This is a genomic window from Shinella sp. SUS2 (assembly GCF_001262505.1).
GTDB lineage: Bacteria > Pseudomonadota > Alphaproteobacteria > Rhizobiales > Rhizobiaceae > Shinella.
Genome location: NZ_KQ410733.1, coordinates 113,170 through 227,045, shown reverse-complemented (window position 1 = coordinate 227,045; position 113,876 = coordinate 113,170). Strand labels below are relative to the sequence as shown.

Here is a 113,876-nt window from a genome sequence, read left to right as displayed (position 1 = left end):
CACCGCGAACGACATCGCCGCAACGGATTGACGGAACTGCCACGACCATGCCGCCGAACTCGCCCGCAGCGGCATGGTCCCTGACCGGATCGTTATGCGGCGACGGCAGGCATGTTGCCATCACGGGCGGCGACATGGGCGATGAGATCCTCGATGCTGATCAACGGCAGCTGGTGGGTGGCCGCGAAGTCGATCAGTTCGGGCAGACGGGCCATCGTGCCATCATCGTTGGCGACCTCGCAGATCACGCCCGACGGGCTCCTGCCGGCAAGGCGCGCGAGATCGATCGCAGCTTCCGTGTGGCCCGGACGGCCGCGCACCCCACGCGGATGCGCGCGCAGGGGAAAGATGTGGCCCGGGCGGGCGAAGTCTTCCGGCCGGCTCGCGGGATCCATGAGCGCCTTGACGGTTGCCGCGCGATCGGCAGCCGAAATTCCGGTCGTCGTGGCGGGGAGGTAATCGACGGAGACGGTGAAGGCCGTATGAAGATATTCCGTGTTCTGCGGAACCATCAGCGGGATGTCGAGCGCATCGAGCCGCTCGCCTTCCATCGCCACGCAGATCAGCCCGCGGGCGTGTTTCATCATGAAGGCGATCGCTTCCGGGGTCACCGCATCCGCGGCCACGATGATATCGCCCTCGTTTTCCCGGTTTTCGTCATCCACGACGACAATCATGCCGCCGCGCGCAAAGGCCGCGATTGCGTCTTCAATTTTCGAGAGTGCCATTTCATTGCCTTTCAAGGGTTGCCGATGCCGGCGTTTCAATCCCTTGGGCGAACAGGCCCGCGACCGCCCGGGCGAAGGACGGTTCCGCAGACATGTCCTCTTCCATCCGGACTGTGACCGTCGGCTCCGGCATCGCACCGGATCTGCTGACCTTCCGCGTCAACGGAAGCGCTCGCGGGCTCCCGGATCGCTCCGGATACCGCCGGTGGGGAGTTTCACCCCGCCCTGAGAACAGTCGTAAATAGGGAATTCTGGTGGAGGAATGCAAGGGCCGGCATCGCCGGCCGCGCAGAATTCCCGACGGCTACCAGCAGCAGAAGCCGCCGTCGATGAGGAGATCGACGCCGGTGACGAAGCTCGCGGCCTCCGAGAGGAGGAAGACGGCCGGGCCGACCATCTCGTCGACAGCTGCCATGCGCTGCATCGGCGTCTGTTCCTCGAAGAGTTTCGTCTGGTGCACCATTTCCGGCCGGGTGTTCATCGGCGTCGCGGTGTAGCCCGGGCTGATCGTGTTGACGCGGATGCCGCGGCCGACCCATTCCATCGCCATCGACTTGGTCATGTGGATGACGCCGGCCTTGGAGGCATTGTAGTGGCACTGGCTGAGGCCGCGGTTGACGATGACACCGGACATCGAGGCGATATTGACGATCGCGCCGCGGCCGGTCTTCAACATGGCACGGGCTTCGGCCTGGCAGGAGAGGAAAACGCCCTTCAGGTTGATGTCCATCATCGTCTGGAACTGGTCTTCCGCCATCTCCTCCGCCGGATTGGCGTTGGCGATGCCGGCCGCATTGACGGCGAGCGTCAGGGAGCCGAGTTCCGCTTCGGTGCGGGCGACCGCCTCGGCGAGCGCCGCGCCGCTGGTGACATCGGCGGCGATCTGGATGCTGCGGCGTCCGGCCCGGGCGATGAAGTCGGCCGTCCGGGCGAGGCCGTCGTCGGTGCGCCGGTCGAGCAGCGCGACATCGGCGCCGCACTGGGCGAGGCCGATGGCGATGCGCTGGCCGATGCCGCTGCCGGCGCCGGTCACGAAGGCGACATTGCCGGAGAGATCGAACAGTTTCGGCGCGTTGAGCGTGATGTCGGACATGAATGCTTCCTTGTTCAAATCGTTGCCAGTTCCATGACCGAGACGTCGTTCGCGTCCTCGCGGTTCAGGATGCCGGCCTGCTTGCCCTGGGCCATGACCATGATGCGGCTGGACACGCCGAGCACCTCTTCGAGGTCGGAACTGACCACGATGACGGCGACGCCCTCCCGCGCAAGGTCCATGATGAGATCGTAGATCGACGAGCGGGCGCCGACGTCGATGCCGCGCGTCGGTTCGTCCAGCACCACCACCTGCGGCTTGCGCGCCAGCCATTTGGCCAGCACCACCTTCTGCTGGTTGCCGCCGGAGAGTTCACCGGCATGCTGTCCGCCGCGGCCCTTCACGCCGAGTTTCTTGATGTAATCCTCGGCGAATTCGCGAATGCGGCGGGTGGAGAGCCAGCCGCTGCGCGCGATCTCGCCGAGGTTGGCATAGCCGATATTTTCCGCGATCGAATGGTCGAGCACCACGCCCTGCAGCTTGCGATCCTCCGGCACGAGGACGATGCCGTTGCGGATCGCATCGATCGGCGAGCGCGGCGTCACCGGTTTGCCGTGCAAAAACACGTCGCCGGCAGAAATCGGATCGGCGCCGGTGATGGCACGCACAAGCTCGGTGCGGCCGGCGCCCATCAGCCCGGCAATGCCGAAAACCTCGCCCCTGCGGACGGCGAAACTGATGTCACGAAAGGCTTTGGTCGGTGAGGAGAGGCTGCGCACCTCCAGCGCCACCTCCTCCGTCGGCACGGGGAGCGCGGGGAACATGCGCTCCAGCGAGCGGCCGACCATGGCCTCGACGATCGTGCGGATCGGCACGTCGCCGCTGTCGAATTCCTGCACCTTGGCGCCGTCGCGCATGACGACGATACGATCGGTGATCTGGCGGATCTCCTCCAGCCGGTGCGAGATGTAGATGATGCCGACGCCTTCGGATTTCAGCCGCTCGATCTGCCGGAAGAGGGCCTGCGTCTCCTCGCCGCCGAGCGCCGCGGTCGGCTCGTCGAGGATGAGCAGGCGCGCATTGAGCATCAGCGCCTTGGCGATTTCGATGAGTTGCTGTTTTCCGGTCGAAAGCCCTTCGACGAGGCGATCAGGCGAAACGTCGAGGCCAAGGCGCTGGAGGCCGGCGCGCGCCTTGTCCTCCATCGTCTTGCGGTCGAGCCGGCCGGATGTCATGGGATAGCGGCCGACGAAGACGTTCTCGGCAATGGACAGCTTCGGCAGCAGCTTCAGTTCCTGGTGAATCATGCCGACCCCCTCGTCCATGGCGGCGCGGGGATTTGCGGGGGCATAGGGCTTGTCGAGCCAGGTCATCTCCCCGGCGGAGGGTTGAACGGTACCGGAAATGATGTTCGACAGGGTCGATTTCCCGGCACCGTTTTCGCCGAGCAGCGCCACGACCTCTCCCGGACGGATGTCGAGATCGACACCGTGAAGAACCTTGATCGGACCGTAGGATTTCTGGATCCCGCGGAGCGACAGGATGGGAGAGCGGGTCGTCATGGCGCTGCTGCCTTTGCGGTTACGGGTGGCTCTTGACGAATTCCGGCGCATTCTCGCAGGTCGTCAGCACGGCATTCGGCGTCTGGCGCTCCTCGACCTTCTGGCCTGCGGCGACGGCGAGCGCGGATTCGACGGCGAGAACGCCCATCTTCTGCGTGCTCTGCGTCGCAGTGGCTATGAACGGGCCCTTGCACTTGGCGAGGTATTCGAGGGCCGAGACGTCGCCGTCATAGCCGCCGATGATCACCTTGTCCGAGAGGTTGGCGACGTCGACCGCCTTGGCGGCACCCATGGCGAGACCGTCGGCTTGGCCGAAGATGATCGTGATGTCCGGGTTGGCCTGCAGCATGTTCTGCGCGATCGTGAAGCCTTCGTCGGCCGACCACATGTTGCTCCACTGCTGGTCGATCAACTCGACACCCTTGGCCTCGTCGATAGCGCGCTTGCAGCCGGTGAAGCGGTCGACTTCCGGCGTCGTGCCCTTCTGGCCGTGAATGATCGCCATCTTACCCGCGCCACCGGCCTTGCCGATGATGTACTTGCAGACTTCATAGGCAGATTCGACACTCTCGCCGGCGATGAACGTATCACCCGGCGCGCCCTCGGGCGTACGGTCGACGTTGATGACGGGAATGCCGGCCTCGCGGGCAAGGCGGGTCGGCACGGCGGCGGCGGCAGCGCCCGCCGGAATGTAGATGAAGGCGTTGATGTCCTGCGTCATCAGGTCCTGCACCTGGCTGACCTGGGTGTTGGTGTCGTTCTTGGCATCGACCACGACGACTTCGATACCCTTTTCCTTGGCATGTTTCTCGACGCCGAGCTTGATCTGGTTGAAGAAGTCGGCCTGCAGGTTCGGCACGGCAAGGCCGATCTTCTTGACCTCGGCGGCGGTTGCGGGAAGTGCGAGCATGGACACGGCGCTCGCCGCGATCAGCACTTTGGACAGTTTCATGGTTTCTCCTCCGGGTTGCCCGGCAGCCCCCGCCCCTGCAGGAAGCTGCCTTCCTTTTGCCGGCCCGCACCATTGCGGGCCGTTTTCGCCTCCCCGCCGGCAGCGGGAGTGAACGGTCTTACTTGCGCTTGCGGTAGGTCTCGGCCGTCACGGCGAGCACGATGACGGCGCCGATGATGACCTGCTGCATGAAGGGCGAGACGCTGAGCAGGTTGAGGCCGTTGCGCAGCACGCCGATGATGAGGACGCCGATGATGGTGCCGCCGATGCCGCCCGTGCCGCCCGAAAGCGAGGTGCCGCCGATGACAACCGCCGCGATGGCGTCGAGTTCATAGGAGACGCCCGAGGACGGCTGCACGGAATCGAGCCGGGCGGCGAGCACCATGCCCGAGAGGCCGGCAAGGAAGCTGCACACAACATAGACGAGCACGGTGGCGCGCTGGACATTGATGCCGGCAAGACGCGCGACTTCGGCATTGCCGCCGATGGCGTAGAGCACGCGCCCACCATGGCGGTAGCGCTGGTAGAGAAGGCCGACGATGAAGACGACGATCATCACGGCGACAGTGAGCGTCAGGAAGCCGCCGAAGCGCACGATGGCCATCATGTTGAACCAGGCCGGAAAGCCGATGATCTGCTGGCCGTCGGTGATCATGTTGGCAAGGCCGCGGGTGATCGACATCATAGCGAGCGTCGCGATGAAGGCCGGCACGTTGAAGCGCGTGATCAGAAGCCCGGCGATCAGGCCGTTCAAGGCCGCCGCCGCCAGCGCCAGCGGAATGGCAAGCCCCATCGGCACACCGGCGACGACGTTGAGATAACCCAGCACCATCATGGCGAGCGCCATGACCGAGCCGACCGCAAGGTCGATGCCACCGATCAGGATGACCATCGTCATGCCGACGGCCATGACGCCGAGCACCGTGATCTGGTCCAGCACATTGAGGAAGTTGCGCACCGACAGGAACTTGTCCGTCGCAAAGGTGAGAAAGAGGCACAGCACGATGAGGCCGATCAGCGGCCCCGTGGCGCCGCGCAGCGACGGCAGCATCACGCCTGCGAAGCCCTGTCTTTCCTTCACATCCGCCACCATGAGCACTCCTCCCGGCCGTTCTCGGTCTTGCGTTTTCTCTATCGCATAAATATTCATTAGTGTGTGTAAATTCGTATCGCATCCCGTTGGAGTGTGTCAAGGCGCCCTTCCCGAATTTTTTAGAACTCACTGATGGAATTTCTGCTTGACTTGCGGATCATTCGTGCAAATATATCTATTAATGTATATTTATTCATCATGAGGATTTCATGCATCCGAACGATCTTGACCGTATCGCTCGCCAGATCCGCCTTCGCGATCTGCAAGCGGTGTTTGAAGCAGGCGCAGGCCATATCGGTGGGGAAATGTCCGCCATCGACATCCTGACGGCGCTTTATTTTCGCATCCTCAACGTTTCGCCGGACGAGCCGAAGCGGCCGGATCGCGACCGGTTCGTGCTGTCGAAGGGACATGTGGCCCTGGCGCTTTACGTCACGCTCGCCAAGCGCGGTTTCATCCCCGAAGAGGAAGTCGCGACCTTCCTGAAGCCGCATTCGCGACTCAACGGCCACCCGAACTGCAACAAGGTGCCGGGCGTCGAGACCAATACCGGCCCGCTCGGCCATGGCCTGCCGGTCGCGGTGGGCATGGCGAAGGCCGCCAAGCTGACCGGCGCGACCTACCGCATCTATGTGCTGACCGGGGACGGCGAGATGCAGGAAGGTTCCAACTGGGAGGCGATCGCCTCGGCCGCGCAGTTCGGCCTCGACAACCTGACACTGATCATCGATCACAACCGCTTCCAGCAGGGTGCTTCGCTTGAGGACACCAACAATCTCGCCCCCTTCCCCGCCAAGCTCGAAGCCTTCGGCTGGGATGTCACCGAGATCAATGGCAATGCCATGGACGAAATCGTTCCGGCGCTGGAAAAACGAAGGGCTCGCCCGCATTGCATCGTCGCCCACACAAACAAGGGCCACGGCATTTCCTTCATGCAGGACAAGGTCGACTGGCACCACAAGGTGCCCAATGCCGAACAATACGAAATTGCCGTGGCTGAGCTTTCGGAGGCCCTTTGATGAACGCCGTAACCCCTTCCGTTAAGCTTCACGATTGCCGCGACGCCTTCGTCGCGGTGCTGGAGCGCCTCGGCGCCGACAATCCCAAGGTCGTGGCCGTCTGCAACGATTCCGTCGGCTCTTCCAAGCTCGGCGGCTTCAAGGCCAAGTGGCCCGAACGCCTCGTCAATGTCGGTATCGCCGAGCAGAACCTTGTCGGCGTCGGCGCAGGCCTTGCCAATGGCGGTCTGCTGCCCTTCGTCTGCGCCGCCGCCTGCTTCCTCACCGGCCGCTCGCTGGAGCAGATCAAGGCCGACATCGCCTATTCCAACGCCAATGTGAAGCTCGTCGGCATTTCCTCCGGCATGGCCTATGGCGAGCTCGGCCCGACGCACCATTCGATCGAGGATTTCGCCTGGACGCGCGTCCTGCCGAACCTGCCGGTCATCGCGCCTTGCGATTCCATCGAGACCGCCGCCGCCGTGGAATGGGCCGCGAAATATGACGGCCCCGTCTTTCTGCGCCTCTCGCGCGTCGGCGTACCGGACCTGCTGCCGGCCGGCCACACCTTCGCGCTCGGTAAGGCCAACCTGCTGCGCAACGGCGATGCCGTCACCCTCATCGCCAATGGCACGCTGACCCATCGCATGGTAAAGGCCGCCGCCATCCTCGCCGAACAGGGCATCGAGGCGCGTGTCCTCAACATGGCGACCGTCCGGCCGATCGACGTCGAGGCCGTGGTCGCCGCGGCGCACGAGACCGGCGCCATCCTGACGGCGGAGGAGCACTCGACCTTCGGCGGCCTCGGCTCCGCCATCGCCGAAGTCGTCGTGGCGGAAGCGCCCGTGCCGATGAAGATCCTCGGCGTGCCCGGCATTTTCGCACCCACCGGCTCCGCCGAGTTCCTGCTCGACGAGTTCGGCATGTCGCCCGCCGCCATCGCCGAGGCGGCCGTCGCCCTGATTGCGCGAAAAGCTTCCCACGCGTGATCCCGCGCGGTTAGATTTCGCGCCGGGCGCGGCAAGACCTCCCTTTCGCCGCGCCCCCTCCAATTCCGCTCACCGGAGCCACCATGACGACCGCCATCCTCGCCATCGACCAGGGCACCACGAATTCGAAAGCCGTGCTTGTCTCCACGGACGGCGGGATCCTTGCCCGCGGCGCCTCCCCTGTCGGCATCGAGCATCCGCAGCCGGGCTGGGTTGAACAAAGCCCGCTACGTCTCTGGGCCTCCGTGCAGGAGGCGATCGCTGCGTGCCTTGCCGCCGGCCCCAGCGTCGAGATTATCGGCATCGCCATCTCCAACCAGCGCGAATCCGTCACCATCTGGGATGCCGAGACCGGCGAACCGCTCGGACCCGTCGTGAGCTGGCAATGCCGCCGCAGCGCGCCGGCCTGCGCCGAGCTGATCGCGGCGGGCCATGCGCCGCGTGTTGCTGCGCTGACCGGCCTTCCCATCGATCCGATGTTCCCCGGCCCCAAGATGAAGTGGCTGCTCGACCGCGTACCCGCCGGACGCGCCGTCCGGCTCGGCACGATCGACGCCTGGCTCATCCATTGTTTTTCCGACGGTGCGGTCCATGCCTGCGATGCCGCCAACGCCGCGCGCAGCCAGCTCTACGACCTCAACCGGCAGGAATGGAGCGATGAACTCTGCGCCCTGTTCGGTGTCGATAAGACGGCCCTGCCCGAGGTGCGCGACAGCGCCTCGCGCTTCGGTGTGACAAAGAACGTGCCGGGCCTTGCCGACGGCATCCCGATCGCCTCGGCCATCGGCGACAGCCATGCCGCACTCTTCGGCCACGGTGCCTTCAATCCCGGCGACGGAAAGGTGACCTTCGGCACCGGCTCTTCGATCATGACCACCCTGTCCCGCTTCATTGCGCCGCAGCAGGGCATCACCACGACCGTTGCCTGGTCGATCGGCGGCCGGCCGACCTATGCCTTCGAGGGCAATATCCTGGTCTCGGCCGCCTCACTGCCCTGGATGGCCGAGATGCTGGGCCTGCCGGGCGTGCAGGCGCTGACCGAGCTTGCCGCGTCAGCCGAACCCGGCGGCCCCGGCTTCGTACCCGCCTTCGTCGGCCTTGGCGCACCCTATTGGCACGCCGATGCGCGGGCTCTCTTCTCCGGCATCACCTTCAACACCAGCCGCGCCCAGATGGCCCGCGCGGTGACGGACAGTATCGCCTTCCAGGTGCACGACGTCTTCAAGGCGATGTCGGCGCAATCGCCGGCGCCGCTCGGCCGCCTCTATGCCGATGGCGGCCCGAGCCAGAACACGTTTCTCATGCAGTGCGTTGCCGACACGCTCGACCACACCGTCATCCAGTGCGACGCGCCCGAGGCCTCCGCGCTTGGCGCAGCCTATCTCGCCGGCCTCTCGCTCGGCGTCTGGCCGGATCTTGCCGCCATCGCTGCCCTGCCACGCGCCGCCAACCCCATCGCGCCGCGTCTTTCCGACACCACACAACGACTTATGGTTTGGCAGGACGCAATCTGCCGCTCGACCCTAACGTGTCCATCGACTATGAGTGAATAAAAATTCACTCATGGAGACCCCTATGGGAAGGCTGAACGAGTTGCGCCTGATCGCCCGCGTCGCCCAGATGTATCATCTGGAAGGCAAGCGGCAGGCTGACATTGCCGAGATCATGCACATGTCGCAGGCGACCGTCTCACGCATGCTGAAACGCGCCGAGCAGGAAGACATCGTGCGCACGACGGTCATCCCGCCCGCCGGCACATTCGCGGAGCTGGAGACCGCATTGCGCGATCGCTACGGCCTGACCGAAGCCATCGTCATCGACTGTTCGGAAGACCGCGACGGCGCGATCATGGCCCGCATCGGTGAGGCCGCTGCCCACTTCCTTGAAGTGACACTACAACAGGACGAGGTCGTCGGCGTCTCGAGCTGGAGCCAGACCATCTTGCGCATGGTGGACAACATCCACCCGCTGAAGAGCGCCAAAGCCAAGTACATCGTGCAGATCCTCGGTGGTATGGGCGATGCCTCGGTGCAGATGCATGCAACACAGCTCACCGCGCGCCTTGCCAAACTCACTGGCGGCGAGCCGCGGCTCCTGCTCGTCCAGGGCATCACGTCCTCGCGCGAGGCGAAACTCGTGATGCTCGCGGATCCGGCCGTGCGCGAGACCATGGACCTCTTCGGTCGCCTCAGCCTCGCCATCGTCGGCATCGGTGCGGTCGAGCCTTCGGAAATGCTGGCTCGTTCGGGCAACACCTTTTCCCGCCAGGAAATGGCGATGCTGCACGAGGCCGGCGCGGTCGGCGAGATTTCCTATCGCTTCTACGACCGGCAGGGAAAACCGGTGGAAACGCCACTCAACGACCGCGTCATCGGCGTTTCGCTGGAAGAGCTGCGCAAGACCAACCGCGTCATGGCGCTCGCCGGCGGAGAATCGAAAACCGAGGCCATCGCCGGCGCCCTGAAGCTGGGCGTCATCGACGTGCTCGTCACCGACAAGTTCACTGCGGCCCGGCTCACAGCCTGATCCATTCCCGGACCAGACCACGGCCTGCCGCGCATTATGGAGAAAAGACCATGAGACGTTTTGCAGGCCAGACGGTGTTCGTCACTGGAGGCAACAAGGGCATCGGCCGCGGTATCGCCAAGCGCTTTGCCGAAGAGGGCGCGAAAGTCGCCATCACGGCGATCGAGAAGGATACCGTCGCTGCCGCCGAAGCGCTGGCCGCAGAAACCGGGGCGGAGGTGATCGGCCTTCCACTCGACGTGACCGATGCCAAGGCGGTGCAGGCGGCCTATGGCGAGGCCGAAGCGAAGCTCGGCGCGATCTCCGTCTCCGTGCAGAATGCCGGCGTCATCACCATCGCCAAGGTGGAAAACCTCACCGAGCGCGAATGGGACCTCAATCTCGACGTCAACACCAAGGGCGTGTTCCTGTGCTGCCAGGAGGCGATCCGCCGCTTCCGGGCCAGCGGCACCAAGGGCCGCCTGATTAACACCGCTTCCGGCCAGGCCCGCCAGGGCTTCATCTACACGCCGCACTATGCCGCCTCGAAATTCGGCGTCGTCGGCCTGACACAGAGCCTTGCCAAGGAACTGGCGCGGGAAGGCATCACCGCCAACGCCATCTGCCCCGGCATCATCCACACCGAGATGTGGGACTATAACGACCGCGTCTGGGGTCAGATGCTCGGCGAGTACGGCCCGGGCGAACTGATGGCCGAATGGGTCGAGGGCATCCCGATGGGCCGCGCCGGCACGCCTGCCGAAGTCGCCGCGCTCGTTGCCTTCCTCGCCTCGCCGGACGCCGCCTACATCACGGGTCAGACGATCAATGTCGATGGCGGCCTGATCATGTCGTAAGCGTCCATCCGGCGCGCGCAAAAAGTGATTGGCGCGCGCCGGATCGCACGCCCTCACGACCATCGTCATCCACATCGTGCGTTGCCGCAACAGCCGCAGTGGGCAGGCTTCATGGGGATTTTTCGGAGATTTCACGCAGATGTGCGCGGAAAACACCCCTAAAATCCCGAAAATTCTTGAAGCCGAGGCGACGGGCCAGGCGGTCGACGGTTTGCGGCGGGACGCCGGTCCGTCTTGCGAAAGCATTGCCTGTCTCGAAGGCAACGAGATCAGGCGCCTCGAAGGCGGACCGGGCCGTTTTCTCCAGCATCGTGGACAGGACGATCTCGCGGGAAATGATCTGCGACTTCAGCTCGGCAAGGGTGCGGGGCGTGCTCCGGTTTGGCATTGTACACCTACCGCGCCTGCCGCAGCGCAGCCGTTGCGGCTTCCGCGGCGACGAGAGCGGCCACGGCATCCGCCGCCGTGGCCGCCGCCGACGGCTGGCCCTGCACCGCCCGGGCAAAATCCTCAAGCTGCGCGCGGAGTGCCGCGAAGAATACCGCTTCGCCGGCGGGCGGCCAGAAGAACCGCGATTCCGCAAAATCCATCGTGCCGAACGCCTGCACCCAGCAGGCATCACCGATGGGAAATCTGCGCCCGAGCGAAACGAGGCCATTGCCGCCTTTCGACAGCGTGCACAACAGCTGGACGGCATCGGGATCCTCCGGGACCACCTCGGCGAAAGCCGTGCTCGCCGCAGCCACCCGATAGTCCTGGAGCTCCTGCCCGGTCAGCCAGCGAAGCTGATCGAACTCATGCACGCCCATGTCGATGAAGGCGCCGCCACCGCTGGCCCTGAACGACGCCGGTGGTGGCGTCTCGTCCCATTGGAAGCAGGAGACCAGATAGAGTTCGCCGAGGGAGCCTGCCATGATCCGCTCCCGCAGCGCCTTCAGTTCCGGCACGAAACGGCGCCAGTAGCCGATCTGCAGGTGAACCCCGGCGCTTTCGGCGATCGCCGCCGCCTCCTTCGCTTGCGCCGCGCTGATGCCGCACGGTTTCTCGCAGAGGATCGGCAAGCCCCGGGCTGCCACCGCGGCGATGGTCGCGACATGGGTGGGGCTCGGGGTGGCGATAAGGACCCCGTCCAGCCCGCCCGCACCGATCATCGCCATGGCATCGGCATGGACCGCGACGCCGAACGGGCGCAGCATCTCACGCGCCGCAACGGAGGGATCGGCGACGGCGGCTATCTCGACGAGGGCGCTGTCGGCCGCCGCACGCAGATGAACCAGCCCCATCCGGCCAGCGCCTACAAGTCCAAGGCGGAATTTCTTCATCGGATTTCCCTTTCACGATAGGCAAGGAGCGGCCGCTGCGACGCGTGTCAGAAGGAGACGGGCTCGAAGCGTCCCGATTTGGCGGATGCCAGTGCGGCCTCGCACAGGATCATCGCCTTGCGGCCATCGCTCGCGCCGACATCCGGCTTCCGGTTGGCAACCACGCATTCGATGAAATGGTCGAGTTCCGCGGCATAGGAACCCTGGTAGCGCTCCACGAAGAAATAGAGCGGCTTGTCGGTCGCGATCTGAAGAGGCCCGGAGACCTCCACGGAGGTGGGCGTCTGGTTGCCCGCGCGCAGCATGCCACCGGAGCCATGGACCTCGATCCGCTGGTCATAGCCATAGACGGCGCGCACGCTGTTGTTGATGTGGCACTGGCGCCCGCTCGCCGTGCGCAGGATGAACATGGCCGTGTCGTATTCGCCAAGCTTGGCATAGTAGGGCAGCACGAGCGAGGAACCGGTCGCGAAGAGTTCGACGGGCTCCTCGCCGAGCAGGTAACGCGCCATGTCGAAGTCGTGGATCGTCATTTCCCGGAAGACGCCGCCGCCGCCGGCAAGCGCTTCTTCCGTTTCGGGCTCCGGATCACGGCTGGTGATGATGACCTGTTCGACGGAACCGATGTCACCTGCATCGATCCGCGCCTTCAGGCTTCGGAAGCTCGGGTCGAAGCGGCGGTTGAACCCGATCTGGAAGACGATCCCTGCCTTTTCGACGGCCGCCAGGCACTCGTCGGTGCGACCGATATCGAGGTCGATCGGCTTTTCGCAGAACACCGCCTTGCCGTGCCGTGCGGCGGCGATGGTCAGGTCTGCATGCGTCCGCGTGGCGGAGGCGATGACGAGCGCCTTCACCGCCGGATCGGCAAGCACGGTGGCCGTGTCGGCGATCTTAGCGCCGGTCTCTGCGGCGATCCGTTCCGCCGCAGGCCGGTAGGGATCGACAATGTAGCGCAGCCGCACGCCCGGATGGCGCGCAAGGTTGGCGGCGTGCACGGATCCGATCTGGCCCGCACCGAACAGACTGACATCAATCATGGAGTTCCTCGTCATTTCAAAGCCCGCCATCCGCACGGATGGGCGAACGGGATCAGGGACCGACGGGGAGAACCCCGCCGGATTGGATGTGTTCATCTGCCGGAATCCGGAGCGGTCGGACCTGTCAGAGGGCCGCCTGCTCCCCCGACCTGCGGCCCGCGACCATGTCGAGTTCGGCCTGCAGGTACTTCAGGTCCCGCCGCCCGGCCATCATGTCGAGCACCTCTTCCTCGCTGATCTCGTCCTTTCGGAACGAACCGAGCGAGCGGCCGCGGTTGAGCAGGGTGAACCTGTCGCCGACCGGGTAGGCATGATGGATGTTGTGCGTGATGAAGATCACGGCGAGCCCCCTCGCCTTGGCCTGGGCGATGTAGCGCAGCACGATCGACGCCTGGTGCACACCGAGCGCCGACGTCGGCTCGTCGAGGATGAGAACGCGGGCGCCGTGATAGACGGCACGGGCAATGGCAACGCATTGCCGTTCGCCGCCCGAAAGCGTCCCGACCGCCTGCTGGGGATCACGCACCGTAATGCCGATCTTGGCCAGCTCCTCGCTGACGACGGCATCGGCCTGCCTCGTATCGATCCGGCGGAACGGGAAGACGCCCTTCAGCATCTCGCGTCCGAGGAAGAAGTTGCGGCTTATGCTCATCAGCGGGATCATCGAAAGATCCTGGAAGACCGTAGCGATGCCTTTGTCGAGGGCATCGCGTGGCGAAGAGAACAGCACCGGCGCGCCATCCACCTCCATCACGCCTTCCGACGGCGGATGAACGCCCGAGAGGGTCTTGATCAGGGTGGACTTGCCCGCGCCGTTGTCGCCGAGCAGGCAGTGGACCTCTCCTGCATGAGCGGTAAACGAGATATCCTGGAGCGCCGTGACGGAACCGAAGCGACGGCTGACATCCTTCAGTTCGATGATGGGAGTGCCTGCGGCCATTAGCGTGCCTCCGTTGCCTTGCGGCGGACGTAGTTGTTGACGAGCACCGCAATCAGCAGCATCACGCCCAGAAAGACCTGGAACCAGTCGGTGTCGATACCGGTGTAGAAGATTCCCATTTCGACTGTGCCGAAGATCAGCGCACCGAACATGGCGCCGACAGCGGAGCCGTATCCACCCGTCAGGAGGCATCCGCCGATGACCGCCGCGATGATCGCCTGGAATTCCTTCTGGAAGCCGCGTAACGTGTCGGCGGAGCCGGATTCCAGCACCTGGATGGTGGCAAACAGAGTTGCGGCACAGGCCGTCGAGATGAAGAGGGCGATCTTCACCCGGTCAACCGGCACACCGACATTGCGTGCCGCGAGGGCATCGCCGCCGACGGCGAAGATCCAGTTGCCGTAGCGGCTCTTCAGAAGAACCCATGTCGCAAGCGCCGTGACCATACACCACCAGAGGATGGACATCGAAAGGCCCTGGACCATAGGCAGGCCATCCGCACGCTTGGCAATCATGCCTATATCCGCCAGCCACTGGAAAAACCCGGCACCGAACTTGCCACCGAAGATCTGGACGAAGAAGCTGCCTTCCTGCCCTTCGGTGATGTAGGGAATCTGGGTCCGTCCCGTGATCGTCCGGGTCAGCGCCAGCGTCAGCCCACGCAGGACGAACAGACCGGCCAGCGTCACGATGAAGGACGGCAGCCGCGTTCGCACGACGAGAAACCCGTTCGCCGCACCGATGGCGATAGCGAACACGAAGGCGATCATGACGGACAGCCAGATAGGCAGGCCGAATTCCGTCACGCCCAGCCCGATCGTCACGCTCGCAAAACCGATCATCGAACCGATCGACAGGTCGAATTCTCCGCCGATCATCAACAGCGCGACCGCCGCCGCGAGGATCCCTAGTTGAGCCGAGACCTGCAGGAAGTTGCTGATCCCCAGCGGGCTGAAAAGGCCGCTGTTTCCGGCAAAGATACCGAACGAGGCAAAGACAAGGATCGTGCCGGTAAGCGCGCCGAGTTCAGGGCGCCGCAGTGCCCTTGTCAGCCTGCTGGAGGATTGCCCGCTTGTGGCCTGTAGGGCACGGGGTGGCTTGATAGCTTCCGCCGTCATCAATGTTCTCCCAATTCTATTCCTCATGATCCAGGCCGGCGGTTCTCCTCCCGCCGGCCTGGAAGGTCTCAGCGAATACCTTCCTTGCTGAGATCACGCACCGCAGCCGCATCCTTCTGAAGAATGAAGGACGGTCCCGTGCGGACGGCAGAGGCGGGGAAGGTCTTGTACATCGCCTTGTTGGTAAGGAAGACGACGGGGAGGTAGCCCATCATGAACTGCTGGTTGTCGATGGCGAACATGGCACTGCCGTCGCTCACGGCGTCGAGCAGCTGCGGCGAGAGGTCGAAGCTGCCGATCTTGTAGTTGGCCAGCGTGCCGCGATCCTTGAAAAGCTGGAGGATCGGGGTTGCGACAGTCGGGCCGAGCGCCAGAACCCCCGTCACGCCGGGATTGGCCGACAGATAGGCTTCGACCCGACGGGTGACGTCGGTCGGATCCATCGTCGCCGCAACGACCGAGGACTTGCCGCCGCTTTCCTTCAGGCCATCGTTGAAGCCTGCGCAACGCTTGTCGAGGCTCACATTGCCGACCTCGTGGTTGACGCAGATGCCTTCCTTGACACCCGCCTCGCCCATCATCTTGCCGGCACGCACACCATTGTCGTATTCGGAGCCTCCGCCGACGAAAAGGTCGAGCTTCCACGGCTCCACCTGATCCTCGCCGGAATCGATGACCACGACCGGAATACCGGCGGCCCTCGCCGCCTCGACAGGCGCCTTGAGCGCATCCGCATCGGGGATCGAAATGACAAGGCCATCAGGCGCGGAGGCGGTGGCAGCTTCGATCATACGCGCCATACGCACGACGTCGAAGGTTTCCGGTGCCTGGTAATCGACCTTGACGCCGAGCTGCTTGGCCGCCGCCAGCATGCCGTTCTTCACGACGGTCCAGTAGACGTCGTTCGCCTGTCCGTGGGTGACGAAGACGATACGGACGTCTTCTGCCTTCTTGGCCTCCGCCGACGCACTCGTCACGCCGAGAAGCGCGACCGTCGCCGCGAGGACACCGGTACGGACGAAACGGGCGGATTTCGATTTCAAGACTGCTGCAATCATGGTTGCTGTTCCCTTTTTTATGGTGGATGTATCCTGCCGGACGGCGATGGATTTCGTCTCAGGCGGCCAGTCTTGCCGCTGCATGCTCCTTCATCGATCCCCTGCGCACCGGAAGCGCCTCTGCCCACCGGCGGAAGGCAGGGCTCTTCAGCACCTCGTATTCATCGATGCGGATCTGTGCCGAGGTCGGTTCGATGACCTCGATCTCCCCGGGCGCATTCGCATGGAGACACAGGAAGTTCAGCCCCGGCCCGATCTTTCCGTAGAGTGCCTGGTAGCGCTCCTGTGCCGGCTGCTCCCTGTGCCACGGCGTCTCCAGGACTGCCGTCGCGCAAACCTCGCCGGCCGCCGTCAGGCGCGCGGCCGCGGCGTCATAGGCGGATTGATCGACGGCACCGAGATTGTGGACAGGTCCGTAGGACTGGATCGTGGCGGGGAACAGGGTCGGCAGGCCATATTCGACGCCGACCTCGACATATCGCTCGACGAATTCTGGCGAAAAGACCCCACCCATGTGACCGTCGATATGGGTCGCCGTCAGCCCGGCATTGCGGAACGCCTCGATCTGCGCGCGCATCTCCGCCTCGACAGCATCCGGATGGGCGTTCTTGCGCAGATCGATCACCGAGCGCCACAGGAAGCCGTCCGCATCCACGAGACCCGATGCGGGTGTCGCCTTGGTGAGAGGGCGCCAGCGGTAGTGGCGCTTCTCCGAGGTCAGCGTGATATGGACGCCAAGATTGAGCGTCGGATCAAGCGCCCCCGCCTCCGCAATTTCGAGAAACCACGGACACGGAACCATCACCGATCCGGAATCCACCACGCCAAGCCGCCGCAACTCGATATAGGCCGTGTTGGCACCGTGGCACATGCCGACATCGTCGATATTGACCACGACGAGGGGCGTCGCACTGGCCGCGGCCTCCGTCCTCCCAGAACCGTTCATTCTCCTGTCCTCCCGTTCACGACGAAACCGGCTTCCTCCGCCAGCGCCTTCAGGTTCCTGTAGCCCATGGTGGCATAAGTCAAAGGATGAGCCTTGGCCGGATCCTGCTCCGCCTCCACCACGAGCCAACCGGCATAACCGGCATCGGCAAGAATCTTGAGGAGCGTCAGATAGTCCAGAGCGCCGTCTCCCGGGACCGTGAAGATCCCGTCCATGACCGCCCCCATGAAACTCATGTCCTGTGCTCGCGCATGCTGAAGGATCTCCGGACGGTAGTCCTTGCAGTGAACGTGCACGACGCGATCGACATGCCGCTGCAGCAGCGATTTCGGATCGCCGCCCGAGAAGGCGCAGTGGCCCGTGTCGTAGAGCAGACCGAAGGCCTCACCGGTGTTTTCCATCAGGCGGTCGATTTCCGCATCGGTCTCGATGATCGTCCCCATATGGTGGTGGAAGGCCATGCCGACACCAAAGTCTGCAAACCGCTCCGACAGCCGCGTGATCTTCTCGCCGTAGCCCTTCCACTCGTCCTCCATCAGGTGCGGGCGCTGCGAGATCGGGTCATGGATCGCGCCATGCCGGCCTCTCGACGTGTCGGCATAGACCACATGGCGCGCACCGAGCGCTCGCAGAAGAGCGAGGTGCGGCAGGATCGCCTCGAATTCCTGGTCGACCGTGTTTTCCAGGATACGCCCGTCATACCAGCCGGATACCAGTTCAAGGCCGTAGCCCGACAGGATGGGGCCGAGCTCCCCTGCAGCACGCGGGAACTTCCCGCCGAGCTCCGTGCCGGCATAACCCGCCTTGCGGGTTTCCTCCAGGCAGGTTTCGAGCGGCGTGTCTCCCCCGAGCTCCGGCACATCGTCATTGGTCCAGGTGATTGGATTGATGCCTATTTTCACACTCATCTCACGCACTGCCCTCGATTGAATTCTGGTCTCCGGCCGCCAGTCAGGGGGGGTGGATCGATACATCGGCTCCCGTCCGGAATCGATTTCCTTGAATGCGGCATGCGGATACCTTACCGGTTACTGTATCCGTCACGAGAGCCAGTTCGGTAGAAATTGATGGATCCAGTTTCGCCATCTCGGAGAGGGAAATTCCGTGAAATCAACCCCGCGCAGCAGGCAAGTCTTCCCCCTCGATGCTCTGGCGATCGACAGGGGCAGCCCGGAGCCGTTGCAGCGGCAGCTCTACCGCGCGATTGCCCAGCTCGTCGGTTCCCGCATCCTGCCGGCAGGAGCGGAGCTGCCCTCGACCCGCTCTTTGGCCGCCGAACTCGGCCTGGGGCGCAATACGATCGTCGCCGTCTACGACCAGCTCGCGACAGAAGGCTACCTGCTGAACCGCCCGGGCGCGCGACCGGTCGTGGTCGCCCTGCCCGCCGTTTCGCCGCGACCCAGCCCGGCCAGCGCCGCCGGAGACACTCGCCCCGTGTCAAAACGGGGACGCGTGCTGCTGGAACAGCCCGTGCATCACGGCCGGCCCGGCAGCCAGGCGTTCCATCCCGGCATGCCCGATGCCCATTCCTTTCCATTCGGCGTATGGGCGAAGCTCGTGGCGCGCAGGGCCGCCTTTGCCGGGGGCAAGCTTTTCGGAACCTACGACGTCAGCGGGTTGCCGGCCCTGCAGGAGGCGATCGCCGGCTATCTGGCGTCCGCCCGCGGCATTCATTGCCGGCCGGAACAGATCGTCATAACGACCGGCGCACAGGCCGCGTTCGACCTGCTTGCACGCCTGCTGCTCGACCCGGGCGACCCGGTCTGGATGGAGGAACCCGGATATTACGGCGCGCAGGCGGCCTTCACTGTCGCCGGCGCCCATATTCTTCCGCTTCTCGTGGACGCCCAGGGCTGGCGCTTTGCTCCCCCGCCGCGCGCCGCGCGCCTCATCTACGTCACCCCGGCATGCCAGCATCCGCTCGGCATCACCATGCCGCTCGAACAGCGCCTGTCCCTGCTCGACGTGGCCGACCGCCTGGACAGCTGGATCATCGAGGACGACTTCGATGGCGAGTACCGGTTCGTCGGGCGTCCCGTGCCGGCCTTGCAGAGCATGGATGCCAGCGGCCGGGTGATCTATGTCGGGACGTTCGCAAAACTGCTGTTCCCGGCGCTTCGTCTCGGCTTCATTGTCCTGCCGCAGGCCTTGCAGAAAGGCTTCGTCAACGCGCTCAGCACGACGGGACAGTTCGCACCACTTCTGCTGCAGGCGGCCCTTGCCGACTTCATCATGGAGGGGCACATGGCCCGTCACCTGAAACGGATGCGCCGCCTGTATGCCGGTCGGCGGGAGGCCTTCGTGGAAATCTGTTCCCGGCGCCTCGGTGCGGACATGGAAATCCTGCCCTGTGAAGCCGGGATCCAGCTCATCGGCCAGCTCAGGGACGGGCTGGACGATATAGCTGTGGCCAACGCGCTTGCCGCCCGCGGCGTCAATGCCAGTCCGATGTCGAAATTCTTCCGGAACCGCGCGGCCATGCAGGGCCTGGTCATGGGCTATGCCGCATGCGACGAAACCCAGACCGCAACCGGAATCCGCCAGATGGAGAGCGTTTTCCAGATGTTCCGCAACTGAGCGCGCGGGATCGGATCAGACGGGTTCCGCCGTGGGCAGGTCGTGGGCGCGAAGCAGGTCATCGATGAAGGCGCGCGCCGCCTCGCTCAGCGGGCGCCCGGCATAGGTGATCATGCTGTGCTCGACTTCGTATGTCAGGCGCTCCGGCAGGAGCGCCGTCATCTCGCCGCGGCCGACCCAGATCTCGGCATAGTGCCGCGGAAGGTATCCGACATGCGTCCCCGCCAGGATCATCTGGGCGACCGCTTCCATGTGGTGCGCCGTCGCGCGGCTGCGCAGTGGTCGCAGGGGCAGGATCGAGCTTTCCGGAAGAAAACCGTGCATGACCCAGTTGGCCGCCGCAATATCCGCCTCGTCCGGCGATACCACGGCGAAGAGCGCATGCCGGGCACCGCAATAAAGCGCGATCTCCTCCATGTAGAGTGGAAAATAGTCGAGCGACGGCCGGGAGCGGCTGAAGTAGGAGATCGCCAGCTCCACCTGCCCGTCGATGACCGCAAGCTCCAGATCGGTCGGCGCATTGACGAAGAGGTTCAGCTGAACATCCTGGTCGCGGCGAAAGAACGCCCCCATGGCCTCGCCGAACCGGGTCCCCGGCAGGGTAACGATCGTATCGGCAAGGCCGAGGCTCAAATCGCCGACAAGCCGTCCGGAGAGGCTCCCGGCCTGCGCGACGAACACGCCGATCGCCTCGAACAGGCTCTGTGAGGCCTCGAGGATGTGGCGGCCCTTCGAGGTAAGACGAAACCCGCCCTTGCCGCGCTCGCAGAGCCGGTAGCCGAGCCGCCGTTCGAGATTGCCGATATGCATGCTGATGTTCGACTGGCTCATGTTGAGTTCGGCCTGCGCGGCTGTAAAGCCGCCGCAGCGGACCACGCGGGCAAACAACCGCAACAGGCGCAAATCGACATCCGTGACATTCTTCAGCATCGCCCCTCCGGCGAGCGGCCGCATCGCACGGCCACCTCTTGCATGGCAACCATTACATCAGTTTCGATTGATGCCAACGCAATCAAATTGGAATTCCACCTGACGTTACCTTTGTCTACCGTATGCTTGGAGGCGGCCACGATCTCAAAGAAAACAGGGACCGGGCCGGGATTCTTTCAAAGCAACCCCGACCGCAGGCCCGCGCAGGAAACCCCTCGCGGCCAATGGCGCCCTGCGCCCGGTCGCAAGGCGGACGACGGGAGGTCATCATGCCGGATACCAAGTCAGCAGCGTCAAGCAACGACGAGCGGTTCCTTGCCAACCACGGCTATCGACAGGAACTAGACCGCGGCCTCAGCCTCTGGTCGTCGTTTTCCGTGGGCTTCGCCACGATCTCGCCGGTCGTCGGCATCTATTCGGTGATGTCGCTCGGGGCGATCAGCATCGGCCCGTCCTGGGTCTGGATCGTCCCGCTCTGCCTCGCCCTTCAGTTCACCGTCGCCCTGGTCTATGCCGAGCTCTCCTCGCAATACCCCCTTGCCGGGGGATGCTATCAATGGGTCCGCCATCTCGTCGGTGACCGCCTCGCCTGGTTCACCGGCTTCCTCTACCTCGCTTCCGCTCTGGCCTCGCTGACCACCGTCTCCTATCTCGGCGGCTTCTGGCTCGGCCTCTTCGTCACCGGATCCCCGCCCTCGGCCGACGGCCAGGTGGCCTGCGGCGCGGCGCTGCTGGCGCTCGGGCTCGCCGTCAATCTTCTCGGCATCAACCCGCTCAAATACTTCGTCAATGCCGGCATCATCGCGGAAGCCATCGCCTCGATCGGCATCGGCGTCGTGCTCCTTCTGTTCTTCCGCAACCACTCCTTCGACCTGCTGTTCACGAGCATGGGTGCGGAAGCGGCCTCGGACGGCTCCTATCTGAGCGGTTTCCTCACTGCGCTTGCGGTCGGTGGATGGGCGTTCCTCGGCTTCGACGCCTGCTCGCAGATCTCGGAAGAGACGACCGACGCGCGGATCTCCGTACCGCGAGCCATTCTCCGCTCGATGCTGGTGGTCGGCGGCACGGTGATGCTGACCGCTTTCGCCGTCACCCTTTCCTACAAGGATCCGGCTGCCGTGGTCAGCGGGCAGATCATCGACCCCGTCACGCCGGCCGTCGTCGATGCGCTCGGCGCCTGGTCGGAACGCCCGTTCGTCGCCGTCGTCCTGGTCGCCTTCGTCGCTTGCGTCGTCTCCGTGCAGACCTATATCGGCCGTGCGATCTTCGGCATGGCGCGGGATGGCATCCTGCCCGGCTCCGCCCTGCTGCGGCGCGTCGATCGCCGCAAGGTGCCCATGGCCGCCATGCTGTGCAGCACCGTCATCGCCACCTTCGGCCTGGTGCTGGGCCTCAACGCCACCGCCGTCGGCACGCTGATCGCCTTCGGCAGCGGCGGCTTCTTCTTCGTGTTCCTCATCGTCACGGCGAGCGCGCTGGTCGCCCGTCTCAACGGCCGGTGGAATCCGGCAAAGGGAGCCTTCCAGCTCGGCCGCTGGAGCCTTCCGGTCAACATCGTCGCTACCCTCTGGCTCGTCTTCGAGGCGATCAACGTGGCCTGGCCGCGGGTGCTTCTCGCACCGCCCGGCGCACCGTGGTTCCAGGTCTGGGCCGTCATCCTGGTCTTCTCCGCCCTCTCGGCTTTCGGCCTTCTCTACCTTGCCGTCGCCAAGCCGCACCGGCGCATCCCCACCGCCGCGAGCTTCGCAACGACGCTCCTTCCCTGAGGCCCGCGCCACCGGCCCCTCATTCCCTTTCAATGCCTGGACATCCAATGACCGACATCCACTACTGGACCTATCCGACCGAAATCTTCTGCGGCAAGGGCGCGGTCGAGCGACTTGCGCATCGCTGCCGGCTCGCCGGCACAGCCTATCCACTCCTGGTCACCGACCCCGGATTGCTGACGCTGCCACCAATGCAGAAAGTCCGGGCATGCCTGGACGAGGCCGGCATCCGCTATGACGTGTTTCATGCGCTTTCCGGCAATCCGACCTTCGAAGAAGCCCAGGCGGGCGGCCGCGCCTTCGTGGCGGGTGGGCACGATCTCGTCATCGCCGTCGGCGGCGGAAGCGCCATCGACGTGGCCAAGGGCATCGCCCTGACCAGCCGCGATCCGCAGGGCCTCCGGCGCTTCGAGTGGAGCGAGCTGCTCGCCCGCTATGCCACGCTGGCGGATTTCCCGGCCCTGGCGCTCCCGTCCCTGTTCGTCGTGCCGACGACGGCGGGAACCGGCTCGGAACTCGGGCGTGAAGCCGTGCTGACCGATACGGCGCTGGGCATCAAGAAAATCATCGGCCACCGTGACCTTCTGGCGGCCTGCGTCTTCCTTGATCCCCTCCTGACAACGGGCCTGCCGCCGGCGCTCACCGCCGCGACCGGGATGGACGCTCTCACGCACCACCTCGAATCCCTGTTCTCGCCGCTGCACCACCCGATGTCGGCCGGCGTCGCCATGGAAGGCGTCCGGCTGGTGCATGCCTATCTGGAACGCGCGGTCAACGACGGCAACGATCTGGAAGCGCGCGAAGGCATGCTGGTCGCCTCTGCCAGCGCCGCCGTCGCCTTCCAGAAGGGCCTCGGCGGGGTCCATGCCCTGGCCCACCCGATCGGCGCGCGTCATCACCTGCACCACGGCCTGCTCAACGCCGTCCTCCTGCCTTATGTCCTCGTCGCCAACCGGCCGGCGATCGAGGAGCACGCGGCCCGGCTCGCACGCTATCTCGACCTGCCCGGCGCCGGCTTCGACGGTCTCATGGCATGGCTGCTGGCCCTCAGGACCCGCATAGGCATCCCGCCCGCCCTGGTGCATTTCGGCCTCGACGGCACGGATGCAGACTGGGTCGGAGCCCAGGCACTCGCCGACACCTCCTCCTCGGACACCAATGCGCGCCCGCTGGGGGCCGACGACTATGCGGCGATCTATCGAAAGGCGGTGGCCGGCTCGCTCGAGGTGAGCACCACATAGGACGCAACCTTATACCTGCCCCGCCGACCGGATGGAGTGGGATAGGCGCGCAGTTTTCCTGTCCTAAACGAGAAAAACCGCACAGTCTCTCTTTCCTGCATAAAGAGAGATAAGATTGCCTTATCGGTCATTCTGGTCTTTATAGGAGAGATGGCACGAATCATCGACGAAACCAGCGAAAACCACCACCAGGAGCATCCTGCACAGCCGCAGGAAACGCCAGTGGCTGACGGCAATTCCACTGCCCTCGTTGCGGCAGATGCGCCGCCGCCTTTGCCGACTCATCTGCAGGATCTCACGGATCGCGCCCGCGGGTATGTTGAAGCAGCAAGTTCCGCCAATACGCGGAGAGCCTACGCCTCGGACTGGAAGCATTTCTCGGCGTGGTGCAGGCGTCAGAACCTCGACGCCCTTCCCCCCGATCCGCAGGTCGTCGGCCTCTACATCACCGCCTGCGCGTCCGGTACGGCCGAACGTGGCGGCAAACCGAACACCGTTTCGACGATCGAGCGTCGCCTTGCGGCGATCGGATGGAACAGCGCACAGCGCGGCATGAAGCTCGACCGCAGGGATCCCGCCATCGCCACCGTCATGGCCGGTATCCGCAACCGGCATGCCGCCCCGCCGCGCCAGAAGGAGGCCCTGCTTCCCGAAGATCTCATCGCCATGCTGGAAACGATCGATCGCGGCACGCTGCGCGGCCTGCGCGATCGGGCCATGCTGCTCGTCGGCTTTGCCGGGGGCCTGCGCCGCTCGGAGATCACGGGGCTGGACCTAGGGCGCGACCAGAGCGAGGACGGGCGTGGCTGGGTCGAAATCTTCGACAAGGGCGCCCTGGTGACGCTGCGCGGCAAGACCGGCTGGCGCGAAGTGGAGATCGGCCGCGGTTCGTCCGATGCCACCTGCCCCGTGACCGCACTCGAAACCTGGATCCGGTTTGCGAAGATCGCCCGCGGGGCCCTGTTTCGCCGCGTCACCGGCCAGGGCAAGGATGTCGGACCGGACCGGCTGAACGACCAGGAGGTGGCTCGCCTCGTCAAGAAGGCAGCGCTTTCCGCCGGGGTACGTGGCGATCTGTCGGAAGCAGAGCGGGCACAAAAATTCGCCGGCCATTCGCTGCGCGCCGGTCTTGCCACCTCGGCCGAGGTGGACGAGCGCCATGTCCAGAAGCAGCTCGGCCACGCCTCGGCCGAAATGACCCGCCGCTACCAACGTCGCCGCGACCGCTTCCGGGTCAATCTTACAAAGGCGGCAGGGCTCTAGAACACCGCAAGCGCTTTCACCCACTCCCAGTGCTATCCCCTGATTGTTGCGCGCTGGCTCCGATCTGCGGCTCATTTTGTGTGGTATGTTTTGCTATCGCTGCACAGGATTGGGAGGGTTCCATGGGTTTGCGACTTGCCACAGCTGTCTTCTGCATTTTCTTGTCTATGTCCGCTCACGCTCAATCGAGCACGCCAAAGGGCTGGTTTCTGCATGATGACCAGGCACCGACACTGACCCTCGCTTACTACGATCCCTCTTCCGGCAACGTGATCTTTGCCGCCACCTGTACGCAAGGCTACAGCGACACCATCATTGCCTTCTATCCCGAAGCCGCTCTTGCAGAGGGGAAGAAAAACGCGGAGCTCACGCTTTCCCGTAGCGCCAGCAGGCTCGCCTTTGATGCAGCCGCGCAAGTGTACAACGGCCGCTACACGATCGATGGCCAGACATCCATGGAGCCGGAACTGGCCGACCTGCTGCAGGGTGGCTTCACGCTTGCCGTGGATGGGCAAGAGATGCGGGTATTTACGGCCACCGAACAGGATAGCGCACACATTCGCAAATTCACCGAAGCGTGCCGGGGCTGACATTCATACTTTCGCAAGTTCCAACCCGGCGATCGAGAAGTAACGGGAAAGCTCCGAGGACGACGAAGACACGGCCTCTCCGGGGTGCCGCAAAAGCGGCTCTCATTCTGTCCCTCCCCCCACTATGGCTCGCACACACGAGCCACCCAATAACAGCCCGCCGCCGCTGACAATCAACTCATGTCTGCCTGAGCATTCCGAAAAAGGGTGAGCCATTGTCGCCTACCCTGCTTACTGTTTCTTCCCGCCGACAACACGAATAATGAGTGCCGCTTTCGCTTTTGGCGCATCGATATGCAGAACCTTCACGGCCGATGCATTGTTGACATCACTCATTGTGAAGGTGCCATTCGCCATTGGCTGCGGACTGCAAGAGCAAGCAATTTGCCCTCGCCGGATATCGTCTGGGTTGCACGCAAGGCTCGGGCGAGGTTTATAAGGGTAGATTCTCCGAAACCCGGCACCAAACGCATCGGCAACAGGATACCAATATGAGCGAACTGCAGAACAAGGCGGTCACGCTGGCATCGCAGGGAGAAGACGATCTCTCCTCTCAAGCGTCCTCGGACCGATGCATTCCATTTCTCAAGAGCGCGCTGGATCTTCACTTCGCCCTTGGCGGCAATATTGAGGCATTGGATGCGCTTCTCCAGGCACATCGTTCACGGCGCCAGCTCAGGGTGGACGCAGCCGTTGCCAACGTGGTGATCGAACTGGCCGTCGCCAGCCACCTCAGCGATATCGACATGGTCCAAGCCACCTACAATCGCCTGGACGCAGAACTCGACATATCCCGCCATTCGAAATAGTCCGGCTACAAATTACTGTTCCTGAGGCCGAGCAGGTAAACCGCAGCCTCCAAGCAGTCTTGCCCTGATGACGCTACGAAGTTCAAAACGGGGCTGCGCCTCGATGGCATCGACGGCTTGCTCGATTCTCTGTCTTCCCGATCGAGTTCTCACAAGCCCCTACCCTCAGCTTGACCGGGGTATAGATGTAGCGAACCGAACAGTAGGAGCCGAAGGAAGACAAAAGGGAAACGTAAGACGGCTCCAAACCCTGACAGCTGTCAGGGTTTTCTGATGTCCGCCATCATCCCACCTTTCTGCCTGTTCCGCCCTGTCCTCGAAGAAGCGCCATCAAAGCCGGCCCCAGCGAGAACTCGCCCCGCTCTGCCCGGCGCGTCAAATCCCTGAGATATCCCCCGGGAGAGTTGATGTGCCCCGCTCGTTCGAGGATGCAGGCGATCGCGACGGCCGCATTTTCTGCACCCATCACCTCGCAGGCCACCTGATAGGCAGAAGGACTGACGCCAAGCATCGACCGTACCACCACGGCCGCCGACATCAGCTCCCTCCATCCATCGATTTTGCCGCCGGGACCGTACATCACGATCTCAGGGCATGCGTTCAGAACCATGCCAAGTGGGAAATTACGGATAGGCGTCCTCGGGATTTCGTCGTTTATCCTCCACGCCGCTCCCAGCTCCTTTTCAGAGCGAGGTTCAAATTCATAGATGGAGTCGGATTTTGAATTCTGTATGTGCCGCCCACAATGAGCATCATTGGTGCTTGAATCTTCCGAAAATTGCTGCCTTTCCAAAAGGTTGACGACCTCGCTGCGCAGAAGTTCCATCTCGTCGAGCGCCGTATGGATGTCGTTCCGCGTGGGTGTCCGCGGGAGACTTGCGAGAATGCCGATGTAGGTCGCTTCGATCGCCCCCCAATCTCCCTGGGCGCCCTCTTCCATCGCGGCGGTAATCAGCTTGCGGACATCCCTCCGGCAGACCGTCAGGTTCTCCTTGGCCCGCCGAAACGCCATGCGATCCGCAACGACCTGCTGGGCCAGCATGGCCAGCTCCTCCGCGCGCGCGAGTAGCGGCGACATGTCGAAGCCGAACGCCGTTTCGATGCCGCCCGCATCGTCCTTGCGCGCATAGCGTTTGCCGTTTGCGCTGTCCTTGCGCACGATCAGGCCCGCGTCGACAAGCAGGGCGAGATGCCGCCTCAAGGTCGCGCCGGCGATGCCATGGGCGCGCAGGGCAAGCTGGGCATTGGACGGAAAGACAACAAGCTGGGCGTCCTGGCGCAGTTCGCTTTCCGGGTAGAAACTCAGGAGGGCGTCCAGCACAGCCAGACTCCTGTCCTGCAGGCCAAGCAGTATTCTCGCCTCCGAGACGTCCCGGAAGACCTTCCATTTGTCCACTGTCTTGCCTGGCTTGATTTCAGCCGTCGCCAATTGCCGGCGTACGAGCGCAAGCGACATCGGCCGCCGCCCGAAGGGCGTCGTCACATTTCCACTCTGCATTTTCCTTCACCTTGCAAAAGGCAAAAGAAATCCGCCCGCCAAAAATGGCGCCAAAGACTCTTGACTACGATTCGTGGAAATGCGATTCTCGGGGTGCTAAATCAGAGAGGGGCTTCCACGACGGCAACGTTTTGGGGGCCTTTTTCTTTTGCTGCGCTTCCTTTCATTTTCCAGAATCCTGACAGCTGTCAGGGTTGTCATTCATCCCGCAAGCGGGCAAATCGATCGGCAAGGCCCGGCAGTTCGGCCTCCACGAATTTCAGGAAAGCCGCGCCAAGGGCGCCTTCCGCCGAAATCCGGACTTCCCTCGCCGATGCCGTCACGGCACCAAGCTTCCTGCCACCCGCATCCGCAAGCGCGGTCACTGAAGTGTTCTTCCCTGGAGCGGCGGGTTTCACCGCATCGAGCACGCGCTGAAATCGTTGATCGGACAGCAGGGGGCTATCTGTCCCATTCGACAGGACCGCCCTGATCGTGCCGAGAGACTGCGCATCGCCGGCAACGATCTTGGCAAGGTCGAGCCAACGCGGTCTGCCGACCTTCGGAGCCCGGCCGATTGCCTCGATGATATCGGCCGGGAGCGCGCGGTAGACACTGCGCATCCTTGCAAGCTCGGCGTCCTCGATCGAAAGCGCCGCGTAGATGTGACGCGCCTTTATCCCCGCATCATCCATACGCGACGCGAAGAGGGCACGCTCGATCCACGTCAGGTCCTGGCGGCTGGCATTCTCGATGCCCTGTGCAAGAACCAGATCGAGATCCGATATCTCCACCTCGATCGCGCGTACGGGCTTGCCGAGCTGCCTGGCGGCAAGCCAGCGGCGGTGGCCATAGACGATCTGGTAGCGCCCGGCGGAGGAGGGGTGCTTGCGAACCTGGATGGGAACCTGTTGTCCCTCGCTCTCGATCGAACGCCTGAAAGCCTCAAAGCTTGCCGTATCGTCGTCGGGCAACCGGTCGGGATAGGGCGAGGGGTCGATCAGCGCAGTATCCAGCTCCCGTACGGAGCCGCCGCCGGCCTCCACAAGCGCCTTGAGCCGATCCCGTTCCGAGCGGATATCGTCGATTGCCCGGTGGGCAGCACCAATCACGCCAGCACCGACGCGCTGCGTCGGAGCCGCAGGGGCCGGCTGCTCGTCGCCTGCCAGCTTGTTCTCCAGTTCCGCGGACAGCAGACCGAAGCTGGCGACAATCGATTTGCGGGAGGATTTGCTCATGTCCGCCCCCAGCTGTCATTGATGAGCCGGATGATCGCTTCATTGACGCCATCGACGGCTTCGCGCGCGCGCTTGTGGGTGTCCCGCCCGATCTGGCCCATTTCCAGCTCGTAGATCGAGCGTTTTGCGAGGCCGGCCGCTTCGACTGCCGTGCTTTCGATCGCGGTCGGAAGAAGCACGTCCGTGCCGAACATATGCCGCAGCATCGCGACGACCTGTGATTGCGGCGCATCGTTCGGATCATGGCGCGTGACCAGGTACCGGATGAAGTCCTGATCCAGCTGCGCGCCGCTTTCGTTCAGAACGCTGATAAGGTCACCCATCATCAGCAGGAACTGGCTCATTGATGCGACATCCAGCATGGCGGGATGCACGGTGATAATCATGCTGGTCGCCGCGTAAATCGCGCTCAGGGTCAGGAAGCCGAGCGAAGGCGGCGTGTCGAGGATGACGACGTCGTAATCCGCCTCGACCTCCGCGAGGGCGAGCTTCAGCCTTTCGAAGAAAATTGCGCCCGAACCTGACTTGCTCGCCAGAACACGGGGCGTTTCGTGCTCGTATTCCATGACCTCCAGGTTGCCAGGAACAAGATCGATCCCTTCGAAATAGGTCTTGCGAATGACCTCGCGGATCGAGCGCCGCTCGGTATCGTCATAGCGCAGCGCTGCATAGATCGTCTCATTCGAGCCGACATCCACTTCCGGCTGAAAGCCGAACATGGCGGACAGGGACGCCTGCGGATCCAGATCGAGCGCAAGAACGCGATAGCCCTGGAGGGCGAGATAATGGGAAAGATGCACACAGGTCGTCGTTTTCGCACTGCCGCCCTTGAAGTTGGCGATCGCGATGACCTGGAGATGCTCGCCCGGGCGACGGCGGGGAAGAAAGCGCAAAGCCTCGGCCGGCTTCTGTTTTGCAAACAGCGCGCGAAGCTCGTTGATCTGGCCCAGCGTGTAGACGCGATGATTGTTCTCGAGCCGGCTTGGAACAGGTCCGCGTCCCTCGGTAGACATGAGCTTCAAGGTGGAATCAGGTATGGAAGTGAGCTTCGACACCTCGTTGGTCAAAAACGAACGAAGGGTCTTCTCCGACTTCGGAGGATACATACGCGTTCTGAGTTGCTGCAATTGCGCCGACAGAAGCCCCGCATGGCGCATGATCTTGCCGCCTGCGTCTTCCTTGGTGCCAACAATTGGGTCTACTCGGTTTGCTATCGCCATGTCTTCCTCTTGGCGGCCTTAAGCCGGTTTGCCGGCCATTGCCCGCCAAAGATAGAACACGATTCTCCCGGACCGTCCAGAAGTTTAGGGTTAACAAAAGGTTAATAAGAACAGTTGCGCACCTGCGGGAACGCTCTTTTTTCAGGCGTTGCACAGATGATCTCGCAAATGGCGTACCCGCCCAATACCCGTGTAAAAGCCGGCGCCGGCGACCTTGCCCTCCCTGTCAGCCGGATTCTACATGGTCCAGAGCAGTGAAATCGGCGCGGCCTGCAGCTTCTCCCCGAAGGGCGTGATGCGGTCATGATCGTGCAGGACCAGTCCCCGCACGAACCGGTCGCCCACGGCATCCTTGAGCTGGCGCAGCCCGCGGAAATCATCCGATTTTACGGTCGCCGACGCCTTCACCTCAATGCCGACGATACGGCCGCGACGGTCCTCGATGATCACATCCACCTCGTCCTGATCCTTGGTCCGGTAGTGCGAGAATGCGAGGCGCCGCTCGGACCAGGAAGCCAGTTTCAGGATCTCCGACACGACGAAGCTTTCGAGCAACGGGCCGAATCGCGTCCGATCCCGGATCAGCCGCTCCGCCTCGTCTTCCCGCAGGGCCGCGAGCAGCCCGGTGTCAATGAAATGCAGCTTTGGCGTCTTGATCAGCCGGCTGAGGCGGTTGTTCGACCAGGGAGAAAGCGTTCTCACGAGGAACAGCCGTTCGAGGATAGCGACATATTTCTGGGCCGTGATGCTCGAAAGGCCCAGCGCTGCACCCAAGCTGCTGTGGTTGACCAGTTGTCCGGCATGTTCGGCAAGCACGCTCAGGAGACGCGGCAAACGATCGAGCTGATCGATGTTTGCGATGTCGCGCACGTCGCGGTCCAGGATCAGAGCCACGTAGTCCTCAAGCCAAGCGGTACGCCGGGCCGCAGTCGTGCGCCGAAGGACTTCAGGAAAGCCGCCCTTCACGACCACCTCCACCAGGTCGTCGCCAAAGACGGCCCCGCCGCCGGACACCGGCTCTTCGCCGTCAAAGAGACGATCCAGCAAGCGGCCGGGGGTCGAAAGGATCTCGGACTGGGCGAATGGAAAAAGGGAAATCACGGCCATCCGCCCGGCCAGAGAATCGGCAATGGCGGGCATCGTCGCCAGATTGGCCGAGCCGGTCAGCAGGAACCGTCCCGGCTCTTCATCGCGGTCGACACTCTCCTTGATCGCCAGCATCAGTTCGGGCGCGCGCTGCACCTCATCGATGACGGCCCGCCTGATGCCCCGTATGAAGCCGATCGGGTCGGACTTCGCAGCACTGAGGGTGCCGGCATCGTCCAATGTCATGAACGGCCGATCCTCGCCGGCAAACATCCGCGCCAATGTCGTCTTGCCGGCTTGACGAGGGCCGGCAATCAGGACCACACGCGTGTCGGCCAAGGCGGTTTCGACGTTCTGTCGGACCTTGCGTTCGATATGAAGACGGGGCAGGGGAGGGGAAATCATGCGGCCATTCTTAGCGAAGAATTCGTCTGATTTAAAGCCGATGTTCGTCTATTTTTAAATCAAAGGATGTCCGAATTTAAGCACCCGACGTCACATATGAGGTTATGGCCCTGAAATCCCCGCCGTTTTACGTGGTCTCGGCGCACGCCATTTTCGTGCTCCACCTGACGACACCGATCAAGCAATCGGCAAGAGAAATGTGCCTGCTCGAATACTGAACCGTTCCGGGCAACATTTCAGATGTCCCTCCTTGGCCCCCATTTCTGAGCAAGGGACAGGCATTCGCGCCAGAAAAGCATGGCTCCCGTCGTCGACACGCTGCGCAGCGAGACGGCGGCGGCGGCGTGAGCGAGTTCGAGGCACTGGGCAAGGGGCCACCCCTCGTGAAGACCGTAGAGCATGCCGGCAGCAAAGGCGTCGCCCGCCCCGTTCGCGCCCTTAATCTCCACTTCAGGGATGGCGACGGAGGGCGCGACCGCACTATCCCCGTCACGGGTGACGGCAATGGCAAAAGCCGGGCAGTGTACCGTGACGAGCCCCATCGCCCCCCGTTCCAGCACCATGCGCGCCGCGCGAAGGCACGCGTCCTTGTCCGAAGTGCCGTCCAGGATGGTCTCGACACCGGCGATGGCACCGATTTCCATGTCATTGACGATGAGGAGATCGAGATGCGGCAGGCAAGGCGCGACAAGCCGGGCCATCAGACCACGGTCGATGCTCGCCAGCTCCAGATTTGTCTGAAGCCCCGCCGCGCGCGCATTCTTCAGCACCGCCACCCATCCGTTCGGCTCGCCTTGCCAGGGCGCGTCGAGAATGCGGTGCACGCCCGGCAGGCCGAGATGCAGGTAGCGCATACGCGTCTGGGAAAAATCGAAGTGATCGGGCGTCAGCTGCGCGCCGGTTCCGGCATGGAATATATGGGTACGCCGGTGCGAGCGCAGCGAGACATAGGCGTCGCAGAACTGCGTGGCGGCATCCGGCGTCACCGTCATCTGGCGCGTGTCGATCCCCGCTGCCGCAGCCGTCTTGCGCAGATAGCGGCCATCGTCATCATCCCCGACGAGGCCGATCGTCTCGACGGGGATCGACGGATCGAGCCGCTTGACGTCAAGCGCTAGATTGCAGCTGGAGCCGCCGCCGTGACGCTCCTCCTCGAAAAGCTCGGCAAGGCCGTCCTCACCCGGCCAGTGGCTGACCGTGCGGTTGTAATCCGCACACCACGTCCCACCCGTCAGGATGCCCCGCCGCCCGCCCGTCATCTGCTCTGTTCCGGCTTGAGCACAGCTTCCGTGACGACGTTGTCGTTGGCGAGCTCGCGCAACGGCTTGATCCCGTCCTTGGAAAGGCTTGCGTGATAGGCCTTCACCGCCTCCGAAGGCGCAATCGTGCCGGATGCTACCTCGCGCATGAAGCGCACCATGGCCAGCGGGTCTTCGGCGAGGTTGATCTTGCGCCCGAACAGCGCGACGCGCGCGCCGAACCGCTCGGCCTGGTGGAGAAGCTCGAAGCAGTCGCGCGTCGTGCCAGCGCCACCGCCGAGAACCCCGACGATGACGCTTGGATCGTAGGAGGCGAGCTCGTCCAGCGCCTTGGCCCCGTTGAACGGGATTTTGAGGAACTGCGGCCGGTCCGCCTTGGTAACACCGGCAAGGCAGCGCATCATCACGTCGTTGACGTAGTGGGGAACCACTTCAGGGTCGACGCCGCAATCCACGTTGGGATTGAATACCTCAAGGAAGTATTTGAAGTTGTTGCGTGCCGCGTCCTCGCGGAACCAGTGGAAGGCTTCCAGCGACTGGTAGTCGTGCTCAAGATCGTTGTTGAAGGTGATGGAGTAGAGGCCGAGGTCCGTGCCGGTAATCTGCGCACCCGGCGCGGGATCGATCGTGCCGGTGGCGACGCGCGAGAGCGAGGCCGTCCGGAAGGGGCGCGAGGGCTGCTTCGAATAGGTCGCACCCCGGCAGACCCAGACGTCGGTCGTGTCGTTGGCGCGGATCGCCGGCTTGACGGCGCTTCCCCGGAACACGCCCATGTCTGTCAGCGCCTCCATGTTGGAGGCGGAGGTCAGCATGATGTCGACGATATCCTGCTCGACGACGGCGCGGATGTTCTCCAGGAATTCCACGCGGGTGTAGTGGCGCGACCAGCTGCCGTCCTTCGCCCGCTTCGGACCGCAGGACGTGATGGAGGGCCCCATGTCGCCGTCCTTCGCGTCGGCGATGATAAAATCGCTGCGGGTGTAGTTTCCGGCGCGGATGCGGGCGAGCTTCTGGTCGAGGCGATACATGTCTTGCTCCGTTCGGGACAGGGTCAGGCGGCCGCCGCGCCGGTCATGATGGCGACGACGTCGTTCATGGTGTGTGTCTTGGGGGTGACGACGGCCGCGCGCCGGCCAAGGCGCATGATGTGGATGCGGTCGGCGATGTCGAAGACGTTCGGCATGTTATGACTGATGAGAACGACCGGCAGGCCGCGATCGCGGATCGAGCGGATCAGCTCCAGCACCTGGCCCGTTTCGCGCACGCCGAGCGCCGCCGTCGGCTCGTCCATGATGACGAGCTTGCGGGCGAAGAGCGCGGCGCGCGCGACGGCGACACCCTGCCGCTGGCCACCCGACAGCGACTCCACCGGATTGTCGATCGCCGGCAGGCGGAACTTCAGTTCGCCCATGGCGCGGCGGGCTTCTTCACGCATGCGCGTCTTGTCGAGACGGCGGAAGAGACCGCCAAGCAGGCCCGGCGCGCGCAGCTCGCGGCCAAGGAAGAGGTTGGCGGCGATGTCGAGGGCAGGCGCGACGGCGAGATCCTGGTAGACCGTCTCGATACCGGCGTGGCGCGCATCCAGCGGCCCCTTGAAATGCACCGGCGCACCGTCTAGCAGGATGTCACCGCTGGTCGGGCGCACGGCCCCGGCCAGCGTCTTGATCAATGTCGACTTACCGGCGCCATTGTCACCGACGACGGCAAGGATCTCACCGGCGCGAAGTTCGAAGTCAACGCCGTCAAGCGCGGTGACATGGCCGTAGGTCTTCACCACGTTGCGCGCTTCGAGAACCACGTGCGGAACGGCGTCGGCCATCAGCTCTTCCTCCGGGACATCTGGTCGAGCGCGACGGCGATGATGACGAGGATGCCGGTCACGAGGTCCTGCCAGAGCGGGTCGATGCCGGCGAGCGTCAGGCCGTTGCGCAGCACCCCGACGATGAGCGCGCCGATCAATGTCCCGATGAGGCCACCGCGGCCGCCGAACAGGCTGGTGCCGCCGATCACCACGGCGGTGATGGAATCGAGATTGGCGCTCTGCATGGCGTTGGGATCGGCATTGGGGATACGCCCGAGCGCCAGCCAGGCGGCGATGCCGTAGATCAGGCCGGCGAGCACGTAGACCGAGAGCAGGTGGCGGCGCACCGGAATGCCGACGAGGCGGGCAGCCTCCGCATTGTTGCCGATGGCGTAGGTATGGCGACCCCATTTCGTCTGGTTCAGGAGATACCAAACCACGGCGTAAAGGGTGAACATGATCAGCACACCATAGGTCAGCACGAAGCCACCGAGCTTCATCGTGTTGCCCGTCCAGGCGAGGAAGGGATCGCGCACCGGAAAGGCGCCGCCTTCGGAGATCAGCCGCAGCGCTGCCGTCAGGATGCCCAAAATACCGAGCGTGACGATGAAGGGCGGGAGCCTGAGGCCGGAAACGAGACCACCCGCCGCAAGACCGGCAGCCGTGCAGAGCAGAATGGCAAACCCCATGGAGAGCACGGGGTCATAGCCGAGATTGACCAGTTTGCCGGCGACAATGGTGCCGAGCACACAGATGGCGCCGACCGCAAGGTCGATGCCCGCGGTCAGGATCACCAGCGTCTGGCCGATCGCGAGAACGCCGATGATGACGGTCTGCTGCAGGATGATCGACAGATTGTGCGTGGCGAGAAAACGGGGATTGGTCAGCGCGAAGATCACGCAAAAGCCGAGAAGGACCAGAAGCGGCCCCACCGAGGGCGTTCCCAGGATGCGGGCCTTCAGGCTCCGTGGCGTCTCGGCGTCGGAAACGGTGGCTGTATTCATGGGCATCCCGTGCATCAGGTTTTGCGCGGCCGATCACCCGGTCAGGCCCGCGGCGACGCTCGGCCGCGCGCGGTCCCGCCGGGAGAAAGAAGATCAGTCACCCCAGCAGTTTTCAAGCCCCCAGGCCGTGTCCTTCGATTCCAGGCCCTCGACGGGCTTGTCGGTGATCAGGAAGGAGCCGGTGTTGACGAAACCGCTCGGCTTCTTGCCGGAGGCTGCGTACTCCACGACAGCATCGACGCCCATGGAAGCCATCTTGTAGGGGAACTGCATGACGGTCGCGGCGATCTTGCCATCCTTCACGTCGCGCACGCCGGCGCAGCCACCGTCGATCGAGGTGAGCATCACATCGGCTTCCTTGCCGAAGGATTTCAGCGCTGCATAGGCGCCGGCCGCAGCCGGTTCATTGATCGTGTAGACCGCATTGATCTCGCCGTTCTTGGAGAGCAGGTTCTCCATGCCGACCTGGCCCTTGTCCTGCGCGCCGTTGGTGATGGCCGCGCCCGCGATCGATGGGTCGCCCTCGGCGATGCCGAAGCCCTTCAGGTAGCCGTCATGGCGGAAGGTATCGACCGTGCCGCCCGGCGTGCCGTCAAGCATGGCGACGACGGCCTTCTTGTCACCCATCGCCTTGCGGGCATAGGCGCCCTGCTGCACGCCGGCTTCGAAATTGTCCGTGGCGAAGGTGGCATCGACGGCGTCGGCCGGATCCGTCGCCGTGTCGAGCGCAATGACCAGAACGCCGGCCTCGCGGGCTTTCTTGATGACGTCGAGCATGCCCGACGAGTTGTTCGGCGTGACCAGGATGCCCTTGGCTCCGGCGCTGATCAGGTCCTCGATCGCGGCGACCTGCCCTTCGTTGTCGCCGTCGAACTTGCCGGCGCGGGCGATCAGCTTGACGCCCTTTTCCGTGGCGCGGGCCTCGGCGGCCTGACGCATCTTGACGAAGAACGGATTGACCTCGGTTTTCGTGACGAGGCCGACAATGACCTCCTGGGCGTTTGCGGCACCTGCGCCAAGGGCGAGGCCGAGCGCCAAGGCGGCGGCGGAATACGCGGATGCGCGAATGCGATGAAGCGACATGAAATCCTCCCAGATCCAACGGCGCCGCAGAGCCCTTCCGGCTCTTCTGGCGGGCATGACCTCTCCTCAAAGGCCAAGGGGATTAGGTCATCTCTTTTGGATAAAGTCAAATGCCAATTATGTATGTTTTGTATATTTTTATCCAAAAATAATTTCGTCACACCAACGGGCTGGTTTCCAGCCCCCGCAGGGCCCGAAGCCCTGCATGCACCTCATCACCAGCCGCCAGCCGCTGGTAGATCTCATAGGCCTTCTGATAGCGCCGGGCGTGAGCGGCGCGGGGCAAGACCTGACCGACGCTCTGCGCACCAAACCGCTCCGCACCTTCGGCGTAAGTGGCAACGGTTCCGGCCGCCACCGCGCCATGGATCGCTGCACCGACGGCGGTGGCATTGGCGATTTCAGGCACCTCGACAGGATGGTCGAGCACATCGGCCATGATCTGGATCAGCAGGGGATTGGCCCTGGCGAGACCGCTCGCCATCAGCACGCGCTCGGCCGGCAGCCCGCCGGCGGGAAAAAGGTCGTAGATCGCCCGCGCGCCGAAACAGAGGCTTTCCATCAGCGCGAGGTAGATTTCCGCCGCTGTCGTCTCCCGCGTCAGGCCCGCAAGGAGCCCGGAAAGCGCGCCGTCCGCATAGGGAACGCGGTTGCCGCCGAGCCAATCGAGCGCGACAAGCCGCCCCGCCACCGGCGGGAGTTCCGCCGCCTCGGCGTTGTAGATGCGAAAGCTGTCCTCTCTGTCCGCCCCACGGGGAAAAGCGCGCACGAACCATGCAAGCGTGTCGCCGAAACTGGGCTGGCCAGCCTCGTAGCACCAGAGTTGGCGCATGGAGCCGTCGAAGGCGACGCCCTCGATGCCCGGCGGCAAAGGCCGGTAGACGTCGCTGAGATAGAGGTAGGCAGCCGAAGTGCCGAGCGCCCCGACGAAGGCGCCAGGCGTCACACCGCCAATCGCCGGCAGCATGACATGGGAATCGATGACCGCGACGGCGACGATTGCCGGCCCTTCGATCCCGGTCAGATCCCGCCATTGCGGCGAAAGTGGCCCAGCGGGCGAACCGACGGGGAGCGGCGTCGCCAGCCGCCGGTCAAGGTCCTCTACAACACCCTGTGGATAGCCGGCCGCGGCGGAAAACTGCGCCTTGTAGGCGGCGAACCCGAGACCGCGGGCCTCCCGCCCCGTCAACTGCCAGGCGAGCCAGTCACCGCCCTCGATGAAGCGGTCCGTCTCCGCCCAGAGCATCGGCGCCTCCGCGGCGATCTGAGCCGCTTTCGCCAGCAGCCATTCACCGGAAACCCGCCCGCCGAAATTGGCGAGGAACGGGCCCGGACGAGCATTGATCGCATCGGCATAGGTTTGCGCATTGTGCTTCCACAGCTTGACATAGGCGTGCGGCGCGTCGGGGTGGAGACGTGAGAGCGGCACGCCATCGGCCCGGGCGGGCAGGGGCGAGCTCGCGGTAAAGCCAAGGCCGACCCCCGCGACGGTGCGCCCCCGCCCGAGCCGGGAAAGAATCTCGAAGGCAGCCTCTGTATAATCCTCGGCATTCTGCAGCGCGAAATCCGGTGGCAGCGGCGTTCCGCCCGGCAGCTGCCGTGTCATGATGCCGTGCCGATAGGGATGGACGTGCTGCGCCACCTGTCGCCCACTTTCGACCTCCACCAGCACGCCCCGCGCCGATTCCGATCCGTAGTCCAGTCCGATGAGATAGGTGGTCACGCGGCGCCTCTCCAAACGCTGATGCCCCATATACACAAATACATACATAAATAGCAATCTTATGTATATTATCTTACATAAGTCCACGCGACAGAAAAACTCCGTGCTTTATCTCATGCACCTTTGTCGCTAAACCGGTCGGGAAACAGGAGTTTTGCATGGCGCGCACGGACGACGGGCACGACAGACCAACGCTTGACGGCGCGGGCGGCATCCTGTCGCTGATCGCCAGCGGCGGTGCTGCTTCACGGGCCGAGCTTCTCGCCGCTTCGGGCCTCTCCCGCGTGACGGTGACACAGCGGCTCAACGCGCTGCTCGCCAGCGGCCTCGTTCGCGAAACGGAAAAGACCCTGCCGAGCGGCGGCAGACCGACCCGGGTGCTGGCAATCAACGCGGCGGGCGGCTTTCTCCTCGTCGCCAATATCGGCGAAACGCATATCCACCTCGCCGCCATGGACCTGACGCCGTCGATCCTCGCCCAGACGACATTGCCCTTTTCCGTCGCGAGCGGCCCGGAGGCGACACTGGCGCAGATCGGCGACGCTTTCGACGCCCTGGCCTCGGAAGCCAAGGAGACGCACGGCTTCTTTCTCGGCATCAGCCTCAGCCTGCCGACACCCGTCGATTTCAAGCGTGGCTGCGTCGTCGGCCCCTCGGTCCTGCCCGGCTGGGACGAGTTCGACATCATCGGGCACCTCAACACGCGCTTCGACGTACCCGTTTATGTCGAGAACGACGTGAACCTCATGACGATCTGCGAACACAAACGCCGCTTCCCCGCGGTGGACGACATGCTCTTCGTGAAAGTCGGGACGGGCATGGGCAGCGGCATGATTGCCGGCGGGCGGCTGTTTCGCGGAGCGCAGGGCGCGGCCGGCGATATCGGCCACATCCAGTTCCTCTCCGAAGACGCACCGCTCTGCCGCTGCGGCAAATTCGGCTGCGTGGAGGCGCGCGCCGCCGGCTGGGCGATCGCCCGAGACCTCTCGGCTCGCGGTTTTCGCGCCGAGACCGCCCGCGACGTGATCGACCTCGTCGAACAGCGTAAACCCGAGGCCCTGATGCTGCTGCGCGCCGCCGGCCGCACGATTGGCGAAGTCATTTCCGACGTCGTCAGCATCATCAATCCGAGTCTCATCGTAATAGGCGGCACTCTGGCACGCGGCGGAGACCTGATGCTTTCAGGCATCCGCGAGCTCGTCTACCAACGCTGTCTGCCGCTCGCGACCCGCGATCTCTCCATCGTGCTCTCCACCGTGCGCGAGGATGGCGCGCTTTTCGGTGCAGCGCATCTGCTGCTGGACGATCTTTTTGCGCCGGCAAAGGCCGATCGCCTGCTGGAGCGCTACAACACCGTCCGGCAAAGGCCGGCCGCGCGACGGCAATCCGCCTGACAGGCGCCGGCGCCTGAAATCGCTCGCCCCAACTGACCCGACGGATTAAGCCTGAGCCGGACAGACCCGCGGACCGAACGTGACAGGGTTATGCATGAAAGAGATCTCCGTCCCTTCCGCCGGCATTCTGGATGGCGCCGGGCTGCCTGCGCTAACCGTGCGCCTTGCTCTCGTCTATGCCGCGGCCGAGTTCCTGATCAGCAGCCCCACATGGTTTTCCATCGGCGACAACCCGATCAAACCCATCCTGGGAAAACTCGTCCTCGAGGTGGTTTTCGTCCTGCTGGCGATCCTTTTCGCCTATCTGCTCAGCCGCATCCGGCGGCAGCCCTACAGCGTGCAGCTTCTCGCGTGCCTGCTCCTCTCGCTTTTCAGCTCCCTCGGCATGTCGCTGCTCGACTACTACCTCTACAGTCTGATCATGCTGCCGGCCGCGACGCCGTTCGATCTCAGGGAATACGGCTATGCGGTCTGCTACCGCATGTCGATCTTCTTCGGCTGGTCGTTTCTCTTCGTCGCGCTGCTCAACCTTATCGACGTGCGCGACCGGGACCTGAAGCTGTTGGCCACGCGGGAGGAAGCTCTCGCCGCACAGATGCGCGCGCTGCACTACCAGATAAACCCACACTTCCTCTTCAACACGCTCAACTCGATTACCGGCCTCGTCGAAGAAGGCGCCTCGCAGCGCGCCGAGCGGATGATCATGTCGCTCTCGGCCTTCCTCCGCTCGACATTGCAGCTCGACCCTTTGCGGGAGTTGCGGCTCGTCGATTGAAATGGCCCTTCAGAAGGAGTATCTCGACATCGAGAAGGAGCGGTTCTCAGACCGGATGACCGTCCGCATCGACATTCCGGCCGAACTCAACGACGCCATGGTTCCCAGCCTGATCTTGCAGCCTCTGATCGAAAACGCCGTGAAACATGGCGTCGGCTCCTCGACCGGCAGGGCCGAAATCCATGTCAGCGCGGTCAGGACAGGGCCGATGCTCTGCGTGTCGGTAGAAAACGACGTCGCAGCCGCCGCAACTGGCAAAGTTGGCCTCGGCATCGGCCTTGCCAATGTTGCCCATCGCGTCAAAACCCACTTTCCCGCCGGCGCTTTCCTGGCTGCAGGGCCTGTCGCGCCCGGGCGGTTCCGGGCATCGCTCACAATGCCGTTCAGAACGGGCTGATCCTGCCGGGCATTCCGGCTTGCCGCAGGGCAGGGGGGTCAGCCGCCAGCTCGATAGTCTTCGACAGCGAAACTCAGCTCCGGATCTGCATGAGCGTCCCAGTAGCCCTTCCAGAGGGCCTTGCTGATGGGGCCGACCTGACCGTCACCGACCGGTTGGCCATCAAGCGTGGTGATCGGCATGACGCCGCCGGCAGTCGTGACGAAGAGGATCTCGTCGCACTGGTAGGCGAGTTCCACCGGCACATCGTCGATCGTGTAGGGGTATCCGAGCTTCTCGGCGACCGCGAGCACCGATTTGCGCGTCACGCCTTCCAGCACGCCCTTTCTCGGCGTGTAGAGCTTGCCGTCCTTGATCAGGATGACATTGAAGCCCGAGCCTTCGGTGAGGTTCGCGTCGCCATCGGTCAGAATCGGGTACATCGCGCCGCGATCACGCGCCTCCATCAGGCCGCGGGTGAAATCGCCCCATTGCAGGTTCTTGACGGTCGGGTCGATGGCGCCCGGCGGCACGCGGCGGACCGTGCGGGTGATGACCGCGCTGCCACCGTTCTTCTGCGTCGCCTCGTCCATGACCCAGAGATAGGGCATGACCATGAGATAGCAGAAATTGTCGCACTCCTCGGGCGCATACTGGCGCACGAAGCGCAGGCCGCGGGTCACGATCATCATGACATAGGCATCGCGGATACCGCTCTTGACCGTCATCTCGACGAGCCGATCGCGGATTTCCTCCCGCGACAGAGGGCTCTTGAGGCGCAACTGGGCGCAGCTCTTTTCGAAACGGTCGAGATGATCCTCCAGCCGGAAGAACCGGCCGTTCCAGACGGCCGGCACGTCGTAGGTCAGATCCGAATGCAGGAAACCCTGGTCGAGGATCGGAATGCGTGCCTCGTGCAGCGGGACGTATTCCCCGGCGATATAGGCGATGCCCTTGGCGAATGGATTGTCGCTCGCTTCGAGCGCTTTCACGCGCAGGCGATAGTCGTCGAAAATGTGGTCCGTATAGGACATGATGGCCCTCCTCGAAAAAGGGGTGACACGCCGGTGCACGCCGCCCACAGGCGGCATGCAGGGTCGGGGCGGCGACGTTCAGGCGGCGAGCACGCCCGCCGAGACGATGTCGCGGAAGGCGCCGTCCGCGGCCTCGAGTGCCCGGTCGATATCCCCGGGCGTATGGGCGGCACACAGGAACATGTTGTGCTTGGGATGCAGATAGATGCCGCGTCTGAGGGCCGCCAGGCAGAAGGCGTTGGCGATCTTCAGCTCCTGGTCACCGTCGAACAGCACCATCGGCATCTGCACCGGACCGGTCTGCCGCAGCGTGAAGCCGTGCCGGGCAGAAATTTCCGAGAGGCCGGTCCGGAAACGCTCACCCATCGCCTCCGTATGCGCAAGGGCGTCGCTGTCCCGCAGGATCTGGACAGTCTTGACCGCGGCCGCCATGGCAGCAGAGCCGTACCAGAACGAGCCTGTGACGAAGACCTTGCCTGCGCCTTCCCGGAAGCGTTCCGCACCGGCCACGGCGGCGAGCGGCCAGCCGTTGGCGATGGCCTTCGAATAGGCCGCAAGGTCGGGCTTGACCCCATAGCGCGCCCAACTGCCCCTAACATCGAGGCGGAAGCCCGCGCGCACGTCGTCAAGGATGAGGGCCGCGCCGGTACGGTCGCAGATCTTGCGCGCATGAGCGAGGAAGGCGGCTTGCGGCAGGTGCTGGTCCTTGCCGACATCATGCTGGAAGGCGGTCAGCAGGATAGCCGCCAGATCATCGCCCGCAGCATTGACCGCGGCATCGAGGCTCGCAGCATCGTTATAGTCGAAGACGATGATATGGGCCCTGTCTTCCGCCGTCACGCCGAGCAGCGAAGGGGAGCACCACGGAACGGCGCCGTGATAGGCACCGCGGGCAACGAGAATCTTGCGGCGCCCGGTGGCCGCACGCGCAATGGTGACGCAGGCCGTCGTCGCATCCGTGCCGTTCTTCTGGAAAAGCGTCCAGTCGGCATGATCGAGCGTATCGACGAGCAGTTCGGCCAGCTCCACCATGCTCTCTGTCGGACCATTGCCGACATCGCCCGCATCGATCCGCGCGAGAGCCGCGGCATCCACGTCCCGGTGGCGATAGCCGAGCACGTTCGGCCCCCAGGCGCACATGAAATCGATGTATTCGTTGCCATCCGCATCCCAGACGCGGCAACCGTCCGAGCGCGAGAAGAATTGCGGATAGCCCGGTGCGATCGCCCGGGTCGCCATATGTCCCCACATGCCGTTCGGCACCACGCGCTGGGCGCGTTCGACGAGTTCCGTATCGCGGCTGTTCAGCAGTTTCGCTGTCATCTTGTATGTCCTCCTGGGCGGGAGAGGCATTTCGCCTCTCCCGATGGCTCGGTCAGTTCGTGATTTCGGCGAGCGGCAGGTTGCAGCAGGCGCTGTAGCGAACGCCCTTGACGGTCGGGCTGTGCGCCAGGATGAGGTCGGGGCTGACCATCGGGATGATGATCCGGGCCTTGGCCATCTGCTCACCGGCCTCGAACCAGAGTTTTTCCGCCTCCTCGGCCGGCGCGGCGAGCGCCTGTTCACGCAGCTTGCCGGTTTCGGTGCTGATGATCGAGGGATCGGTCGCGCCGCCCGCCCGCTTGGCCCAGACGGAACCTTCCGACAGGCCGAAGACATCGACATATTGCGAGGTGCCGAAGAAGTCCGGGGCGAAGAAGACGGCGGTCAGCGGGATATGGTCGCCGTTGGCGGCTTCGCGCCAGTTGGCGAAGGGAACCGGCGACAACTCGACCGTTATGCCCACCTTGGCAAGATCCTGCTGGATCTTCTGCATCATCAGCGAAAAATCGACGCCATAGACGTTCATGTCCGGATAGATCGACTTCAGCGTGAAACCGTCACCAACGCCAGCGGCTGCCAGCAGCTCCTTGGCGCGGTCCGGATTGTAGGCAGGGATCTCATGGTTGTCGCCGCCGGGGAAGCCGAGCGGGATGGGCGTTGCGATCGCACGGCCGGCGCCGCCAACGGTAAAGTCGATCAGCGACGTGCGGTCGATGGCGATCGAGATGGCTTCGCGCACCTCGGGCGTCAGCTTGACGGTATTGGCCTTGGCACCCGGCGACAGCGCAATGTAGACAAAGTTGTAGGACGGCACCTTGTCGACCACCACATTGCTGCCTTCGAGCGTCTTGGCGGTTTCCGCGTCGATCTGCATGGCGATATCGGCGGCACCGGACTGCAGCATCTGCGCCTGCGCCACGGCATCCTTGACCTGGCGGAAGACGACCTGCGGGATCGTTGGGGCCTTGCGCCAGTAATTGTCGTTGCGCTTCAGGCGCAGTTCCGAATTCGGCTCGTAGGATTCGAGGACGAAGGGACCGCTGCCGGCGGAGTTGCTCAGGAACCAGTTTTCCGACGTGTCCTTGTCGACCGCCGTCGCATCCGAGAGTGCGCCGTTAGCGGCAGCGACATCGCTGTTGATGATGCCGAGGAAGCCCGCAGCCGCCTGGTTGAGGAACTCCGAATTCGGCGCGGAGAGGTTCACGATGACCGTCTGCGCGTCGGGAATGTCGATCGAGCTGATGGGGTCGGCGATGAAGGCGCCGTTGCCCTTGATGTTCTTCAGCCGCTCGAACGACCATTTCACATCCTTGGCCTCGACCGGCGTGCCGTCGGAGAACTTTGCGGCCGGATCGAGCTTGAAGGTCAGCTGGGTCTGTTCCTTGTTGATCTCCCAGCTTGAGGCGATCAGCGGCTGCACCTTGTTGTCCTTGTCGAGCGTCACGAGCTGCTCGTAGACGGAGGTGTTGTAGATCTGGCAGGTGTCGCACCAGGCGCGAGCCGGATCGAGCGAGTTGACGTCCATGTCACGGGCGATCACCAAAGCGCGCTCTTCGGCCAATGCCGGGTGGGTGGCTCCGCCCAGGATCGTGGCGGAGAGGGCGAGCGAGAGAAAGGCCAGTCTGGATTTCGATGGAAGAAGTCGTTTCATCGGTTGGATACCTCCAGTTTGACGGGCTGCGGATGCCCTGTTCCACTATTTTTCCGCAATTCGAAGCAAAGCGTCCCGCACGTCGGCCACTGTTGCGAGCGCTGCGCGGTTGAGAGCGGCCGAGACCGTGGGGGCGGCAAACCCACCGGTCACGCGCAGGATTTCGTGGTCGAGACAGTCGAAGAAACGCTCCTGGATCTCGGCGGCCCAGGTGCCGCCCATCGACAGGCTGCGTGCAGTCTGCTCGGCGATGACGACCCGGCCCGTCTTGTCGATGGATTGGCCGATGCGCTGCCAGTCGATGCCGTGATGGTCGATGTTGCGCAGGTCGATGACCTCGGCATCGATGCCCGCCTCCTCAGCCGCCCGGATCGCGTTCTGCACCATGACGGAGGTCGCAAGAACCGTGCAGGCGCTTCCCGGCCGCACGACGCGCGCCGTGCCGAAGGGAATGAAGAAGTCCCGGTCGCCGGCGGGCACCTCGAACTCCTTCTGGTAGAGTTCGGTGTGCTCGAAGACGACGACGGGGTCGTCGCAGGCCAGCGCCGAATTCATGAGGCCGATATAGTCGAAGGCGTTCGACGGTGTGACGATGCGCCAGCCGGGGAACAGGCCGAAAAGGGCCGAGGGATCGCCGGAATGCTGCGAGCCGTAGCCGGTGTGGGGCGAGATGCGCACGCGCATGACGATCGGAACGGGGAAACCGTCGCCGAACATGTGCCGCACCTTGCCGACACCATTGGCGATCTGGTCGGCCGCGGTGAAGCAGAAATCGCCGAACATGATCTCGACCACCGGTCGCAGGCCGTTAAGCGCCGCGCCGAGGGCAACGCCCGTGAAGCCGTTCTCGGCGATCGACATGGGCAGGACGCGTTCTGGCCAGCGTTCCAGAACGCCCTTGGTGAAGCCGCTGACGCCGCCGCGCATCTGGTGCGCATCCTCGCCCATGACGATGATGCGGGGATCGCGCGCCATCGCGGCAGCCAGCGTCTCGGAGGCGGCAGTAACGAACTTCACCTTCTCGACGGCGTCGGGGCGCATGTCGTCGTGGTCGAGAAAACGCTTTCCGGCAAGCTCGGAAAGGTTGCCCAGAATGCCATGGTCGCGCGTCGCCGGATCCGGCCAGAGGCTGTCGGGAATGCGCAGCGTGTTTCCACCGGGGACCGGTTCGGTCAGCCTTCCGGCCGCGGCGGCGACCCGATCCGTCACCAGCGCGTCGATCTGGGCGAACTCCTCCGGAGAGAGCAGGCCGAGCGCCGTCAGGCGCGCTTCGGCAAGCGCGATCGGATCGCGCGCGCGCCATGCGGCTTCCTCCTCCTTCGTGCGATAGCCGAAGTCGCTGCCGCTGCGGGAGCCGGACTGATGGAAATGGCGATAGCAGAGGGCTTCGACCACCACGGGGCCGCCCGTCTCGCGGATGATGCGGCGGGCTTCCGCCATGGCGCGGTGCACGGCAACGACGTCCATGCCATCGCATTCGATCGAGGCGATGCCGAGCATCGCACCACGGGACGACAGCCGCGTCTCGCGCGTCACGTCCGAAATGTGCGTGGAAACGCCGTAGAGGTTGTTCTCGATGAAAAAGATCACCGGCAGACCCTGCGCGGCTGCGATGTTCATCGCCTCGTAGCTCGCCCCGTTCTGCGCCGCGCCGTCGCCGAAGAAAGCAACGGAGATATGGTCGCGGCCAAGCATCTTGTCGGCGAGCGCGTAGCCCGCCGCATGGGGCGGGTTGCCGCCGACGATCGCCGAGGTGCCGACGACGCCAGCGCCAGCGAAACGCATATGCATGGAGCCGCCCCGCCCGCCGCAATAGCCAGGGGTCAAACCCATGATCTCCGCCATGAAGCGGTAGATCGCCTCGTCCATGCCGGGCGTGAAGGCGTCCTTGCGGATGTCGAAGCCATCGGGAACCGAGGGATTGAGCAGCTTCAGCAGCACCTGATGGTGGGCGCGGTGCGTACCGTTGATCTTGTCGTCGGTACCGAGCGCAGCCATGGCGCCGACCGCACCGGCCTCCTGGCCGATGCTGGCATGGGCCGGGCCGTGGATGAGCCCGGCCTTCTCCAGATCGAGCAGCTTTTCCTCGAACCGGCGGATGAGCAGCATCTGGCCGTACCAGTGGACGAGGTCTTTTGCCTGTTCCTCGCTCCAGTCCGCCTCGTCCAGTTCCAGCCGGAACCAGGGCGCGGAAGGGGCGAGCGGTATCTGGCGTGCCATTCGTGTCCTCGGGTCGCAAGGGAGCCGCAGTGGGCTCGATTGCCGTTTATGGAAATAAATTCCGATTTCTGTTGAACGGCACACTAAGCTGTGCCAGCCTTTGGATGCAACAGAAATTTTCACGGGCCGCCAAAGAGGAAGAGATGCGATGATCCGGGACGCCGAAGTGCTGAACGCGCTGGTTGAGATGGTGCGCCGGTTCGCGCGCGAACGGCTGCTGCCGGCGGAGGCCCGGGTGGAGGAGGAAAACGCCATCCCACCCGAGATCATCGCGGAGATGCGGGCGCTGGGCCTTTTCGGCATGTCCATCCCGGAAGAACACGGCGGACTCGGCCTGACGATGGAGGAAGAGGTGCTCGTCGCTTTCGAGCTCGGTTATGCCTCTCCCGCCTTCCGCTCCGTCATCGGCACGAACAACGGCATCGGCTCGCAGGGCGTCATCGTCGATGGCACGGAAGCACAGAAACAGTACTGGCTGCCGCGCATGGCGACGGGCGAGGCCATCGGCTCCTTCGCCCTCACCGAACCGGACGTCGGCTCGGATGCAGGCGCCGTGAAGACCACGGCACGGCGAGACGGCAACCACTACATCCTCAACGGCACGAAACGCTACATCACGAACGCCCCGGTGGCCGATGTCTTCACCGTCATGGCGCGCACCGGCGGACCGGGACCTGCGGGCGTGACCGCCTTCCTGGTGCCGAAGGACAGCCCCGGCCTCAGCCTCGGCGCCATTGACAGGAAGATGGGGCAGCGCGGTACCCGCACCTGCGACGTCATCTTCGACAATTGCCGCATCCCCGCCGACAGCGTCATCGGTGGCGTGGAAGGCGCTGGCTTCAAGACCGCGATGAAGGTGCTCAACCGCGGCCGCCTGCATATCTCCGCCGTCTGCGTGGGCGCCGCGGAGCGGCTGTGCGACGAGGCCGTGCGGTTCGCGCGCGCGCGGGTGCAGTTCGGCAAGCCGATCGCCGAGCACCAACTCATCCAGGCCATGCTCGCCGACAGTTCCACGGAGGCCTTTGCCGGACGCGCAATGGTGCTGGAAGCAGCGCGGCGGTTCGATGCGGGCGATCGCGTCATCCAGCAGGCTGCGAGCGCGAAACTGTTCTGTTCGGAAATGGTCGGCCGGGTCGCCGACCGTGCAGTGCAGATCCACGGAGGGGCCGGCTACATGCAGAACTATCCGGTCGAGCACTTCTACCGCGACGTCCGGCTGTTCCGGCTCTACGAGGGCACATCACAGATCCAACAGCTCATCATCGCCCGCGAAATGCTGAACGCCTGAGGCCGGACGATGCAGCGAGCCCTTGGAATCATCGCTGACGACTTTACCGGCGCCCTCATGGTCGCCGGCTATCTGGAAGGCGCCGGTATCCACTGTCCCGTACTGTTCCGTCCCGAGGGCGAAATCCCGCCCGCGGCCGTGGTGATGGCCGGCACGCGGACGCGCACGGTGCCCGTCGCGGAAGCGCTTGCCGAACTGGGCCGCTTCACCGACGCGTTTCTGCAGGCCGGCTGCAGGCGCGTCGCCTACAAGGCCTGCGCCACGTTCGATTCCACCGAAGACGGCAATATCGGCCCGGCGGCGGACTACCTCGCCGATCGTGCAGGCCAGCGACCGGTGCTGATGAGCGCCGGCTTTCCCCGCTTCGGCACAACGGTCCATCAGGGCTACATGTTCTATCGCGGCCGCCTCGTTTCCGAATCGATCAAGCGCTTCGACCCGCTGACCCCGATGTCCGACCCCGATCTCGTCCGTTTCCTCGGGCGGCAGACGCCGCACCGGATCGCGCTCCTCAACCATGCCGCCCTTCGCAGTGGCACCGATGCGGCACGCACCGCCATCGAGGCTTTCGCGGCCGAGGGAATGGGCCACGTCTTCCTCGATACGACCGATGACGGCGACGTCGAGACTGCGGCCGAGGTCGCCGCATCGATGGACCGCGTCGTCGTCGCCAGCGATCCCCTGATCATCGCCTATGCGACCCGCCTCGGCCGTGCCATGCGGCCAGGCACGATGCCCGCACCGCGGCATGTCGATGGCTCCACGGCCGTGCTTGCCGGAAGCGTCGGGCCGATCGTCCTGGCGCAGCTTGCGGCTTTTTCAGCCGAGCACCCCTGCCTGTCGCTGGATCTGCTCGATCCGGCCGGGGAGGAGGGGCTTGTCTCTACAGCGCTCGACTGGGCCGCGAGGCGGATCGGCACGGCGCCCCTCGCCATTTCGACGGCAACCGGACCGGAAGGTGTCGCCGCGGTACAGGCCGCCTTCGGCCGCGTGGAGGCGGCCCGCCGGGCGGAGCGCATCCTTGGCGCCATCGCGAAGGGATTGTGTGATCGCGGCGTCCGACGGTTTGTCGTCGCGGGCGGAGAAACGTCGGGCGCGGTTGTCGATGCGCTCGGCATTACCGCCGTTCGGGCCCTGCCGGATGACCCGCTCGGAACCGGCTTCTGCGTCTCCACCGGGCCGGTACCCCTTTCGCTATACCTCAAACCCGGCAAGCTGGGCGCCGACGACATCCTGCTCAGGGCCGTCGAGGCGATGAACCAAAGGAATGCACGATGACGAACGAAGCGGCAGCGAGGATGGCCCTGGTCGAGGCGAGCCGGCGATCGGTGGCGATCGGCCTCAACAGCGGTACGGTCGGCAATTTCAGTCTGCGACACGGCGAAGGGATGCTGATCACGCCGACAGGCATCGCGCCCGACACCCTTGCGCCCGAGCAGATCGTCGCTGTTGATCTCGACGGGGCCTGGATCGGCGGCTGGCGGCCGTCCTCGGAATGGGCCATTCACGCCAGGCTCTACGCCACGACGAATGCCGGCGCCGTCGTCCACACCCACCCCGATCACTGCGTCGCCCTTGCTGCGCTGCGTCGGGCGATCCCGCTGTTCCACTACATGGTCGCCGGCTTCGGCGGCAGCGAGATACCCTGTGCGGACTACGCCTGCTTCGGCAGTGCCGCGCTTGCGGAAACGGTGGTCGCCGCCATGGGCACGACCTACTCCGCCTGCCTGATGGCCAATCACGGAGCAGTCACGATCGGCCCCGATGTCGGGACCGCTCTGGCGCGCGCGGAAAAGCTGGAAACGCTGGCGCGCCAATACGTGCTCGCCCGGTCGATCGGAGAGCCCGTTCTCCTGACGCAGGCGGAACTCGTCGATGTGCGCACCCGCTACGGCACCTACGGTCAGCAGGCGAAGCGCTGACCGTCAGACGCTTCTGCGGACTTCGCCGAGGATCTTCATTACCAGCGCCGGATATTCGAGATGCGGCATGTGCCCGCACGCATCGACGGCATGCAGGCCGACATTGCCGGGAAGGCCCACCGTGGCACTAAAGCGGAGAATACGGTCCTGCCGGCCGAAGACGATGCGCACCGGCTGGGACAGGCGAGCGAGATCGTCACGGATGGAGATCGACTGCGTTCCATCCGGGAAGAACCGCTCGGCAAAGGCCCCCATCGCCGCCGTCAGGCCCGTGTCGTCACGCTGCTGCACCACCGCCTGCAGGAAGGCCGGCGAGATGACGGCGGCATCGTGCACCAGAAGGTCGAGCCAGGGCTTCAGGCTCTGCCGCTGCCGCGCGCGTAACACGCCCGCAACGAAGGCGCCGTTGATCTCAGGCCCGAGGCCTGCGGGAGAGACAAGGCAGAGACCGCGGATATCCAGCTGCCCGCGGCTTGCCAGCCGCGCCGCCAGCGCCCCGCCGAAGGAATGACCGGCCAGCACGAGCGGGCCGTCATGCTCTGCCGCGACGGTCGCCTCGATGGTTGCCGCCATCCGGTCGAGGTCGTCGGGGATCGCATGCGGCGAGCGGCCGTGCGCAGGAAGGTCGACCGCCAGCGCCGGCCAGTCCGCGCGCGCGCCGGCGAGCATGCCGCGCCAGTTGTTGAGGTCTGCGCTGAAGCCATGGAGAAGCACGACAGGCAGGCCGTCGCCCTTGCGCAGCCAGGTCGCATTCAGCGGCGCAGGACTGCCATCCTTTCGGACCGCGGGCAGAACGGTGGGCATCTCGATTGTTGCCGGCCGGCGGGCATCGCCGACCCTCGCAACGACGTCTGTCTTCTGGATCCGCCCGCCCGGACCGGTACCGGTGAGGCCATCCAGCACGATACCATGTTCGCGCGCGATGCGGCGGGCGAGGGGAGTGGGGTTGGGGCCGCGCCCGCTTCGCCGCGCGCCCGGCAAGAGAATGGCTCGGCTCGCCTCGGTCACGGCTTCCCCGGTCTCGACTTCCTGTATTTCCATCCCGCCGTAGGCTTCGCCATCGCCATAGATGCGGGCGACATCCGCCCCGACATCCACCTCGATCTCGCTTTCAACAAGGGTGTGAATGACGCCGGACGCAGGGGATTCGACCTCGACGGCGGCCTTGTCGTTGTCGATCTCGAAAAGCACCTGCCCCTGCCGAACGGTTTCGCCCTCTGCAACAAGCCAGCGGGCGATACGGCCGCTCGACATTTCGAGACTGACCTTCGGATAGACGACATGGGTGGGCATTGGGGGATCCCTTGAGGCTTGAGCCTATTCGGCTGAGGTTTTCCAGGTGGGTGGTCGTTGCGAGGTGGGGAACGGATCGGGCTCCCCGGCAAGCCGCGCGCGCAGGCGGCGCGTAAGCCGGAGCAGCCCGGGACCGACGGTTTCCCGGCAATGGTTGCGCGACAGGATATCGACAATCCCGCCGCAGGTGAGGGCGACGAGGGGCGAGCCATCCGTCGGCCGGAAGGCGACGCCGACGGCATTGATGTAACTGTGCCAGCTGCCGAACGCGCTGATGAACCCGTCGCGCCGGTAGTCCTCGATTGCGTTCGTCACAAGACGGTCGAGTTCCTCGGCCCTTTCGGGCTCGGCCACGACCAGTTGCCCGACGACGGACTGGCGAATGTCCGGTTGCATTTCGACAAGATAGGCAAGGCCCATGGCCGTGCGGTAGATCGGCAGGCGCGAGCCGACATTGAGGCGCAGCGAAACCGGGCTCATCGAGCGGCAATTGGCAAGATAGACCATTTCCAGCCCGTCGCGCGTGCCGAGCGCCACGGCTGCGCCGGTCTGGTCCGCCAGCTCCTGCATCAGGGGCCTTGCCATATGGATGACGGCGCTGGAGCTGAGCGCCGAGTAGCCGAGGGACACCGTCGCGGGCCCGATGCTGTAGCGGCCGAGCATGTCGTCGTAGTGGAGATAGCCGAGGCCGACGAGCGTCGAGGTCAGGCGCGAGACGGTTGCTTTCGGCAAGCCCGTCCGTTCGATAAGGTCCTGGTTGCCGAGCGTGGCGTCGTCGGCGGTGAACGATCGCAGGATTTCCAGCCCGCGTGTCAGCGAAGCGGCGGAATTCCCGCCCTCCGCGCCTTCGCTGCCGTCTGCCGGTTTGGTCCGTTTACGCATGTCTTGCCTTTCGTGTCAGCGCTGCTGGAGCCATAGCGGATTTTCGCGATCTGTCGATCTGCCGTAAATGGAATATAATTTCATTTATGTTGACGTCCGCTTCGCCTGTTGTCAATAATGCCTGCATCAATCTCCCCATACGCCGATCGGCACGGGATGGCACACGGGTTAAAGGACGCGATTTGTGACACGATACATTCTGCGACGCCTGGTCGCGATGCCCTTCCTGGTTCTCGGCATCGTGACGCTCGCCTTCCTGCTCACGACCGTGACGAAGGGCGACCCGCTGACGGCGATCGTGTCGGACCGGCAGATGAACGATCCGGTGGCAGTGGCCGCCGCAAAGGCGCGCTGGGGGCTCGATCGCAGTCTGCCGGAACGCTACGTCATCTATGTCGGCAATCTTCTGTCCGGCGACATGGGCACCTCCTTCATCACACGCCGGCCCGTCGCGCAGGACGTGTTCTTCCGCCTGCCGGCCACGATGGAACTCGTTCTTGCCGCGATGGTCATCGGCTCGGCGATCGGTATCACGCTGGGCGTTCTGGCGGCCTATTTCCGCAATACGGTCATCGACCATGCGGCGCGTTTCTTCGCCCTGTTCGGATCGTCCATTCCCGTCTTCTGGCTGGGACTGGCGCTGCTTTATGTCTTCTCGGTCAAATGGGGCGTCCTGCCCGGCCCCGGCCGGCTGGATCCGCGGGCAACCCCTCCGGCCTCCGTCACCGGCTTCATGACCATCGACACGCTGATCGCCGGGAACGTGAGGCTCTTTCTGGACGCGCTGTGGCATCTGATCCTGCCGGCCTTCGTGCTCGGCTGGGCCGTCGCAGGCACCATATCGCGGCTGGTGCGCGCCAACATGCTGGAGGTGCTGGACCGGGAATTCATCCTGACGGCGCGTGCGAAGGGGGCGGGGGAGCTTCGTGTCGTGGTGCGCCATGCGCTACGCAACACGCTGGTGCCGACGCTGACCGTCATCGGCTATTCCTTCGCCTACCTGCTCACAGGAGCCGTACTGACCGAGACGATCTTCTCCTGGCCGGGCATGGGGTCCTACGCGGTGGAGGCGGCGCGCGGTCTCGATTTTCCCGCCATCATCGGTGTCACCATCGTCGGAGGCGTCGTCTTCCTGCTGACGAACCTCATCACCGACATCGCCTATGTCATCGCCAATCCGCGCGTGCGCCTGGGGTAAGAACATGATCGCTGCGACCCTCGTTTCTTTCCGCCGGCCGGCATGGCTGTCGATCCCGCTCGCCATCGGCATCGCGATCGTGGTCTTCTGGCTCGCCGTCACGCTGCTCGCGCCGCTGATGAGCCCCTATGCCCCGCTCGACATGGTCGGCCGGCGGCTCCAGGCACCGAGCTGGAGCCATTGGTTGGGGACCGACGCGCTCGGGCGGGACGTCCTGAGCCGAACCCTCTACGGCGCACAGCACTCGATCCCGATCGCCATCGTCGTGGTCGCTCTCTCCGTCACGATCGGGGCCATGCTGGGCGCGATTTCCGGGTATGCCGGCGGCCTGCTCGGCTCGGCGATCATGCGGCTCGTCGACGTCACCCTGTCCTTCCCCCCGATGCTCCTCGCCATGGCCGTGGCGGCCTCGCTGGGCCCCGGCCTTGAAAATGCGACCGTCGCCATGGTGATCGTCTGGTGGCCTGTCTATGCCCGCCTGATGCGTGCGCAGGTTCTGGAGATCCGGGAGCGCGAGCATGTCGAGGCTGCGGTCGCGGCAGGTGCCGGCAAGGGCCGCATCCTCTTCAAGCACATCCTGCCGCTCTGTTGGACGCCGGTGCTGATCAGCGCGACGATGGATCTCGGCCAGGTGATCCTGCTTGCCGCCTCGCTCAGCTTCATCGGCCTCGGCGCCACGCCGCCAACGCCGGAATGGGGTTCGATGATCTCCGACGGTGCAGCGCAGTTTTATTCCTGGTGGGTCGCCCTCGGGCCGGGCCTTGCCATCCTGACCATCGTGCTCGGCTTCAACTTCATCGGTGACGGCCTGCACGACTACTTCGACCCGAAGTCGAAATGAGGCGCACCATGCAACAGGAACCGCTCTTTGCCGTTCGCGACCTTCGCGTCTCCTTCACCCGCCACGGGCAATCCTTCGAGGCCGTGCGCGGCATCAGCCTCGCGGTCGATCACGGCGAGGTGCTGGGCATCGTCGGTGAATCCGGCTCCGGCAAGTCGGTCGGCATGCTCTCCGCCCTCGGGCTGCAACCGAAGACCGCCTCTGTCAGCGGATCGGCACGGTTCAAGGGGCGCGAGCTGGTCGGCATGCCCATCGCGCAATTGCGTGCCCTGCGCGGCTCACGCATCGCCATGATCTTCCAGGATCCGCTGTCCTCGCTCAATCCCGTGATGACGGTCGGCGCGCAGATCGCCGAAACGATCCGGCTGCACAATGCCGGCGTCTCGAAGAAAGCTGCCATGGATCGCGCAGCCGAACTGCTCGCCCTCGTCGCCATTCCCCAGCCCGACCGGCGCATCCACCAGTACCCGCACGAATTTTCCGGCGGCATGCGCCAGCGCGTGATGATCGCCATGGCCGTGGCCAACGACCCCGATCTCCTGATCGCCGACGAGCCGACGACCGCCCTCGACGTGACCGTGCAGGCGCAGATCATGGACGTCCTCACGGACCTGCGGCGCAGGCTGAACCTGGGGCTCGTCCTGATCACCCATGATCTCGGCGTGCTCGCCGGGCATGCCGACAGGGTCGCTGTCGTCTATTCGGGCGAGGTCGTCGAACAGGCGAGCGTCGGTGCCCTCTTCGCGCGGCCGGCCCATCCCTATACGCGAGGTCTTATCGCCTCGATCCCCAACATGGCAGAGGAGAAAGAGCGGCTCTTCTCCATCGACGGCGCGCCGCCGCCCCTCGGCAAACTGCCTGGCGGGTGCGCCTTCCATCCCCGCTGTCCGCAGGCGCAGGATATCTGCAAGCATATGCCGCCGCCCGTCCGCACGGAGGGCGACCACCGGGCGGCCTGCCATTTCGCCACCCTTCCTGTCGGGAGCGCTGCATGACCGGGCCGGACCCCATCCTCTCCGTCAGGGACCTCTCGAAGCGCTTCTCCGTCACCGGCGGGCTGATCTTCGAGCGCGAGATTGCCCAGGTCAACGCTGTGACCAGCGTGTCCTTCGACGTCAAGCCCGGCGAAACACTGGGGCTGGTCGGTGAATCCGGCTGCGGCAAGTCCACCCTCGGCCGCTGCATCCTGCGATTGATCGAGCCTTCCGGCGGGCAGACCCTGTTCCGCGGCCGCGATATCAACGCGGCGAACCCCGCCGAGATGCGCGCGCTGCGCCGGAAGATCCAGCTGGTCTTCCAGGATCCCTACGCATCGCTGCATCCGCGCATGCGCGTTGCCGAAAACATTGCCGAGCCGCTGCGCATCAGCGACCTCTCGCAGGCCGGGCGCAAGGAACGGGTCGCCGAGATGCTCCACCTCGTCCGCCTCAACCCGGAACACGGCCAGCGCTATCCGCACGAATTGTCCGGCGGCCAGCGCCAGCGCGTGGTGATCGCCCGGGCACTGGCATTGAAACCGGAACTGCTCGTGCTCGACGAGCCGGTCTCCGCGCTCGACGTCTCCGTGCAGGCGGGCGTGCTCAACCTCCTCAAGGATATCCAGCGGGATTTCGGTACGGCCTATGTCTTCATTGCGCATGACCTGTCCGTCGTGCAGCACATCTCGCACCGGGTGGCCGTCATGTATCTCGGCAAGATCGTCGAGATCGCCGAAAAGCGCCGGCTCTACCGGGCGCCGATGCATCCCTATACCCAGGCGCTGATGTCCGCCGTGCCGCTCGCCGACCCGGCGCTGGAACGCAGCCGCTCGCGCATCGTGCTGAAGGGTGACCTGCCGAGCCCGCTCAATCCGCCGTCCGGGTGTCGCTTCCGCACGCGCTGCCCCATCGCCCAGAAGGTCTGCGCGGAGGTGGAGCCGCCGCTGAACGAACGAGAGGAAGGCCATTCGGTCGCGTGCCACTTTCCGAATGCCATGGAGACCGGTTTGTCGGCTCGCGAGAAGAGCGGGCCTGGAGGAATGGAATGACGCAGTTGAGATTGCCGCTCGAGGGTATCCGTGTGCTCGACCTGACACGCGTTCTTGCAGGACCATGGACGACCATGAGCCTCGGGGATCTCGGCGCCGAGGTCTGGAAGATAGAGAACATCAAGGGCGGCGACGACACGCGCGCCTGGTCCGTGCCGAACTTCAAGGGGGTCAGCACCTACTATCTGTGCGCCAACCGCGGCAAGCAGAGCATCGCGCTCGACCTGAAGACACCGGAAGGCCGGCAGATCGTACTCGACCTTGCAGCCAGAGCCGATGTCGTGGTGGAGAATTTTCGCGCCGGCACCGTGGAGCGACTGGGTATCGGCTACGAGGATATCCGGAAGATCAATCCGGGCGTCGTCTACTGCGCGATTTCCGGATACGGCCAGACAGGCCCCGAGCGTGACCGGCCGGGCTACGATTTCATCATGCAGGCGGAAAGCGGCCTGATGTCGATCACGGGCGAGGAGGATGGCCCCCCAAACCGGCTCGGTGTCGCCTTCACCGATGTGGTGGCCGGCATGGTCGCCACCCAGTCGATCCTCGCCGCGCTCTACCAGCGCCGGGATACGGGTACCGGGCAGTATATCGACGTCGCGCTGCTCGATGCCACGCTCAACCTCTTGATCAACGTCGGGACCGGCTATCTCAACGCCGGCGTGGAGCCGGTGCGTTACGGCAACGCGCATCCGACGGTCGTGCCCTACCAGATCTTCGCGGCAAGCGACGGCACGTTCGCGCTCGCCGTCGGCAATGACCGCATGTTCGTCGATTTCTGTGAAAAGGTGATCGACCGGCCGGACCTTGCCCGCGATCCGCGGTTCGTGACTTCTCATCAGCGCGCCGTGCACAGGGACGAGCTGCTGCCGCTCCTCGCAACGATCATCGCCGGGGAAACCTGCGAGCACTGGCTTGCCGCCTGCCTTGCGGCGAGCGTGCCGGCCGGACAGGTGAAGTCCGTGTCCGAAGCACTCCAGAGCCCGAGCGTGACGGAGCGGGGCGTCGTACAGCGCCTCGAGCATCCGGAACTCGGCACGGTCTCGCTGATCCGGCCCGCGCACGGACTTGCCGCACAGGCACATGCCGATGCCAAGGCGCCGCCGCTTCTCGGCGAGGATACGCGTAGCGTGCTGCGCGACGTGCTGGGTTTCGAGGAGGCGCAGATCGAAAACCTGGTGCGCGCCGGCGTCGTCACCTGCCACGATATCAAGAGCGCGCCGTCGCCGCTGCCCGCCCAAAGCGCGATCGCATAGGCGCGCGGCCGCACGATACGAGCCTGCAACACCGGGAAACAAGATGACCGTCAACATCGATATCGACGGTGGAATCGCGATCGTCACGATCGCAAATCCGCCGGTCAACGCCATCAACGCGGCCGCGCGGGAACGGCTGCTGACCCTGGCCCAGGCGTTCGACAAGGATCCGGCGATCCGGGCCGTCATCCTCACAGGAGCCGGCGCCCTCTTCGTCGCGGGAGCCGATATCACCGAATTCGACCGCCCTGTGGAGCCGCCGTTCCTTCCCGATGTCGTCGCCCGGATCGAGCGGGCGGCAAAGCCATGGGTTGCGGCGATCCGCGGTGCGGCGCTCGGCGGCGGCCTGGAGCTGGCGCTCGGATGCCGCATGAGAATTGCGACCGGAACCGCCCGCTTCGCCCTGCCGGAGGTCAATCTCGGCATCATTCCGGGTTCCGGCGGCACGCAGCGCCTGCCGCGGGTGATCGGCATTGCCGAGGCGATCCGGGTCGTTGCGGAGAACCATACATTGGACGCCGCAGAGGCTGTACGGCTCGGACTGGTCGATGCCATGGTCGAGGAACCGCTGCTGCCGGGCGCCATTGCCTTCGTGCGCGTGGCGCTCGACAAGGCCCTGCCTCTGCCAAGCCTCGATCGTCCGCTATCCGAACCGGCGCAAGAGATCTGGACGGAAGCGGAACAGAGGATCGCTTCGCGCGCGAAGGGTGCTTCGGCGCCCCTGCAGGCACTAGAGGTCCTCAAATGCGGGGTCGAGCAAGGTGCTGCGGCCGGTCTGGCATGCGAGCGGGCGACCTTCCTCTCGCTGCGCGGAAGCGAGGAGGCCGCCGCCCTGCGCCATCTCTTCTTCGCCGAGCGCGCAGCGATGCGACCGGCGGATATCCGCGGGACAGCGCCGAGACCGGTCGACACCGCCGGCGTCGTCGGTGGCGGGACGATGGGCAGCGGGATCGCCGCCGCCCTTCTCAATGCCGGTCTCTCCGTCGTGCTTGTCGAGCAGGACGCTACCGGCGTTTCACGGGCACGCGAAACGCTCGCAAACCTTTTCGAGGCATCGCAGCGCCGGGGACAGACAACGGGCGAAGAGGTGGCCGAGCGGTTGGGCCGTCTCGAAACGAACATCGGCTATGGCGGCGTGGAGCGCTGCGACGTCGTGATCGAAACCGTGTTCGAGGAGCTCGCCGTCAAGCGTGCCGTCTTCGCCGAGCTGGGGCGCTTCTGCCGGCCGGATGCCATTCTTGCGACCAACACCTCCTACATCGACCCGCGGCTGATCGCGGAAGGCCTGCCGGAACCGGAGCGTTTCCTGGGCCTCCATTTCTTCAGTCCGGCGCATGTCATGAAACTCCTCGAAATCGTACCGACACCGGAAACGGCGCCGGGCGTGCTGGCGACGGCCTTCGAAATCGCCCGGCGCCTCGGCAAGATCCCCGTGCGCGCGGGCATCTGCGACGGCTTCATCGGCAACCGCATCCTCCGAAGGTTCCGGACGGAAGCGGAGGCGCTGGTTCGCGATGGCGTCGGTATCGCCGCCATCGACGCGGCGATGCGCGGCTTCGGCTTTGCCATGGGACCATTCGAAATGCAGGACATGGCGGGCCTCGATATTGCCTTTCTCCATCGCGAGGCGGCCCGCAAGCGGGGCGAACCCGTATCGGACATGCCGGGCGATCTGCTGGTGCGGGCGGGGCGCAAGGGCCAGAAGACCGGTGGCGGGTGGTACGACTACGCGCCCGGCGACCGCCGACCGCAGCCCTCCGCCAAGGCCGAGCGGATTCTCGCACCACTCATGGGGCCGCGAACGGACATGGCCGGCGAGGTAATCGTTGCCAGACTGATGGCCGCGATGGCACAGGAGGGACAGGCGATCCTCGCAGAAGGCATCGCCGCAAGCGCCGCCGATATCGACCTCGTCGAAGTCCACGGCTATGGCTTTCCGCGAAGGCGCGGCGGGCCGATGTTCCAGCTCGGCCGCGCCGATGCGAACCGCGTATGATACGAATGAGGATTTTACGATGACGACCTATCCTGACACATTGCTTTTCATCGACGGTGTTTGGCGGCCGGCCTCCGGCGGACGGACCATTCCGGTTCTCAACCCGGCGACGGCCCAGCCGATCGGCACCGTCGCCTGGGCGGATCGGGCGGATCTCGACGAAGCGCTGGCGGCCGTCGACCGCACCTTCCCGCAGTGGAGCGCGACATCGGCTTACGAGCGCGCGAGGCTGATGCGCCGCGCGGCCGATATCCTGCGCGAGCGCGCCGACGAGATTGCCGTCACGATGACGCTGGAGCAGGGCAAGCCGGTATCGCAGGCACGGATGGAGACGCTGGCCGGCGCCGATATCATCGAGTGGTTTGCCGGCGAGGCACAGCGCGCCTACGGACAGGTCATCCCCTCCCGCGCACCGGATGTGCTGCAGATCACCCTGAAGCGGCCCGTCGGGCCTGTCGCCGCCTTCACGCCGTGGAACTTCCCCATCAACCAGGTCGTTCGCAAGCTTTCCGCAGCGATTGCCGCCGGCTGCACGATCATCGTCAAGGCGCCCGAGGAAACTCCGGCATCGCCCGCGGCCCTCATCAAGGCCTTCGCGGACGCGGGTATCCCGGCCGGCGTCATCAATCTCGTCTATGGTGTTCCGGCCGAGATTTCGGAATACCTCATCCCGCATCCGGTCATCCGCAAGATCAGCTTCACGGGGTCCACGCCTGTCGGCAAGCAGCTCGCCGCGCTTGCCGGCGCACACATGAAGCGCGCCACGATGGAACTTGGCGGCCATGCGCCCGTCATCGTCACCGAGGATGCGGACCTCGACCTTGCCGTGAACCTGATGGTCGGCAACAAGTTCCGCAATGCGGGGCAGGTCTGCGTTTCGCCCACGCGTTTCCTCGTCCAGGAGAAGATCGCCGATGCCTTCACCGAGCGCTTTACGGCCGGAGCGAAGGCGGTGCGGGTCGGCAACGGCCTTGATGCCGATATCGAGATGGGGCCACTGGCGAACGATCGGCGCATCCCGGCGCTGGAAAGCCTGATCGGCGACGCCGTCGAACACGGTGCAAAGCTGACGACCGGCGGCCGCCGCATCGGCAATGAAGGGTGGTTCTTCGAGCCGACGGTGCTGGCCGACGTGCCGGTAGCGGCGCGCATCATGAACGAGGAACCCTTCGGCCCCGTCGCTGTCGTCAACCGCTTCGGTGATCTCGGAGAGGCGATCAGCGAGGCGAACCGCCTGCCCTATGGCCTTGCCGCCTTTGCCTTCACGCGCAGCAGCGCCACCGCGACGCGCCTCGGTAACGAGGTGGAGGCCGGAATGGTCTCCATCAACCATCTCGGCCTCGCCCTGCCCGAAGTCCCCTTCGGCGGGATCAAGGATTCGGGCCATGGTACGGAGGGAGGCTCGGAAGCGCTGCAGGCCTATCTCGATACCCGGCTCGTGACCCGCAAGGGCTGACACGCCGGTCCTTTCGTGCAACCGATGGGAGGAGGATTCCACTTCCTCCCATCGGCAAAACGGATGGTTCGGATCAGCCGGGGTGTTCGCTGACATGCCGCCGCGGAGCGGGTCGCGAGGCTGCGTCTACTTCATGTCTCTTTCGCCGACTTGCCTCTCAAGCGCAGGGCCGTATCCTGACGTGCCTTTGCTTTGCGCCATCGGGCCCCGAACCGCTTCGAAGCGGTCCGCCTTCCGCCGGCCGGCTTCGAGCAACAGCGGGAGACGAGCATGCCGGAGATCGAGCTGAAGCTGGACGTCACATCGGAGGATTTCGAAGCTCTCCTCGCCTCAAGACTGCTCGGTGAGCCGGTCGGCTCCATCAAGCGGCACGAGACCTATTTCGACACCGCCGAGAACAGTCTCGAAAAGGCGGGGTTTTCGCTTCGCATACGCCGGACGGGGACATCACTCGTCCAGACCATCAAGGCAACCGGCCCCGCCGCCCCCCTGTTCATCCGGCCGGAATGGGAAATGTCCGTGGCCTCGCTGGAGCCGGTCCTCGACGAAGCAGCGCCCCTGGCCTCGAGGTTCGGAACGATCGTCCCTGCGCTCTGCCCCCTGTTTGAGGTTGATATCGTCCGCCAGACCTGGACCGCGACCGAGAATGGGTCCCATATCGATGTTTCTGCCGATCGCGGCGAGGTGATCGCGGGGGAACGGCGGCTCGCCGTTTGCGAACTGGACCTTGAGCTGAAAGGCGGCAAGCCGGCCGACCTGTTCCGGCTGGCACGGAAGATCGAAGCGACCATACCGGTTGCGATCGGCGTCCAATCCAAAACCGAACGCGGCTATCGCCTTCTCGATGCGGCCCCCGTTGCCATCAAGGCCGACCCCATTCACCTCGAAACAGGCCACACCGCAGGGCACGCCTTTCGCGTGATCGCCGGATCCTGCTTTCGCCAGTTCCGGCTCAACGAAACAATCCTGCGTCGCCGGCACAGCGCGCAAGAGGCCCTTCATCAGGCGCGGGTCGCCTTGCGGCGGCTGCGCACCGCGTTCTCGGTGTTCAGGCCCCATCTCGGGGGCGAGGCGGAGCGATTGTCCGACGCGTTTCGCTGGCTCGCCCGCCTGCTGGGCGACGCCCGCGATCTCGATGTGCTGATGGCGAAGACGACATCGCCCGCATCCGACGCAACACTCCGGCAGGCACAAAATACCGCCCAAGAAGCCGCGCTCGCCGCGCTGTCGTCGCCCCAGGCCCGGGTTCTCATGATCGATTTCAACGAGTGGCTCCAGTCCGGGGATTACTTGCAGGCATCCGTACTCGGCGAGCCGGTGGTCGACTTTGCCGCGCGTGCCCTCGATAAGCTGCGAAGGAAGCTGAAGAAGAATGGCAGGGACCTCGCCGGCTTGACCGATGACGAACGGCACCAGATCCGCAAGGACGCCAAGAGGTTGCGCTATGCCGCCGAGTTCTTCGGCTGCCTGTTCGACGACAAGCGCGGGCAGCGCCGCCTCGCACATTTCTCCGACGCAATGGAGCGCCTGCAGGATCAGCTCGGTGCCTTGAACGACCTTGTGACCGGCCCGCAGATCGCGGCAAGATATGGTCTTACTGCACTGGAGGAAGGCGAACAGGCGTATCGGCCGCGTGACAAGGCGAAGCTGATCGGGCGTTCGCAGGCCGCGCTGGACGACTTGCTCGATGCAAAGAAATTCTGGCGCTGAACTGTTCGAGGCGATACGGCAGTGCCGGGAACCCTCAGCGCTTCCCGCAGCGGGCTCTGCCAACAGGGTAGATTCTCGTCGCGAACTTGATATCCCTCTTGCCGTGCGCAACATCCCGCGCTCGCCGTCGGACGCCGGGCTTGCCAGAAGGAGACGCCGTGAGCACTGCGAGCCCCCCGAGGACAAAAGCGTCTGCCGGAAAGCAGGCGGCCGGCCGCATGACGCGGGAGGCCTGGATCGAGGCGGGCATTGCAGCGCTTGTGGAAGAGGGCATTGCCAATGTGAAGATCCAGGTCATGGCGAAGACACTCGCCGTGTCGCGGTCCAGTTTCTACTGGTTCTTCGCCGATTTGCAGGAGCTGCACCGGGAGCTTCTCGAACACTGGCTGCGCAAGAACACCAGTCCGATCATCGAACGAGCGCTGCGCCCCGCGCTCACGGTCACGAAGGCCGTATGCCACATCTTCGAATGCTGGGTGGATCCCGGCCTCTTCAGCCCCCGCCTCGACGCCGCAGTCCGCTCCTGGGCACAGGTGGATGCGTCGGTACGCAACGTCGTCGATCAGGCGGACGACCAGCGCGTCGATGCTGTCGCACGCATGTTCCAGCGCTACAGCTACCCGGAGGACGAGGCCTTCATCCGCGCGCGCGTCCTCTATTTCACGCAGATCGGCCACTACACGCTCGGCATGCGCGATGACCGTGAAATGCGGCTGCGCCTTCTCAGGCCCTATCTCCTCAGTTTCACGGGCCGCACGGCTTCGGACGAGGAGGTCGAAGCCTTCGAAACCTTGATGCGGCGCGTTCAGCCGGATGGCTGAACAATGGACATGTTTGTACGCTTCGCGATTTACGGCCTTTAAGGCGATCCTCCGCACGAGGTTCGCCAAAGTGTGCATTCCATCGCAATCTTCTGGACATTAGTGTACAGAGAGAATACGCATAGGATCCGTCGAGCAGGGATGGCTCGGGGGGTGGTCTTTCAACCATGGGGCAGCGCATGAAGCAGCACTCAGCCTTGTTGTCGCAGGGCCGCGCATGGGGCGGCGCGCTATGACACGACACTACTCCGCATTCTCGCTTCTCAAGGAAGGCCTCAAGGGGCAGAAGGGCTGGCAGCAGGCCTGGCGCTCGCCGCAGCCCAAGCCGCGCTACGACATCCTGATCATCGGCGGCGGCGGACATGGCCTTGCGACAGCCTATTATCTCGCCAGGACGCACAATATCCGCAATGTCGCGGTCATTGAAAAAGGCTGGCTGGGCGGTGGCAACACCGGGCGCAACACCACCGTCGTACGCTCGAATTACTTCTTTCCCGAAAGCACGGCGCTCTACGACCTTGCGCTCCGTCTCTACGAAACGCTCGGCCGGGACCTCAACTACAACATCATGCTCTCCCAGCGCGGCATCATCACGCTTGCCCATAGCGAAGCGGAGATGGAGATGGCGGCGCGGACGGTCAACGCCATGCAGATCAACGGCACCGATGCCGAACTCTTCGACGCGGAAGCCGTGCGGCGCGTGCTGCCGCTCCTCAACGTCTCGCCCGCGGCGCGCTATCCGGTTTTCGGCGGCGTCTGGCAGGGCAGGGCCGGGACGGCGCGCCACGATGCGGTCGCCTGGGGTTACGCCCGCGCCGCCGACAGGCTGGGCGTCGACATCATCCAGTCCTGCGAGGTGGAGGACTTCCTGATCGAGGGCGGGCACTGCCGCGGCGTCAGGACGAGCCGCGGCGAGATCCGCGCCGAACGCACGGGCATGGTCGTCGCCGGCCATTCCTCGCATCTTGCGGCCAAGGCCGGTTTCCGCCTGCCGATCACCTCCTATGCCTTGCAGGCCTGCGTTTCCGAGCCGATCAAACCGGCGCTCGATACGGTCGTACTCTCTCCCGGAACCGGTACCTATGCCAGCCAGTCGGACAAGGGCGAGCTCGTCATCGGCGGCGCTCTCGACCGGATCCCGTCCTATGGGCAGCGCGGCAACCTGCCGGTGCTGGAAGACGTCGTCGCGGGCCTTCTGGAAATGTTCCCCTCGTTCCGCCAGCTCCGGCTGATGCGGCAATGGGCCGGCATCGTGGACGTGACCCCGGATTCATCGCCCATCCTCGGGGAGAGCCCGCTGCCCGGCCTCTTTCTCAACTGCGGCTGGGGAACGGGTGGCTTCAAGGCCATTCCGGCCGGCGGCACGCTGCTCGCCCATCTCCTGGCGACGGGCAAGCACCACGACATCAGCCGCCCCTTCGATCTCGACCGCTTCGCACGCGGCCGCCTGATCGACGAAGCCGCCGGCTCCGGCATCGCACACTAGGAGGCAACCCATGCAGCTCTTTCCCTGCCCCTTCTGCGGCCCGCGAAGCGAGAGCGAATTCCACTTCGGCGGCGATGCCGGCAATCACCGCCCCGAAGGGTTTCGCGCCGTGACGGACGGCGAATGGAGCAGCTATCTGCACGCGCGCAACAATCCGCGCGGACAGGCAAGCGAGATCTGGATGCACATGACCTGCGGCGAGGTCTTCCGTATGGAACGGGACACCGTAAATCACCGCGTGGCACAGTCCTTCGCGCTGGGAGAGGGAGACGGCCATGACGGCATGGCGCACTGAGGGCGGCTCCGCCATCGACCGTTCACGGCGGCTGCGCTTTTCCTTCGATGGGCGCGCGGTCGAGGGTTTTGTCGGCGATACGGTGGCTTCGGCACTGCTGGCCGGCGGGGTCTCTGTGCTCGGCCGCAGCTTCAAGTATCACCGCCCTCGGGGCCTCTGGGGCGCCGGCGTCGAAGAGCCGAACGCTCTGGTCGACATCGCCGGCGGTATGCCGAACACGCGGGCAACGCAGGCGCGCGCCGTGGATGGCATGGCGGTGCGCAGCGTGAATGCCGATCCGAGCGCGCAGAAGGATCGCCACGCCTTCCTCGATGCCTTCTCGCGCTTCATTCCAGCCGCCTTCTACTACAAGACCTTCATGTTCCCGGACTGGCACCTCTTCGAGCCGCGTATCCGGCAGATGGCAGGCCTCGGGGTGCTGGACGCGGCCGTACAAGGCCCCGCCTTCGCCGAGCAGGTGAACCACCATTGCGACATGCTGGTGGTCGGCGCTGGCCCGGCGGGTCTGCTGGCCGCCCGCAAGGCGCTGCATGCCGGCAAACGCGTCGTCCTGTGCAACGACGGCCGGGAGGTCGGCGGCAGCCTGCTTTTCCGCACCGCGACCATCGAGGACAAAGCCGGCCTCGAATGGGCGGCAGACGTGGCTAGGGAACTGGCCGAGGCCGGAGCTCTCGTGCTGACCGGAACGACGGCCTTCGGCATCTACGACCATCATCTGGTCGGCCTTCACCAGAAGGGGGAAGATGGCGCAACGGACCGTCTCTGGCGGGTCCGCGCCGGATCGATCGTGCTCGCCACCGGCGCCATCGAGCGGCCGCTTCCCTTCGGCAACAACGACCTGCCGGGCATCATGTCGGCGGAAGCCGCCCTTGTCTATCTTCGCCGTTTCGGCGTCGCCGCGGGGCGCAAGGTCGTGGTCGCGACGAACAACGGCCTTGCCTACGAGACGGCGGAGGCCTTGGCCGCGGCCGGGGCGGAGGTGACCGTCGTCGATTATCGCGCCGATGCATCGTCACTCGCCGGCCTCCGCGTTCTGGCGGGACGCACCGTGCTTTCCGCCAGCGGCCGCGGCGCCGTCCGTGCCGTCCGGCTTTCCGACGGCAGCATGCTGGAAGCGGATGCCGTGCTTGCCTCCGGCGGCTTCACGCCGACCGTGCACCTTTACTGCCAGGCGCAGGGCAAGCTCGACTGGCGCGACGACATCCTCGCCTTCGTCCCCGGCCGGCCGGTCAAGGGCGTTGCGGTTGCGGGGGCCGCCGCCGGTGACTTCGGCCTTCCCGCAGACCTGACAGAGGGCGCCGACCGGACGCTTGGCATCATCGCGGCCTGGCCGAAACCGGGCGCGAAGGAACGGGTCTGGATCGATCTTCAGAACGATGTCACCGCCAAGGACGTGGAACTCGCCGTGCGGGAAAACTTCGTCTCCGTCGAGCATCTGAAGCGCTACACGACGCTCGGCATGGCGACGGACCAGGGCAAGACCTCCAACGTCAATGGCCTGGCGCTGATGGCGGAGATCACCGGTCGCCGCATTCCCGAGGTCGGCACGACGACCTACCGCCCGCCCTTTGCGCCGGTCCCGCTCGCGTCCTTCGCGGGCGCCCGCTCCGGCACGCGCATGAACCCGCTCCGCCGCCTGCCGCTGGAAAGGCAGCACCGCGCCGAGGGTGCCGTCTTCCGCGACTATGGCGGCTGGCTGCGCCCCGCCTATTATGGCGGCGGCGCTGCGGAGGCGCGCATTCAGGCAGAAGCAAAGACCGCCCGCCAGGGTGTCGCGCTCTTCGACGGCTCGCCGCTCGGCAAGATCGAGGTGATCGGCCCGGATGCCGCCACTTTCCTCGATTTCATCTACTACAATACCGTGTCGACGCTCCCGCCCGGCCGCTGCCGTTACGGCTTCATCCTCACGGAAGGTGGCAACATCTATGACGATGGCGTGCTGGTGCGGCTCGACGAGAACCGTTTCGTCGTTTCCTGCTCCTCCTCACACGTGGCCGGCGTACACGCCCTGCTGGAGGAGTGGCGTCAGGACCGCTACGACAGGCGACGGGTCTTCATCCACAACGCGACGGCCGAAATGGCGACGCTGACCGTCACCGGACCGCGTGCACGAGCACTGATGGAAACCATCGGCTTCGACGTTCCGCTTGATGATGCGGCCCTGCCGCACATGGCCGTGGCGGCCGGCGTATTCGAAGGCGTCGCCGTACGGATCGCCCGCGTCAGCTTCACCGGCGACCGTTCCTACGAGGTTTCCGTGCCCGCCGACCATGCCGCGACACTCTGGGCGCGGCTGCGGCGGGAAGGCGAGGCCTTCGGCGCCACCTTGCTCGGCCTCGAAGCCCTCATGATCCTGCGTGCCGAAAAGGGCTACATCGTCATTGGCAAGGACACCGACGGAACGAGCCGCCCGATGGATTTCGGTCTCACCGCGCCGCTGGAGCGCAAGAAGATCGAGTTCATCGGTCGCCGGTCGCTCATCACAGAGGACGCCGCGCGCCTGGATCGACGGCAGTTCGTCGGCCTCGAAGCCATCGACGGCAAGGGCGTGCTGCCGACCGGGGCGCACGGCATCGAACGGGAGGCGGGCAGCCTGCGCAGCACGGGCTATGTCACCTCCAGCTATTTCAGCCCGGCGCTGCAGACGCCGATCGCGCTGGGGCTGATCGAGCGCGGTCTTTCCCGTATGGGTGAGATCATCGAGCTGCAGCATCTCCGGGAGATCAGACGCGCCCGCATCATCTCCCCCTGCGCCTTCGACGCGGAAGGAAACCGCCTCCATGCTTGACGTGTTCGCGAAATGGCGCCCCGAACCAGACTGGACGCTTGCCCGTCTCGCCGGCCCCAACCTCACGATCGGGACTGTCGCCGGACTCACGCAGCGCCTCGTCAGCGGTGATGTCGAGCGGTTTCTCGCCCGTCATGATCTCGGCAAGGATATCGGCGCGCTGGGGCTTGCCGTTGGCGAGCGCTATGTCGTGCGTGTTGCCCGCGATCGGTTGCTGGTCGTCGGGATCTCGTCTGGGGAGTTGGCAGACGGATGGCACGACGAGGGCTGGGCCGCAACGACCGTCAGCGCCGCCCTCCGCGTCATCGAAGCGAAAGGAGACGGTGTTCGCGACCTCCTCGCGCGCGGAACGACCCTCGACCCGGACAATGCCGGGCCTTGCGCCGCCATGTCGTTTGCAGGGATGATGGCGACGATCTACCGGCACGCCGACACCGGGAGCCTGCGGATTCATATCGACAGGGGGCTTGCTTCCTATCTCTGGGAGTGGCTCGAATGTCAGCCTCTTCTGGGTGGGAACGGAGAGCCCGTCCCGAGTTGATGTTTTATTGTGAAAAGAACGACCCGCACTGGTGCGGGCGAAAAAGGGAGTTGAGACATTGAAGAGCCTTCTGATTATCGGCACGGCCCTCGGCCTGCTCATGAGCACCGCCGCGCGGGCGGAAGACCTGACATTCGCCGTCGCCGGCCCGCTGACCGGGCCGCTCGCCACGATCGGTGACCAGTTCAAGCAGGGTGCGCAGGCCGCCGCCGACGCCATCAACGCCAAGGGCGGCGTGATGGGCCGCCAGATCAAGCTGCAGTTCGAGGACGACCAGTGCGATCCGAAGCAGGCCGTTTCGGTCGCAAACCGCATCGCCGCCAGCGGCATCCAGTTCGTCGATGGCCACGCCTGCTCCGGTTCCAGCATTCCGGCATCGGCCGTCTACGCCGAGAACGGTACGCTGATGATGAGCCCGGCCTCCTCGAACCCGGTCATGACGGACGATGCGGCCGCCAAGGGCTGGACCAACATCATGCGCCTCTACACCCGTGACGACGCCCAGGGCGCTTTCATCGGCCCGTGGATCGCAAAGCAATATACCGGCAAGAACGTCGCAGTGCTGCACGACAAGACGGCCTATGGCCAGGGCGTTGCAGATGCCGTGCGCGCTACGATGAATGAAAACGGCCTCAAGGAGGTTCTTGCCGAAGGCATCAATGCCGGTGAGAAGGACTACAATGCGCTGGTGACCAAGCTGAAGGACGCCAAGGTCGATGTCGTCTATTTCGGCGGCTATCATCCGGAAGCGGGCCTCATCCTGCGCCAGGCCGCCGAGCAGGGCTACAAGTTCCAGCTGATCATGCCGGACTCGATTGCCTCACCGGAATTCTGGCAGGTTGCAGGCCCGGCCGGCGAAGGCACGATGTTTGTCTTCCCGTCCGATCCGCAGGCCAAGCCCGAAGCGAAGGAAGCCGTCGAGAAGATCCAGGCCGGCGGCTTCAAGCCGGAAGGGTTCACCCTCTTCTCCTACGCCGTGATCCAGGCCTTTGCCCAGGGTATCGAACGTGCCGGCTCGGACGATCCGACCAAGGTCGCCGAAGCCCTGAAGAACGGCCAGCCGATCGACACCGTCGTCGGAACGGTCACCTTCGACGAGAAGGGCGATCTGAAGAACGCCAGCTACGACATCAACCGCTGGAGCAACGGCAACTACGCGCCGATCGCACAGTAAGGGCACCACCGTCGGATGGCGCCGCCATCCTTCAGGGAAGCGACCTCCGCAGCGAACAGGCCCGGTCACACACCGGGCCTGTTTGCCGAATGCATGGCCCCGGGAACTGCCCCTTTTACCGGGCCGGTCCAAGGGAGCGGAGATAGGCGATGACGTCATCGGCGTCACCGGGCTTCAGTCCGGAAAACGCCATGCGTGTTTTCGGGATCATTTTCTTCGGTCCGGCCAGATAGGCGGACAGCGCCGCCTCGTCCCATCTGAGCCCCTTCTCGCCTTCCGCCTTCATTGCCTCGGAATACTTCCCATAGTCGCCAAGGGAAGCCGCCGGACGGTCGATGATACCGACCAGATGGGGACCGACCTTGTTCACCGGCTGTTCGGCGCTGTGGCAGGCGGTGCATTTCTTGAAGACCGCGGCGCCAGCCTCTGCCGAGCCTTCGGCGGCATTGGCAGCAATGGGGAGCAGCAGGGCGGTTAGAAGGATGACATTTTTCATGCTTGATCCACGGTGACGGCAAAAAGCGGCCGGCGGAAGCCGGCCAAAGGTGGCGCGGCCTCAGGAGCCGCACGCGATCACCGGCCGCCCGCAGGCGACCGGGGAGGATCGCGGTTTTGCTCAGATCGAGCCGGCGCCCATTTCCTTGGCGATGTAGTCCGCCTGGCGGATGGCGAGCGTGACGATCGTCAGGGTCGGGTTCTCCGCCGCTCCTGTGGTGAACTGGCTGCCGTCGGAGACGAAGAGGTTCTTGATGTCGTGCGTCTGGCCCCACTTGTTGACGACGCCGTCCTCAGCCTTCTCGCTCATGCGGTTGGTGCCGAGATTGTGCGTCGAGGGATAGGGCGGCGTCGGGAAGCTGCGCGTCGCGCCGACCGCAGCGTAGAGCGCTTCGCCCTGTTTGTAGGCGTGGTTGCGCATGGCCACATCGTTCGCATGGTCGGTGAACCAGACATCCGGGATCGGCATGCCGTACTTGTCCTTCAATTCGCCATGCAGCTTCACGGCGTTCTGTTCCTGCGGCATGTCCTCGCCGACGATCCACAGGCCCGCCATGTTGGCATAGCTGTCCATGGCCGAGGCAAAGGAACGGCCCCAGCCGCCGGGATCGAGGAACGCCGCCATGAACGGCACGCCGAGCGCCAGCGTCTCCAGTTCGTAGCCGCCGACGAAGCCGCGCGAGGGATCGTGTTTGGCCTCGTCGCGGATGATGCCGGCCATGGTGGTGCCGCGGTAGAAATGCACCGGCTTTTCGAACACGGCATAGACCGAGCCGGTCGTATGCCGCATGTAGTTCTTGCCGACCTGGCCGGAGGAGTTGGCGAGGCCATCAGGATATTTGCTCGATGCAGAATTGAGCAGAAGGCGCGGGCTTTCGATGGAATTGCCGGCGACGCAGACAATGCGGGCCTTCTGGCTCTGCAGCTTGCCGTCCTTGTCGGCATAGACGACAGCCGTCACCTTGCCGCTGTCGTCATGCTCGATCTTGACGACATGGGAATTCGGCCGCACTTCAAGCTTGCCGGTCGCTTCCCCCTTCGGGATCTCGGTATAGAGCGTCGACCATTTGGCGCCCCATTTGCAGCCCTGGAAACAGAAGCCGGTCTGCTGACAGCTCATGCGGTCGTCGCGATCGGCCGAGTTGATTGCCATGTTGCCGGTGTGACATTCCTTGTAGCCGAGCTTGTCGGCACCGGCTTTCAGGATCTTGAAGTTGTTGTTGCCCGGCAGGCCTTCGATGCCGTTGGTGCGGGTCACGCCCATCTTGTCTTCGGCCTTGGCGTAGTAAGGCTCCAGCTCGGCCAGTGTCAGCGGCCAGTCGAGCAGGTTGGCGCCCTCGACCTTGCCGTAGTGCGTCAGGGTCTTGAACTCGTGCTCCTGGAAGCGCAGCGAGGCGCCGGCCCAGTGCGTCGTGGTGCCGCCGACGGCCTTGACGATCCAGGCCGGCAGGTTGGGAAAGTCTTTCGAGACACGCCAGCCACCGCCCGTCGTGCGATGGTCCAGCCAGGCGAGCTGGGCAAAGCTGTCCCATTCGTCGTTGATGAAGTCCTCGTGTTCGATACGCGCGCCGGCCTCGAGCACGACAACGTCGATGCCTTTCTGCGCGAGTTCGTTGCCCAGCGTACCGCCGCCGGCACCCGAACCGATGATGACGACCACGCTGTCGTCGTTGAGATCATAAGGAGCTGCCATGGTTTCCTCCCGAAACATGGGCGATCGGCGCCATGCGCCTTGCAGCCGCGCCTCCTCCGGCGCTGGCCGTCAGATCGCCGTCAAAGCCATTCGATATCGTCGAAGCCGCGGGCGATGTAGCCGCCCTTGGAATAGGATTCGCCCTCGTAGCCGAAATGCGGCCAGAGCTCCTTCTGGTTGTAGAGCGAGACCACGAGATCGCCGCGTACCGCCTGGAAGAAGGGCGTCGTCTCGATCTGCTTGAGGATATCGACGCGGTCGTCCTCCCAGCCGAGTGCGCGGTAGCCGCCTGCGCCGGCACGCTTGTCGAGATCGGCGATGCCAGCCTCGATCAGTTCCTTGTGCTTGGCGTCCGTGCCGGCCTTGGTGTCGTGGCCTTTCACCGCGATGGCGTAGAACCGGTCGGCTATCGAATCGTGCGGGTAGATGTCGCGGGCGAGCTTGATGAGGGTCGCCATGGTGTCCGGCTTCAGCGCCGCCGTCTCCAGCCCCCAGGCCTTGTCGGGGCTGAGCACCGCATTGCCGGTGATGATCAGCGCGGCGCCGATCGTGCCGCGCTTCAAAAGCTCGCGCCGGGAGAGCCCAGGGCGCTGCTCGTAGATGGTCGTCATGTCGCATTCCTCCCGTTGCATTGGAACGGGCGACCCTCCTCCGGCCGCCCGCCCGTTCATTTGAAGCGGCCGTGCCGTTGCAAGACCTCGATCTTGTAGCCGTCAGGATCGGTGACGAAGAAAAAGCGGGCGAGCAGGCCGCCGTCACGGTTGAACTCGACGATCTTGCCTGTCGTGAAGCCGAGGGCGGAGATGCGGGCGTGCTCGCCGTCGAGATCGGAAACGGAGACCGCAAAATGGCCATAGCCGTCGCCGAGATTGTAGGCCTCGGAGCGCCCCTTGTTGATCGTCAGCTCGAGTTCGAAGTCGCTTTCGGCATTGCTCATGTAGACGAGCGTGAAGGTCTCGAAGTCGAGCCGGTCGGCCACGTCGAGCCCGAAGGCCTTGTTGTAGAAGTCCACGGACCGGCCTTCATCCAGAACCCGGATCATGGAATGGATCGACTTCGCCACGCTGTTCTTCTCCTCTTTGCAGTTCGTATCGTGAGGAGATTTTGCGCCGGGATTCACCGCGGTGGGTAGCAGCCCATTACCGCATGAGGATTTTCATTTCTGGAGTTTCTTTCGAAGGATTTTTCGCCAAGCCGGCGTCACCCGGATGATTTGACCAAAGCCCGGGGTCACCGCATAATCGCGCCCATAAAAACAAGACTGGAGGATATACCATGTGTGAGGTCTTTGCGGGCCAGGACCCGCAACGCTACCGGCCCGTCAACCGCTCGGTGCGGATCGGCGGACATTCGACCAGCATCCAGATCGAGGCAGCCTTCTGGGACCTGATCGACGAGATGGCCGCAGGCCAGGGCCTGTCGACATCCCGCTTCCTTTCGACGCTCTACGACGAGGCGCTTGAGATCAACGGCTCGGTGTCGAATTTCGCCTCGCTGCTGAGGACGAGCTGTCTCATCTACATCATGGGCGGCGCCGGAAAATGCGACGGCGCACCCCAGTTCCATATCGTCGCGGCGGAGTAGCACCCCGGGACAAGTTCCAGGACGGTAAAGAAGGGGTGGCCGAAGCCTCCCCTTCGTCGCCTGCCCGAAGATGCGGTCGAAGACCTCCCCGAAAGGACCTGCCGGCAGCAGGCTTATCGATACCGGCGAAGGTATCGATAAGCCTGCTGCGTCTCTGCCTGATCAGTCGAGCGCGAGAGGTGGCGCCGCCAAGCGGCTGGAGGTGAACCGGATGAAGGGCCGCGAGAGCATGATCGGCAGGATCCAGGATTGCAGGCGCATGCCCAGGGTGCTCTGCGGAATATAGTGCCCGCCGATCTTGCGCGAAACGGACTGCATTCGCGTCACAAGCGGCCGCATGCGGGCCTCGTAGCTTTCCAGGGCCTCCGTATGGGTCTTGCGGGCGAGCTCGGCAGCAAGGATGTAGGCACCAGCCATGGCGGTGGAGGTGCCCTGGCCGGCAAGGAAGGTCAGGCACCAGGCGGCGTCCCCGAGCAGGACGATCCGCCCCTTCGACCACGTCGGCATCTCGATCTGGGCGACCGTGTCGAAAAAGGCCTGATCCCAGTCGATGGCAGATCTCAGCGCGGAGGCCACCGGTTCCGGCCAATGGCCGAACGCCTTCTGCAGCACCGTGCGCCGCGCTTCGGGATCCAGCCGGTCGGTCCGTTCGTCGCGCCAGCAGAACAGCGTGGCGGCGGTGCCGTCGCCGACGGCATAGAGGCCGCCTTGATGATCGACATCCATCATGCCGACAAAACTGGCCCCGAGCGGCTCTTCGAGCGGAACGCGCCAGGCGCTGGCACGGTAGCCGAGCGGTCGGAGAAAATCCTCATGGGGACCGAAGGCGAGGGCACGAACCGTGCTGCGATAACCATCCGCGCCGACGATGAGATCGAAGCGCTCTCGGCTGCCGTCGGAGAAGATGGCATCGACGCCGCTCCCGTCATCCTCCAGCGCAGTGACGGTCGTCTCGTAGCGGATCGGACACCTACCCTCCACGGTTTTGGTCAGGATCTCGTGGAAATCGCTTCGCATGATGGCGAGGAGCCTCCCCTCCGCCGCCTTCGCCAGAGTGCGGTAGTCGTAGGAAAAGAGCTTCCGGCCGCGGCGGTCGAGATGGTGCGCGGGGCCGAGCGGCATGGCCTTCGCGCGAAAGGCCTCGACGAGACCGAGCCGTTCGGCGACCTGCCAACCGTTGATGTGCAGGCCGATGGAATAGCCGCCGGTACGGCCGTGTGCGGCCTTTTCCACGACGACCGGTTCGATGCCGTGCCGCAGCAGGCAGGCAGCGAGGGTCAAGCCTGCAGGCCCGCCGCCGACGATGAGGATGCGCATGCCGGGCTCCTCAGAACGTCATGTTGATGCGGCCGCCGATCGTGCGGCCCTGTCCGAGCTGGTAGAGATTGCCGAGACCGGGATACTGGAAACCGTAGGTCGTGTAGGTCTTGTCGAAGACGTTGGTGACGAAGGCCTCGGCGGTGACCTTGTCGTCCAGCTCCCATTTCACGCCGAAATCCACCAGGGCATAGCCCTTCTGGCCGATCGTGTTCGTCTCGTCGAAGTAGTGCTCGCTGACATAGGTGAGGCCGGCATAGGGAACCAGCGCACCGCGACCGCTCTCCAGTTCGAAGCGATAGTCGAACAGCAGGTTGGCCGTGAACTCCGGGGCATAGGGCACGGTGTTGCCGGTAAAATCGGTGCCCGGCGCTACTGGATTGTCGTAGTCCGTAAAGCGTGTGTGGTTGTAGGCAAGGCCCGCCGTGATGCCGAGTTCTTCCGTCGGCTTCGCACGGACCTTGAGGTCGATGCCCTTCGCCGTCACCTCGCCGACATTCTGCAGGTATTGCCATGGCTGAACGTCAACGAACATCTGGTAGTCCTTGGTGACGTTGTAGTAGGCGGAAAGCTGCACCTCCATCAGACCGGCCTCGTCGCGGTATTTCAGCCCCACCTCGCCGTTGTAGGTGTGCTGCGGATCATAGGTGAAAGCGTTGTTGGCGGACGTCACGTTGCGGGTGAAACCGCCGGCCTTGAAGCCGGTGCTGAGAAGGCCGTAGACGCGCCATTCGTCGGTCAGGCCGTAGCTCACGCCGAGTTTCGGTGAAAGGGCGGTGAACGCATTGTCGTCGCTGAAATTCACGCCGCCCACCGCCTCCGCACTTGCCCTCTCGTAGTCGAGGCGAAGGCCGGGCGAGACATCGAGGCGGTCGGTGGCATGCCAGGTCACATCGCCGAAGAGCGCGTAGGAATCGATCTTTTGCCGCGATGTCTGGCTGGCGACCGGCACGGCCCGCGTGAAGTCGAGATGCTGGTAGTAAAGGCCGGCCACATAGTCGACGGGGCTGCCCTGGTCAGGGTTGGAAGCGATACGCAGTTCCTGGCTCAGCGTCCATTGCTTTTCCGGCGTGTAGGTGCCGAAGACCGTGCGGTCGAGATCGCTCTTCTGGTAACCGGTCAGCGCCGTGACGGTGGCAAAGCCGAGATCGTAGGCGGCATTGATGCCGAAATTCCAAGTGTCGAGATCGTATTCCGACGGTGCATCGAAGGCGATGCGGTCCTCCAGCATCGATTCCAGGACGAAGTATTCTTCGGTCGAGGAGACCTGGCCACGACCACCGCTGATGGTCACGTCCCAAGGGCTGTCTGTCGGAGCATACCGCAGGCGGACCTGCCCGTTGACATCCCTCGTGCCGCCGACATCCGCGCCGGTGGTGGTCGTGTACATGTCCTTGGCGTCCAGCAGCGAGAGATTCACGTCGCCATAGAGCACATCCTTGATCAGCGGCGTGCTGGCATGGAAGGTGCCGCCAGCGCCTTCATTCGTCAGGTTGGCGTCGAAGCCGAACCGTGCCTCGTTGTCCGGCTTGCGGGTGACGATGTTGATGACGCCACCGATCGCGCCGCGGCCATAGAGCGAGCCCTGCGGACCATAGAGCAGCTCGACATTTTCAACGCCGCCCGGTAGGGCGCGGGTAAGGTTGAAACTGTCCTGCGGCAGGCCGTCGACATAGACCTGCGTGCTCGGATTGTAGAAATCGAGCGAGGCCTGGCCGCGAATGGTGAAATTGGCATAGGCACGGCTGGACCGCGAGCGGATGTTGACGTCCGGGAAGATGCGATCGAGATCGGCGACGGTGTCGATACCGCGCGAAAGCAGTGCGTCCGCATTCGCGATATCGGCCGTGGACGGCAGCAGGAAGTAGTCCTCGCTGCGCTTGGTGGCGGTAATGATGATCGGCTCGAGCGTCGATGCCGTGGCGGTGTCTTCAGCCAGTACGCTGGTCGGCGAGAGACTGACGGCGAGAGCGAGAAGGGAGACGCCGGACAGGCTGTGACGCATCATGGTTCCGATACCTTTTCTGGAAGTGCAGGGCCCCGCGCCGTCCGGATGGAGGCGCCGAGCGTACGGGGAGCGAGGAGAAGGGCGGCGAGGATGAAGACCGCCGAGGCGGCAAACAGCCAGCCGTAGCCGAAGGCGCTGGCGAGCAGGCCGGCAACGGAGGACGCGGCAATGGCGAGGATCGCATCGACGCTCTGCAGCGCGGCGAAGTCGGTCGCCGTCTGCTCCGGATTGCACCAGTTCATCATGGCCGCATAGAGCGCAACAAAGGAGAACGCGACCGCGCCAACCTGCATGAGCAGAATACCGAGAGCAAGCACCGGCGTGGCCAGGCCGGTAAACTCGGCAACACCGAGCGCCAAAAGCAGGAGGACATTCAGCACGGCGGCGATCCCGATCGCGCGGGGAATACCGGCCGCCTGCACGAGGAGGGCGCCGAGCGAGGAGGCGATGAACCCGGCAACCGCACCGCCCGCGCCGCGCAGGATCCCGATCGTGTCGAGCGCAATGCCCTTGTCGACGAGATAGGGCCCGGTGAGTGCCTGCCCCATGCGAAGACCAATCTGGTAGACCGCGAGGAAGACGAGCCCCTGCATCAGGGCGCGGTTCGCGATCGTCTTCCTGAGGCCCACCGTGCGCACCGCCGAAGCCGTCTTGTTTCTGGGGGCGGCAAGGCCGCCAGACAGCAAGACGGGAATGGTCAGCAGCAGGACGAAACCAGCCATGGCGGCCATGGAAACCGCCCAACCGGCATGCTGGTATACGATGAGCCAGAGGCCGCCGCCAATGAGGAAGCCGAGATAGGCGCCGGCCGTCGAGGCGCCGCTGGCAAGTCCGCGCGTTGCCGCATCCGAGGCCCGGACGGCAAGGGAATCGGTCGCGACATCCTGCGTCGAGGCGAAGACACCCATGACGAGCAGCACGGCGGCAAGAGCCCCCATATGGGTCTGCGGCGGCAGCACCATCGCCACAAGGAAGCACAGGATGATGCCGAGCTGGCAGGAAAGGATCCAGATGCGTTCGCTGAGGAAGCGGTCGACCAGCGGCGCCCACAGGAACTTCAGCGCCCAGGGCAGAAACAGCACTGCCAGATAGCCGATCTGGTCGAGCGGCATGCCGGCATCCCGCAGCACCACGGGCAGCGCAGTCTGCACCATCGATCCGGTTACCGACTGGGCGGCATAGAGACCGGCCAGGAGGCCGAGCACGGCCCAGCTCGCCGAGCGTCCGGCGAAATTCACAACAGCAGTCGACATCACCCCTCGCAATGTATTTCACGCCCTCACTAGGCCGATGCGCAAAACTTGACTATTGTAATCAGGTTCAATGTTATTGCGATCCGGTCCATTATTTGGTGGGGTAGATGAATCTCCGTGTGGAACAGCGCGTTCTGGCGCAGTCCGATCAGGACGACGTGGTCGTGCTTGGCCCGAGCCCGGCCGATCCGACCTTTTCCGACACCTCGACAGAGGGTGCCTACAAGATCCTCGGCGTGCGCCCGGGCCTCACCATTTCCGTCTTCGACATGGTGATCGGGGCCGATTTCGTCGGCCGTTTCGCCACGGAGCCCTGCGTTGCGATCGATTTTCTCTTCGAGGCCTCGGGGCAGGGGTGGCTTTTGGGAAGCGACGCCGAGCAGCGGCTGTCATCCATTCCCTATCGGCCGGGGCGCATCTACATCATGGCCGCGCCGTACGGATCCGTCGGCCTCTACGACGTGCCCGTGGGCACGCGCTTCAAAGGCATGGACATCCGGGTCGATATCAGCCTCTGGCAGCGGCTCGGCGCCGGCGACCTCCTTGCCAATCTCGACGAACACCACGCTTTGCACATGGCATCGGGCAACGGCACCTGGGTCGGCGTGCTGCCGGTGCCGCCGGACCTGCTCGCCGTGGCGCGGGCGCTCTTCGACAGCGCCATGGTGGAAGGGGACGATCTCGCCTTCGAGGCCCGTGCCCTCGACATCATCAATGCCTCGATCGCTGCGATGCGCCGCACGCAACCGGCCCAGACGATCCCGCCGCGCGACCGTCGCCCGCTGCAGCGCGCCCGTGACCTGCTGATTGCCGAACTCGCCCGCCCCTGGACGCTCGAAGAGCTCGCCCGCGAGGTCGGACTGACGCAGAAGCGGCTGAAATCCGGCTTCAAAAGCCTCTATGGCTTCGCCGTCTACGCGTTCCTCAAGGAGCAGCGGCTTCTGGAAGCGCGCCGGCTGATCGAACAGGGAGAGATGAACGTGACACAGGCGGCGATCGCCGTCGGCTACAGCAATCCGAGCCACTTTTCCCAACTCTTCCTGCGCCGTTTCGGCATGCAGCCGTCCCGTGCGCTCGCCGCGCGCCGTGGCGAAGGAGAGGCCTGACGGCGTTCCTTGCGGCAGGGTTCGCCGGAACGACGCGAGCAGCGAGGCGCCAGAGTTCGGCGAACTCGGCAGCCAACACGCTCCGATCTTGCATCCATCCGTGCGGTTAGCTGATGACATCCGGCTCCCGATTGCCATATTTAGGGAACGGCCCGATTGGACACGGCCATTGCAATGGGAGTTACATCAGTGAGTGGACTGCAGAAGGGTATGCTTCTTGGCTTCTTCGCGGCATGTCTGGTGATGGCCGCAAGTCTTCCCTTCCGCTATGCCGATGCTGCGGATTGCCGGGCGGATCCCGAGCCGGAAGTGGACTGGAGCGCCTGCAGCAAGAAGAACCTGATGCTGGGTGGCAACGATTTCGCCGGGGCGAACTTCCGGGATGCCGATCTCAGCTACACCGACATGCGCGATACGAACCTGACGGCGGCCGTTCTGGAAAAGGCGACCCTGATCCGGACCTGGTTCACCGGCGCACGGCTGGACAAGGCGAGTTTCGCACGGGTGGAAGCCTATCGCTCCAGCTTTCAGAAGGTCATCGCGAAGGGAACGTCGTTTGCATCCGCGGAACTGCAACGCGCCGCATTCGATGGGGCGGATCTCAGCTATGCGAGTTTCGAAAAGGCCGATCTCAGCCGCGCGTCCTTCGACGAGGCAATCCTTTCGGGCGCAAGTTTTACCTATGCAAACCTGTCTCGCGCCGACTTGAGCAAGGCGCGCATCGAGGGCACGATCGGCCTGGACAAGGCCTTCATGCTGCTGACGCGGATCGAGGGGCTCGATCTTTCCCGTGCGACCGGCCTCGACCAGTCACAGATCGATATCGCCTGCGGCAACGGTGAGACCAGGCTTCCGACGGGTCTCGCGACGCCGGCAAGCTGGCCGTGCCCGAAGGACTGAGACCCGTCTTCTCCGCCTGCCCATTGTGACGCCGCCAGACCAACCGAAAGGCGCGATGGTGTTTTTCAGGAAAATCGGCCACGCGGAGTCCCAAATCGGAAAGCTTGATCGTCAGACCCAATGAGCGGGGTTTCATCCGCTGTCTGGACGGACTGCGGCGCCTTGAACGCCGCACGATTGGGGGTTTTGATGAAGAAGAACGTTTCCACCAGGGCGGGGCTGCGGGCCGCCTTGCTGGCCGGTACGGCCGCTCTGGTGTTCAGCCCGGCAGCGCCGGCGATCGCACAGGCACCCGCGCAAGCGCAGGCGGCCGAGCGGTCGATTTCAGTGCCGGCCGGCCCGTTGACGCCGGCCCTGAACAGCCTCGCCGCCCAGACAGGCCTCCAGATCCTCTATGACGCATCGCTGGCACAGGGCAAATCGACCAAAGGCGTGCGCGGTAACCTGACGCCCGAACAGGCGCTGAACGCCGTATTGACCGGCACCGGCGTCGATGCGCGCTTTGCCGGTAGCAGCCATGTAACGCTGAGCCTCGACCCCGCCGCCGCAGGCCCGGCGGAAGAGGGGGCCACCCTTCTCGAGACGATCACGCTTTATGGCGCGCGCGAGGCAACCACGCTGAACGACACGACCGCGAGCGTCGGCATCGTGAATGCGGAAGCAATCGAAAAAGGCCAGATCCGCCACACGCAGGATGCCTATCGCCGCCTCGCCAACGTTTTGGACAGCGCGACGGTCAATTCCGGTTTCGTCATCCGCGGCATGAGCTCCGAAGGTTTCGTTCCTGGCGGAGCGCCGGTCGGTTCGCTCTATATCGATGGCATTCTCCAGACCCGCTACAATTCCCGTTTCGGCGCAAGAAACCTTTGGGACGTCGAGCAGGTCGAGGTCTATCGCGGCCCGCAATCGACGCTTTCCGGCCGGGCCGCCATGTCGGGCGCGGTCTACATCAAGTCGAAGGACCCGACCTTCGACAAGGAAGTCGAACTCTCGGGAACTGTCGGCAGCAACGACCTCGCGGGCTCGGCCTTTGTCGTCAACACGCCGCTTGTCGAGGACCAGATCGCATTGCGCATTTCCGGGGCGTTCGAGCGCTCCCATACGGACGTGTCCTATTCGAACTTCAAGAACTATGCGGGTTTTGACGATCTTACGACCGATATCAGCGGGACCATTCGCGCAAAGATGCTCATCACCCCGTCGGAAATGCCGGACACCCGCGCCCTTCTGACCTACGCCTATTCCAAGGACCGCCCGAACGACCGGCTGGTCGGGCTCTACGATGGGCGTGGTGATTTCAACAACAATCCCGACACCTATACCGAATTCCGCTGGACCGAGGTCCACAATGTCGGCCTCGAGATTACACACGACTTCTCCGATACGCTGCGTTTCACCTCGCAGACCGGTTTCCAGTACGGCATCAACACACGAAGCTCCGTCGATGCAGGCACGCCCGGCATCGCAACCGGGATCTGGGGCACGGACGACGATTCGATCTTCACCCAGGAGCTGCGGCTGAACTACGACGGCGATCGCTGGAAGTGGGTTGCCGGCGTTTTCGGCAGCCACCAGATCTTCGAGGGTGCCTCGCGTTTCATCGCGGAGCCCTATCCCGATCTGATGCCGGGCACGGTCTACCAGCTCGACGACAAGCAGAACCGCAGGACCACGAACCTCGCCGTCTTCGGCGAGGCGACCTATGAATTCGCGCCGACTTGGTTCGTGACCGCCGGGGGGCGCCTCGACTATCTCAAGGAAAAGAACGCCGAGTTGAATTCTGCCGTCCTGCACGGAATGGATCCGGCCTTCTCCGGCGGTCCGGCGTCCTTCGACGAGGTGAACTTCGTACCCAAGCTGGGGCTCTCCAAGGAATTCGGCGAAAACCAGCGGGTCGGCATCACCTATACGCAGGGCTTCCGTTCGGGGGGCTCCTACGTCAACCGCAGCGACCCGGCCTTCCCCCTCGTGTCGTATGATCCGGAATATTCGCAGAGCTACGAGCTGTCCTACAAGGGCACCCTGCTGGATGACAGGCTCGTGCTCAATGCCAATCTCTTCTACACGAAGTATGAGGACCAGCAGGTCGAGATCCGGCCGCCTTCGGACATTCCGGGCTACCGTATCACGGAGAACGCCGCATCCTCGCGCGCATGGGGCTTCGAAATCGAGCCGACCTTCCAGGTCACCGACCAGTTCTCGGCCTTCGCGTCGATCGGCTACCTGAACACCAAGTTCCTGGAGTTCGACCACGGCGGCCTGGGCGACCAGTCCGGAAAATCCTTCCCCGAGGCGCCGGAATGGACCTACGGCTTCGGTGGGCGTTACGAGTTCGAGAATGGCGTCTATGTCGGCGCCGATGCCAAATACACGACGGACTACAATTCCCGGTTCGGCACGAAAGGCATGTACAAGATCGACTCCCGTTTCCTCGTGAATGCCCAGGCCGGTTTCAAGAAGGACAATTGGGAGGTCACGGCCTTCGCGGAAAACCTGACCGACGAGAAGTATTTCACCATCGTCGATCCGGACGCCGCCTTGCCCTTTGGCCAGGCCGGCGCGCGGCGGTCCTTCGGCCTCAACATCCGCACCAAGTTCTGATCTCCGATTGCGGGGCAAAAGCCCCGCAATCTCCGTCTTCCGTATCCATCCGAAATGGTATCCGCCTTGCGCTCCTTCCTTGCCGTCCTCTTCCTCGCCGTCTCGTTCTCGCTGGCCAATGCCACCTGCCAGGGGAGGGAGATAACGGAGGGCGTCTACAATCCGCCGCTCTGCATACCGGCCGAGCCCAGAAGGGTCGTCACGCTCGACCCGCTCCTGACGCTCGGCCTGCTCGTCGAACTCGAGGCCCCCGTCGTCGCCACGCCCTATATGGGCATTCAGGACACCGGGATACTCGCGTTCATCAAGCAGTCGAACGTGGTCGATCTCGGCAATCCGAGGGAGCCGAGCCTCGAGCGGGTCGCCGCCCTGAAGCCCGACCTCATCATCGGCAGCGCGGAAGCCCACGCTTCCATCTATGAGACGGTATCGAAGATCGCGCCCACGGTGTTGCTCCATCATACGGACTGGAAGGCCTATCGCCAGCGCGTCGCCGACATCACCGGCCGCGAGAGCGTGGCCGGCGAGGCGCTGGCCGCCTACGAAAAACGCGCCGCCACGATCCGGGCACGCATGAAGGACAAGGACCTGACCGTTTCCACCGTCCGTTTGGCGCCGGACCGCTTCGTCGTCTTCCTTGACGGTCCTTTCGCCTACGCGCCCTTCGCGGTGCTGCGCGAGGCTGGCGTCAAGCGCACGGCCTATGAGACGGTGACGGACGGCACGATCGTCAAGCGGCCGGACTGGGAGGAACTTGCCAATCTCGACGGCGACATCCTCCTCTATGTCTCCGCCAGCGGCTTCGAAAGCGGCCCCGACGACGCGCTGGAGAAAGCGGTAACGGAAAACCCGCTCTGGCAGCTCCTGCCCGCCGTGCAGAACGGCCGCGCCCATCGGGTAGACCGGGTGGCCTGGCAGAGCTTCCACGGGATTGCCTCTGCCAATCGCATCCTTGACGATATCGAGCGCTACGTTCTTGCAGACCGATGAGCCCGGACAAGCCCACCGCGATTGCGCAGCCGGCCGGCCGGCCAAGCGCGATGGAAGCAGGCTCGTTGTCCTCATCCTTCTCAGCGGCCTACTCCTCACGACATCGATGTGGGCGGTGACGCTTGGCACCACGCATATCTCACCGTCGTCCGTGTGGAACGCCATCGCCGCTTTTGACGGATCGCGTGAACATCTGCTGGTGGCGACGATCCGTCTGCCGCGGGTTCTGGCCGGCCTGCTGGCGGGCAGCGCACTGGCGGTTTCGGGCGCGATCATGCAGGCGGTGACGAACAATCCGCTCGCCTCGCCCGGACTGCTCGGTATCAATGCCGGCGCCGCCTTCGCCGTCGTCCTCGTCATGACCCTTTTCGGGGCAGGCACCGGCGGCGCCTACATGTGGTTCGCCTTTGTCGGCGCCGGCAGCGCGGCGCTGCTGGTCTTTGCGATCGGCACCTTCGGTCCGACCGGGCATTCGCCCGTCGGCCTCGTTCTCGCCGGCGCCGTTGTCGCCACCTTCCTGACGGCCCTGACCAGCGCCGTTCTCATCTTCGACCAGAGCACGCTGGACGCCGTTCGTCTCTGGACCGCCGGTTCCCTGTCCGGCCGGACCATGGCGCAGACCACCGCGGTGGCTCCCTATATCCTCTTCGGCCTTGCCGCGGCGCTTCTCCTCGGACGGCACCTGGTGACCATGGGCCTCGGTGTCGATGCGGCCCGCGCACTGGGCCAGAACCCCATTGTCTGGAGAGCGATAGCCGTTGCCGTGGTCATCCTGCTTGCCGGCAGTGCCGTCTCGCTCGCCGGCCCCATCGGCTTCGTGGGGCTCGTGGTTCCGCATATCGCGCGGCTGACGATCTGTATCGACTATCGCTGGATCCTGCCCTTCAGCGCGCTCGGCGGTGCTTTGCTCGTGATCGCCGCGGATACGGCCGGGCGCGTGATTTTCGCCAGCCAAAGCTTTCCCGTCGGGGTGACGGTAGCGCTGATCGGCGCGCCATTTTTCCTGTGGCTGGCGCGAAGCCGGGCGGGAGAGGCGAGGTGATGCGCCTCGCCACACTTCTTGCGGTTCTCCTTGCCGGGCTGGTCGCCGCCAGCCTGGCCTTCGGGGACATATCCCTGTCATGGCGCGAGCTCATGGAAACGATAGCAGGGTCGGCGGATGCGACCGCGCAGAACGGGATGATCGTCTTCGATCTGCGCCTGCCGCGCATCCTGCTTGCCCTTCTCGTCGGCGCGGCGCTGGCGACGGCCGGCACGATCGCGCTCGCGATCATGCGCAATCCGCTCGCAGAACCCGGCGTGCTTGGCATCAACAGCGGCGCCGCCGCTGCGGTCATGGGTGTCATCGTCCTCATGCCGGAGCCGCCGGTAGCCCTGCTGCCGCTGGCCGGCTTCCTTGGCGCGGCCATCATGGCCGCCGCCGTCTATCTCCTGTCGTGGCAGCGGGGCACCTCGTCGCTGCGCATCATCCTGATCGGCATCGGCCTTGGTTCGCTTGCAAGCGCCGCCACCACCTTCCTGTCGGCCTTCGGCGAGATTGGCGATGTGCAGCGCGCGATGATCTGGCTCGCAGGAAGCGTCTACGAGGCCGACATGGTGAAGGTGCGCCTCCTGTTCTTCTGGCTGCTCGTGCCGCTGGCGCTGGCCTGGATGTCAGCCGGCGAGCTCGATCTCATCCGCTTCGGCGACAATTCAGCCCGCAGCCTCGGCCAGCGGGTGGATCTGGTTCGAGGCCTCATGATCGTGCTGTGCACGCTCCTGTCCGGCGCGGCTGTTGCCGCCGCGGGGCTGATCGGCTTCGTCGGCCTCGTCGCGCCGCATATCGCAAGCCGGCTGGCAGGGCCGTCCCATGCGCGGATCCTTCCGATTGCCGCCCTGAGCGGGGCGATCCTCGTTGTCGCGTCGGACCTTCTCGGCCGGCTGGTCATCGCCCCCGCCCAGCTTCCCGCCGGGATTGTGACCGGCCTCATCGGGGCTCCATTCTTCGCCTATCTCCTATGGGGGCGCCGTCATGTCCGGGGATGAACAAGCCGTCCCGGCCAAGCTTGCCGGACATCACGTCTCCATCGCCTATGGCATGCAGTCGATCGTCGAGGACCTTGGCCTGCTCGTGCCCGAACGCCGCTTCACGGCGCTTGTCGGGCCGAACGGCAGTGGGAAATCCACCATCCTGCGCACCTTTGCCGGCCTCATGGCGCCATCCCGCGGAACAATCCTGCTGGATGGCAGAAACATCGACAAATTGCCGACAAAGGAGATGGCGAAACGCATCGGCGTGCTCCTGCAGGGGCCGGTGGCGCCGGAGGGGCTGACGGTGCGTGATCTGGTCCGCCAGGGGCGCTATCCGCACCGTGCGTTCTTTGGGCGCTGGTCGGACGAGGATGAGGCGGCCTGCGAGGAGGCCTTGATGCTGACTGGCACGACGATCCTCGCCGGCACACCGCTCGACAGGCTTTCCGGCGGCCAGCGGCAGCGTGCCTGGATTGCCATGACATTGGCGCAGCGGGGTGAGGTGCTCCTGCTCGACGAACCGACGACCTATCTCGACCTCGCCCACCAGATCGAGCTGATGAACCTGATCACGGTCCTCGTGCGCGATCACGGCAAGACCGTTGTTGCGGTGCTGCACGATCTCAATCAGGCCGCCCGTTATGCCGAGCATATCGTCCTGTTGAAGGGCGGCAGGATCAGCGCCGCCGGCCGGCCCGACGACGTGCTGTCGGAGGAAGCGATTGCCGATGTGTTCGGCGTGCAGTCCGTGATCATCCGCGACCCCGTTGCGGGAACCCCTCTCTGCGTACCACTCTGACGGGCGATGGCAATGTTGCGGGATTGCCACGCTTCCCGGCTTTTCGAAGCAGTGACCAGCTTGCGGGTTCGCCGCCGCCACGAGGATTCTCGCAACGAAATCAGGCATAAAGATGAGTTTTTTTGTCTTGATTTAATCGCCGTATATTTTCCAGCTTTGAAACATTCTAAGCTATTGCACTTGCAGGGATTTTGCAGAGCAGATAGCCATTTCTCCATCGCTGCGGGCATGTTCAGATGCTCCGGGCGCTGCTTCGTCCTCTTTGGATCAGGAACAGAGTGCTGATGCCGAGCTCCTCCTCCCCAGCCTGGGATATCCTTGACAGCAACGACCTGCTGAACCGCGCGATGGAGGCCCACTACGCCGACATAACCACAGCCGTGCGGCGCAAGGGGCACCCCCTCTCCACCGCCCGGGACGTGGTGCACGACCTTTACGTCAAGCTCGCGGCCCAGCCCGATGTCCTGCGCAACAAACGCTCGCTCAAGGCTTTCCTCTGCCGTTCCGCCATCAATCTGGGCATCGACCGGCTGCGGCGGGAAAACATGGAGGCGCGGCTGTTCTCCGGAACCGAGCGGGAGGCCCTTTCGGTCGCCAGCCTGGGCCCGGCGCCGGACATGGCGCTCGAGATCGAGGCGCGCGTCGCCATTCTCCGGGCAGCCATCGCCGAATTGCCGGAACGGCGCCGCGTCGTGTTCATCCTCCATCGGCTGCACCATCTCTCGCCGGACCAGATCGCGGTCAGGCTCAGGATTTCCCGCAACATGGTCGACCGCCACCTGCGCCGGGCCTTCGCCCATTGCCTCGACCGTCTTCTTTCGATCGACTAAGAGTCCCGAAAAGGCGACGCCAATCGTCTACTTGGCAGGACGAAACGCTCCGGGAGAAGCCGATGCCGGGCAACCGTGCCACGCAAGCGCAGCGAAAGCGCAACAGAGAGGCGGCAGACTGGCTTCTGCGCAATGGCGATCCGGCGCAATCCCCGGAAGAAAGGGCGCGCTTCCAGCAATGGCTCGATGATCCCGAGAACTGTCGTACCTACCGGGCTGCCGAAAGGTTGCTGGGCGACGCACGGACGGCCATCCAGTCGGACCCGGCGCTGCGGAACATCGAGGCCAGGCCGCGCAGCCTTGCCAAACCTGCCGCCACATCGCTCGCGCTCCTTGTCTGCGCCGCCGCTGCGTTTCTTGCGCTGGACGGGCCCATGCGGCTACAGGCCGATGCCATTGCGGGGACCGCGGAAATGCCGGTCGTTGCCCTTGAGGACGGATCCACGGTGCAACTGAACGCCACGTCGGCGATTGCCGTCGATTTCACCGCGAACCGCCGAACCGTCCGCCTCCTGCGCGGCCAGGCCTTCTTCCAGGTCGCACACGCGCCGGAGCGGCCGTTCACCGTCGAGGCCGGGACGACACACGTCACGGCGCTCGGTACGGCCTTCGACGTGCGCTACGGCACTGCCGATACGGAGGTCACCGTTACCGAAAATGCCGTTCTCATCGAGCCGGGTGACGCAGCGGCCTCGTCCTTGCGCGTCTCGCAAGGCGAGCAGGCCACCTATGACCGCGACACCGGCCGGATGAATGTCCAGCCGGTTGATGGTGTCGTGGCTCTTGCCTGGCAGCGCGGGCAGATCGCAGTGGAAGATGCGCCTCTCTCCCATGTCATCGAGGAGATGAGCCGTCATTTCTCCGGCCGGATCGTCCTTGCGGGCAGCGCGTTGGCGCAGCGCCGGGTGAGCGGCACCATCACCGTCTCCGACACGGATGCCGCCCTGTCGTTCATCCGCCAGGCTCTGGGAGTAAGGGTAACCCGGCTTGGCCCCCTGATCGTGATCCGCTAGCGGCCGGCGCTCCGGGCGGGCGGCTCACCACATTGGAAAGGGAAGAAAAGCATGATCGAATCCACCGCGCATGTAAAAACCGCTGCCGGCGCCAAATATCTGGTCCAGATGTGCAAGCACTTTGCCCACAAGGTGGACGTCGTCTATTCCGATACGCATGGCGAGTGCCGGTTCGATGGCGGGGTTGCTCTCTTCGACGCGGATGCGGACGGGCTTCGCCTGTTCGTGAAGGCAAAAAACGAAGAGAGCCTCGCCTGGGCGCAATCCGCCATCACCTCGCATCTCCTGCGCTTCGCCTTCCGGGAGACCCTTGAAGCCCCCGAATGGCGCCGTTGAGACTGGCGGCCAGCGGTTATTTGCCCGCACTCTCCGCGTCAAAATCCTTCGCCTGCACCTCGAGCCGTTCGATGAAGCGGGTGTAGAGATTGGCGAACGTCGCCATCTCCTCCTCCGTCCAGTCGTACAGCACCTTTGACAGCACCTCTTCCTTGACGCCGTTCACCTGATCGAGCCAGTGCATGCCGGCCTTCGTCAATGTGACGATGGTACGCCGGCCATCGTCCTGCGAGGCGGCACGGCGCACGACGCCGCGCTTGACGAGATCCGCGACAATGCGGCTCGCGCGCGAATGGTCGATCCGCAACTGCTCGGCAAGCGCGCCGACCGTGACTTCCTGCTCGAGACCGAGACGCCGGACCAGGGACAGGGCGTCGAGATGCGAAAGCTCCAGCCCCGCGCCGACGCGCGAAATGGCAAGGCGCCCAATGTAGCGCCGGCCGGTCATGATCCGCATCCGCCCCATCGCCGCACCGATACGGGCAAAGGCGCTGGTGCCGGCAGGACCGGCCTTCTGTTCGTCATCGCTGCTCATGCCCATGGATTAGCAGATTTCCATCGATGTCAAAACATATTTGTGCCTTTATCACATATGTGCAGTTGACATATATGTGCGGTAGGCACACAAATTCCCCGCTGAAAAAGATAGAGAGATCACGTTACTGCCATGGATGCCCGTCTGCGCTCCGACAAGGATACCGATACAGCCTATGCGTCGCTCGTGCCCGATCCGCGCCGCCGGATGCTTGTCGTCTGCCTCTTGATGACGGGCATCTTCATGGCGGCACTGGACAACCAGATCGTCTCGACCGCGCTGCCGACCATCGTCGGCGAGTTCGGCGAGCTGGAGCGCTTCGGCTGGGTGGGCTCGGCCTATCTGCTGGCGACCAGTGCCGTGATGCCGGTCTATGGCAAGCTGGGCGACCTCTTCGGCCGCAAATATGTGATGATGACCGCGATCTTCATCTTCGCACTGGGGTCGCTTGCCTGCGGCCTTGCGGTCTCGATGAACACGCTCATCGCCGCCCGCGTGCTGCAGGGTCTCGGCGGCGGCGGCATCATGGTCTCCATCTTCTCGATCAATGCCGATCTCTTCGAGCCGCGCGTGCGGGCCCGCTACCAGAGCTATTCGAGCCTGATGCTGATGGCAGCCGGCGCCGTCGGCCCGACACTAGGGGGCGTGCTCTCCGACCTCTTCGGCTGGCGCTCGATCTTTCTCGTCAATCTGCCGATCGGCATCATCGTGCTCACCGGCCTCGCGCTGATCCTGCCCTATCGCAAGCCGATCCGCCGGCCAAAGATCGATTTTGCGGGCGCGGTCCTGCTTGCCGCGGTGGTATCGAGCGTTGTGCTCTGGGCCGACAGCCGGGAGATCTTCGGCTCGCTGGTGTCCGCCGAAAGCCTTGCAGTGATCGCCTTCGGCGCGGTCTGCCTGATCGCGTGGATCCATGTCGAGCGCCGCGTGCCCGAGCCGATCGTTCCGCTCGGCCTGTTCCGCAATCCGACCGTCAATCTCCTCCTGATCGTCTCGCTGGTGAGCGGCGCGATCGGCATCGGTTCGGTCAACTATATCGCGCTCTTCCTGCAGACCACCACCGGCCTCTCCCCCTCGCAGGCCGGCCTCCTGTTCATGGCGCTGACGGCCGGCATCGCTGCCGGCTCGCTGACGGCGGGGCGGTTGATCTCGCTGACAGGCCGTTACAAGATCTTCTCCGTCGTCAGCACGGCGGGCGGGCTGGTGACCTTCCTCCTCTTCACGACAATCCATCCCGGCACGCCAGTCTATCTCATCGGCCTTTTGATGCTGCTGCAGGGCCTCAGCGTCGGTTTCGGCCAGCAGGTCCCCGTGATCGGCGTGCAGAATGCCGCGAATGCCGCAGATCTCGGCGCAGCCACCGGCGCCGTCACGCTGACCCGCATGGCAGGCGCATCGATCGCTATCAGCATCTACGGCGCCACACTCGCCGCCTTCGTCACCGGACAGGGGCATAGCATTCCCGGCGTCGCCAGCATCGAGGGACTGACGCCGGCCGAACTCGCCATGCTACCCGAACAGGTCCGCGCGCTGGTCGCAACGGTCTATACGGATGCCTTCCAGCCCGTGTTCCTCAGCATGGCCGGCATGATCGCGCTCGGGCTGCTGGCCGCACTCTCCCTCAAGAATGTCCGACTACAGGCAAACACCGCAAAAGCCGGGTGACACCGAGGGCGGAACGGCACCCTGTTTGCGCGGTGTCCATACCATGGACGCCGCGGACGGCGGCAGCACTTCTCCGGCAATGAGCGTATTTTTGCTTTTTCCAGGCCTGCGAAGAGGCTATTGCTCGATCCGACCAGTCCCGTCGAAGATGGAGGTTTTTCGTGAGCGTCGGCCTGATTGCCCTTCTCGATGATGTCGCCGCCATTGCCAAGGCTGCCGCAGCCTCGCTGGATGACGTCGCCGCACAGGCCGGCAAGGCCGGTGCCAAGGCGGCCGGCGTCGTCATCGACGATGCCGCCGTGACACCACGCTACGTCACCGGTTTTTCGCCGGCACGGGAGCTGCCGATCATCGGCAAGATCGCGCTCGGCTCGCTAAAGAACAAGCTTCTCTTCCTGCTGCCCGCAGCCATCGCGCTCAGCCTCGTCGCACCTCAGGCGATCACGCCTCTCCTGATGGCTGGCGGCCTCTTCCTCTGCTACGAGGGTGCGGAAAAGGTCTACGAGCTCGTCTCGCCCCATGGCGCCCATCATCATGAGGAGCAGCTCGACCCGGCAGGGGCCGATGCGAAAGCCTTCGAGGACGGCAAGGTCGCCGGCGCCATCCGCACCGACTTCATCCTCTCTGCCGAGATCATGGCGATCACGCTCGCCTCCGTGCCCGATGCCGGCCCCGTCATGCAGGCACTGATCCTCGCGCTCGTCGGCATCGTCATCACGGCCGGCGTCTATGGCGTCGTCGCGTTGATCGTGAAGGCGGACGATGTGGGCCTCTGGCTCGCCGGCCGCCCGTTGCGCACGCCGATCGACAGGACCTTTCGCCTCCTCGGCCACGGCCTCGTCAAAGGCATGCCCTACCTCCTGAAACTGCTCGGCGCGGTCGGCACGGCGGCGATGATCTGGGTCGGCGGCGGCATCCTGGTGCATGGTGCGGAGATGTTCGGCTTTTCGGCGCCCGCCCATGCGCTGCACGATGCCGGCGAAGCCGCGGCGCGCGCCCTTCCGGCCATCGACGGCCTCGTTTCCTGGCTGGTCCAGGCCGCCGGTTCCGGTATCATCGGGCTCGTTGCCGGTGCCATTTTGATCCCCATCGTCAGCAGGGCCATTGCCCCTTTCTGGCGCTGGTTGAATGGCCGGCTGCGCAAGCTGCATACGGCCTGACGGCCCGCGTATTCCCGTCCTGCCCATAAAGACCGGGGCGGGTTCGACCAGGAGGATGCATGACAGGACACCGCATATATTCCGTCAGCGTCGCGAGCGTTTATCCCCACTATGTCGCGAAGGCAGAACGAAAAGGCCGCACGAAGGCAGAAGTCGACGAGATCATCTGCTGGCTGACCGGATACAGCCCCGCGGCCTTGAACGAACAGCTGACAAACAAAACCAGCTTCGAGGACTTCTTTGCCCAGGCGCCGGGAATGAACCCGGCCCGCACCTCGATAAAGGGTACGGTCTGCGGCGTCCGCGTCGAGACGATCGAAGAGCCGACCATGCGCGAAATCCGCTATCTCGACAAACTCATCGACGAACTCGCGAAGGGCAAGGCGATGGAGAAGATCCTGCGCGGCTGAGCGCCTACCGCTTTCATCTTTTCAGGGCAAGGCCATCCAGCAGGAAGTCGAGGCCCTTCCGGAAAGTGCCGTCCCAATCGCTGTCGAGCAGAAGGCGGGAGCGCTCGATCGTCGGATAGTGTTCGCTGAGACGGGAAAGCCGCTGCTGGCCGGCAGCCATGTCAGCGGCCGAAAGGTCGAAGCTCGCCCGGGTGATGGTTGCACCGAGCACATAGTTCCAGAGAGACCATATCGCTGCGTTCAGCTCGGCCTCCGGGACGCCGGCTTTCGACAAGGCCTTGCCGAGGCGTTCCAGCCGGCCGAGGATGTTCGGACCAAGCGCCCGGCGCGGCAGAAGCGCGGCCGACCAGGGATGGCGGAGCATGGCCGCGCGCCAGTCCTCCAGCATGTGGACCACCTCCGGGCGCCAGTCCAGCGCCTCATCGACCTCCGGCATGCCGCGGCAATCGAAGACGGCGTCGAGCACGAGGTCGAACACGGCCTCCTTGTTCTCGACATGCCAGTAGAGGCTCATCGCCCCCGCGCCGAGGCGATCGGCCAGGCGGCGGATCTTCAGCCCGTCGACCCCTTCGGCGTCCAGCAGGTCTATCGCCGTTGCCACGATCCGTTCCAGCGAAAGCGGCGGCTCCGCCTGCGGTTCCCCACCCGGCCGGGACGGTGTTGCCTTCCGCACGGATTCCTTGCTCCGCGTGCCGCTACCCTTGGCCACCATCCGTTTCCCTTGCCGATCAGACCGACGATTTAAGCCGGCCCCAACAGAATGTCGATCCCGCCGGGTTGACTCGTACGATGTACGGGATCATTTAATCGTACGCCGTACGAGTCAATAGCACGCGTACGGTGCTGAAGTTCAATCCTGCGGGCCGCGGAGAAAATGATGTCGCGCGCAATCCAGCAACTGGTTCTTGGAGGACTAATCATCATGACCATGGGCACCCCTAGGGCAACGGCCGCGCGCGAAGCGGCGCGCGCCCTGACCATCGTCAATCCGAAAGGGCTCTACGACCCGACACCGAACGGCTACAGCACGGCGGTGATCGTGCCTGCAGGCGCTCGGCTGGCCTACATTTCCGGCCAGGGCGGACAGGACGGCACCGGGGCTCTGTCGCCCGACTTTGCCGTCCAGGTCAGGCAGGCCTACGCGAATCTGGGAGCGGCCCTGGACGCACTCGACGCCCGGCCCGACCAGGTCGCCAAGCTCACGATCTTCGTCGTCGATCACGACATGTCCAGGCTCGGCGTGCTCACCGAGAACGTCAAGGCGATGTTCGGCGACACCTTGCCCGCACAGACCCTGGTCCCCGTTCCGAAACTCGCCATCGACCCGATGCTCTTCGAGGTCGAAGCCATCGTTGTTCTGGATTAGCTGCAGGGCTTTGGACCGAACCCGGAAGCAATCGCTCGAATTGTCGGTCAACGGCTGCGTGCGGCGCCGGCGCGACGGTCTCCAGCCGGCCCAGTCCGCGTGAGAAATCCGGCCCTGTAACAACGGCCCCGTTTTCCTTCTTTTGACAGCGTCAACACAGCACACGCTGTGTCATTGAAAGGAGAACGATCATGGCAGAGAAGGCAGTATTCTATCACGCGGGCTGCACGGTTTGTGTCGATGCGGAGCAGCGCTTCGTCGGTGCGCTCGACCCCGCCCGGTACTCCGTCGAAACCGTTCATCTGGGCCTGGCGAGCGAGCGCGTTGCGGAAGCCCGGAATGCAGGCGTCAAGTCGGTCCCCGCCCTCGTGATAGGGGACGCCGTCTATCACATCAACCACGGCGCAGACCTGTCCGTACTGGGCTGATGTTCTGGACATCGAGGGAGCGCCATCCATGCTGAAGACGGCAGTCGTCATCCGCCACGTCCATTTCGAGGATCTGGGTACATTCGAGGCCGTGCTGACGGCGGCGGGGTACCGCATCTACTACTACGACCTCGGCATGAACGAGCTGTGGACCGTGGATCCCGCAGTCCCGGACCTGTTGGTCATTCTGGGAGGGCCGGTCGGCGTTTATGAAGCCAGGGCCTATCCTTTCCTCGAGGAAGAGCGGCAACTTCTCGAAACGCGCCTTGCCGCCCGGCGTCCGACGCTGGGTATCTGCCTGGGCGCCCAGCAGATCGCAGCGGCGCTCGGGGCGAGAGTGGCCCCGATGGGGCACAAGGAGATCGGCTTTTCCCCCCTTGCGGTCACCGAGGACGGGCGGCTCGGCCCGCTTCGGCATCTGGAAGGCATTCCCGTGCTGCATTGGCACGGAGACGCCTTCGAGATCCCGCAGGGTGCGACAAGCCTAGCTACGACCGCACTTTGCGCCACCCAGGGCTTCGCCGTCGGGCCGAACATCCTTGGACTGCAGTTTCACCCCGAGGTCGATGCCTGCGCCGGTATTGAGCGCTGGTTGATCGGCCATGCCGCTGAACTTGCGGCAGCAGGCATAGATCCCCGTGTCTTGCGGGAGGATGCCCGACGCTGTGGCCCGGCGCTGCGCGAAGCCGCACGAAAGATGTGCACCGAATGGCTTCAAGGTACGACAGGCTGAAAGCGCGCTCCAAACACCGGGAAGGGGACTGGGCGAACATGCCGGTCCCCTTTTCGAACGACTTGGCCGGTCAGCCGGTTCTGTACCCTCTTTCAGGAGGCACGCCCCGCAACTTGCCGAGCACGGTTTCCCCCACGACGGCCGTCTGGCCGACGGTGACGAGGAGGATCGCATCCGCGGGGAGATAGACGTCGAGGCGGGAGCCGAAGCGGATGAGGCCGAAACGCTGGCCGACCTCCACCGTGTCTCCGGGTGCGGCCCAGTGAACGATGCGCCGGGCGATCAGGCCCGCGATCTGCACCACCGCGACAGCGCCGTAGGGCGTCTCGATCGCAATGGCATTGCGTTCGTTGTATTGGCTGGCCTTGTCGAGATCGGCATTGAAGAATTTTCCGGGCGTATAGGCGATCCAACGGATACGCCCCTCGACGGGCATGCGGTTCACATGGCAGTCAAAGATGCTCATGAAGACGGAGACCCGCAGCATCGGCACCCTCGGGAGATCAAGCTCCGGCGGCGGGAGGACTTCGGCGATCATGCTGATCCGCCCGTCCGCCGGTGACACGACGATCCCGTCCTCTACAGGTGTCGTTCTCTCCGGATCGCGGAAGAAGTAGCAGACCCAGAGCGTAACCAGGCCGGCGCTCCATGCCAGGGGCGTCCAGAGAAAGCTTGCGGCAACAGTGGCAAGGACCCCTGCCACAATGAACGGGCGCCCGGCGCGATGAATGGGCACGAGGCCGTTGCGGATCGACAGGGCGATATTCATGCGCATGTTCCTGCGGCCATGCCCGAGGCTTCGCGATCATCAAAGCGATCGGGCACTGCACCCGGCACCGGCTCCGCCCGCCTGCCACCACGACCCGCAACAAGGCACGCCATCTTGAGAAAAGCTGACATTCGAAGACTCCATCACATGCGGATGGCTCTATTCATCGGGCGGCCAGGCAGGCAGGGACGGATTGGAGAAGTCCGCTAGGCCGGTCGAATGACGGGCAGGGACCGGCTATGCCGTTCATCCAACGGGTTTCGCACGCGAAAGAATGTCCATGGCACGGAGCATTTCCCGATTGTCGAGACTGGCAAAACCAAGCCGGAACGCTTCCGCGGGATTGGCCGTATCCAGCACGAACTGAAGGCCGGGCATGACGGAAAGACCCAGCCTGGCGGCGTTGGCAGCCCAGGTCTCGGCGCTGAGGCCGCGCCGGAGCCGCCACCAGATCGCAAGCCCGCCGGCAGGCAGCGTGAACTCTCCGTCATCGGAAAACCGCTCTTCGAGCATTCGGGCCATCTGGTCCCGCCGGGCGTGATAAATCCGCCGGGCCTTGCGGGCATGCCGCTTGATCGTTCCGTCTGCCAGAAGGTCGGCAAGCGCATGCTCCAGCGGCCAGTCGCCCTGCCGATCCAGGGCTTCCCGCCTGTCCGCCATGCGCAGCAGGATCTGCGGCGGGGCGACCGCATAGCCGAGGCGAATGCCGGGGGCCAGCAGCTTCGACAACGAGCCGAGATAGATGATGGGCAGGTCTTCATCGGTTCTTGCGGCCAGCGGCAGGATCGGCCGCCCGTCGAAACGGTATTCGTTGTCGTAGTCGTCCTCGATGATAAGCAGGCCATACCGCCGGGCAACGTCCATCAGCCGCATCCGCCGCGCCGCACCCAGCGTTGCCGTCGTCGGATATTGATGATGCGGCGTGACGTAGACGGCGCGGAGGCTGGCATTCGTCTGTGCCAGCGTCTCCAGGAGATTGACGTCTATGCCATGCGCATCGACCGGAACGCCGACGACATCCGCACCGGCGGCCCGGAAAGCGGCCCAGGCGAGAGGATAGCCGGGGCTCTCCACCGCAATAGCAATGCCGGGCTCCGCGACAGCGGAAGCAGCAAGAAACAAGCCCATCTGGCTGCCCCGCGTCACCATGATATCGGCTGCTGCCGCCGTCAGCCCGCGCTCGTCACGCAGGTAGTGCGAAAGGGCATCCCGCAAGGCCGCATTGCCCCGTGGATCGCCATAGGCGCTACCGGAAACGAAGGCGGCGCTGTTGAGCGCGCGGCGGATCGCCTGCCCAAAGGCCGTCGTGGGGACGAGGCGGACGTCGGGATAGCCGTCGGACAGGCGGAGGATGCCGGGAGCGGCCGGCCGGGCCAGCCCGGTAACAACACCCTGCGGCGGGGAGGCGCGCGGCGGCATCGCCATGTCGGGCAGATCCATCGCCACGAATGTCCCGCGGGAAGGCTCCGTTACCAGCCAGCCCTGCATGGCCAGTTCATGATAGGCAGCATCGACGGTGTTGCGATTGAGCTTCAGGTTCTTTGAAAGCGCGCGCGTTCCCGGCAGGGGCGCCCCGGGCTTCAGCCGGCCACGCTCGATCTCGTTGATGATCGTCCGCACCAAAGCCAGGAACACCGGCTCGCGGCCCTCCGGTTTGACCTCGATGGCAAGCACCGTTCCTTTTCCCATTCGGCCTATCTACTCTTGCTGCGCTCAGGACGGAACTTAGGCGTTGCCCATGGTCTCCAGCAAGCCGGTACGGACAACAAGGCAGAAATTGGTGAAGCTTTCCATCGCTTTCCTACAATGCGGCCGAACAATCGACAGTGTGCCTGGCAAATACACCAGAACAGGGCCCAGCAAACACATTCATAACTTCAGCCTATATATCCGGTAAGCAGAATGTCTTTTTAGTTTCTCCTCGACGGCTCTAGTAATCCTACCCGGTCGGCCGACCAAAACCCAATTTTTGGAAGGTGAAACACATGTCAAAGCTGACAACGTCGTTCGGCGCTCCGGTTGCCGACGACAACAACATCCTTACGGCAGGCCCTCGCGGGCCGCAGCTTCTACAGGATGTCTGGTTCCTGGAGAAGCTCGCACATTTCGACCGGGAGGTGATTCCCGAGCGTCGCATGCATGCCAAGGGGGCCGGCGCTTTCGGCACCTTCACTGTCACGAAGGACATCTCGAAATACACCCGCGCAAAGCTGTTCTCGCAGATCGGCAAGACGACGCCGATGTTCGCACGCTTCTCGACGGTTGCCGGCGAGCGCGGCGCCGCAGATGCCGAGCGGGATATCCGCGGCTTTGCCCTGAAATTCTACACGGAGGAAGGAAACTGGGATCTGGTGGGCAACAACACGCCCGTGTTCTTCATGCACGATCCGCTCAAGTTCCCAGACCTGAACCATGCGGTCAAACGCGACCCGCGCACGGGCATGCGCAGTGCGGAAAACAACTGGGATTACTGGACGCTCCTGCCGGAGGCGCTGCATCAGGTCACGATCATCATGAGCGACCGGGGGATTCCGAAGAGCTGGCGGCACATGCACGGGTTTGGAACCCATACGTTCAGCTTCATCAACGCCCATCAGGAGCGCCACTGGGTCAAGTTCCATTTCCGCACGCAGCAGGGCATCCAGAACCTGACCGATGCAGAGGCCGCCAACCTGATCGGCCGCGACCGCGAAAGCAGCCAGCGCGATCTCTTCGACAGTATCGAAAACGGCGACTTTCCGCGCTGGTCGCTCTACATCCAGATCATGACGGAGGATGAAGCCAATGCGTGCGCCATCAATCCGTTCGATCCGACAAAGGTCTGGCCGAAGGCGGACTATCCGCTCATCGAAGTCGGCGTCATGGAGCTCAACCGCAACCCGGAGAATTTCTTCGCCGAAGTCGAACAGGCGGCCTTCAGCCCAAGCACGATCGTACCCGGCATAGGCTTCTCGCCGGATCGGCTTCTTCAGGGCCGTCTGTTCTCCTATGGAGACACGCAGCGTTACCGGCTCGGCGTCAACTATTCCCAGATTCCCGTCAACGCGCCGCAGTGCCCCTTCAGCAGCTACCACCGTGACGGTGCGATGCGCGTCGACGGAAATGGCGGACGGCGCCTTTCCTACGAGCCGAACAGCCATGGCGCGTGGCAGCAGCAGCCCGATTTCTCCGAACCGCCGCTCAAGCTGCACGACGCCGCCTGGCGTTGGAACCATCGGGAAGACACCGACTATTATTCGCAGCCCGGCAACCTTTTCCGGAAAATGTCGGCGGAGCAGCAGACCGTTCTCTTCGAGAATACGGCGCGTGCCATCAACGGCGCATCCACGGCCGTGATCCAGCGCCACATCGACAACTGCAGCAAGGCGGATCCGGCCTATGGCGCCGGCGTGGCGGCCGCAATCACGACACAGTCCCGCGCCTGATGCATTCGACAGGGCCGGGCACGCCCATGAAGGTGAGCCCGGCCTGCCATGTGAGCCCACGCCCTTCCCAAGTGGAAGGCTTGCGGGATGCCTCGCCATTCAGGCTGCGCCTTCCGCCTCCTTCGCGATCGCTGCGATGGTTTGTCCGAGGCTCAAAAACTCCGTTTTCCGCGGATCAGTCTGCCGCCATACGAGTGCGACCCGACGGGAATAGGCGGTGCCACGCATCGCCCGCCAGGTGACGGGGGCCGTCCTGCTCAGGGAGAGCGCCGGCAACAGCGTGCATCCTTCGCCGGCGGCGACCATGTATTTCAACGTTTCGATGCTCGTTGCCTGTCGTCTTCCGGGATCAATGAAGGAACAGGTGTCGAGCGCCTGATCCCGCAGACAGTGCCCTTCGCTGAGGACGAGCCGTTCTCCCGCACCCAGATCCTCCCAACCCGGCCCGTCCGCATGTCCGGCGGGGTGTCCGTTCGGGCAGGCCAGATAGAACGGCTCGGTGAAGATATCGGTATGCTCGAGCGCGCCGGCGACCGGGAGGGAGAGGAGCACGGCGTCGAGCTCCCCGGCCAGCAGCATTTCCGTGAGGTCCTTGGTCAATCCCTCGCTGAGAAGAAGGATGGTATCGGGATATGCCTGCCGGAGCGCCCCGATGATGCGCGGAAACAGATAGGGGCCGAGTGTCGAAATGGCTGCCAGCTTGAGTTCGTGCCCGAATGGTTGCTCCGAACGAACCGCCATGTTCGTCAGGATCGATGCTTCCTCCAGCACCCGGCGCGCCTGCCGGATGAAATCCTGCCCCGGTGACGTGATGAGGATGCGCCTTGTCGTGCGCTCGAAAATGTTGATCCCGACGAAACTCTCGACTTTCCGGACCTGCGAGGACAGCGCGGGCTGTGAGACCCCGCACTGCACGGCGGCCTTCCCGAAACTGCCGCGATCGGCGATCGACACGATATATTCGAGGTCGCGAAGGGAGATTCCCGAGAAATTCATATGCCTACCTGTAGCGCCATACTTCACCCGCAGCGACCAATGACAGGTTCCACTGCTTCGCAGCGACAATCGGCATTAAATCGGAAAGCAGCGAGTGCCGGATCGAAGCGGGCCGATAGGCCGGTTTGCCTTCATTCCGGCGCGGCCGGAGCAGTCTACCGGCGCCTGCCGGCCGGTGGCCAAAGTCTACACCCGTCCTGATACGCCAACGCGACAATCAAAAAAATGAATCTCCATGGAATAAGCCGCCACGTCCCTCGTTACTCCACCGCAACAGGGCAATCGTGCCTGCGTATAAAGGAGCTTCGAGATGGTCACGAAACGTGGAAACGACGATGACAACCGGATGTTTGGCACGAGCCAGCAGGATTATCTCTACGGCCGTTCGGGCGACGACGCACTCTACGGTTATGGCGGCGACGATTTTCTCTATGGCGAGGAAGGCAACGACCGCATCGACGCAGGCGGCGGCCACAACCAGGTCCGCGGTGGGGCGGGCAACGACCGGATCGTTTCGGGGAACGGCAATGACAAGCTGTGGGGCGGCGAGGGCGACGATGTCCTGCACGCCGGCAACGGCAACAACTGGCTGAGCCTGGCCGAAGGCAACGACCACGCCGTTGCCGGCAAGGGCAACGACGATATTAGTGGCGGCGAGGGCAATGACGTGATCCGCGCCGGGGCCGGAAACGACAAGCTCTACGGCGGCGAGGGGGACGACAAGCTCCTAGGCCAGGCCGGCAATGACCGCATCATCGCCCATGAGGGCAATGACGTCCTCAACGGCGGCAGCGGGAACGACACGATGACCGGGGGCGAGGGCGCCGACATCTTCGTCTTCAACGGCGGCCGCGACATCGTCACCGATTTCGAGAACGGCGACGACCGCATCGACGTCTCCTACTACAACAGCTTCGACAGCTATGCCGATATCCGCGACGCGGCCAAGCAATCCGGCAACGACGTCGTCATCCAGGCAGGCGACGACCATCTCGTCATCGAGGACACGCGGCTCGGCGAACTCTCCCGGTACGACTTCATCTGGTAAAAGTGCATTCGCACCGGCACGTAACATCCACGCGCCGGGCCTGCCTGCAGCCGGGATCGGCAGAAATCCGGCATTCAAGCCCGGATTGAAATGCGAGGATGTCAGGGCCCAGGGCACTGACCCCTCGCGCTAATCCGGGCCCGATGCCGTGCCATTTCCAGGGCCGGGATCTGCCTGTCCGTGATGATGCCGTGTGAGTTCGGCCTGCGCCCTGACGACCGCCGCCGTGACAGCGAGGCGCGTGCCGTCCTCGAAGGTCAGCGTGAGACGGTATGACGGAGGCGCCTCTCCAGTCACCCGGTCGGCGAGGAGAAGGCGAAGGCCTGTCGGTTTCATGCGCAGTTCCGCATGGGCAGGGATCGGGACAAACTCTTCAGCCGCCACCATGCCTTCCGGCGAAGGAAGAACCGCGACGGACCGGAACGCCTCGCTTGCGACGCCGATGAGGCGCTTTTCTACGCTCGTTCCGTTCCAGATCGTCAGGAACCCCTCCGCCCTACCAGACGCGGCGTCGGCAACAAGGAGTTCCGCGTGTTCGACCACCAGGCTTGCGGGCGGGTTTTCATGGGGAAACCGCCCGGTCGCCGCATCGGCCGGGAGGGTCGGCGACAGGGAAACGAGAACCCCTGCTGCCACCATTTTCAAGCGCATGTCTTGCGTCTCCAGCTCCAACCATCGAGCCGTTATAGGCGGCTTCGCGTCACAATAGCGGCGGCCGCCGGCGCCGATATGCGGCATTTGGACACCACCTTGCTGCACGACGCCCTCTGACCAGCCCACTCATGGCACGGTTGACGACAGCCGGAACCCGCGCCAGTTTCCGTCAATGCCGTCACGAACGGGAACGGGGATATCGAGACCATGAGCAGTGATACCGGGCATCCCCATTCGGACGGCGACCACGATCATGCAACCGAGGTGACGCAATCGAACGAGCGGCGGATCCGCCTCGTCTTCATCCTCACTGCCAGCTACGCCCTCGTGCAGGCCGTCGGAGGCTGGCTTGCGGGGTCACTCGCCCTGATCGCGGACGCCGGACACATGGTCTCGGATTCGGCAGCCCTCCTGCTGGCCTTGATCGCCTATCGTGTCGCACGCTGGCCCGTCGATGCGCAGCGGACCTACGGGTTCCACCGCGTGCGGGTTCTCGCCGCCCTCGCCAACGGCGCGACACTGCTTCTGCTGGTGGTCTGGATCGCGTGGGAGGCCGTCCAGCGGATCAACGAGCCAGCGGAAATCCTCGCCGGCCCCATGCTTGTCGTCGCGGCCATCGGCCTCCTGGTGAACCTGATCGGCGCCTATGCCTTGTGGTCGGGCAACAGCAGCGACAGCAATTTGCGCGGGGCGCTTCTGCACGTCATCGGCGACCTGTTGGGATCGGTCGGCGCGATCGCTGCCGCGGTCGGCATCATGTTGACCGGCTGGAGTGTGCTCGATCCGATCCTGTCGGTGCTCGTCGCCGGCCTCGTCATCCGGTCGGCCTGGGGGCTCGTTTCCGATTCCATCCGCGTCCTCCTGCAGGCAACGCCGAAAGGCATCCGTGCGGACGAGATAGAAGCAGGCTTGCGGAGCCTTCCGGACGTATCCGAAGCCGGCCACTTTCACGCCTGGACGCTGACCGACGAGAGCATCGTCGCAACCGTCCATGTCAGTCCCGCCGAGGGCGTCGATCCCTTGTCGCTGCCGCCGGTGGTCTCTGCCTGGCTCAAGGCGAAGGGCCGCATCGATCATGTCACGGTGCAGGTCGATCCGCCGGGTGCGCTTGTCGCCCGGCACGAATGACCGGGTCACGCCATCAGCCGTCCCATCCGAATCGGTTCTCGTCGAACGTCGTCTGCTGGTCGGCGGGCTGGGCCTGTCGCCCCAGCGGCTGCCGGATGTCCTCAGCGCTTGCCACGATCCGCCGCAGGCTGGACGGAAGGCGCAGCTGCTCCAGTTCCTTGGCTGGCGCCAGCGCCCAGTCGAAGAGCGCCGCTTCGGAAACAGCCCATTCCGCCTGCGTGCCGGAAGGGCCTGAACCCGTGAGGCTGGACTCGGCGGCAGTCGGCTGCCGCAGGAGACCCGTGCCCTGCGCCACCCTGAAGGATGCAGAGGGAACGAACGCAGCGGTGTTCACAGGCAGCGCGCGCTCGACGGCTGCAGCCCGGAACGTCGGGAGCGGAGCGGTAATCGTCGCAAGGTCGAAGAACGGCGGTTCCTCGGCAACCATCTGGCGCGTGGTCTGCAGCTCGAGTGCCTCTTCCGCCCGGCCTTTGCGGGTCGGCAGCATGGCGGTGAGCAGCGTGTTTTCGGACGCCGCGGCCTCGCCCTTGAATTTCGATTTTCCGGCGGTGCTGGCGGCGATGACGGATGTCGCCTTGACCCGCCGCTTGTAGTCCGCCATCGCCAGGTCATAACCTGGCAGAGCTCGGCCGTCGGCAGGCAGATGCAGCGTCTTGCCGTTCGGGAAAATGCGCGCCAGCTCCTGGCGCGACATCCGCGGCCAGGCCCGGACACGGCCGACATCGAGATGCACGAAGGGCGAGCCGGAGGTCGGGTAGTAGCCGACGCCACCGATCTGCAGCTGCATGGCGACCTCCCGCAGCCGCGCAAGCTTGACGCCGGGAATGTAGAAATCCATCGCCTTGCCGAGCGTGTGCTGGCTGTTCTTTGCGACGCCCGTATTGCGCGAGCGGCCGCGCAGCATGTTGTTGGTGGCCGGCGAACGATAGGCCGAGACGATGTTGACGTAATCCTTCGCGCCGGTGCGCTGATAGACTTCCCAGACCAGATCCAGCAGGCGCGGATCCATGCGGGCCGGTTCGTTCCGGCGCCAGTCGCGCAAAAGGCGGTTGACCTGTGCGAGCCCCTTCGGGTCGTACTTGCCATTGCGCTTGTAGGTGATCGTCGCACGCTCGCCGGTATGGGTGAAGAACAGCTTGAGCGAGCGGACTTCTGCAAAGGCGGCGGAGGGAGCAGCGGTCAAAGCCGTGGCGGCGGCGATCGCACCTGCCTGTACAGCCCGGCGCGTGGCCTTGCCAAAACCATTCCTTGCGACGGCATGCAAGGCGTTCGCCCAGGACGCGGGCAACAAATACTCGAACACGACACGTTCCAATCAAACGAGATACAGTCATCGAAAGTGGATGACGGCGCTCAGGCACCGACAGGAATTATGGTCAATGAAGGGTTAAGAACCCGTTGATGGCAGTAGCCCATGCCCCAACCCTGCCCCGTGACTCCTGCTACGCAGCCCCGGACTGGGCCCGAGCGGAGGCCGCCGGCGCGCGCAATGGCGCCGGCAACGCGGGGGCGCCGCCCTTGGCCGAAGAGGTTCCGCGGCCAGGCAGCACCTGTCGCCCCTAAGCAATCACCACGACCCGGGCTCCCACGGGAACCCGCTCGTAAAGGTCTTCGACGTGGTCGTTGACCATCCGGATGCAGCCATTCGAAACGGCCTTGCCGATGGTCCAGGGCTCGGTGGTGCCATGGATCCGGTAGAGCGTATCGCGCCCGTCGCGAAACAGGTAGAGGGCCCTGGAGCCCAGCGGGTTCTTCGGTCCGCCCGGCACGCCCCCGGCATAGCGGGCATATTTCTTCGGGTTGCGCCGGATCATGTTGTCGGTCGGGCGCCAGCTTGGCCACTTTGCCTTGCGGCCGACAGTCGCCGAACCGGAAAAGGCCAGCCCGGCGCGGCCGACGCCGACCCCATAGCGGCGTGCAAAGCCACCGTCTTCTATGAGGTAAAGGTAGCGGTCCTGCGGCACCACCACGATGGTACCGGCGTCTTCCGGATAGGGGGAGCTCACCAGCTGCGGCAGGAACCGCGCGTCGATCTCGATCGCACGCTTCTTTCCCTCGGCAAGGGCAAGCGTTGGCGAGGCAAGCAGCGCGAGGGCGGCAAGGCTGAAGCTTCGCCGGTCAAGGCGCACCGCTAAGGGATCGATGTCGGAGGGGAAGAGACGTCTCATGGAAATCATCCTTGCTGCGGGCAGGGCGCCTCTGGCGGCCATCTGTCGCCCGCGATCAAAAGGGGAAATACGGTGAAGCGGGACAGGCCCACCGGTCACCATGCGGCCGGCTCCGGAAAGCACGTCGTCCGCAATCGGCCGGCAAGGCGCTGTTGTATCAAGCCACGCGGGGAGGAGGCAGGATCAGCAGGACGGGACCCGGCACCCGCGGGTCGGAAGCCCGATCGGGCCGGAGGCGATAGACGGGAGCGGTTCCTGGCCAGTGCCATTCGACGAGCCAGCTGCAGGCTTCATGACAGCTGTCCGCCGGGGTCGGGTGATCGGGCAGGTCGTCCTCGAGATCTACCGTCGTCAGGCTCACCGCAAGTTGCAGCGGCTCGAACGACGGATGGCTGCGGACGGCGGCCGACGCGGTTGTGCTGATGCCGACGACCAGCGACATCAGCAAGATGACGATCAATCTCATAACTGCGCGGTGCGGCATGCCCGTAACGCCCGAATAGCTCCGACCTCGAAGGATAATGTCGCGGCATTGTGCTTAACAAGCCGTTAGCAGGGGCAATTTCCATGCAGTTTCCAGCCTTTGCAGGATTCTCGAAAATGCGCGCTTTCGCGCACTTGCAGCTCAAGCAGCTAGAGGTTTTATGATCCGGCTCCCTTGATTTGGAGGCAACATGGACAGACGGCAATTTCTGGGATCGACCGTAGCAGGACTGGGCTTGCTGGCGGCAAGCCGCGTGATGGCACAGGGCACCGGCACGGCGGCGGTACCCGACCTCATGCAGCCCGGCCCCTTGCCGGAGCGGATCCTCGGGCGCGACGATGCGCCCGTCACCGTCATTGAATATGCCTCGATGACCTGCGGTCACTGCGCCAACTTCCATCTCACAGTCTGGCCCGCCTTCAAGGCGGAGTTCGTCGATACCGGCAAGGTCCGGTTCATCCTGCGCGAGTTCCCCTTCGACCCGCGATCGACCGCCGCCTTCATGCTCGCCCGCTGCGTGGGCGACGACAAATGGTATCCGACGGTCGATCTGCTCTTCCGCAACCAACCGCGCTGGGCGCGGGCGGAGGACGGGAAAGCAGGCCTCCTCTCGGTGCTTTCGATGACGGGCCTGAAGGAAACCGACCTTGAGGCCTGTCTTGGCGACCAGGCGCTGCTCGACAAGGTGAACGCCGTTGCCGCGCGGGGCCAGGAACTCGGCGTGGATTCGACACCGACCTTCTTCATAAATGGCCAGAAATTTACCGGCGTCATGCCGATCGAGCAGATGCGCTCCATCATCGAGCCCCTCGTTGCGGGAGCAGGCAAATGACCATCAGACATATCAGGAATGCCCTTCTCGCAGGGCTCATTCTGGCTGCTGCCCCAGCCTTCGCCGAGGAACGGGCGGACCAGGTTGCGGCCCGCGTCGGGGATACGGAAATTCTGGAATCCGATGTCGCGTTCGCAACCTCGTTCCTCGGCGATCCCAACCCCGAGGCGACACCGGAGGCCAGGAAATCGGCTGTCGTCGATGCGCTGATCGACCTCAAGGTGGTTTCGGATGCCGCGCTGCGCGAGGGCATGGAGAACGACGAGACGTTCAAGCGCCAGATGGCGTTTCTCCGCCAGCAGGCCTTGAGGCAGGCCTATCTGACCAAGGCCGCCGCGGCCGCCGTGACGGAAGACGCGGTGCGCAAGGCCTATGACGAGCGTGTCGCCGCGCTGCCGGTGGTCGAGGAGGTGCGCGTGCGGCACATCCTGACCAAGGATCAGGCCAGCGCGGACACGGCAATCCGGGAGATTGCCGGGGGAACGCCGTTCGAAGAGGTGGCAGGACGCGCCTCGCTGGACGACGCATCCAAAAGCAAGGGCGGGGACCTCGGTTTTCTGACGGCCGAGCAGCTTCCGCCGGAACTGGGGACCGCCATTGCGGCGATGAAGGCCGGCGAGACGTCCGCAAAACCCATCGCAACGCCCTTCGGCTTTCACGTCCTGAAGCTGGAAGAGCGGCGCAAGCGCGAACCGCCTGCTTTCGAAACCGTGTCGGCGGAGCTGCGGCGCGGCATAGAGGCTCAGGCCGTGGGCAAGATCATCGCCGACCTGAAGGCCAGCGCGCGCATCGAGAAGCTCGTTCCCGACGTCGCCATGCCCGAAGCATCCGACGATGGGCACGACCATGGTGCCAACTGAGGCGGCGAACCGGACGACCGATGCTGCGCGCCAGCATAGGGTTCGGCGCCGGAACCGGATCATGCTGCTCATCCTGTCCAGTTTTGTCCTGGTCGTGACGGCTTACAGCGCGCTCCATATCCGCGGTGAAATCGAGATGTCAACGCCGACAGGCGCTGCGAAACCATGATGCAAACGTCAACGGAACGGAAAGACATGAAAGATCGGGCTTCCACGCTATCCAGACGGGTTCTCCTCCTGGGTATGCTGTCATCGACCCTCACGGCCTGTTCCACCCTTTCTCCCGCCGGCATCACGAGCATCACGCCCAGCACCGCCCGGCGCCCCATGGGGCTGCCGAGCGAAGAGGAACTGGCGACACGCTATGCCGGCCTGGAGGATGGCGGTTACACGTTGCCCGCCGTTCCCTATCAACAGATCGACCCGAAATTTTATCGCCAGCGGGTAATGAACATGACGGGCGAGCCGGCAGGCACCGTCGTGGTCGATACCGGCTCGAAGTTTCTCTATGTCGTGGAGCCCGGCGGCACGGCCATGCGATACGGGGTGGGGCTCGGCCGGGCCGGCTTTGCCTGGGAAGGCGAAGGGGTCGTCCAGTGGCGCCAGAAATGGCCGCACTGGAAGCCGCCGGCCGAAATGATCGCGCGCCAGCCCGAGCTGGCAAAATTCTCCGTCGAAAACGGCGGACAGCCGCCCGGACCGAACAACGCGCTCGGCGCCCGCGCCCTCTACATCTTCCAGAATGGCGAAGACACGCTCTACCGCCTGCACGGCACCCGCGAGTGGAGCTCCATCGGTAAGTCCGTCTCCTCCGGCTGCGTACGGCTGATCAATCAGGATGTCATCGACCTCTATACCCGGGTGCCCTCGAAGGCGCGCATCGTCGTGCGCTGAAGCCCGGCGATAGGGCAGAGCGCATACCCTTGCGAGCCCACCTCATTTATGCGAATGATTTGCAATAGCATTCGCAACTATTGGATCGGATCATGGATACGCGTCGGGAAGGTTGGCTGCATGCGGGCGGGGAGGTCTCCCTGTCCGACGTTCATCGCTCTATCCCGGTCAGAAAGGATGCATCGACGCTCCGGCGTGCGCTTGCGTTTTTCGGACCAGGATATCTCGTCGCCGTCGGCTACATGGACCCGGGCAACTGGGCGACCTCGCTCGCCGGCGGATCGCGCTTCGGCTACACGCTGCTTGTCGTGGCCCTTGTGTCCAACATCATGGCGATCGTACTGCAATCGCTGTGCGCGCGACTGGCGATCGCCTCGGGACGCGACCTGGCGCAGGCATGCCGCGACGCCTTTTCCCGCCCCGTGGCGATCGGCCTCTGGCTTCTGGCGGAAATCGCCATCATCGCCACCGATATTGCCGAGGTCATCGGCACGGCGATCGGCCTCAACCTGATCTTCGGCATCCCGCTGGAACTCGGCGTCGTCATCACCGCGCTGGACGTGTTCCTGATCCTCTACCTGCAGCGCCTCGGCTTCCGCTGGCTCGAAGCCTTCGTCATCGTCCTGCTCGGCGTCATCGCCGTCTGCTTCGCCATCCAGATCGGCCTTGCGGATCCCGACTGGGGCGAGGTCATCCGCGGCTTCGCGCCGACGACCGAGATCGTCACCAATCCCGACATGCTCTACCTCGCGCTGGGCATTCTGGGAGCGACCGTCATGCCGCACAATCTCTATCTGCATTCCGGGATCGTCCAGACGCGCGCCTATGGCGAGACGCTTGCCGAACGGCGCGAGGCGCTGAAGTTCGCGACGATCGATTCCACCGTGGCGCTGATGTTCGCGCTCCTGGTGAATGCCTCCATCCTGATCCTTGCCGCCGCAGCCTTTCACGCGACAGGCCGGACGGACATCGCCGAACTCGGCGAGGCGCACAATCTTCTGGCACCGCTTCTCGGCATCGCCCTCGCCCCCACGCTCTTCGGCGTGGCACTTCTGTGCTGCGGCATCAACTCGACGGTGACCGCGACACTGGCGGGGCAGGTGGTCATGGAAGGGTTCCTGCGCATGCGCCTGGCCCCCTGGTTACGACGGTTGATCACGCGGGGGATTGCCATCATTCCGGCCGCCGGCGTGACCATCGCCTATGGCGACAGCGGGACGGCGCAGCTTCTCATCCTCACGCAGGTCGTCCTCAGCCTCCAGCTTTCCTTCGCCGTGTTTCCGCTCGTGATGTTCACCGCCGATCGCCGGAAAATGGGAGCGCTCGTCGCACCACGCTGGTTGACGGCGCTCGCGCTCCTGATCGCGGTTGTCATCGCCGGGTTGAACGTCAAAATGCTGGTCGATTTCGTCCTTTAGGGTGACGGCGACCATGCCTTGCGATGGGACTCACTTGACCTGACCCTTGATTTCGGTGCGCAGGTCGATGGCCTTGTAGAATGCCGGATTGATGCGAAGCGCCTGCTCCAGATCCGATAGCGCCTGGGCGAGATCGTTCTTCTTCACGAAGATTGCGGCGCGGCCGTAATAGGTCTCCTCGTCCGCCTGTTTCATCGTGATAGCCGTGTCGAAGTCGGTGATCGCCTCGTCATATCGGCCAAGATCGAAAAGCACGATGCCGCGATTGTGCCGGGCGTTTCTATGCTTCGGGTCCAGTTTCAGCGCCGACTCGAGGTCGGCAAAGGCTTCCTTCAGCTTGCCGTCACGGCGATAAGCCTCCGCGCGGTTGTTGTAGGCGTCGGCATTGTCAGGATTGAGGGAAAGGGCCGCGTCGAGATCCGCATAGGCCCGTTCGAATTCGCCGAGGCGATGGAGGACGAAGCCGCGTGCCGAGAGTGCCTTGTCGTCCTTCGGATTGATCGCCAGTACTTTGTCGAAACTCGCCACGGCCAGCTTGGCCTCGCCGGTCTCCGCCTGGGCGACACCGAGATTGCGCAGGGAATCGATACGAGTTGGATCGAGTTCGAAGGCGCGCTTGAAATCGGCGAGCGCCGATGCGTAATCCCGCTTCCGCAGATAGGCGACCCCGCGCATGTCGTAATAGGCCGGCTGCTTGTCATCGAAACGGATGGCCTCGCCGAGATCCGCAATGCCGGCATCGATCTCCCCCATCTCGATACGGGTAGAGCCACGGCTCTGGAAACTCTCTGCCCGCTTCGGCTCGATCAGCAGTGCCCGGTCGTAATCGGCGATGGCGCGCGCAAAATCGCCCTTCATCGCATGGGCGGAACCACGCGAATTGTAGGAATTGGCCGTCGGCTTGCGCAGGATCGCCTCGTTGAAATCGGCAATAGCCTTGTCGAGCGCGCCGGTCCGCACATGGGCGGCGCCGCGGTTCTGGTAAGTGTCCGCCCGGTTGGGGTCGATCCGCAACGCTTCATCGAAATCGGCGATCGCCTTCGGAAAGTCACCGAGAAACAGATAGGCCATGCCGCGATTGTGACGCGCAGTCTCGCTGGCGGGGAGCAACGACACGACGGCGTCAAAATCGGCGACCGCCCGATCGGGCTGGCCCATCCTGAGATGCAGCTGGCCGCGCTCATTGAAGGCAACGGCGTTCTTTGGGTCGAGACGAATGGAGCGGTCGAGGTCCTCCAGCGACTGGCCGGAGGCCGTCGCACCGGCGTTCTGTTGCGCCTGCACGACCGTTGGCGAAAGAGCGATACAGATGGCGATCGCACCGACGAGAGCTTTCATGCCGACACCTCCGTTTACGGCAAGTCACGCGGATCACCAGCCGCCCCACCTGACGATCCGAACGGAAGGTAGGGCAGGGCATGCCGTTTCGCCATAGCAGGCGGGCAACGGTGCAGCAGTAAAATCCGGCAGGGACATTTGCGGTACAGGGATACATGGACGCAGAAAGAACGCCGCCTGTTTACAGGCGGCGCTAGGGTTCCAGACTGTACCAAAGGTGCCCTTCGATCCTCCGCAGTATCGGCCCCGGCCATCATGGGTTCCCCCTGTCCGGCTGGGGCGTTCGACCTCACATTTCGAAGTCGCCGCCATCCTCATCCTCGGCGGGCTCCTCCGCGGCAGCGGGTTGGGCTGCCTGTGCCTCATCGCCACCGAACATGCCCATGATGGCATTGCCGAGCAGGACGCCGCCGGCGACGCCCATGGCCGTCTGCGCGGCGCCGGCAAGAAAACCGCCGCCGGCACGGCCCTGCATCGGCATTGCACCGGCATTCTGACCCCAGGGCGATTGCTGCGGCGCGGCAGGGCGCATGGCGGCCGGCTGCGGCCGCGCATTTCCGCCGAAAAGGCCGGACAGGAGTCCACCGCGCTGCGCCGGGCTGTTGACAGCCTGATATTCAAGCTCCTCGATCCGCCGCTGTGCGGCTTCCAGCGCCTGCTCCTGCACGACGATCGTCTGGGCCATGAAGTAGGGCGCGCCGGGCTGCTGGCCCACCCTGTCCTGAATGAAGCGATCGGCGTCGGCGTCGCGGGGGCCGGCCTGGCGTTCGACAGCGGCGAGTTTGCTGAACAGGCCTTCGATAGCCTGCTGGTCGTTGCGGTCCATTATGTGATCCTTTCGATGCGCATCTGTGCTTGGCGGACAGAATGATGCCTGCCCGTCATGTCGCCATCGGCCGGAAGGCTTCAAACCTGCCCGGCACAAGGCTCCATGTGCGCGGTATACGAACGGACCCTGCCGGCGCTTCCGGACTTCACGAAAAGTTCAAGGGGTCGGAGCGTGCCGGCGTCAAACCGGCACGCCTTTGACAACGGGCCTTAGTGGCTCGCGCCGGATCCCCCGGCAGCGACGATCGCGAAGGGTTGTCCTTCGACGGCAATGGTGCGGGTCTCCTTCAGCGTTTCGGAATCGACAAGCCGCACAAGGCTCTTGCGTGGATCAGTGATGGCAATGTGGTCCCCGGCGACCGCAAGACGCGGTCGCGGATCACGCCAATGCCCATCCTTGCTGTAGGGCTCGGTGACGGTTTCGGACTTGGTGATCACACCATCCACGACGTCGAGAAGGTGGAGCCTGCCGTCCTCGGTCAGGATGTAGCCGTTCCGCGGCTTGGCCGGATCAAGGGTGAAATCGACCCGCCGAAGCGGCAGCTCGACAAGACGGTAGGGCTGCTTGGCATCGGCGTCGATGAGGACAACCTTGTCGTCGCCGTAGTTGCCGAGGAAGAACTGCATGGACGTGCCGCCGAGCAGGGTCGAGACCTTGCCGTCCGGCAGCGTGTCGCCATAGGCGAGCATATCGAGTTTCGGGCCATCCATGCCACCCGGGCGGGCAACGAGCACACCTTCCGCGCAGCCGAAAGCCACCAGGCGTGCCGAGGTCGCCTCACCGTGCAATCCCGTGCAGGTCGCGACGTCGCCCACCTGCTTGCCATCCCCGTCCAGCACGCGAAGGCCAAGGCGGGGCGGCAACTCCCCCTCCTTCACCGACGCTTCCATGTTCGGCACGGAAACGAGCAGATGATTGCCCATCGGCACCGCAACACCATGGTGCGCTGCTGTCGTGTCGTAGGGCTTCAGGTCCGCCTTGCCCTCCAGCAGCGCACTTTCCCTGACGAAATCGAACTTGCCGCCGCGGTCGTAGAAGATCGCGAGATCGTCGCCATGCGCCACCACATGGCCGGGCTTCTCGCCGCTGATCGTCGTCGAAAGGAGTTTGGGCTCCTTGATCTCGATGTCCCGGTGTTCGCCATGGTCAGAAAGCGCAATGCCGGTGTCGATAACCTGAACCATGTTCTGATCGCCCTGTACGGCAAAGACGGTGCGCCCTGTCGCACTTAGCGAAAGCGCCGCATAACCCTTGAGGTCAAAGCGGCCGATTTCCTTGTCGGAGCCCAGATCGATGGCGCGAACCACGGGCTGGGTATGATCGGCGACAAACAGCCGCCAGGTCTCGCGCTGCTCCTCATCCGCATGGGCGGCGTAGGGAAGGGCGAGGGTCGCAAGGATGGTGGTGGCGAGAAAGGCGCCGGAACTGGAGCGGGACATAGG

104 protein-coding genes and 1 riboswitch (1 of these 105 running past the window's edge) are annotated in these 113,876 nt (G+C 64.4%); of the genes, 56 read left to right on the top strand and 48 right to left on the bottom strand.

Annotated features, from left to right (window positions below; genetic code table 11):
- Positions 1-31 carry the 3' portion of a D-serine ammonia-lyase gene (locus tag AKG11_RS19655; RefSeq protein WP_050745169.1) on the top strand. The gene continues 1,301 nt to the left of window position 1, outside the view, so 31 of the gene's 1,332 nt are visible here — the last part of the coding sequence; its start codon lies off the left edge, out of view; it ends in the stop codon at positions 29-31.
- A gap of 61 nt (positions 32-92) precedes the next feature.
- Here AKG11_RS19655 and ribB read toward each other — a convergent pair whose 3' ends face one another.
- The 5 genes from ribB to AKG11_RS19630 all read right to left on the bottom strand — a co-directional run bounded on the left by ribB (position 93) and on the right by AKG11_RS19630 (position 5,368).
- A complete protein-coding gene (gene ribB, locus AKG11_RS19650; RefSeq protein WP_050745148.1) occupies positions 93-728 on the bottom strand; it encodes a 3,4-dihydroxy-2-butanone-4-phosphate synthase in 636 nt (211 codons plus the stop codon).
- Positions 729-818: 90 nt separating this feature from the next.
- A riboswitch (FMN riboswitch) is annotated at positions 819-965 on the bottom strand.
- Between the two features lie 67 nt (positions 966-1,032).
- A complete protein-coding gene (locus tag AKG11_RS19645; RefSeq protein WP_050745168.1) occupies positions 1,033-1,821 on the bottom strand; it encodes an SDR family oxidoreductase in 789 nt (262 codons plus the stop codon).
- A 14-nt stretch (positions 1,822-1,835) separates the two neighbouring features.
- Positions 1,836-3,323: a sugar ABC transporter ATP-binding protein gene (locus AKG11_RS19640; protein WP_050745147.1), complete on the bottom strand. Its 1,488-nt coding sequence runs from the start codon at positions 3,321-3,323 to the stop codon at positions 1,836-1,838.
- Positions 3,324-3,342: 19 nt separating this feature from the next.
- Complete coding sequence (locus AKG11_RS19635; RefSeq protein ID WP_050745146.1) at positions 3,343-4,275, bottom strand: substrate-binding domain-containing protein; 933 nt, start codon at positions 4,273-4,275, stop codon at positions 3,343-3,345.
- Between the two features lie 118 nt (positions 4,276-4,393).
- Positions 4,394-5,368: an ABC transporter permease gene (locus AKG11_RS19630; RefSeq protein ID WP_023517410.1), complete on the bottom strand. Its 975-nt coding sequence runs from the start codon at positions 5,366-5,368 to the stop codon at positions 4,394-4,396.
- Between the two features lie 209 nt (positions 5,369-5,577).
- Between AKG11_RS19630 and AKG11_RS19625 the strand changes: the two genes are divergently transcribed.
- From AKG11_RS19625 to AKG11_RS19605, 5 genes are all read left to right on the top strand, one after another.
- Positions 5,578-6,387 carry a transketolase gene (locus AKG11_RS19625; protein WP_050745145.1) on the top strand — a complete coding sequence of 270 codons (810 nt, stop codon included), beginning with the start codon at positions 5,578-5,580 and terminating at the stop codon, positions 6,385-6,387.
- Positions 6,387-7,355 carry a transketolase family protein gene (locus AKG11_RS19620; RefSeq protein ID WP_023517412.1) on the top strand — a complete coding sequence of 323 codons (969 nt, stop codon included), beginning with the start codon at positions 6,387-6,389 and terminating at the stop codon, positions 7,353-7,355. The genes AKG11_RS19625 and AKG11_RS19620 overlap by 1 nt, the downstream gene beginning before the upstream one ends.
- A gap of 83 nt (positions 7,356-7,438) precedes the next feature.
- Positions 7,439-8,908 (top strand): FGGY family carbohydrate kinase, encoded by a 1,470-nt coding sequence (locus AKG11_RS19615; protein ID WP_050745144.1) that lies wholly within the window; start codon positions 7,439-7,441, stop codon positions 8,906-8,908.
- 22 nt (positions 8,909-8,930) lie between these two features.
- Positions 8,931-9,881, top strand: a complete 951-nt coding sequence (locus AKG11_RS19610) for a sugar-binding transcriptional regulator (protein WP_023514057.1) — start codon at positions 8,931-8,933, stop codon at positions 9,879-9,881.
- A gap of 50 nt (positions 9,882-9,931) precedes the next feature.
- The gene (locus AKG11_RS19605) at positions 9,932-10,717 is read left to right on the top strand and encodes an SDR family oxidoreductase (RefSeq protein WP_050745143.1); all 786 of its coding nucleotides are present in this window, start codon (positions 9,932-9,934) and stop codon (positions 10,715-10,717) included.
- 395 nt (positions 10,718-11,112) lie between these two features.
- On the opposite strand, the gene AKG11_RS19595 is transcribed toward AKG11_RS19605, so the two are convergent.
- The 7 genes from AKG11_RS19595 to iolE form a co-directional block, all read right to left on the bottom strand.
- On the bottom strand, positions 11,113-12,039 hold the full coding sequence (locus AKG11_RS19595; RefSeq protein ID WP_037407459.1) for a Gfo/Idh/MocA family protein: 927 nt from the start codon (positions 12,037-12,039) through the stop codon (positions 11,113-11,115).
- A 47-nt stretch (positions 12,040-12,086) separates the two neighbouring features.
- Positions 12,087-13,079 (bottom strand): inositol 2-dehydrogenase, encoded by a 993-nt coding sequence (iolG, locus tag AKG11_RS19590; RefSeq protein WP_023514061.1) that lies wholly within the window; start codon positions 13,077-13,079, stop codon positions 12,087-12,089.
- 124 nt (positions 13,080-13,203) lie between these two features.
- Positions 13,204-14,019, bottom strand: coding sequence for an ATP-binding cassette domain-containing protein (locus tag AKG11_RS19585; RefSeq protein WP_023514062.1), 816 nt, complete (start codon positions 14,017-14,019; stop codon positions 13,204-13,206).
- Positions 14,019-15,137 carry an ABC transporter permease gene (locus AKG11_RS35440; protein WP_050745142.1) on the bottom strand — a complete coding sequence of 373 codons (1,119 nt, stop codon included), beginning with the start codon at positions 15,135-15,137 and terminating at the stop codon, positions 14,019-14,021. The genes AKG11_RS19585 and AKG11_RS35440 overlap by 1 nt, the downstream gene beginning before the upstream one ends.
- Positions 15,138-15,205: 68 nt before the next feature.
- Entirely contained in the window at positions 15,206-16,195 is a 990-nt protein-coding gene (locus tag AKG11_RS19575) for a rhizopine catabolism ABC transporter substrate-binding protein (protein ID WP_023514064.1), read from the bottom strand.
- Positions 16,196-16,253: 58 nt separating this feature from the next.
- Positions 16,254-17,141 carry a polysaccharide deacetylase family protein gene (locus tag AKG11_RS19570; RefSeq protein ID WP_050745141.1) on the bottom strand — a complete coding sequence of 296 codons (888 nt, stop codon included), beginning with the start codon at positions 17,139-17,141 and terminating at the stop codon, positions 16,254-16,256.
- On the bottom strand, positions 17,138-18,049 hold the full coding sequence (gene iolE / locus AKG11_RS19565) for a myo-inosose-2 dehydratase (protein WP_050745140.1): 912 nt from the start codon (positions 18,047-18,049) through the stop codon (positions 17,138-17,140). The genes AKG11_RS19570 and iolE overlap by 4 nt, the downstream gene beginning before the upstream one ends.
- A gap of 196 nt (positions 18,050-18,245) precedes the next feature.
- On the opposite strand from iolE, the gene AKG11_RS19560 reads away from it, so the two are divergent.
- On the top strand, positions 18,246-19,718 hold the full coding sequence (locus tag AKG11_RS19560) for a rhizopine catabolism transcriptional regulator MocR (protein WP_050745139.1): 1,473 nt from the start codon (positions 18,246-18,248) through the stop codon (positions 19,716-19,718).
- Positions 19,719-19,733: 15 nt separating this feature from the next.
- Here the strand turns inward: AKG11_RS19560 and AKG11_RS19555 are convergent, their stop codons facing one another.
- Positions 19,734-20,648 carry a LysR family transcriptional regulator gene (locus AKG11_RS19555; RefSeq protein ID WP_050745138.1) on the bottom strand — a complete coding sequence of 305 codons (915 nt, stop codon included), beginning with the start codon at positions 20,646-20,648 and terminating at the stop codon, positions 19,734-19,736.
- Positions 20,649-20,917: 269 nt separating this feature from the next.
- On the opposite strand from AKG11_RS19555, the gene AKG11_RS19550 reads away from it, so the two are divergent.
- The 5 genes from AKG11_RS19550 to AKG11_RS19530 all read left to right on the top strand — a co-directional run bounded on the left by AKG11_RS19550 (position 20,918) and on the right by AKG11_RS19530 (position 26,317).
- Positions 20,918-22,414: an APC family permease gene (locus AKG11_RS19550; protein WP_050745137.1), complete on the top strand. Its 1,497-nt coding sequence runs from the start codon at positions 20,918-20,920 to the stop codon at positions 22,412-22,414.
- A 47-nt stretch (positions 22,415-22,461) separates the two neighbouring features.
- Complete coding sequence (locus AKG11_RS19545) at positions 22,462-23,655, top strand: iron-containing alcohol dehydrogenase (protein WP_082342536.1); 1,194 nt, start codon at positions 22,462-22,464, stop codon at positions 23,653-23,655.
- Positions 23,656-23,805: 150 nt separating this feature from the next.
- A complete protein-coding gene (locus AKG11_RS19540) occupies positions 23,806-24,918 on the top strand; it encodes a tyrosine-type recombinase/integrase (protein ID WP_050745135.1) in 1,113 nt (370 codons plus the stop codon).
- Positions 24,919-25,040: 122 nt separating this feature from the next.
- Entirely contained in the window at positions 25,041-25,508 is a 468-nt protein-coding gene (locus AKG11_RS19535) for a hypothetical protein (RefSeq protein ID WP_050745134.1), read from the top strand.
- Positions 25,509-25,999: 491 nt separating this feature from the next.
- Positions 26,000-26,317, top strand: a complete 318-nt coding sequence (locus AKG11_RS19530; protein ID WP_050745133.1) for a hypothetical protein — start codon at positions 26,000-26,002, stop codon at positions 26,315-26,317.
- A gap of 283 nt (positions 26,318-26,600) precedes the next feature.
- Here AKG11_RS19530 and repC read toward each other — a convergent pair whose 3' ends face one another.
- The 10 genes from repC to AKG11_RS19480 all read right to left on the bottom strand — a co-directional run bounded on the left by repC (position 26,601) and on the right by AKG11_RS19480 (position 38,613).
- Positions 26,601-27,815, bottom strand: a complete 1,215-nt coding sequence (gene repC, locus AKG11_RS19525; RefSeq protein ID WP_050745132.1) for a plasmid replication protein RepC — start codon at positions 27,813-27,815, stop codon at positions 26,601-26,603.
- Between the two features lie 197 nt (positions 27,816-28,012).
- Positions 28,013-29,032, bottom strand: coding sequence for a plasmid partitioning protein RepB (gene repB / locus AKG11_RS19520; RefSeq protein ID WP_050745131.1), 1,020 nt, complete (start codon positions 29,030-29,032; stop codon positions 28,013-28,015).
- Entirely contained in the window at positions 29,029-30,252 is a 1,224-nt protein-coding gene (gene repA, locus AKG11_RS19515) for a plasmid partitioning protein RepA (RefSeq protein ID WP_023512896.1), read from the bottom strand. Before repA ends, repB begins: the two co-directional genes overlap by 4 nt.
- Positions 30,253-30,489: 237 nt before the next feature.
- Positions 30,490-31,743: an ATP-binding protein gene (locus AKG11_RS19510; protein ID WP_050745130.1), complete on the bottom strand. Its 1,254-nt coding sequence runs from the start codon at positions 31,741-31,743 to the stop codon at positions 30,490-30,492.
- 236 nt (positions 31,744-31,979) lie between these two features.
- Positions 31,980-33,002 (bottom strand): carbohydrate kinase family protein, encoded by a 1,023-nt coding sequence (locus tag AKG11_RS19505; RefSeq protein WP_023512898.1) that lies wholly within the window; start codon positions 33,000-33,002, stop codon positions 31,980-31,982.
- Complete coding sequence (locus AKG11_RS19500; RefSeq protein WP_050745129.1) at positions 32,999-34,030, bottom strand: beta/alpha barrel domain-containing protein; 1,032 nt, start codon at positions 34,028-34,030, stop codon at positions 32,999-33,001. Before AKG11_RS19500 ends, AKG11_RS19505 begins: the two co-directional genes overlap by 4 nt.
- A gap of 23 nt (positions 34,031-34,053) precedes the next feature.
- On the bottom strand, positions 34,054-34,821 hold the full coding sequence (locus AKG11_RS19495; RefSeq protein ID WP_088016488.1) for an ATP-binding cassette domain-containing protein: 768 nt from the start codon (positions 34,819-34,821) through the stop codon (positions 34,054-34,056).
- Positions 34,821-35,807, bottom strand: a complete 987-nt coding sequence (locus tag AKG11_RS19490; RefSeq protein ID WP_023512901.1) for an ABC transporter permease — start codon at positions 35,805-35,807, stop codon at positions 34,821-34,823. The genes AKG11_RS19495 and AKG11_RS19490 overlap by 1 nt, the downstream gene beginning before the upstream one ends.
- Before the next feature lie 93 nt (positions 35,808-35,900).
- Positions 35,901-36,890 carry a substrate-binding domain-containing protein gene (locus AKG11_RS19485; RefSeq protein WP_023512902.1) on the bottom strand — a complete coding sequence of 330 codons (990 nt, stop codon included), beginning with the start codon at positions 36,888-36,890 and terminating at the stop codon, positions 35,901-35,903.
- 157 nt (positions 36,891-37,047) lie between these two features.
- The gene (locus AKG11_RS19480) at positions 37,048-38,613 is read right to left on the bottom strand and encodes an FGGY-family carbohydrate kinase (RefSeq protein ID WP_245290172.1); all 1,566 of its coding nucleotides are present in this window, start codon (positions 38,611-38,613) and stop codon (positions 37,048-37,050) included.
- A 158-nt stretch (positions 38,614-38,771) separates the two neighbouring features.
- Here AKG11_RS19480 and AKG11_RS19475 point away from each other — a divergent pair, with 158 nt between their 5' ends.
- The 3 genes from AKG11_RS19475 (at position 38,772) to AKG11_RS19465 (ending at position 41,179) form a co-directional block, all read left to right on the top strand.
- Positions 38,772-40,007 carry an ROK family transcriptional regulator gene (locus AKG11_RS19475; protein WP_050745128.1) on the top strand — a complete coding sequence of 412 codons (1,236 nt, stop codon included), beginning with the start codon at positions 38,772-38,774 and terminating at the stop codon, positions 40,005-40,007.
- 94 nt (positions 40,008-40,101) lie between these two features.
- Entirely contained in the window at positions 40,102-40,782 is a 681-nt protein-coding gene (locus tag AKG11_RS19470; RefSeq protein ID WP_050745127.1) for a histidine kinase, read from the top strand.
- A gap of 1 nt (position 40,783) precedes the next feature.
- Entirely contained in the window at positions 40,784-41,179 is a 396-nt protein-coding gene (locus AKG11_RS19465; RefSeq protein WP_050745126.1) for a sensor histidine kinase, read from the top strand.
- Positions 41,180-41,217: 38 nt separating this feature from the next.
- Here the strand turns inward: AKG11_RS19465 and AKG11_RS19460 are convergent, their stop codons facing one another.
- The 4 genes from AKG11_RS19460 to AKG11_RS19445 all read right to left on the bottom strand — a co-directional run bounded on the left by AKG11_RS19460 (position 41,218) and on the right by AKG11_RS19445 (position 47,386).
- The gene (locus tag AKG11_RS19460; protein ID WP_050745125.1) at positions 41,218-42,192 is read right to left on the bottom strand and encodes an aminotransferase class IV; all 975 of its coding nucleotides are present in this window, start codon (positions 42,190-42,192) and stop codon (positions 41,218-41,220) included.
- Positions 42,193-42,270: 78 nt separating this feature from the next.
- Positions 42,271-43,515 carry an aminotransferase class III-fold pyridoxal phosphate-dependent enzyme gene (locus AKG11_RS19455; RefSeq protein WP_023515890.1) on the bottom strand — a complete coding sequence of 415 codons (1,245 nt, stop codon included), beginning with the start codon at positions 43,513-43,515 and terminating at the stop codon, positions 42,271-42,273.
- A 52-nt stretch (positions 43,516-43,567) separates the two neighbouring features.
- Positions 43,568-45,166, bottom strand: coding sequence for an ABC transporter substrate-binding protein (locus AKG11_RS19450; protein ID WP_050745124.1), 1,599 nt, complete (start codon positions 45,164-45,166; stop codon positions 43,568-43,570).
- Positions 45,167-45,211: 45 nt separating this feature from the next.
- Positions 45,212-47,386, bottom strand: coding sequence for an alpha-ketoacid dehydrogenase subunit alpha/beta (locus tag AKG11_RS19445; protein ID WP_050745123.1), 2,175 nt, complete (start codon positions 47,384-47,386; stop codon positions 45,212-45,214).
- Positions 47,387-47,534: 148 nt separating this feature from the next.
- Between AKG11_RS19445 and AKG11_RS19440 the strand changes: the two genes are divergently transcribed.
- Genes AKG11_RS19440 through AKG11_RS19430 form a run of 3 tightly spaced genes read left to right on the top strand, consistent with a single transcriptional unit; the run spans position 47,535 to position 50,596 of the window.
- Positions 47,535-48,674, top strand: a complete 1,140-nt coding sequence (locus AKG11_RS19440; protein WP_050745122.1) for an acyl-CoA dehydrogenase family protein — start codon at positions 47,535-47,537, stop codon at positions 48,672-48,674.
- Between the two features lie 9 nt (positions 48,675-48,683).
- Entirely contained in the window at positions 48,684-49,952 is a 1,269-nt protein-coding gene (locus AKG11_RS19435) for a four-carbon acid sugar kinase family protein (RefSeq protein WP_050745121.1), read from the top strand.
- Complete coding sequence (locus tag AKG11_RS19430) at positions 49,949-50,596, top strand: class II aldolase/adducin family protein (protein ID WP_050745120.1); 648 nt, start codon at positions 49,949-49,951, stop codon at positions 50,594-50,596. Before AKG11_RS19435 ends, AKG11_RS19430 begins: the two co-directional genes overlap by 4 nt.
- 3 nt (positions 50,597-50,599) lie before the next feature.
- On the opposite strand, the gene AKG11_RS19425 is transcribed toward AKG11_RS19430, so the two are convergent.
- Positions 50,600-51,889, bottom strand: a complete 1,290-nt coding sequence (locus AKG11_RS19425) for an acetoin dehydrogenase dihydrolipoyllysine-residue acetyltransferase subunit (protein ID WP_050745119.1) — start codon at positions 51,887-51,889, stop codon at positions 50,600-50,602.
- A 24-nt stretch (positions 51,890-51,913) separates the two neighbouring features.
- Positions 51,914-52,771, bottom strand: a complete 858-nt coding sequence (locus AKG11_RS19420) for an IclR family transcriptional regulator (RefSeq protein ID WP_050745118.1) — start codon at positions 52,769-52,771, stop codon at positions 51,914-51,916.
- A 184-nt stretch (positions 52,772-52,955) separates the two neighbouring features.
- On the opposite strand from AKG11_RS19420, the gene AKG11_RS19415 reads away from it, so the two are divergent.
- From AKG11_RS19415 to AKG11_RS19350, 14 genes are all read left to right on the top strand, one after another.
- Positions 52,956-53,969 carry an ABC transporter permease gene (locus tag AKG11_RS19415; RefSeq protein ID WP_023516671.1) on the top strand — a complete coding sequence of 338 codons (1,014 nt, stop codon included), beginning with the start codon at positions 52,956-52,958 and terminating at the stop codon, positions 53,967-53,969.
- Positions 53,970-53,973: 4 nt separating this feature from the next.
- Positions 53,974-54,810, top strand: a complete 837-nt coding sequence (locus AKG11_RS19410; protein ID WP_050745117.1) for an ABC transporter permease — start codon at positions 53,974-53,976, stop codon at positions 54,808-54,810.
- On the top strand, positions 54,807-55,805 hold the full coding sequence (locus tag AKG11_RS19405; RefSeq protein WP_050745116.1) for an ABC transporter ATP-binding protein: 999 nt from the start codon (positions 54,807-54,809) through the stop codon (positions 55,803-55,805). Before AKG11_RS19410 ends, AKG11_RS19405 begins: the two co-directional genes overlap by 4 nt.
- On the top strand, positions 55,802-56,836 hold the full coding sequence (locus AKG11_RS19400; protein WP_050745115.1) for an ABC transporter ATP-binding protein: 1,035 nt from the start codon (positions 55,802-55,804) through the stop codon (positions 56,834-56,836). Before AKG11_RS19405 ends, AKG11_RS19400 begins: the two co-directional genes overlap by 4 nt.
- Entirely contained in the window at positions 56,833-58,092 is a 1,260-nt protein-coding gene (locus tag AKG11_RS19395) for a CaiB/BaiF CoA transferase family protein (RefSeq protein WP_050745114.1), read from the top strand. Before AKG11_RS19400 ends, AKG11_RS19395 begins: the two co-directional genes overlap by 4 nt.
- 43 nt (positions 58,093-58,135) lie before the next feature.
- Positions 58,136-60,088, top strand: a complete 1,953-nt coding sequence (locus tag AKG11_RS19390; RefSeq protein WP_050745113.1) for a 3-hydroxyacyl-CoA dehydrogenase NAD-binding domain-containing protein — start codon at positions 58,136-58,138, stop codon at positions 60,086-60,088.
- 19 nt (positions 60,089-60,107) lie between these two features.
- A complete protein-coding gene (locus AKG11_RS19385) occupies positions 60,108-61,544 on the top strand; it encodes an NAD-dependent succinate-semialdehyde dehydrogenase (RefSeq protein ID WP_050745112.1) in 1,437 nt (478 codons plus the stop codon).
- Between the two features lie 270 nt (positions 61,545-61,814).
- A complete protein-coding gene (locus tag AKG11_RS19380; RefSeq protein ID WP_050745164.1) occupies positions 61,815-63,254 on the top strand; it encodes a CYTH and CHAD domain-containing protein in 1,440 nt (479 codons plus the stop codon).
- A gap of 158 nt (positions 63,255-63,412) precedes the next feature.
- On the top strand, positions 63,413-64,075 hold the full coding sequence (locus AKG11_RS19375) for a TetR/AcrR family transcriptional regulator (RefSeq protein WP_245290170.1): 663 nt from the start codon (positions 63,413-63,415) through the stop codon (positions 64,073-64,075).
- Between the two features lie 232 nt (positions 64,076-64,307).
- Positions 64,308-65,561, top strand: a complete 1,254-nt coding sequence (locus tag AKG11_RS19370; protein ID WP_050745110.1) for a sarcosine oxidase subunit beta family protein — start codon at positions 64,308-64,310, stop codon at positions 65,559-65,561.
- A 10-nt stretch (positions 65,562-65,571) separates the two neighbouring features.
- Complete coding sequence (locus tag AKG11_RS19365; RefSeq protein WP_050745109.1) at positions 65,572-65,856, top strand: sarcosine oxidase subunit delta; 285 nt, start codon at positions 65,572-65,574, stop codon at positions 65,854-65,856.
- A complete protein-coding gene (locus AKG11_RS19360; RefSeq protein WP_050745108.1) occupies positions 65,837-68,644 on the top strand; it encodes a 2Fe-2S iron-sulfur cluster-binding protein in 2,808 nt (935 codons plus the stop codon). The genes AKG11_RS19365 and AKG11_RS19360 overlap by 20 nt, the downstream gene beginning before the upstream one ends.
- The gene (locus AKG11_RS19355) at positions 68,637-69,185 is read left to right on the top strand and encodes an aminomethyltransferase family protein (protein WP_050745107.1); all 549 of its coding nucleotides are present in this window, start codon (positions 68,637-68,639) and stop codon (positions 69,183-69,185) included. Before AKG11_RS19360 ends, AKG11_RS19355 begins: the two co-directional genes overlap by 8 nt.
- Positions 69,186-69,285: 100 nt before the next feature.
- A complete protein-coding gene (locus AKG11_RS19350) occupies positions 69,286-70,359 on the top strand; it encodes a branched-chain amino acid ABC transporter substrate-binding protein (RefSeq protein WP_371260119.1) in 1,074 nt (357 codons plus the stop codon).
- 115 nt (positions 70,360-70,474) lie between these two features.
- Here AKG11_RS19350 and AKG11_RS19345 read toward each other — a convergent pair whose 3' ends face one another.
- The 4 genes from AKG11_RS19345 to AKG11_RS19330 all read right to left on the bottom strand — a co-directional run bounded on the left by AKG11_RS19345 (position 70,475) and on the right by AKG11_RS19330 (position 73,610).
- Positions 70,475-70,855 carry a c-type cytochrome gene (locus AKG11_RS19345; RefSeq protein WP_050745105.1) on the bottom strand — a complete coding sequence of 127 codons (381 nt, stop codon included), beginning with the start codon at positions 70,853-70,855 and terminating at the stop codon, positions 70,475-70,477.
- A 120-nt stretch (positions 70,856-70,975) separates the two neighbouring features.
- Positions 70,976-72,547, bottom strand: a complete 1,572-nt coding sequence (locus tag AKG11_RS19340) for a GMC family oxidoreductase (RefSeq protein WP_023512003.1) — start codon at positions 72,545-72,547, stop codon at positions 70,976-70,978.
- A gap of 80 nt (positions 72,548-72,627) precedes the next feature.
- Entirely contained in the window at positions 72,628-73,158 is a 531-nt protein-coding gene (locus AKG11_RS19335) for a twin-arginine translocation pathway signal (RefSeq protein WP_050745104.1), read from the bottom strand.
- A gap of 56 nt (positions 73,159-73,214) precedes the next feature.
- Complete coding sequence (locus AKG11_RS19330) at positions 73,215-73,610, bottom strand: VOC family protein (protein WP_023512005.1); 396 nt, start codon at positions 73,608-73,610, stop codon at positions 73,215-73,217.
- 212 nt (positions 73,611-73,822) lie between these two features.
- On the opposite strand from AKG11_RS19330, the gene AKG11_RS19325 reads away from it, so the two are divergent.
- Positions 73,823-74,131: a ribbon-helix-helix domain-containing protein gene (locus AKG11_RS19325; protein ID WP_023512006.1), complete on the top strand. Its 309-nt coding sequence runs from the start codon at positions 73,823-73,825 to the stop codon at positions 74,129-74,131.
- Between the two features lie 162 nt (positions 74,132-74,293).
- Here the strand turns inward: AKG11_RS19325 and AKG11_RS19320 are convergent, their stop codons facing one another.
- The 3 genes from AKG11_RS19320 to AKG11_RS19310 are packed head-to-tail and all read right to left on the bottom strand — an operon-like array spanning position 74,294 to position 78,709.
- Positions 74,294-75,448 (bottom strand): FAD-dependent monooxygenase, encoded by a 1,155-nt coding sequence (locus tag AKG11_RS19320; RefSeq protein WP_050745103.1) that lies wholly within the window; start codon positions 75,446-75,448, stop codon positions 74,294-74,296.
- A gap of 10 nt (positions 75,449-75,458) precedes the next feature.
- A complete protein-coding gene (locus tag AKG11_RS19315; RefSeq protein WP_050745102.1) occupies positions 75,459-77,456 on the bottom strand; it encodes a TonB-dependent receptor in 1,998 nt (665 codons plus the stop codon).
- A complete protein-coding gene (locus tag AKG11_RS19310; RefSeq protein ID WP_023512009.1) occupies positions 77,453-78,709 on the bottom strand; it encodes an MFS transporter in 1,257 nt (418 codons plus the stop codon). Before AKG11_RS19310 ends, AKG11_RS19315 begins: the two co-directional genes overlap by 4 nt.
- Before the next feature lie 107 nt (positions 78,710-78,816).
- Between AKG11_RS19310 and AKG11_RS19305 the strand changes: the two genes are divergently transcribed.
- The 10 genes from AKG11_RS19305 (at position 78,817) to AKG11_RS19260 (ending at position 89,294) form a co-directional block, all read left to right on the top strand.
- Entirely contained in the window at positions 78,817-79,815 is a 999-nt protein-coding gene (locus AKG11_RS19305) for a helix-turn-helix transcriptional regulator (RefSeq protein WP_050745101.1), read from the top strand.
- Positions 79,816-79,989: 174 nt separating this feature from the next.
- Complete coding sequence (locus tag AKG11_RS19300; protein WP_081870616.1) at positions 79,990-80,715, top strand: pentapeptide repeat-containing protein; 726 nt, start codon at positions 79,990-79,992, stop codon at positions 80,713-80,715.
- 189 nt (positions 80,716-80,904) lie between these two features.
- Positions 80,905-83,316, top strand: a complete 2,412-nt coding sequence (locus tag AKG11_RS19295) for a TonB-dependent receptor (RefSeq protein ID WP_050745100.1) — start codon at positions 80,905-80,907, stop codon at positions 83,314-83,316.
- A 54-nt stretch (positions 83,317-83,370) separates the two neighbouring features.
- On the top strand, positions 83,371-84,306 hold the full coding sequence (locus AKG11_RS19290; protein WP_050745099.1) for an iron-siderophore ABC transporter substrate-binding protein: 936 nt from the start codon (positions 83,371-83,373) through the stop codon (positions 84,304-84,306).
- Positions 84,269-85,348, top strand: a complete 1,080-nt coding sequence (locus AKG11_RS19285) for a FecCD family ABC transporter permease (RefSeq protein ID WP_371260118.1) — start codon at positions 84,269-84,271, stop codon at positions 85,346-85,348. The genes AKG11_RS19290 and AKG11_RS19285 overlap by 38 nt, the downstream gene beginning before the upstream one ends.
- Entirely contained in the window at positions 85,348-86,331 is a 984-nt protein-coding gene (locus AKG11_RS19280) for a FecCD family ABC transporter permease (protein ID WP_371260117.1), read from the top strand. The genes AKG11_RS19285 and AKG11_RS19280 overlap by 1 nt, the downstream gene beginning before the upstream one ends.
- Complete coding sequence (locus tag AKG11_RS19275) at positions 86,318-87,115, top strand: ABC transporter ATP-binding protein (RefSeq protein ID WP_050745096.1); 798 nt, start codon at positions 86,318-86,320, stop codon at positions 87,113-87,115. The genes AKG11_RS19280 and AKG11_RS19275 overlap by 14 nt, the downstream gene beginning before the upstream one ends.
- 284 nt (positions 87,116-87,399) lie before the next feature.
- On the top strand, positions 87,400-87,945 hold the full coding sequence (locus AKG11_RS19270) for an RNA polymerase sigma factor (protein WP_050745095.1): 546 nt from the start codon (positions 87,400-87,402) through the stop codon (positions 87,943-87,945).
- 62 nt (positions 87,946-88,007) lie between these two features.
- Positions 88,008-88,958: a FecR family protein gene (locus AKG11_RS19265; RefSeq protein ID WP_050745094.1), complete on the top strand. Its 951-nt coding sequence runs from the start codon at positions 88,008-88,010 to the stop codon at positions 88,956-88,958.
- A 51-nt stretch (positions 88,959-89,009) separates the two neighbouring features.
- Positions 89,010-89,294, top strand: a complete 285-nt coding sequence (locus AKG11_RS19260) for a DUF2218 domain-containing protein (RefSeq protein WP_197284002.1) — start codon at positions 89,010-89,012, stop codon at positions 89,292-89,294.
- Between the two features lie 16 nt (positions 89,295-89,310).
- On the opposite strand, the gene AKG11_RS19255 is transcribed toward AKG11_RS19260, so the two are convergent.
- Positions 89,311-89,835 carry a MarR family winged helix-turn-helix transcriptional regulator gene (locus AKG11_RS19255; RefSeq protein WP_023514746.1) on the bottom strand — a complete coding sequence of 175 codons (525 nt, stop codon included), beginning with the start codon at positions 89,833-89,835 and terminating at the stop codon, positions 89,311-89,313.
- 126 nt (positions 89,836-89,961) lie between these two features.
- Between AKG11_RS19255 and AKG11_RS19250 the strand changes: the two genes are divergently transcribed.
- From AKG11_RS19250 to AKG11_RS19240, 3 genes are all read left to right on the top strand, one after another.
- Positions 89,962-91,494, top strand: coding sequence for an MDR family MFS transporter (locus AKG11_RS19250; protein WP_050745093.1), 1,533 nt, complete (start codon positions 89,962-89,964; stop codon positions 91,492-91,494).
- 161 nt (positions 91,495-91,655) lie between these two features.
- The gene (locus AKG11_RS19245) at positions 91,656-92,654 is read left to right on the top strand and encodes a DUF808 domain-containing protein (RefSeq protein WP_050745092.1); all 999 of its coding nucleotides are present in this window, start codon (positions 91,656-91,658) and stop codon (positions 92,652-92,654) included.
- Between the two features lie 59 nt (positions 92,655-92,713).
- Positions 92,714-93,064: a DUF2200 domain-containing protein gene (locus AKG11_RS19240; RefSeq protein WP_050745091.1), complete on the top strand. Its 351-nt coding sequence runs from the start codon at positions 92,714-92,716 to the stop codon at positions 93,062-93,064.
- A gap of 13 nt (positions 93,065-93,077) precedes the next feature.
- Here AKG11_RS19240 and AKG11_RS19235 read toward each other — a convergent pair whose 3' ends face one another.
- Positions 93,078-93,776 carry a TetR/AcrR family transcriptional regulator gene (locus AKG11_RS19235; protein ID WP_050745090.1) on the bottom strand — a complete coding sequence of 233 codons (699 nt, stop codon included), beginning with the start codon at positions 93,774-93,776 and terminating at the stop codon, positions 93,078-93,080.
- A gap of 165 nt (positions 93,777-93,941) precedes the next feature.
- On the opposite strand from AKG11_RS19235, the gene AKG11_RS19230 reads away from it, so the two are divergent.
- The 3 genes from AKG11_RS19230 to AKG11_RS19220 all read left to right on the top strand — a co-directional run bounded on the left by AKG11_RS19230 (position 93,942) and on the right by AKG11_RS19220 (position 95,591).
- Positions 93,942-94,430 (top strand): RidA family protein, encoded by a 489-nt coding sequence (locus AKG11_RS19230; protein ID WP_050745089.1) that lies wholly within the window; start codon positions 93,942-93,944, stop codon positions 94,428-94,430.
- A gap of 191 nt (positions 94,431-94,621) precedes the next feature.
- A complete protein-coding gene (locus tag AKG11_RS19225) occupies positions 94,622-94,858 on the top strand; it encodes a hypothetical protein (protein WP_023512431.1) in 237 nt (78 codons plus the stop codon).
- A 28-nt stretch (positions 94,859-94,886) separates the two neighbouring features.
- Entirely contained in the window at positions 94,887-95,591 is a 705-nt protein-coding gene (locus tag AKG11_RS19220) for a glutamine amidotransferase (protein ID WP_050745088.1), read from the top strand.
- A gap of 70 nt (positions 95,592-95,661) precedes the next feature.
- On the opposite strand, the gene AKG11_RS19215 is transcribed toward AKG11_RS19220, so the two are convergent.
- Positions 95,662-96,360: a phosphatidylserine decarboxylase gene (locus AKG11_RS19215; protein ID WP_050745087.1), complete on the bottom strand. Its 699-nt coding sequence runs from the start codon at positions 96,358-96,360 to the stop codon at positions 95,662-95,664.
- Positions 96,361-96,606: 246 nt separating this feature from the next.
- The gene (locus AKG11_RS19210) at positions 96,607-98,049 is read right to left on the bottom strand and encodes a MocR-like pyridoxine biosynthesis transcription factor PdxR (RefSeq protein ID WP_050745086.1); all 1,443 of its coding nucleotides are present in this window, start codon (positions 98,047-98,049) and stop codon (positions 96,607-96,609) included.
- 296 nt (positions 98,050-98,345) lie between these two features.
- On the opposite strand from AKG11_RS19210, the gene AKG11_RS19205 reads away from it, so the two are divergent.
- Positions 98,346-99,785: a catalase gene (locus AKG11_RS19205; protein WP_050745085.1), complete on the top strand. Its 1,440-nt coding sequence runs from the start codon at positions 98,346-98,348 to the stop codon at positions 99,783-99,785.
- 99 nt (positions 99,786-99,884) lie between these two features.
- On the opposite strand, the gene AKG11_RS19200 is transcribed toward AKG11_RS19205, so the two are convergent.
- Entirely contained in the window at positions 99,885-100,781 is an 897-nt protein-coding gene (locus tag AKG11_RS19200) for a LysR substrate-binding domain-containing protein (protein ID WP_050745084.1), read from the bottom strand.
- A gap of 310 nt (positions 100,782-101,091) precedes the next feature.
- On the opposite strand from AKG11_RS19200, the gene AKG11_RS19195 reads away from it, so the two are divergent.
- The gene (locus AKG11_RS19195) at positions 101,092-101,829 is read left to right on the top strand and encodes a calcium-binding protein (protein ID WP_050745083.1); all 738 of its coding nucleotides are present in this window, start codon (positions 101,092-101,094) and stop codon (positions 101,827-101,829) included.
- Between the two features lie 129 nt (positions 101,830-101,958).
- On the opposite strand, the gene AKG11_RS19190 is transcribed toward AKG11_RS19195, so the two are convergent.
- Positions 101,959-102,480, bottom strand: a complete 522-nt coding sequence (locus tag AKG11_RS19190; RefSeq protein ID WP_023512424.1) for a copper chaperone PCu(A)C — start codon at positions 102,478-102,480, stop codon at positions 101,959-101,961.
- 210 nt (positions 102,481-102,690) lie between these two features.
- Between AKG11_RS19190 and AKG11_RS19185 the strand changes: the two genes are divergently transcribed.
- Positions 102,691-103,611, top strand: coding sequence for a cation diffusion facilitator family transporter (locus tag AKG11_RS19185; protein WP_050745081.1), 921 nt, complete (start codon positions 102,691-102,693; stop codon positions 103,609-103,611).
- Between the two features lie 13 nt (positions 103,612-103,624).
- Here AKG11_RS19185 and AKG11_RS19180 read toward each other — a convergent pair whose 3' ends face one another.
- From AKG11_RS19180 to AKG11_RS19170, 3 genes are all read right to left on the bottom strand, one after another.
- Positions 103,625-104,914 (bottom strand): peptidoglycan L,D-endopeptidase MepK, encoded by a 1,290-nt coding sequence (locus AKG11_RS19180; RefSeq protein WP_050745080.1) that lies wholly within the window; start codon positions 104,912-104,914, stop codon positions 103,625-103,627.
- A gap of 256 nt (positions 104,915-105,170) precedes the next feature.
- The gene (locus AKG11_RS19175; protein WP_082342533.1) at positions 105,171-105,779 is read right to left on the bottom strand and encodes a L,D-transpeptidase; all 609 of its coding nucleotides are present in this window, start codon (positions 105,777-105,779) and stop codon (positions 105,171-105,173) included.
- Positions 105,780-105,936: 157 nt separating this feature from the next.
- Entirely contained in the window at positions 105,937-106,239 is a 303-nt protein-coding gene (locus AKG11_RS19170; protein ID WP_156334111.1) for a hypothetical protein, read from the bottom strand.
- Positions 106,240-106,453: 214 nt separating this feature from the next.
- Between AKG11_RS19170 and AKG11_RS19165 the strand changes: the two genes are divergently transcribed.
- From AKG11_RS19165 to AKG11_RS19150, 4 genes are all read left to right on the top strand, one after another.
- A complete protein-coding gene (locus AKG11_RS19165; protein WP_050745078.1) occupies positions 106,454-107,095 on the top strand; it encodes a DsbA family protein in 642 nt (213 codons plus the stop codon).
- On the top strand, positions 107,092-107,955 hold the full coding sequence (locus AKG11_RS19160; protein ID WP_050745077.1) for a peptidyl-prolyl cis-trans isomerase: 864 nt from the start codon (positions 107,092-107,094) through the stop codon (positions 107,953-107,955). The genes AKG11_RS19165 and AKG11_RS19160 overlap by 4 nt, the downstream gene beginning before the upstream one ends.
- 195 nt (positions 107,956-108,150) lie before the next feature.
- On the top strand, positions 108,151-108,849 hold the full coding sequence (locus tag AKG11_RS19155; RefSeq protein ID WP_050745076.1) for a L,D-transpeptidase: 699 nt from the start codon (positions 108,151-108,153) through the stop codon (positions 108,847-108,849).
- Between the two features lie 92 nt (positions 108,850-108,941).
- The gene (locus AKG11_RS19150; protein ID WP_023514029.1) at positions 108,942-110,267 is read left to right on the top strand and encodes an Nramp family divalent metal transporter; all 1,326 of its coding nucleotides are present in this window, start codon (positions 108,942-108,944) and stop codon (positions 110,265-110,267) included.
- A gap of 30 nt (positions 110,268-110,297) precedes the next feature.
- Here the strand turns inward: AKG11_RS19150 and AKG11_RS19145 are convergent, their stop codons facing one another.
- From AKG11_RS19145 to aztD, 3 genes are all read right to left on the bottom strand, one after another.
- Positions 110,298-111,605: a tetratricopeptide repeat protein gene (locus AKG11_RS19145; protein ID WP_050745075.1), complete on the bottom strand. Its 1,308-nt coding sequence runs from the start codon at positions 111,603-111,605 to the stop codon at positions 110,298-110,300.
- A 289-nt stretch (positions 111,606-111,894) separates the two neighbouring features.
- On the bottom strand, positions 111,895-112,431 hold the full coding sequence (locus AKG11_RS19140; RefSeq protein WP_050745074.1) for a DUF2076 domain-containing protein: 537 nt from the start codon (positions 112,429-112,431) through the stop codon (positions 111,895-111,897).
- Between the two features lie 212 nt (positions 112,432-112,643).
- Entirely contained in the window at positions 112,644-113,873 is a 1,230-nt protein-coding gene (aztD, locus tag AKG11_RS19135) for a zinc metallochaperone AztD (protein ID WP_050745073.1), read from the bottom strand.
- Positions 113,874-113,876: the final 3 nt, after the last annotated feature.

Coding starts and splice junctions, on each gene's coding strand:
- AKG11_RS19610 (WP_023514057.1), top strand. CDS start 8,931: ATGGGAAGGCTGAACGAGTTGCGCCTGATCGCCCGCGTCGCCCAGATG.
- AKG11_RS19220 (WP_050745088.1), top strand. CDS start 94,887: ATGCTGAAGACGGCAGTCGTCATCCGCCACGTCCATTTCGAGGATCTG.
- AKG11_RS19240 (WP_050745091.1), top strand. CDS start 92,714: ATGACAGGACACCGCATATATTCCGTCAGCGTCGCGAGCGTTTATCCC.
- AKG11_RS19605 (WP_050745143.1), top strand. CDS start 9,932: ATGAGACGTTTTGCAGGCCAGACGGTGTTCGTCACTGGAGGCAACAAG.
- AKG11_RS19495 (WP_088016488.1), bottom strand. CDS start 34,821: ATGGCCGACGCCGTTCCGCACGTGGTTCTCGAAGCGCGCAACGTGGTG.
- AKG11_RS19535 (WP_050745134.1), top strand. CDS start 25,041: ATGGGTTTGCGACTTGCCACAGCTGTCTTCTGCATTTTCTTGTCTATG.
- AKG11_RS19510 (WP_050745130.1), bottom strand. CDS start 31,743: ATGATTTCCCCTCCCCTGCCCCGTCTTCATATCGAACGCAAGGTCCGA.
- AKG11_RS19150 (WP_023514029.1), top strand. CDS start 108,942: ATGGATACGCGTCGGGAAGGTTGGCTGCATGCGGGCGGGGAGGTCTCC.
- AKG11_RS19165 (WP_050745078.1), top strand. CDS start 106,454: ATGGACAGACGGCAATTTCTGGGATCGACCGTAGCAGGACTGGGCTTG.
- AKG11_RS19210 (WP_050745086.1), bottom strand. CDS start 98,049: ATGGGAAAAGGAACGGTGCTTGCCATCGAGGTCAAACCGGAGGGCCGC.
- AKG11_RS19205 (WP_050745085.1), top strand. CDS start 98,346: ATGTCAAAGCTGACAACGTCGTTCGGCGCTCCGGTTGCCGACGACAAC.
- AKG11_RS19255 (WP_023514746.1), bottom strand. CDS start 89,835: ATGGGCATGAGCAGCGATGACGAACAGAAGGCCGGTCCTGCCGGCACC.
- AKG11_RS19250 (WP_050745093.1), top strand. CDS start 89,962: ATGGATGCCCGTCTGCGCTCCGACAAGGATACCGATACAGCCTATGCG.
- AKG11_RS19365 (WP_050745109.1), top strand. CDS start 65,572: ATGCAGCTCTTTCCCTGCCCCTTCTGCGGCCCGCGAAGCGAGAGCGAA.
- AKG11_RS19575 (WP_023514064.1), bottom strand. CDS start 16,195: ATGATTGCAGCAGTCTTGAAATCGAAATCCGCCCGTTTCGTCCGTACC.
- AKG11_RS19645 (WP_050745168.1), bottom strand. CDS start 1,821: ATGTCCGACATCACGCTCAACGCGCCGAAACTGTTCGATCTCTCCGGC.
- AKG11_RS19545 (WP_082342536.1), top strand. CDS start 22,462: ATGACCGACATCCACTACTGGACCTATCCGACCGAAATCTTCTGCGGC.
- AKG11_RS19300 (WP_081870616.1), top strand. CDS start 79,990: ATGGGAGTTACATCAGTGAGTGGACTGCAGAAGGGTATGCTTCTTGGC.
- AKG11_RS19445 (WP_050745123.1), bottom strand. CDS start 47,386: ATGGCACGCCAGATACCGCTCGCCCCTTCCGCGCCCTGGTTCCGGCTG.
- ribB (WP_050745148.1), bottom strand. CDS start 728: ATGGCACTCTCGAAAATTGAAGACGCAATCGCGGCCTTTGCGCGCGGC.
- AKG11_RS19395 (WP_050745114.1), top strand. CDS start 56,833: ATGACGCAGTTGAGATTGCCGCTCGAGGGTATCCGTGTGCTCGACCTG.
- AKG11_RS19595 (WP_037407459.1), bottom strand. CDS start 12,039: ATGAAGAAATTCCGCCTTGGACTTGTAGGCGCTGGCCGGATGGGGCTG.
- AKG11_RS35440 (WP_050745142.1), bottom strand. CDS start 15,137: ATGACGGCGGAAGCTATCAAGCCACCCCGTGCCCTACAGGCCACAAGC.
- AKG11_RS19350 (WP_371260119.1), top strand. CDS start 69,286: ATGAGCACCGCCGCGCGGGCGGAAGACCTGACATTCGCCGTCGCCGGC.
- AKG11_RS19265 (WP_050745094.1), top strand. CDS start 88,008: ATGCCGGGCAACCGTGCCACGCAAGCGCAGCGAAAGCGCAACAGAGAG.
- AKG11_RS19215 (WP_050745087.1), bottom strand. CDS start 96,360: ATGAATATCGCCCTGTCGATCCGCAACGGCCTCGTGCCCATTCATCGC.
- iolG (WP_023514061.1), bottom strand. CDS start 13,079: ATGATTGATGTCAGTCTGTTCGGTGCGGGCCAGATCGGATCCGTGCAC.
- AKG11_RS19630 (WP_023517410.1), bottom strand. CDS start 5,368: ATGGTGGCGGATGTGAAGGAAAGACAGGGCTTCGCAGGCGTGATGCTG.
- repB (WP_050745131.1), bottom strand. CDS start 29,032: ATGAGCAAATCCTCCCGCAAATCGATTGTCGCCAGCTTCGGTCTGCTG.
- AKG11_RS19305 (WP_050745101.1), top strand. CDS start 78,817: ATGAATCTCCGTGTGGAACAGCGCGTTCTGGCGCAGTCCGATCAGGAC.
- AKG11_RS19160 (WP_050745077.1), top strand. CDS start 107,092: ATGACCATCAGACATATCAGGAATGCCCTTCTCGCAGGGCTCATTCTG.
- AKG11_RS19225 (WP_023512431.1), top strand. CDS start 94,622: ATGGCAGAGAAGGCAGTATTCTATCACGCGGGCTGCACGGTTTGTGTC.
- AKG11_RS19325 (WP_023512006.1), top strand. CDS start 73,823: ATGTGTGAGGTCTTTGCGGGCCAGGACCCGCAACGCTACCGGCCCGTC.
- AKG11_RS19340 (WP_023512003.1), bottom strand. CDS start 72,547: ATGGCAGCTCCTTATGATCTCAACGACGACAGCGTGGTCGTCATCATC.
- repC (WP_050745132.1), bottom strand. CDS start 27,815: ATGCAGAGTGGAAATGTGACGACGCCCTTCGGGCGGCGGCCGATGTCG.
- AKG11_RS19405 (WP_050745116.1), top strand. CDS start 54,807: ATGAGGCGCACCATGCAACAGGAACCGCTCTTTGCCGTTCGCGACCTT.
- AKG11_RS19500 (WP_050745129.1), bottom strand. CDS start 34,030: ATGTATCGCCTCGACCAGAAGCTCGCCCGCATCCGCGCCGGAAACTAC.
- AKG11_RS19505 (WP_023512898.1), bottom strand. CDS start 33,002: ATGACGGGCGGGCGGCGGGGCATCCTGACGGGTGGGACGTGGTGTGCG.
- AKG11_RS19615 (WP_050745144.1), top strand. CDS start 7,439: ATGACGACCGCCATCCTCGCCATCGACCAGGGCACCACGAATTCGAAA.
- AKG11_RS19410 (WP_050745117.1), top strand. CDS start 53,974: ATGATCGCTGCGACCCTCGTTTCTTTCCGCCGGCCGGCATGGCTGTCG.
- AKG11_RS19430 (WP_050745120.1), top strand. CDS start 49,949: ATGACGAACGAAGCGGCAGCGAGGATGGCCCTGGTCGAGGCGAGCCGG.
- AKG11_RS19470 (WP_050745127.1), top strand. CDS start 40,102: ATGAAAGAGATCTCCGTCCCTTCCGCCGGCATTCTGGATGGCGCCGGG.
- AKG11_RS19485 (WP_023512902.1), bottom strand. CDS start 36,890: ATGTCGCTTCATCGCATTCGCGCATCCGCGTATTCCGCCGCCGCCTTG.
- AKG11_RS19355 (WP_050745107.1), top strand. CDS start 68,637: ATGCTTGACGTGTTCGCGAAATGGCGCCCCGAACCAGACTGGACGCTT.
- AKG11_RS19635 (WP_050745146.1), bottom strand. CDS start 4,275: ATGAAACTGTCCAAAGTGCTGATCGCGGCGAGCGCCGTGTCCATGCTC.
- AKG11_RS19200 (WP_050745084.1), bottom strand. CDS start 100,781: ATGAATTTCTCGGGAATCTCCCTTCGCGACCTCGAATATATCGTGTCG.
- AKG11_RS19380 (WP_050745164.1), top strand. CDS start 61,815: ATGCCGGAGATCGAGCTGAAGCTGGACGTCACATCGGAGGATTTCGAA.
- iolE (WP_050745140.1), bottom strand. CDS start 18,049: ATGAGTGTGAAAATAGGCATCAATCCAATCACCTGGACCAATGACGAT.
- AKG11_RS19315 (WP_050745102.1), bottom strand. CDS start 77,456: ATGATGCGTCACAGCCTGTCCGGCGTCTCCCTTCTCGCTCTCGCCGTC.
- AKG11_RS19295 (WP_050745100.1), top strand. CDS start 80,905: ATGAAGAAGAACGTTTCCACCAGGGCGGGGCTGCGGGCCGCCTTGCTG.
- AKG11_RS19420 (WP_050745118.1), bottom strand. CDS start 52,771: ATGCGTAAACGGACCAAACCGGCAGACGGCAGCGAAGGCGCGGAGGGC.
- AKG11_RS19275 (WP_050745096.1), top strand. CDS start 86,318: ATGTCCGGGGATGAACAAGCCGTCCCGGCCAAGCTTGCCGGACATCAC.
- AKG11_RS19140 (WP_050745074.1), bottom strand. CDS start 112,431: ATGGACCGCAACGACCAGCAGGCTATCGAAGGCCTGTTCAGCAAACTC.
- AKG11_RS19625 (WP_050745145.1), top strand. CDS start 5,578: ATGCATCCGAACGATCTTGACCGTATCGCTCGCCAGATCCGCCTTCGC.
- AKG11_RS19585 (WP_023514062.1), bottom strand. CDS start 14,019: ATGGCCGCAGGCACTCCCATCATCGAACTGAAGGATGTCAGCCGTCGC.
- AKG11_RS19435 (WP_050745121.1), top strand. CDS start 48,684: ATGCAGCGAGCCCTTGGAATCATCGCTGACGACTTTACCGGCGCCCTC.
- AKG11_RS19640 (WP_050745147.1), bottom strand. CDS start 3,323: ATGACGACCCGCTCTCCCATCCTGTCGCTCCGCGGGATCCAGAAATCC.
- aztD (WP_050745073.1), bottom strand. CDS start 113,873: ATGTCCCGCTCCAGTTCCGGCGCCTTTCTCGCCACCACCATCCTTGCG.
- AKG11_RS19450 (WP_050745124.1), bottom strand. CDS start 45,166: ATGAAACGACTTCTTCCATCGAAATCCAGACTGGCCTTTCTCTCGCTC.
- AKG11_RS19270 (WP_050745095.1), top strand. CDS start 87,400: ATGCCGAGCTCCTCCTCCCCAGCCTGGGATATCCTTGACAGCAACGAC.
- AKG11_RS19475 (WP_050745128.1), top strand. CDS start 38,772: ATGGCGCGCACGGACGACGGGCACGACAGACCAACGCTTGACGGCGCG.
- AKG11_RS19195 (WP_050745083.1), top strand. CDS start 101,092: ATGGTCACGAAACGTGGAAACGACGATGACAACCGGATGTTTGGCACG.
- AKG11_RS19530 (WP_050745133.1), top strand. CDS start 26,000: ATGAGCGAACTGCAGAACAAGGCGGTCACGCTGGCATCGCAGGGAGAA.
- AKG11_RS19335 (WP_050745104.1), bottom strand. CDS start 73,158: ATGACGACCATCTACGAGCAGCGCCCTGGGCTCTCCCGGCGCGAGCTT.
- AKG11_RS19145 (WP_050745075.1), bottom strand. CDS start 111,605: ATGAAAGCTCTCGTCGGTGCGATCGCCATCTGTATCGCTCTTTCGCCA.
- AKG11_RS19345 (WP_050745105.1), bottom strand. CDS start 70,855: ATGAAAAATGTCATCCTTCTAACCGCCCTGCTGCTCCCCATTGCTGCC.
- AKG11_RS19570 (WP_050745141.1), bottom strand. CDS start 17,141: ATGAACGGTTCTGGGAGGACGGAGGCCGCGGCCAGTGCGACGCCCCTC.
- AKG11_RS19310 (WP_023512009.1), bottom strand. CDS start 78,709: ATGTCGACTGCTGTTGTGAATTTCGCCGGACGCTCGGCGAGCTGGGCC.
- AKG11_RS19555 (WP_050745138.1), bottom strand. CDS start 20,648: ATGCTGAAGAATGTCACGGATGTCGATTTGCGCCTGTTGCGGTTGTTT.
- AKG11_RS19465 (WP_050745126.1), top strand. CDS start 40,784: ATGGCCCTTCAGAAGGAGTATCTCGACATCGAGAAGGAGCGGTTCTCA.
- AKG11_RS19390 (WP_050745113.1), top strand. CDS start 58,136: ATGACCGTCAACATCGATATCGACGGTGGAATCGCGATCGTCACGATC.
- AKG11_RS19235 (WP_050745090.1), bottom strand. CDS start 93,776: ATGGTGGCCAAGGGTAGCGGCACGCGGAGCAAGGAATCCGTGCGGAAG.
- AKG11_RS19260 (WP_197284002.1), top strand. CDS start 89,010: ATGATCGAATCCACCGCGCATGTAAAAACCGCTGCCGGCGCCAAATAT.
- AKG11_RS19230 (WP_050745089.1), top strand. CDS start 93,942: ATGTCGCGCGCAATCCAGCAACTGGTTCTTGGAGGACTAATCATCATG.
- AKG11_RS19320 (WP_050745103.1), bottom strand. CDS start 75,448: ATGCGCATCCTCATCGTCGGCGGCGGGCCTGCAGGCTTGACCCTCGCT.
- AKG11_RS19290 (WP_050745099.1), top strand. CDS start 83,371: ATGGTATCCGCCTTGCGCTCCTTCCTTGCCGTCCTCTTCCTCGCCGTC.
- AKG11_RS19360 (WP_050745108.1), top strand. CDS start 65,837: ATGACGGCATGGCGCACTGAGGGCGGCTCCGCCATCGACCGTTCACGG.
- AKG11_RS19440 (WP_050745122.1), top strand. CDS start 47,535: ATGATCCGGGACGCCGAAGTGCTGAACGCGCTGGTTGAGATGGTGCGC.
- AKG11_RS19400 (WP_050745115.1), top strand. CDS start 55,802: ATGACCGGGCCGGACCCCATCCTCTCCGTCAGGGACCTCTCGAAGCGC.
- AKG11_RS19385 (WP_050745112.1), top strand. CDS start 60,108: ATGACGACCTATCCTGACACATTGCTTTTCATCGACGGTGTTTGGCGG.
- AKG11_RS19370 (WP_050745110.1), top strand. CDS start 64,308: ATGACACGACACTACTCCGCATTCTCGCTTCTCAAGGAAGGCCTCAAG.
- AKG11_RS19190 (WP_023512424.1), bottom strand. CDS start 102,480: ATGCGCTTGAAAATGGTGGCAGCAGGGGTTCTCGTTTCCCTGTCGCCG.
- AKG11_RS19185 (WP_050745081.1), top strand. CDS start 102,691: ATGAGCAGTGATACCGGGCATCCCCATTCGGACGGCGACCACGATCAT.
- AKG11_RS19490 (WP_023512901.1), bottom strand. CDS start 35,807: ATGAATACAGCCACCGTTTCCGACGCCGAGACGCCACGGAGCCTGAAG.
- AKG11_RS19155 (WP_050745076.1), top strand. CDS start 108,151: ATGAAAGATCGGGCTTCCACGCTATCCAGACGGGTTCTCCTCCTGGGT.
- AKG11_RS19620 (WP_023517412.1), top strand. CDS start 6,387: ATGAACGCCGTAACCCCTTCCGTTAAGCTTCACGATTGCCGCGACGCC.
- AKG11_RS19175 (WP_082342533.1), bottom strand. CDS start 105,779: ATGAGACGTCTCTTCCCCTCCGACATCGATCCCTTAGCGGTGCGCCTT.
- AKG11_RS19550 (WP_050745137.1), top strand. CDS start 20,918: ATGCCGGATACCAAGTCAGCAGCGTCAAGCAACGACGAGCGGTTCCTT.
- AKG11_RS19425 (WP_050745119.1), bottom strand. CDS start 51,889: ATGCCCACCCATGTCGTCTATCCGAAGGTCAGTCTCGAAATGTCGAGC.
- repA (WP_023512896.1), bottom strand. CDS start 30,252: ATGGCGATAGCAAACCGAGTAGACCCAATTGTTGGCACCAAGGAAGAC.
- AKG11_RS19540 (WP_050745135.1), top strand. CDS start 23,806: ATGGCACGAATCATCGACGAAACCAGCGAAAACCACCACCAGGAGCAT.
- AKG11_RS19455 (WP_023515890.1), bottom strand. CDS start 43,515: ATGACAGCGAAACTGCTGAACAGCCGCGATACGGAACTCGTCGAACGC.
- AKG11_RS19460 (WP_050745125.1), bottom strand. CDS start 42,192: ATGTCCTATACGGACCACATTTTCGACGACTATCGCCTGCGCGTGAAA.
- AKG11_RS19280 (WP_371260117.1), top strand. CDS start 85,348: ATGCGCCTCGCCACACTTCTTGCGGTTCTCCTTGCCGGGCTGGTCGCC.